This window comes from Undibacterium sp. Jales W-56 (assembly GCF_025548535.1).
In the GTDB taxonomy this organism is placed as follows: Bacteria; Pseudomonadota; Gammaproteobacteria; order Burkholderiales; family Burkholderiaceae_D; genus Undibacterium.
This window is the reverse complement of the sequence record NZ_JAJLQW010000005.1, coordinates 287,004-378,787: the sequence shown is the minus strand read 5'-3', so window position 1 is coordinate 378,787 and position 91,784 is coordinate 287,004. Positions and strand designations below refer to the sequence as shown.

98 protein-coding genes and 2 tRNA genes (1 of these 100 only partly in view) are annotated in these 91,784 nt (G+C 52.3%); 45 read left to right on the top strand and 55 right to left on the bottom strand.

Annotated elements, in window-relative coordinates; translation table 11 throughout:
- Positions 1 to 172: 172 nt before the first annotated feature.
- Both LPB67_RS15450 and LPB67_RS15445 read right to left on the bottom strand, forming a co-directional pair.
- On the bottom strand, positions 173 to 949 hold the full coding sequence (locus tag LPB67_RS15450) for an enoyl-CoA hydratase (RefSeq protein WP_262838168.1): 777 nt from the start codon (positions 947 to 949) through the stop codon (positions 173 to 175).
- 92 nt (positions 950 to 1,041) lie between these two features.
- A complete protein-coding gene (locus tag LPB67_RS15445; protein WP_262838167.1) occupies positions 1,042 to 2,235 on the bottom strand; it encodes a murein transglycosylase A in 1,194 nt (397 codons plus the stop codon).
- A 12-nt stretch (positions 2,236 to 2,247) separates the two neighbouring features.
- Here LPB67_RS15445 and LPB67_RS15440 point away from each other — a divergent pair, with 12 nt between their 5' ends.
- The gene (locus tag LPB67_RS15440; RefSeq protein WP_262838166.1) at positions 2,248 to 2,379 is read left to right on the top strand and encodes a hypothetical protein; all 132 of its coding nucleotides are present in this window, start codon (positions 2,248 to 2,250) and stop codon (positions 2,377 to 2,379) included.
- A 62-nt stretch (positions 2,380 to 2,441) separates the two neighbouring features.
- Here LPB67_RS15440 and apaG read toward each other — a convergent pair whose 3' ends face one another.
- Positions 2,442 to 2,816 carry a Co2+/Mg2+ efflux protein ApaG gene (apaG, locus tag LPB67_RS15435; RefSeq protein ID WP_262838185.1) on the bottom strand — a complete coding sequence of 125 codons (375 nt, stop codon included), beginning with the start codon at positions 2,814 to 2,816 and terminating at the stop codon, positions 2,442 to 2,444.
- Positions 2,817 to 2,947: 131 nt separating this feature from the next.
- On the opposite strand from apaG, the gene rpe reads away from it, so the two are divergent.
- From rpe to trpC, 7 genes are all read left to right on the top strand, one after another.
- The gene (gene rpe, locus LPB67_RS15430) at positions 2,948 to 3,616 is read left to right on the top strand and encodes a ribulose-phosphate 3-epimerase (RefSeq protein WP_262838165.1); all 669 of its coding nucleotides are present in this window, start codon (positions 2,948 to 2,950) and stop codon (positions 3,614 to 3,616) included.
- A gap of 174 nt (positions 3,617 to 3,790) precedes the next feature.
- Entirely contained in the window at positions 3,791 to 4,462 is a 672-nt protein-coding gene (locus tag LPB67_RS15425) for a phosphoglycolate phosphatase (RefSeq protein ID WP_262838164.1), read from the top strand.
- A gap of 236 nt (positions 4,463 to 4,698) precedes the next feature.
- The gene (gene trpE, locus LPB67_RS15420; RefSeq protein ID WP_262838163.1) at positions 4,699 to 6,195 is read left to right on the top strand and encodes an anthranilate synthase component I; all 1,497 of its coding nucleotides are present in this window, start codon (positions 4,699 to 4,701) and stop codon (positions 6,193 to 6,195) included.
- Entirely contained in the window at positions 6,182 to 6,619 is a 438-nt protein-coding gene (locus LPB67_RS15415; RefSeq protein ID WP_262838162.1) for a GxxExxY protein, read from the top strand. The genes trpE and LPB67_RS15415 overlap by 14 nt, the downstream gene beginning before the upstream one ends.
- Before the next feature lie 41 nt (positions 6,620 to 6,660).
- Complete coding sequence (locus LPB67_RS15410; protein ID WP_262838161.1) at positions 6,661 to 7,227, top strand: aminodeoxychorismate/anthranilate synthase component II; 567 nt, start codon at positions 6,661 to 6,663, stop codon at positions 7,225 to 7,227.
- Between the two features lies 1 nt (position 7,228).
- Positions 7,229 to 8,266 (top strand): anthranilate phosphoribosyltransferase, encoded by a 1,038-nt coding sequence (trpD, locus tag LPB67_RS15405; RefSeq protein WP_262838160.1) that lies wholly within the window; start codon positions 7,229 to 7,231, stop codon positions 8,264 to 8,266.
- Positions 8,267 to 8,268: 2 nt separating this feature from the next.
- Positions 8,269 to 9,069 carry an indole-3-glycerol phosphate synthase TrpC gene (gene trpC / locus LPB67_RS15400; protein WP_262838159.1) on the top strand — a complete coding sequence of 267 codons (801 nt, stop codon included), beginning with the start codon at positions 8,269 to 8,271 and terminating at the stop codon, positions 9,067 to 9,069.
- Between the two features lie 339 nt (positions 9,070 to 9,408).
- On the opposite strand, the gene LPB67_RS15395 is transcribed toward trpC, so the two are convergent.
- Positions 9,409 to 11,289, bottom strand: a complete 1,881-nt coding sequence (locus LPB67_RS15395; protein WP_262838184.1) for a M61 family metallopeptidase — start codon at positions 11,287 to 11,289, stop codon at positions 9,409 to 9,411.
- 63 nt (positions 11,290 to 11,352) lie between these two features.
- Positions 11,353 to 11,802 carry a DUF3429 domain-containing protein gene (locus tag LPB67_RS15390; protein WP_262838158.1) on the bottom strand — a complete coding sequence of 150 codons (450 nt, stop codon included), beginning with the start codon at positions 11,800 to 11,802 and terminating at the stop codon, positions 11,353 to 11,355.
- A gap of 364 nt (positions 11,803 to 12,166) precedes the next feature.
- Between LPB67_RS15390 and LPB67_RS15385 the strand changes: the two genes are divergently transcribed.
- Positions 12,167 to 14,788 (top strand): PAS domain S-box protein, encoded by a 2,622-nt coding sequence (locus LPB67_RS15385; protein ID WP_262838157.1) that lies wholly within the window; start codon positions 12,167 to 12,169, stop codon positions 14,786 to 14,788.
- A gap of 1 nt (position 14,789) precedes the next feature.
- Here LPB67_RS15385 and LPB67_RS15380 read toward each other — a convergent pair whose 3' ends face one another.
- The 3 genes from LPB67_RS15380 to LPB67_RS15370 are packed head-to-tail and all read right to left on the bottom strand — an operon-like array spanning position 14,790 to position 17,371.
- A complete protein-coding gene (locus LPB67_RS15380; protein ID WP_262838156.1) occupies positions 14,790 to 15,401 on the bottom strand; it encodes an NTP transferase domain-containing protein in 612 nt (203 codons plus the stop codon).
- Between the two features lie 20 nt (positions 15,402 to 15,421).
- Positions 15,422 to 16,138, bottom strand: coding sequence for a DsbC family protein (locus LPB67_RS15375; protein ID WP_262838155.1), 717 nt, complete (start codon positions 16,136 to 16,138; stop codon positions 15,422 to 15,424).
- Between the two features lie 39 nt (positions 16,139 to 16,177).
- Positions 16,178 to 17,371, bottom strand: coding sequence for a UbiH/UbiF family hydroxylase (locus LPB67_RS15370; protein ID WP_262838154.1), 1,194 nt, complete (start codon positions 17,369 to 17,371; stop codon positions 16,178 to 16,180).
- A 149-nt stretch (positions 17,372 to 17,520) separates the two neighbouring features.
- On the opposite strand from LPB67_RS15370, the gene LPB67_RS15365 reads away from it, so the two are divergent.
- The 3 genes from LPB67_RS15365 (at position 17,521) to LPB67_RS15355 (ending at position 19,242) form a co-directional block, all read left to right on the top strand.
- Positions 17,521 to 17,596: transfer RNA gene (locus LPB67_RS15365), tRNA-Phe, on the top strand.
- Positions 17,597 to 17,945: 349 nt separating this feature from the next.
- Positions 17,946 to 18,191 (top strand): GlsB/YeaQ/YmgE family stress response membrane protein, encoded by a 246-nt coding sequence (locus LPB67_RS15360; protein WP_262838153.1) that lies wholly within the window; start codon positions 17,946 to 17,948, stop codon positions 18,189 to 18,191.
- Positions 18,192 to 18,495: 304 nt separating this feature from the next.
- Positions 18,496 to 19,242, top strand: a complete 747-nt coding sequence (locus LPB67_RS15355) for a hypothetical protein (RefSeq protein WP_262838152.1) — start codon at positions 18,496 to 18,498, stop codon at positions 19,240 to 19,242.
- 51 nt (positions 19,243 to 19,293) lie between these two features.
- Here the strand turns inward: LPB67_RS15355 and LPB67_RS15350 are convergent, their stop codons facing one another.
- The gene (locus tag LPB67_RS15350) at positions 19,294 to 20,400 is read right to left on the bottom strand and encodes a YeiH family protein (RefSeq protein WP_262838151.1); all 1,107 of its coding nucleotides are present in this window, start codon (positions 20,398 to 20,400) and stop codon (positions 19,294 to 19,296) included.
- 152 nt (positions 20,401 to 20,552) lie between these two features.
- Between LPB67_RS15350 and LPB67_RS15345 the strand changes: the two genes are divergently transcribed.
- The 13 genes from LPB67_RS15345 to LPB67_RS15285 all read left to right on the top strand — a co-directional run bounded on the left by LPB67_RS15345 (position 20,553) and on the right by LPB67_RS15285 (position 30,414).
- A complete protein-coding gene (locus LPB67_RS15345; RefSeq protein WP_262838150.1) occupies positions 20,553 to 21,482 on the top strand; it encodes a LysR family transcriptional regulator in 930 nt (309 codons plus the stop codon).
- A gap of 24 nt (positions 21,483 to 21,506) precedes the next feature.
- Positions 21,507 to 22,349 (top strand): hypothetical protein, encoded by an 843-nt coding sequence (locus LPB67_RS15340; protein ID WP_262838149.1) that lies wholly within the window; start codon positions 21,507 to 21,509, stop codon positions 22,347 to 22,349.
- A 227-nt stretch (positions 22,350 to 22,576) separates the two neighbouring features.
- Positions 22,577 to 23,344, top strand: a complete 768-nt coding sequence (minC, locus tag LPB67_RS15335) for a septum site-determining protein MinC (RefSeq protein ID WP_262838148.1) — start codon at positions 22,577 to 22,579, stop codon at positions 23,342 to 23,344.
- 66 nt (positions 23,345 to 23,410) lie between these two features.
- Entirely contained in the window at positions 23,411 to 24,226 is an 816-nt protein-coding gene (gene minD, locus LPB67_RS15330) for a septum site-determining protein MinD (RefSeq protein ID WP_262838147.1), read from the top strand.
- Between the two features lies 1 nt (position 24,227).
- On the top strand, positions 24,228 to 24,491 hold the full coding sequence (gene minE, locus LPB67_RS15325) for a cell division topological specificity factor MinE (RefSeq protein ID WP_262838146.1): 264 nt from the start codon (positions 24,228 to 24,230) through the stop codon (positions 24,489 to 24,491).
- 341 nt (positions 24,492 to 24,832) lie between these two features.
- Positions 24,833 to 25,525: a response regulator transcription factor gene (locus LPB67_RS15320; RefSeq protein ID WP_262838145.1), complete on the top strand. Its 693-nt coding sequence runs from the start codon at positions 24,833 to 24,835 to the stop codon at positions 25,523 to 25,525.
- 61 nt (positions 25,526 to 25,586) lie between these two features.
- Positions 25,587 to 25,742 (top strand): hypothetical protein, encoded by a 156-nt coding sequence (locus LPB67_RS15315; RefSeq protein ID WP_262838144.1) that lies wholly within the window; start codon positions 25,587 to 25,589, stop codon positions 25,740 to 25,742.
- A gap of 81 nt (positions 25,743 to 25,823) precedes the next feature.
- The gene (gene hemA, locus LPB67_RS15310; RefSeq protein WP_262838143.1) at positions 25,824 to 27,119 is read left to right on the top strand and encodes a glutamyl-tRNA reductase; all 1,296 of its coding nucleotides are present in this window, start codon (positions 25,824 to 25,826) and stop codon (positions 27,117 to 27,119) included.
- A 109-nt stretch (positions 27,120 to 27,228) separates the two neighbouring features.
- Entirely contained in the window at positions 27,229 to 28,308 is a 1,080-nt protein-coding gene (prfA, locus tag LPB67_RS15305) for a peptide chain release factor 1 (RefSeq protein ID WP_262838142.1), read from the top strand.
- A gap of 22 nt (positions 28,309 to 28,330) precedes the next feature.
- Positions 28,331 to 28,558 carry a hypothetical protein gene (locus LPB67_RS15300; RefSeq protein WP_262838141.1) on the top strand — a complete coding sequence of 76 codons (228 nt, stop codon included), beginning with the start codon at positions 28,331 to 28,333 and terminating at the stop codon, positions 28,556 to 28,558.
- A 39-nt stretch (positions 28,559 to 28,597) separates the two neighbouring features.
- Entirely contained in the window at positions 28,598 to 29,104 is a 507-nt protein-coding gene (locus LPB67_RS15295; protein ID WP_262838140.1) for a disulfide bond formation protein B, read from the top strand.
- Positions 29,104 to 29,940, top strand: coding sequence for a peptide chain release factor N(5)-glutamine methyltransferase (gene prmC / locus LPB67_RS15290; RefSeq protein ID WP_262838139.1), 837 nt, complete (start codon positions 29,104 to 29,106; stop codon positions 29,938 to 29,940). Before LPB67_RS15295 ends, prmC begins: the two co-directional genes overlap by 1 nt.
- 51 nt (positions 29,941 to 29,991) lie before the next feature.
- Complete coding sequence (locus tag LPB67_RS15285) at positions 29,992 to 30,414, top strand: GNAT family N-acetyltransferase (RefSeq protein ID WP_262838138.1); 423 nt, start codon at positions 29,992 to 29,994, stop codon at positions 30,412 to 30,414.
- 2 nt (positions 30,415 to 30,416) lie between these two features.
- On the opposite strand, the gene LPB67_RS15280 is transcribed toward LPB67_RS15285, so the two are convergent.
- The 6 genes from LPB67_RS15280 to LPB67_RS15255 all read right to left on the bottom strand — a co-directional run bounded on the left by LPB67_RS15280 (position 30,417) and on the right by LPB67_RS15255 (position 35,875).
- Positions 30,417 to 30,875, bottom strand: a complete 459-nt coding sequence (locus tag LPB67_RS15280) for an acyl-CoA thioesterase (protein WP_262838137.1) — start codon at positions 30,873 to 30,875, stop codon at positions 30,417 to 30,419.
- 157 nt (positions 30,876 to 31,032) lie between these two features.
- Positions 31,033 to 31,857, bottom strand: coding sequence for a hypothetical protein (locus LPB67_RS15275; RefSeq protein WP_262838136.1), 825 nt, complete (start codon positions 31,855 to 31,857; stop codon positions 31,033 to 31,035).
- A 69-nt stretch (positions 31,858 to 31,926) separates the two neighbouring features.
- Positions 31,927 to 32,544, bottom strand: a complete 618-nt coding sequence (gene lpoB, locus LPB67_RS15270; protein ID WP_262838135.1) for a penicillin-binding protein activator LpoB — start codon at positions 32,542 to 32,544, stop codon at positions 31,927 to 31,929.
- A gap of 69 nt (positions 32,545 to 32,613) precedes the next feature.
- Positions 32,614 to 33,012: a YcfL family protein gene (locus tag LPB67_RS15265; protein WP_262838134.1), complete on the bottom strand. Its 399-nt coding sequence runs from the start codon at positions 33,010 to 33,012 to the stop codon at positions 32,614 to 32,616.
- A gap of 97 nt (positions 33,013 to 33,109) precedes the next feature.
- Positions 33,110 to 34,624, bottom strand: a complete 1,515-nt coding sequence (locus LPB67_RS15260; RefSeq protein ID WP_262838133.1) for a COG3014 family protein — start codon at positions 34,622 to 34,624, stop codon at positions 33,110 to 33,112.
- A gap of 234 nt (positions 34,625 to 34,858) precedes the next feature.
- Entirely contained in the window at positions 34,859 to 35,875 is a 1,017-nt protein-coding gene (locus LPB67_RS15255; protein ID WP_262838132.1) for a prolyl oligopeptidase family serine peptidase, read from the bottom strand.
- Between the two features lie 255 nt (positions 35,876 to 36,130).
- On the opposite strand from LPB67_RS15255, the gene LPB67_RS15250 reads away from it, so the two are divergent.
- The 3 genes from LPB67_RS15250 (at position 36,131) to LPB67_RS15240 (ending at position 40,085) form a co-directional block, all read left to right on the top strand.
- Positions 36,131 to 38,479, top strand: coding sequence for a Tex family protein (locus LPB67_RS15250; protein ID WP_262838131.1), 2,349 nt, complete (start codon positions 36,131 to 36,133; stop codon positions 38,477 to 38,479).
- Between the two features lie 684 nt (positions 38,480 to 39,163).
- On the top strand, positions 39,164 to 39,475 hold the full coding sequence (grxD, locus tag LPB67_RS15245) for a Grx4 family monothiol glutaredoxin (RefSeq protein WP_262838130.1): 312 nt from the start codon (positions 39,164 to 39,166) through the stop codon (positions 39,473 to 39,475).
- A gap of 22 nt (positions 39,476 to 39,497) precedes the next feature.
- Positions 39,498 to 40,085, top strand: coding sequence for a UbiX family flavin prenyltransferase (locus LPB67_RS15240; protein WP_262838129.1), 588 nt, complete (start codon positions 39,498 to 39,500; stop codon positions 40,083 to 40,085).
- A 121-nt stretch (positions 40,086 to 40,206) separates the two neighbouring features.
- Here the strand turns inward: LPB67_RS15240 and LPB67_RS15235 are convergent.
- The 6 genes from LPB67_RS15235 to petA form a co-directional block, all read right to left on the bottom strand.
- Positions 40,207 to 40,282: transfer RNA gene (locus tag LPB67_RS15235), tRNA-Thr, on the bottom strand.
- Positions 40,283 to 40,335: 53 nt separating this feature from the next.
- Positions 40,336 to 40,836 carry a ClpXP protease specificity-enhancing factor gene (locus tag LPB67_RS15230; RefSeq protein ID WP_262838128.1) on the bottom strand — a complete coding sequence of 167 codons (501 nt, stop codon included), beginning with the start codon at positions 40,834 to 40,836 and terminating at the stop codon, positions 40,336 to 40,338.
- A gap of 114 nt (positions 40,837 to 40,950) precedes the next feature.
- Complete coding sequence (locus LPB67_RS15225; RefSeq protein ID WP_262838127.1) at positions 40,951 to 41,562, bottom strand: glutathione S-transferase N-terminal domain-containing protein; 612 nt, start codon at positions 41,560 to 41,562, stop codon at positions 40,951 to 40,953.
- A gap of 106 nt (positions 41,563 to 41,668) precedes the next feature.
- Positions 41,669 to 42,433 carry a cytochrome c1 gene (locus LPB67_RS15220; protein ID WP_262838126.1) on the bottom strand — a complete coding sequence of 255 codons (765 nt, stop codon included), beginning with the start codon at positions 42,431 to 42,433 and terminating at the stop codon, positions 41,669 to 41,671.
- Positions 42,434 to 42,453: 20 nt separating this feature from the next.
- Positions 42,454 to 43,866, bottom strand: a complete 1,413-nt coding sequence (locus LPB67_RS15215) for a cytochrome b (protein WP_262838183.1) — start codon at positions 43,864 to 43,866, stop codon at positions 42,454 to 42,456.
- Entirely contained in the window at positions 43,866 to 44,480 is a 615-nt protein-coding gene (gene petA, locus LPB67_RS15210) for a ubiquinol-cytochrome c reductase iron-sulfur subunit (protein WP_262838125.1), read from the bottom strand. Before petA ends, LPB67_RS15215 begins: the two co-directional genes overlap by 1 nt.
- Positions 44,481 to 44,777: 297 nt before the next feature.
- On the opposite strand from petA, the gene mscL reads away from it, so the two are divergent.
- Positions 44,778 to 45,197, top strand: coding sequence for a large conductance mechanosensitive channel protein MscL (mscL, locus tag LPB67_RS15205; RefSeq protein WP_316685240.1), 420 nt, complete (start codon positions 44,778 to 44,780; stop codon positions 45,195 to 45,197).
- A gap of 47 nt (positions 45,198 to 45,244) precedes the next feature.
- Here mscL and LPB67_RS15200 read toward each other — a convergent pair whose 3' ends face one another.
- Entirely contained in the window at positions 45,245 to 46,027 is a 783-nt protein-coding gene (locus LPB67_RS15200) for a Nif3-like dinuclear metal center hexameric protein (protein WP_410482749.1), read from the bottom strand.
- Between the two features lie 17 nt (positions 46,028 to 46,044).
- Between LPB67_RS15200 and LPB67_RS15195 the strand changes: the two genes are divergently transcribed.
- Together LPB67_RS15195 and LPB67_RS15190 are read left to right on the top strand one after the other, a co-directional pair.
- Positions 46,045 to 47,211: a Do family serine endopeptidase gene (locus LPB67_RS15195; RefSeq protein WP_262838124.1), complete on the top strand. Its 1,167-nt coding sequence runs from the start codon at positions 46,045 to 46,047 to the stop codon at positions 47,209 to 47,211.
- 17 nt (positions 47,212 to 47,228) lie between these two features.
- Positions 47,229 to 47,900 carry a DUF2461 domain-containing protein gene (locus LPB67_RS15190; protein WP_262838123.1) on the top strand — a complete coding sequence of 224 codons (672 nt, stop codon included), beginning with the start codon at positions 47,229 to 47,231 and terminating at the stop codon, positions 47,898 to 47,900.
- A gap of 6 nt (positions 47,901 to 47,906) precedes the next feature.
- On the opposite strand, the gene tatC is transcribed toward LPB67_RS15190, so the two are convergent.
- From tatC to LPB67_RS15055, 27 genes are all read right to left on the bottom strand, one after another.
- A complete protein-coding gene (gene tatC / locus LPB67_RS15185) occupies positions 47,907 to 48,671 on the bottom strand; it encodes a twin-arginine translocase subunit TatC (RefSeq protein WP_262838122.1) in 765 nt (254 codons plus the stop codon).
- A gap of 35 nt (positions 48,672 to 48,706) precedes the next feature.
- On the bottom strand, positions 48,707 to 49,192 hold the full coding sequence (tatB, locus tag LPB67_RS15180) for a Sec-independent protein translocase protein TatB (protein ID WP_262838121.1): 486 nt from the start codon (positions 49,190 to 49,192) through the stop codon (positions 48,707 to 48,709).
- A 47-nt stretch (positions 49,193 to 49,239) separates the two neighbouring features.
- A complete protein-coding gene (gene tatA, locus LPB67_RS15175) occupies positions 49,240 to 49,467 on the bottom strand; it encodes a Sec-independent protein translocase subunit TatA (protein WP_262838120.1) in 228 nt (75 codons plus the stop codon).
- Positions 49,468 to 49,551: 84 nt separating this feature from the next.
- Entirely contained in the window at positions 49,552 to 49,923 is a 372-nt protein-coding gene (locus LPB67_RS15170) for a histidine triad nucleotide-binding protein (protein WP_262838119.1), read from the bottom strand.
- A 48-nt stretch (positions 49,924 to 49,971) separates the two neighbouring features.
- On the bottom strand, positions 49,972 to 50,310 hold the full coding sequence (locus LPB67_RS15165; protein ID WP_262838118.1) for a phosphoribosyl-ATP diphosphatase: 339 nt from the start codon (positions 50,308 to 50,310) through the stop codon (positions 49,972 to 49,974).
- Positions 50,311 to 50,325: 15 nt separating this feature from the next.
- Complete coding sequence (gene hisI / locus LPB67_RS15160) at positions 50,326 to 50,727, bottom strand: phosphoribosyl-AMP cyclohydrolase (protein ID WP_262838117.1); 402 nt, start codon at positions 50,725 to 50,727, stop codon at positions 50,326 to 50,328.
- Entirely contained in the window at positions 50,724 to 51,488 is a 765-nt protein-coding gene (gene hisF / locus LPB67_RS15155; RefSeq protein WP_262838116.1) for an imidazole glycerol phosphate synthase subunit HisF, read from the bottom strand. The genes hisI and hisF overlap by 4 nt, the downstream gene beginning before the upstream one ends.
- A 2-nt stretch (positions 51,489 to 51,490) precedes the next feature.
- A complete protein-coding gene (hisA, locus tag LPB67_RS15150; protein ID WP_262838115.1) occupies positions 51,491 to 52,288 on the bottom strand; it encodes a 1-(5-phosphoribosyl)-5-[(5-phosphoribosylamino)methylideneamino]imidazole-4-carboxamide isomerase in 798 nt (265 codons plus the stop codon).
- Between the two features lie 81 nt (positions 52,289 to 52,369).
- A complete protein-coding gene (gene hisH, locus LPB67_RS15145; RefSeq protein ID WP_262838114.1) occupies positions 52,370 to 53,008 on the bottom strand; it encodes an imidazole glycerol phosphate synthase subunit HisH in 639 nt (212 codons plus the stop codon).
- A gap of 82 nt (positions 53,009 to 53,090) precedes the next feature.
- Positions 53,091 to 53,687, bottom strand: a complete 597-nt coding sequence (gene hisB, locus LPB67_RS15140; RefSeq protein WP_262838113.1) for an imidazoleglycerol-phosphate dehydratase HisB — start codon at positions 53,685 to 53,687, stop codon at positions 53,091 to 53,093.
- A gap of 35 nt (positions 53,688 to 53,722) precedes the next feature.
- Positions 53,723 to 54,793 carry a histidinol-phosphate transaminase gene (gene hisC / locus LPB67_RS15135; protein WP_262838112.1) on the bottom strand — a complete coding sequence of 357 codons (1,071 nt, stop codon included), beginning with the start codon at positions 54,791 to 54,793 and terminating at the stop codon, positions 53,723 to 53,725.
- Between the two features lie 148 nt (positions 54,794 to 54,941).
- Positions 54,942 to 55,706 (bottom strand): DNA-methyltransferase, encoded by a 765-nt coding sequence (locus LPB67_RS15130; protein WP_262838111.1) that lies wholly within the window; start codon positions 55,704 to 55,706, stop codon positions 54,942 to 54,944.
- Between the two features lie 4 nt (positions 55,707 to 55,710).
- The gene (gene hisD / locus LPB67_RS15125) at positions 55,711 to 57,060 is read right to left on the bottom strand and encodes a histidinol dehydrogenase (RefSeq protein WP_262838110.1); all 1,350 of its coding nucleotides are present in this window, start codon (positions 57,058 to 57,060) and stop codon (positions 55,711 to 55,713) included.
- A gap of 11 nt (positions 57,061 to 57,071) precedes the next feature.
- On the bottom strand, positions 57,072 to 57,719 hold the full coding sequence (gene hisG / locus LPB67_RS15120) for an ATP phosphoribosyltransferase (RefSeq protein WP_262838109.1): 648 nt from the start codon (positions 57,717 to 57,719) through the stop codon (positions 57,072 to 57,074).
- Positions 57,719 to 58,969, bottom strand: a complete 1,251-nt coding sequence (gene murA / locus LPB67_RS15115; RefSeq protein ID WP_262838108.1) for a UDP-N-acetylglucosamine 1-carboxyvinyltransferase — start codon at positions 58,967 to 58,969, stop codon at positions 57,719 to 57,721. Before murA ends, hisG begins: the two co-directional genes overlap by 1 nt.
- Positions 58,969 to 59,205: a BolA family protein gene (locus LPB67_RS15110; RefSeq protein ID WP_262838107.1), complete on the bottom strand. Its 237-nt coding sequence runs from the start codon at positions 59,203 to 59,205 to the stop codon at positions 58,969 to 58,971. Before LPB67_RS15110 ends, murA begins: the two co-directional genes overlap by 1 nt.
- 56 nt (positions 59,206 to 59,261) lie before the next feature.
- Positions 59,262 to 60,017: an ABC transporter permease gene (locus tag LPB67_RS15105; protein WP_262838106.1), complete on the bottom strand. Its 756-nt coding sequence runs from the start codon at positions 60,015 to 60,017 to the stop codon at positions 59,262 to 59,264.
- Positions 60,014 to 60,922 carry an ABC transporter ATP-binding protein gene (locus tag LPB67_RS15100; RefSeq protein WP_262838105.1) on the bottom strand — a complete coding sequence of 303 codons (909 nt, stop codon included), beginning with the start codon at positions 60,920 to 60,922 and terminating at the stop codon, positions 60,014 to 60,016. Before LPB67_RS15100 ends, LPB67_RS15105 begins: the two co-directional genes overlap by 4 nt.
- 159 nt (positions 60,923 to 61,081) lie before the next feature.
- A complete protein-coding gene (locus LPB67_RS15095; protein ID WP_262838104.1) occupies positions 61,082 to 61,363 on the bottom strand; it encodes a lipid asymmetry maintenance protein MlaB in 282 nt (93 codons plus the stop codon).
- A gap of 35 nt (positions 61,364 to 61,398) precedes the next feature.
- Positions 61,399 to 62,031, bottom strand: coding sequence for a phospholipid-binding protein MlaC (locus LPB67_RS15090; RefSeq protein WP_262838103.1), 633 nt, complete (start codon positions 62,029 to 62,031; stop codon positions 61,399 to 61,401).
- 174 nt (positions 62,032 to 62,205) lie between these two features.
- The gene (locus LPB67_RS15085; RefSeq protein ID WP_262838102.1) at positions 62,206 to 62,958 is read right to left on the bottom strand and encodes a VacJ family lipoprotein; all 753 of its coding nucleotides are present in this window, start codon (positions 62,956 to 62,958) and stop codon (positions 62,206 to 62,208) included.
- Positions 62,955 to 63,428 (bottom strand): outer membrane lipid asymmetry maintenance protein MlaD, encoded by a 474-nt coding sequence (gene mlaD, locus LPB67_RS15080; protein ID WP_262838101.1) that lies wholly within the window; start codon positions 63,426 to 63,428, stop codon positions 62,955 to 62,957. The genes LPB67_RS15085 and mlaD overlap by 4 nt, the downstream gene beginning before the upstream one ends.
- A gap of 62 nt (positions 63,429 to 63,490) precedes the next feature.
- Positions 63,491 to 64,258 (bottom strand): lipid asymmetry maintenance ABC transporter permease subunit MlaE, encoded by a 768-nt coding sequence (gene mlaE / locus LPB67_RS15075; protein ID WP_262838100.1) that lies wholly within the window; start codon positions 64,256 to 64,258, stop codon positions 63,491 to 63,493.
- Positions 64,255 to 65,091: an ABC transporter ATP-binding protein gene (locus tag LPB67_RS15070; RefSeq protein WP_262838099.1), complete on the bottom strand. Its 837-nt coding sequence runs from the start codon at positions 65,089 to 65,091 to the stop codon at positions 64,255 to 64,257. Before LPB67_RS15070 ends, mlaE begins: the two co-directional genes overlap by 4 nt.
- A gap of 343 nt (positions 65,092 to 65,434) precedes the next feature.
- The gene (locus LPB67_RS15065) at positions 65,435 to 66,898 is read right to left on the bottom strand and encodes a glutamate synthase subunit beta (RefSeq protein ID WP_262838098.1); all 1,464 of its coding nucleotides are present in this window, start codon (positions 66,896 to 66,898) and stop codon (positions 65,435 to 65,437) included.
- A 121-nt stretch (positions 66,899 to 67,019) separates the two neighbouring features.
- The gene (locus LPB67_RS15060; protein WP_262838180.1) at positions 67,020 to 71,708 is read right to left on the bottom strand and encodes a glutamate synthase-related protein; all 4,689 of its coding nucleotides are present in this window, start codon (positions 71,706 to 71,708) and stop codon (positions 67,020 to 67,022) included.
- Between the two features lie 167 nt (positions 71,709 to 71,875).
- Complete coding sequence (locus tag LPB67_RS15055) at positions 71,876 to 72,577, bottom strand: transposase (protein ID WP_262838097.1); 702 nt, start codon at positions 72,575 to 72,577, stop codon at positions 71,876 to 71,878.
- Positions 72,578 to 72,868: 291 nt separating this feature from the next.
- On the opposite strand from LPB67_RS15055, the gene LPB67_RS15050 reads away from it, so the two are divergent.
- Both LPB67_RS15050 and LPB67_RS15045 read left to right on the top strand, forming a co-directional pair.
- Entirely contained in the window at positions 72,869 to 75,025 is a 2,157-nt protein-coding gene (locus LPB67_RS15050) for a carboxy terminal-processing peptidase (RefSeq protein WP_262838096.1), read from the top strand.
- Positions 75,026 to 75,281: 256 nt separating this feature from the next.
- Positions 75,282 to 76,058, top strand: coding sequence for a fumarylacetoacetate hydrolase family protein (locus LPB67_RS15045; protein ID WP_262838095.1), 777 nt, complete (start codon positions 75,282 to 75,284; stop codon positions 76,056 to 76,058).
- Between the two features lie 54 nt (positions 76,059 to 76,112).
- Here the strand turns inward: LPB67_RS15045 and LPB67_RS15040 are convergent, their stop codons facing one another.
- The 3 genes from LPB67_RS15040 to LPB67_RS15030 all read right to left on the bottom strand — a co-directional run bounded on the left by LPB67_RS15040 (position 76,113) and on the right by LPB67_RS15030 (position 79,002).
- Positions 76,113 to 77,549, bottom strand: coding sequence for a GAF domain-containing sensor histidine kinase (locus LPB67_RS15040; protein ID WP_262838094.1), 1,437 nt, complete (start codon positions 77,547 to 77,549; stop codon positions 76,113 to 76,115).
- Between the two features lie 146 nt (positions 77,550 to 77,695).
- Complete coding sequence (locus LPB67_RS15035; RefSeq protein WP_262838093.1) at positions 77,696 to 78,490, bottom strand: hypothetical protein; 795 nt, start codon at positions 78,488 to 78,490, stop codon at positions 77,696 to 77,698.
- 11 nt (positions 78,491 to 78,501) lie between these two features.
- Positions 78,502 to 79,002, bottom strand: coding sequence for an RNA polymerase sigma factor (locus LPB67_RS15030; protein ID WP_262838092.1), 501 nt, complete (start codon positions 79,000 to 79,002; stop codon positions 78,502 to 78,504).
- Positions 79,003 to 79,388: 386 nt separating this feature from the next.
- Between LPB67_RS15030 and LPB67_RS15025 the strand changes: the two genes are divergently transcribed.
- The 5 genes from LPB67_RS15025 to LPB67_RS15005 all read left to right on the top strand — a co-directional run bounded on the left by LPB67_RS15025 (position 79,389) and on the right by LPB67_RS15005 (position 83,579).
- Positions 79,389 to 80,576, top strand: coding sequence for a S8 family serine peptidase (locus tag LPB67_RS15025; protein WP_262838091.1), 1,188 nt, complete (start codon positions 79,389 to 79,391; stop codon positions 80,574 to 80,576).
- Positions 80,577 to 80,740: 164 nt separating this feature from the next.
- On the top strand, positions 80,741 to 81,397 hold the full coding sequence (locus LPB67_RS15020) for a hypothetical protein (RefSeq protein WP_262838090.1): 657 nt from the start codon (positions 80,741 to 80,743) through the stop codon (positions 81,395 to 81,397).
- 357 nt (positions 81,398 to 81,754) lie between these two features.
- Complete coding sequence (locus LPB67_RS15015) at positions 81,755 to 82,165, top strand: hypothetical protein (RefSeq protein ID WP_262838089.1); 411 nt, start codon at positions 81,755 to 81,757, stop codon at positions 82,163 to 82,165.
- A gap of 37 nt (positions 82,166 to 82,202) precedes the next feature.
- Entirely contained in the window at positions 82,203 to 83,372 is a 1,170-nt protein-coding gene (locus LPB67_RS15010; protein ID WP_262838088.1) for a hypothetical protein, read from the top strand.
- A 33-nt stretch (positions 83,373 to 83,405) separates the two neighbouring features.
- Positions 83,406 to 83,579 (top strand): hypothetical protein, encoded by a 174-nt coding sequence (locus LPB67_RS15005; RefSeq protein ID WP_262838087.1) that lies wholly within the window; start codon positions 83,406 to 83,408, stop codon positions 83,577 to 83,579.
- 213 nt (positions 83,580 to 83,792) lie between these two features.
- On the opposite strand, the gene LPB67_RS15000 is transcribed toward LPB67_RS15005, so the two are convergent.
- Positions 83,793 to 85,430 carry a sensor histidine kinase gene (locus LPB67_RS15000; RefSeq protein WP_262838086.1) on the bottom strand — a complete coding sequence of 546 codons (1,638 nt, stop codon included), beginning with the start codon at positions 85,428 to 85,430 and terminating at the stop codon, positions 83,793 to 83,795.
- Between the two features lie 227 nt (positions 85,431 to 85,657).
- Between LPB67_RS15000 and LPB67_RS14995 the strand changes: the two genes are divergently transcribed.
- The 7 genes from LPB67_RS14995 to LPB67_RS14965 all read left to right on the top strand — a co-directional run bounded on the left by LPB67_RS14995 (position 85,658) and on the right by LPB67_RS14965 (position 90,965).
- Positions 85,658 to 86,038: a hypothetical protein gene (locus LPB67_RS14995; RefSeq protein WP_262838085.1), complete on the top strand. Its 381-nt coding sequence runs from the start codon at positions 85,658 to 85,660 to the stop codon at positions 86,036 to 86,038.
- A 209-nt stretch (positions 86,039 to 86,247) separates the two neighbouring features.
- The gene (locus LPB67_RS14990; RefSeq protein WP_262838084.1) at positions 86,248 to 86,610 is read left to right on the top strand and encodes a hypothetical protein; all 363 of its coding nucleotides are present in this window, start codon (positions 86,248 to 86,250) and stop codon (positions 86,608 to 86,610) included.
- Complete coding sequence (locus LPB67_RS14985; RefSeq protein ID WP_262838083.1) at positions 86,607 to 88,055, top strand: TolC family protein; 1,449 nt, start codon at positions 86,607 to 86,609, stop codon at positions 88,053 to 88,055. Before LPB67_RS14990 ends, LPB67_RS14985 begins: the two co-directional genes overlap by 4 nt.
- Before the next feature lie 31 nt (positions 88,056 to 88,086).
- Entirely contained in the window at positions 88,087 to 89,499 is a 1,413-nt protein-coding gene (locus LPB67_RS14980; protein ID WP_262838082.1) for a multicopper oxidase family protein, read from the top strand.
- A gap of 30 nt (positions 89,500 to 89,529) precedes the next feature.
- A complete protein-coding gene (locus LPB67_RS14975; protein ID WP_262838081.1) occupies positions 89,530 to 90,045 on the top strand; it encodes a cupredoxin family protein in 516 nt (171 codons plus the stop codon).
- Between the two features lie 68 nt (positions 90,046 to 90,113).
- Positions 90,114 to 90,446, top strand: a complete 333-nt coding sequence (locus LPB67_RS14970; protein ID WP_262838080.1) for a copper-binding protein — start codon at positions 90,114 to 90,116, stop codon at positions 90,444 to 90,446.
- A gap of 90 nt (positions 90,447 to 90,536) precedes the next feature.
- Entirely contained in the window at positions 90,537 to 90,965 is a 429-nt protein-coding gene (locus LPB67_RS14965) for a YybH family protein (protein WP_262838079.1), read from the top strand.
- Between the two features lie 135 nt (positions 90,966 to 91,100).
- Here LPB67_RS14965 and ssb read toward each other — a convergent pair whose 3' ends face one another.
- Both ssb and LPB67_RS14955 read right to left on the bottom strand, forming a co-directional pair.
- Positions 91,101 to 91,583, bottom strand: a complete 483-nt coding sequence (gene ssb, locus LPB67_RS14960; RefSeq protein WP_262838078.1) for a single-stranded DNA-binding protein — start codon at positions 91,581 to 91,583, stop codon at positions 91,101 to 91,103.
- A 50-nt stretch (positions 91,584 to 91,633) separates the two neighbouring features.
- Positions 91,634 to 91,784, bottom strand: partial view of an MFS transporter gene (locus LPB67_RS14955; RefSeq protein WP_262838179.1) — the end only. Its footprint extends 1,034 nt past the window's final position; 151 of the gene's 1,185 nt are visible here — the last part of the coding sequence; the start codon falls outside the window, past its right edge; it ends in the stop codon at positions 91,634 to 91,636.

Here is a 91,784-nt window from a genome sequence, read left to right as displayed (position 1 = left end):
TCTTGCTGCCAAAGCCGGTACCTACGCCTGCACTTCCCCGCCCGTTCCCACCGCTTCTCTCGGCCCTCTCGGACCGCTTCCGCTGCGGGAGCCGAACTATAGCAAAGTCCCCCTCTTCATGACAAGTCTTTTCAGAACATATTTTATAAATCGTTTGAATTAATCAAAGGAATTATTGGTTCTTAAAATTCGCCGGACGTTTTTCCATGAAGGCTTTCATGCCTTCTTTCTGGTCTTCTGTGCCGAAGCTGCTATGGAATAGGCGACGCTCATACTGGACACCTTCTGCCAGGGTAGTTTCATACGCACGGTTCACTGAATCCTTGACCATCATGATGATAGGTAAGGACATCGAGGCAATCACGGTTGCAGCACCGATCGCCTCTTCCAGTAATTTATCCAGCGGCACAATCCGCGATACCAGCCCCGCCCGCTCTGCTTCGGCGGCGTCCATCATGCGCGCGGTCAGGCACATGTCCATCGCCTTAGATTTTGAAATCGCGCGCGGCAATCTTTGCGTTCCGCCAGCGCCAGGCAAAGTACCTAGTTTGATTTCCGGCTGACCAAATTTGGCATTTTCTGCCGCGATAATAAAGTCGCACATCATCGCCAGTTCACATCCGCCGCCCAAGGCATAACCGGCAACCGCGGCAATCACCGGTTTGCGAATTTGACGGATTTGTTCCCAGTTGCGCGTGATGTAATCGTTCTTGTATGCATCCATATAAGAGTAATTCGCCATCGCACCGATATCGGCACCCGCAGCGAATGCTTTTTCACTGCCTGTGATAATGATGCAACCGATCGCCTCGTCTTGATCAAAGGCTTTCAGCGCAGCGCCTAATTCATCCATGAGCTGGTCGTTCAAGGCATTCAAGGCTTTCGGGCGATTCAGTGTAATCACGCCGACCTTGTCTTTCGTTTCGACAATAAGGTTTTGGTATTCCATACAAGTCTCCTGGTTGATATCAATTATCTGGTTGGCTAGTCTTTGCAGCTAAAAAATTTTTGACGTTCAGTTTATCACTGCGGCAATGGTATTTAATTGATCGATTTCGGCAGCAATAACCACAGCGCGCCGCGCTGCTTCATGCGTCCGGCCTGCTCCCCGGCTTCGCTACCGAAGCCCCAGAAATAATCTGCGCGTACCGCGCCACGAATGGCGCCGCCGGTATCTTGCGCCAATACCAGCTTTTGCAAAATACGCGCACTGTTCGGCTGCGTAGTCGACAGGAACACTGGCACGCCTAAAGGTAAAAACTGCGGATCAATCGCGATCGAACGCTGTCCCGTCAACGGTACGCCCAGAGCGCCCTTAGGTCCAATGCCGGGATCAAGGATTTTTTCTTCTTTAAAAAACACCACGCTAGGATTGACGTTCAACAATTCCTCTTGCCGATTCGGATTTTTGACCAGCCATTCTTTGATACCTTGGGCTGATGCCTGTTCCAGCTTGAGTTCGCCTTTATCCACCAGATAGCGGCCGATCGATTTATAAGGATGACCATTTTGGTCGGCATAGGCGAGGCGGATAGTTTCGTTGCTGTCTGCCAATGCGACGCGGCCAGAACCTTGTATCTGCAAGAAGAAGGCCTCGATCGCATCATCGACCCAGACCAGTTCTTTACCGGCAACGGCGGGCAAGATCTCGGCACGCGATGCATAAGGTACGACTTTATTGCCGACCACACGGCCACGTAAGCGTAGATTTTTTAGCTCTGGATACACACTGGACAAATCGATCGTCAGCAAATCAGCCGGAGTACGATACAGCGGCGTCTGAAATACGCCGCCACGCTTGCGGGAACCGTGCAATAAAGGCTCATAATAGCCAGTGACCAGACCTTCGCCGCTGCCATCAGGATTATTCACCTGATGCGGAACAAAGAAGGATTCAAAAAACAATCGCAAGGCGGCATTGTCTTTTGCATCAAGCTCTTTGGCGATCGAACACGGTTCTTTCCAATCCGGTTTGGCACGCAACGCTGAGCATGAGGCCATAAACGCAGGCCAGGCCTCGGTCAGATCGTCCTGCTGCCAACCAGGTAAAGCGCTGAAACTCACAGGCTTGAACAAATCGGCATTTTTAATCGTGACGGGCACGCCCGGCGCAGGCACCGGAGTCCTCGTCACCGGCGGAACAGTCGCCGGCGCTTTATCCATCGGCGTTGAGGTACATGCTGCCAGCAATACGGCAGCGGCAGTCAGGGGTAGAATTGCGGAAAATTTCAACATGAGGAAATCAAAATGTGGTTATTGGCATTAGAAGCAGGTGTGGCGATGTTTTTGCTGGTGTTTATTGTGTGGTGGACGATGTTTCACGGACGCAATTCCGATACGCCGCCGGCAAAAAAAGGCCAGGAAACCGACGTCGAATAAACCTTATTGCATTGCTGCGGGCTGCGGCATCAGCGCCGGCAAAAGCACAGGAATCATCCGTCTCAGTGCAAAGTACGCGGCAAGGATAAAACGAACTCGGGAATCGGCGCATCAAAACGGTGGCCGTCTTCCGCCACGCAAAAATAGCTGCCCTTCATACTGCCTTGCGGCGTCTTGAGCTGGGTGCCGCTACTATATTCAAAACTCTGCCCGGGTTGCAAAAACGGCTGGTGTCCGACCACTCCCAAGCCTTGCACTTCCTCCACATGGTCTTTCGCATCGGTAATGATCCAGTGACGCGCAATCACCTGGGCCGGCACTGTCCCGGTATTTTTGATGGTTACGGTATATGCAAATACAAAACTGGCATGATCCGGATTGGATTGTTCTTCCAGGTATTTGGTAATGACTGAAACCTGCATTTCATAAGCTGCCATATCTTCTTTCAACGGTTCTTGCAATTGCATTCATTGTGCTCATGGTATTCCGGCGGCGCATCCGCACACATCGCCATCTTACTGCGCCCAGCAGAGTAAAATAGCGCATCTTGACTCAGCTTGCATTGACTATGACTACTTACCGCATCGCCCCCAGCATTTTGTCCGCCGATTTCGCCCGTCTGGGCGAAGAAGTTCGCAATGTGGTCGCCGCAGGCGCCGACATGATTCACTTCGACGTGATGGACAATCATTATGTTCCCAACCTGACCATAGGTCCGCTGGTCTGCGAAGCGATACGCCCGCATGTGCAAGTGCCGATTGATGTGCATCTGATGGTCAAACCGGTAGATCGCATTATTCCCGATTTTGCCAAAGCCGGTGCAAACCTGATCAGCTTTCATCCCGAAGGCTCCGAGCATATTGACCGCAGTTTACAACTGATCCGCGATCATGGCTGCAAAGCCGGCCTGGTTTTTAATCCGGCAACGCCCTTGCATGTGCTGGAACATGTCATGGATAAACTCGATCTGATCCTGCTGATGTCGGTCAATCCCGGCTTCGGCGGTCAATCGTTCATCCCCCACACCTTGAAAAAAATCGCTGCCGTCAGAAAACTGATAGACGAATCGGGTCGCGCTATCCTGCTGCAGGTCGATGGCGGCGTCAAAGTCGATAACATCGCCGAGATCGCCCGCGCCGGTGCCGATACTTTTGTAGCTGGCTCCGCCATTTTTGGCAAACCCGACTACACCGCCGTCATCACCGCCATGCGCACTGAACTGGCAACGGTGGCATAAAGCCGAACCAGATCCGCAGTATCGATGCGCCTTGCAGAGCATTATTGGCTGACAAGGCGCATGAATGCTGCGGAATCACTTCCAGAAAACTTAAAAACTTTACCCGGGTGCAGCGCCTTGCTACCCGCCCCCGCAATCCCGACCGCATCGTTTTTTTACGCCATGACCTGACCCATGTTGAAGAATATCCAAGCCGTCATCATCGACCTCGATGGCACCATGCTCGATACCGCACCCGACTTTCTGGTCGCCATCAACCGTATGCGCGCCGAGCTCGGATTGACGCCGCTGGATATCACAACGATCACGAATTTTGTCGGCAAAGGATCGGAAAATCTGATTCACCGCGTGCTGGCAGTGGATTTCGATGAGGCCACTATCGCGACACATTTTGAGGCAGCGCTGGCCGCTTACCAGCACCACTACCTGGCTATCAATGGCGACTACAGCAGGCTTTATCCCAAGGTGATCGAGGGGTTGGATGCGATGCGCGCCCGCGGTTTGCGGCTCGCCTGCGTGACCAATAAACCGATGAATTTCACGCTGCCCTTGCTGGCCAAAAAAGGCTTGAGCGATTATTTCGCGATTGTGTATGGCGGCGACTCTTTTCCGCGCAAAAAGCCCGATCCTATGGCCTTGTTACAGGTATGCCGCGATTTCAAACTGCTACCGGCGCAAGTCCTGGCCATCGGCGACTCCTCGAACGATGCGCAAGCCGCCCGTGCAGCCGGTTGTCCGGTGTTGCATGTACCCTACGGCTACAATCACGGCGAAGCTATACAAAATGTTGATACTGATGGTATAGTCGGCAACCTGTGGGAAGCGGCACAACTGCTTTCCGCATAAAATTCACACTGAATTCACCTAACGTTCTCACTCTAACGAATGTTTCCCGATATAAAACGTCTCGCAATCACACCAGGCACTTTTGAGGCCTGGCTATGGCGACGCTGGCAATCTACCTGATGCCGCGCAGGCGTTTGCTCGCCCTTACCCCCTGAGCAAGTGTCTGACCACGTTTTTTTCATCTAGTCTTATCCGCCTTCATCCTCGAATTGCATAGGGGCGGCTGAAAGCACATCATGACCGAACTCGAATTTAAATCGTTGGCCGCGCAAGGCTACAACCGTATCCCCATGATCGCGGAAGCCTTCGCCGATCTGGAAACGCCCCTGACGCTCTACCTGAAACTGGCGCAAACCCAGAATGCAGGCAAAAACACCTTCCTGCTGGAATCGGTCATGGGCGGCGAACGCTTCGGCCGCTACTCCTTCATCGGCCTGCCAGCTAACACCCTGATGCGCAGCTACGGCAATCGTAGCGAAGTCGTCAAGGATGGCAAAATCATCGAAACCGTAGCAGGCAATCCGCTCGAATTCATTGCTGAATTCCAGTCCCGCTTCAAGGTCGCGCTGCGCCCTGGATTGCCGCGCTTCTGCGGCGGCCTGGCCGGCTATTTTGGTTATGACGCGGTGCGCTATGTCGAAAAACGCCTGGAGCGCAGCGCGCCCAAAGATGATCTCGGCCTGCCCGATATCCAGTTGCTGGTCACCGAAGAACTGGCCGTGATCGACAACCTGTCCGGCAAATTGTATCTGATCGTGTATGCCGATCCGACCCAGCCGGAAGCCTGGTCCAAAGCCCGTCAGCGCCTGAAAGATTTGCGCGCCATGCTGCGTCGCAGTGTCGATGCACCGGTCACCTCGGCATCGGTGCGCACCGAATCGATCCGCGATTTCGCCAAAGCCGACTATCTGAAAGCCGTCGAAAAAGCCAAGGAATACATCATGGCAGGCGACCTGATGCAGGTGCAAGTCGGCCAGCGTATACGCAAGCCGTATGTCGATTCGCCGCTGTCCCTGTATCGTGCCTTACGCTCGCTGAATCCCTCGCCGTATATGTATTTCTACAATTTCGGCGACATGCAAATCATCGGCGCTTCGCCAGAGATTTTAGTCCGCAACGAATCGCTGAATGACGGCAGCAAAAAGGTCACGATACGTCCTCTGGCAGGGACCCGGCCACGCGGCAGCACGCCGGAACTCGACGCCCAACTGGCCAAGGAATTACTGTCCGATCCCAAAGAAATCGCCGAACACGTGATGCTGATCGATCTGGCGCGCAACGATATTGGCCGCATCGCTCAAACCGGCAGCGTCAAAGTCACCGACCAGATGGTCATTGAAAAATATTCGCATGTACAGCACATCGTCTCAAATGTCGAAGGCGTCTTGCAAGATGGTTTATCGAACCTCGATGTCTTAAAAGCGACCTTCCCGGCCGGCACTTTATCCGGCGCACCCAAGGTCAGGGCGATGGAACTCATCGATCAGCTAGAGCCGACCAAACGCGGCATTTACGGCGGTGCTTGCGGCTATCTGTCTTTCGGCGGCGAAATGGACCTGGCGATCGCGATACGCACCGGCGTACTCAAGGACGGCATGCTGAATGTACAGGCGGCAGCAGGCATCGTCGCCGACTCCATCCCGGAAATGGAATGGCAAGAAACCGAGAACAAAGCGCGTGCCGTATTGCGTGCGGCAGAACAAGTGCAGGATGGCCTGGATGGAGAGATTTAAAAAAATGCCAGACCAAACATCTCACCACAGAGACACCGAGACACAGAGAAAAGCGAAGCATGACCTGTTGAGTGAACAGGTCATAGGCGCAGCGATAGAAGTACACAAGCATCTGGGTCCCGGTCTATTGGAGAGTGCGTATGAAAACTGCCTATGTCATGAATTGTATTTGCGCAAACTCAGTTTCAAACGCCAGGTTTGCCTGGACATAGCATACAAAGATATAAAAGTTGAGTCTGCTTATCGACTCGACCTGATAGTAGAAAATAGTCTGGTTCTGGAACTGAAAGCGATAGAGTCACTGCTCCCTGTTCATACAGCACAACTACTTACCTACTTGCGCCTGACTGGTTATAAAACTGGATTACTTATTAATTTCATGGTGCCCGTATTAAAAACCGGGATCAAAAGGGTTTCTCTGTGAAACTCTGTGTCTCCGTGACTCTGTGTTGAGAGGTCTTACTTATGTTACTCATGATCGACAACTACGATTCCTTCACCTACAACCTGGTGCAATATTTTGCCGAGCTGGGTGAAGAGGTTCGAACCTACCGCAATGATGAAATTACGCTCGATGACATCGCGGCGATGAAGCCGGATCGCATCTGCATTTCTCCTGGCCCCTGTACGCCGCATGAGGCAGGCATCTCGGTGCCTTTGATCGAGCGCTTTGCCGGACAAATTCCGATTCTCGGCGTGTGCCTCGGGCACCAGAGTATCGGTGCCGCTTTCGGTGGCAAGATCATCCGCGCCAAGCAAGTCATGCATGGCAAGACCTCGGTCATTGCCCACACCGGCGTCGGTGTGTTCAGCGGCCTGCCCAGCCCCTACACCATCATCCGCTATCACTCGCTGGCGATTGAACGTGCGAGTTTGCCGACCTGCCTGGAAGTCACGGCATGGACGGAAGACGGCGAAATCATGGGGGTGCGCCATAAGACATTTGATTTGCAAGGTGTGCAATTCCATCCCGAATCGATCCTGTCTGAACATGGCCACGCGCTGTTAAAAAATTTTTTGATCGGAAAATAAGATGACCATCTCCCAACAAGAAGCGCTGACGCGACTGATCGAACATCGTGAAATTTTTCACGATGAAATGCTGTATCTGTTCCGCAAACTCATGGGTGGCGAGATGTCCCCCGTCATGATCACCGCATTGACCATGGGTCTGCGCGTGAAGAAAGAAAGCATCGGCGAAATCACCGCAGCGGCCCAGGTCATGCGTGAATTTTCGACCAAGGTGCCGCTGGCAAATACCGCCAATATGATCGACATCGTCGGCACCGGCGGCGATGGTGCGCATACCTTCAATATCTCCACCGCGTCGATGTTCGTGACTGCGGCCGCGGGAGCGCGTGTCGCCAAGCACGGCGGGCGCAGCGTATCGTCCTCGTCCGGCAGTGCCGACGTCCTGGAGTCGCTGGGGGTAAATATCAACTTGCAGCCGGAACAAATCGCCCAGTCGATCGCGCAAACCGGCATCGGCTTTATGTTTGCGCCGAATCATCACGCCGCGATGAAGCATGCGGCGCCGGTGCGTAAAGAACTCGGTGTGCGGACGATTTTTAATATCCTCGGACCGTTGACCAATCCGGCTGGCGCGCCGAATATCCTGATGGGGGTATTCCATCCCGATCTGGTCGGTATTCAAGTGCGTGTCTTGCAACGACTCGGCGCGCAACATGCGCTGGTGGTATGGGGCCGCGATAACATGGATGAAGTCTCGCTCGGCGCGCCAACGATGGTCGGCGAACTGGTGAATGGCGAAATCCGTGAATACGATATTCACCCGGAAGATTTTGGCCTGAACATGGTCTCGAATCGCCAGCTCAAAGTAGCCGGCGCAGAAGAATCCAAAGCCAAACTCATGGAAGTCATGCACAACGTGCCGGGCGCAGCGACCGACATCGTCAGCCTGAATGCCGGTGCCGCGCTTTACGGGGCGGGTATCGCCGACTCGATTGCCGATGGCGTCAAAAAAGCACAGGCGGCAATCGCTTCCGGCGCTGCTCTTGCCAAGCTGGAACAACTGGTGCAGGTCACGCAGCAATTGGGCAAAGGGGTGTAAGCATGTCCGATATTCTGAATAAAATACTGGCCGTCAAAGTCGATGAAGTCGCTGCCGCCAAAAAATATCGATCGTATGCCAGCCTGCGTAGCGAAGTCGAAGCCGATACCGAAGCACGCGCAGCGATACGTGGATTTGAAACCAGCTTGCGCAATAAAATCAACGCCGGCCAGGCCGGCGTGATTGCCGAAATCAAAAAAGCCTCGCCATCCAAAGGCATATTGCGCGCCGATTTCAAGCCGGCCGAGATCGCGATCAGTTATGCAACCCACGGTGCTGCCTGTTTATCGGTTCTCACCGATGAACAATTTTTCCAGGGTGCGCCGGCATATTTGCAACAGGCGCGCGCAGCTTGCAGCATTCCGGCTCTGCGCAAAGATTTTCTGATCGATCCTTACCAGGTCTATCAAGCCCGCAGTTGGGGCGCCGACTGCATCCTGCTGATCGTCTCGGCACTCGATCACGGCCTGATGGCAGAACTCGAAGCCTGCGCGCATGAGCTGGGTATGGATGTGCTGGTGGAAGTGCATGACGGCGAAGAGCTCGACGCCGCCTTGAAACTGAACACCAATCTATTAGGCATCAACAACCGCAACCTGCGCACCTTCGACGTCACGCTCGATACCACGCTTGGTTTACTGCCACGCATCGCTGCCGACAAATTAGTGATTACCGAATCCGGCATCATGGGCAAGGCCGACGTCCAGCGCATGCGCGATGCAAACGTCCACGGTTTCCTGGTCGGCGAAGCGTTCATGCGGGCAGAGCATCCTGGCCTGGAATTGCAAAAACTGTTCTTTTAATTCGGAATTTGATCACGCAATGCTGATGCGGCTGGTGGCGTGTTTTAGGGCTGCGAAGCGCATGGATAATGCGAGATTGGTTTGATTCAAATTGAAACCGCAGGCTGGATGCGGCTTTCAGCGGCATTTCGTGCCAGCGGGCGCACCCGGCTTGCCGGTCCATTTAATATCGAAACGCCATGAAGCAAACTCCTCTTTTGCCGTTTCTCTGCGTCTCCGTGTTTCTGTGGTGAGAGATTTTTGTTTTTGCGTAAGCTCTACCTACAAAATGAAATAAAGGGCGTATCAATAATACAAAAGCCAATCCGCCTGCTGATCATGCGGATCGGCCTTAACTATTCACAGTATTATTTTTTTTACCGACTTTTGATAACTGGGTCGCAGTGTCAGCAAAGCTGCTTTGCTGTTTTCTAGCAAATCCAGCGATAACGCCGGCATGTCGTCGGCTTGCAATTTCGCCTGCACCACCAATAACTCGTCGCGCCGGAAGGCATGCAATTGCACCGTCTCGCCCACCGCATAACGACTCAAAGCGTTCGACAAGCCATCGGCGGCATCCGCAGCGGTCACACGTAAACCGTTGACGGCAATCAGTATATCGCCAGCAGACAAACCGGCACGATGGGCGGCGCGGCCTTCGTGTACATTCGCGAGCTTGCAATCGTTACCGTCTTTCGCCGTACGTACGCCGAGTGAGGCTTTGAGCGCCTTGCCGGACCTGGCCGCATCGTTGAATACTACGCCGAAATCCTCATATAATTTTGCCAAAGGCAGGTCCTCATTGCCGCGCACATAGCGATCGAGGAAGCGTTTGGCTTGTATGCCAGTGGCTTGTTCGATGATCGCTTCGATCGCGTTTTCAGCCAGTCCTTGCTGTGTGCCGGACAGGTTTTTTTCGTAGAAATCGCGGCCGAATTTTTGCCACAGGGTGCGCATCACATCGTCCAAAGACTTCTTGCCTGCGGTCGCGGCGCGGATGCTTAAATCCAATCCAAGACCGACCAATGATCCCTTGGTGTAATAGCTGACGATCGCATTCGGCGAGTTCTCGTCCTGGCGATAATATTTGGTCCAGGCATCGAAGCTGGATTCGGCAACGCTCTGCTTTTTACGTCCCGATCCGCGCGTCACCATGTTGACGGTTTTGGAGATCAGCTTGAAGTAGCTGGCTTCATCGATCAAGCCGGAACGCACCAGCATCAGGTCGTCGTAATAACTGGTGAAGCCTTCAAACAGCCACAGCAGACTGGTGTAATTCTCTTGCCGCAAATCGTAGTGCGCAAATGCCGCCGGCTTGATGCGCTTGACGTTCCAGGTATGGAAATATTCATGACTGCATAAGCCGAGGAAGCTGCGATAGCCGTCGCTCATCTCGACTTGATTCTTAGACGGCAAATCAGCGCGGTTGCAAATCAGGGCGGTCGAAGCGCGATGTTCTAGGCCGCCATAACCGTCACCGACCGCCATGGTCATGAAGACATACCGCTCCATCGGTGCGCGCCGGGTCTTTGGTTCGAAGAAGGCGATTTGTGTTTCGCAGATTTTTTTCACATCGGCAACGATGCGCGGCAAATCCAGATTCGGCACGTTGCCGGTGACGACAAAATCATGCGGCACGCCATGCGCTTCAAAACTCGCCATCGCAAAATTACCCATCTCGACCGGATGATCGATCAGCTCGTCGTAATTGGCGGCGATATAGGTGCCGAAGCCGTAGCGCTTCGCTTTTAATTCGGGCAATGAGGTAGCGACGCGCCAGGTCTTGCAGGCGAGATCGTCAGCACGCTGGATGTCCACGATATGCGGCGCCATCTCTTGTCCGGCGACTTGCAAAAATACGCTGGTGCCGTTGAAGAAACCATGCTGCTGATCGAGATGCGCGGCTCGTACCGACAAGTCCCAGGCATAGACTTCATATTCCAGCGTCAATGCGCCATCGCACGGTGCCGCTTGCCAGCTATGTTTATCGAGTTTTTTGACGGCGACTTTTTTTCCTGCACTGTGTGCATGGAGTTGCACGATATGGCGGGCGAATTCGCGGATCATGTAGCTGCCGGGGATCCAGGCAGGCAATGTCAGCACTTGTCCGGCAGGAGCGGGGCGGGCAATGTGCAGCCGCACCTGGTACAAGTGTCCGGCCAGATCTTTGGGGACAATATGATATTCGACGGCGCAGTCAGTGGCGGCCTGGTGGGCCTTGGCTTGGCTTTTCGCAGTCATTTTGACAAAGGTCTTCTGGGCAGCGGCATTGGTCATGCTCATTATTCTTTCTTGAAACGGTAATCAACGCACATTTGCGGCAACAAAGGTCAACGCCAGAGCCGTCACAACCACAACGGTCAGGCGCCGCCGCAAGATAATAAACCAGTCTGGCAATTCATAGCTCAGATACAGGCGTTTATCGACTTGATAAGCGACCGCGAAGCCAATCATTTGCACCAGGAATCCGATCGCCATATTCACCATCGAGCACCAGGCGATCATGGTTGGAATTACTCCCCACAACAATGCTTTGCGCGTGTCGGCAGTATCGCGATCATGCGACATCAGCGCGACGCCCCAATGCAGTCCGCCTAAAAAGGACAGAATAATAATCCCGTATGATAGTTGCGCTTTAATGAAATAACCGAGCCAGTCGGGATGCACGATCCAACAGGCAAGGCTGAGTAAGACAAAAGGTATGAGTCCGGAAAAACCGAGTTTGTTGACCAACTGCTTATTTGGAATATCCATTGTAATGATGGGTAGTGTTGACCGTTTTTATGATGAGATGGATAAGAGTGAAGAATGTGCTCTGCTTCTTATGCGCGGCGATAAAATCCGGTATTTTATGTGGATTTGGCGCGATTAGATATATTTCGGCTATCAGCCTGCATCGTAAATGATGTCAGGACATACTCGAAACAACGCTTTATTCGTTAAAAATAGTGTATCGATCGCTTTTTGCCCGACTTGGCAGTTAAGATGAGACGACATGACCTATAGCACATCTATTTTTTCATTATTGATGATCTGCTAGCCTTTCTTCCAACCTGCGCAAATGACAGCTTCCGGCCCCACCATCTCAAAGCATCGGCCGATCGGATTTTCGGCCGCTGTGCGACGCATCCTGGGCGCGGGCGCGCTATCTGTCATCTCGTCAGCGCTGTCTGCGCAAGACTTATCTCGTGCACCAGACACATCTGCATCTGCCGGTCATTTTGTCCTGTCCGGCATGAATGATCAGTTGATCGCGGTGACGTTGATCAGCCTGATGATGCTGTTGGGGATGCTGTTACTGCTGCACCACATGCGGAAGAACAGCCGGCAAGCAGGGAAACACAGCGAAATTAATTATCGTGAATTATTCAATTGCAGCAGCGAAGCGATTGTCATCCGCGATCTGGACAACGGCAAGCTGATCGATATCAATTTGCGGTTTACTGAATTGTATGGCTGCACCAGAGAGGAGGCCGAGAATCTGAAGATAGCCAACTTCAGCGCAAATTATCCGCCCTATACCGAAGCCGAAGCGCAAATTTGGCTGGATAAAGCCATCAACGAAGGGCCGCAATTGTTTGAGTGGCATGCCAGACATGCGGATGGCCGCCTGTTCTGGGTGGAGGTTTCTTTGCACATCGAGGAACAAAATGGCAAGCGGCGCTCGATTGCATCCGCCAGAGATATTACGGATCGTAAATTCGCGATTGCCCGCGCCAGTGCAATTGAGCATCAGATGCAACAGACTTATCAAAGTTTGCCACTAGCTCTGTTCACGATTAACGCGGGTCACGTCGTCACGCAGTGGAATGCTTTGCTGGAACAGCTGACGCATACCACGGCCAGCGACATGATCGGATCGAATCAAGCCTGGCGCGGTTTTTATCATGATGCCAGGCCTTGTTTAGCCGATTTGATCCTGAATGGTTTAAGCCTGGAGGCGATACAAACGCATTATCAAAATACGGTATATCCGAGCAAAAACGTAGCCGGTGCGGTAGAAACTGAAGGCTATTTCAATCGTATCGGCGAGCATGGCAAGTGGCTGCATTTCACCGCGGTACCCTTGGTGGATGAGGCCGGCAATACCGTCGGGGCTTTAGAAACGCTGATGGATATCACCGAACGTAAACTTGCTGAGATCGCCTTGCAAAACAGCGAAGCGACTTATCGCACATTGATCGACCATGCTCCCGAGGCGATACTGGTATTTGACGTCGATCAGAATAAATTTGTGGAAGCAAACCGGCATGCAGCCAAATTATTTGGCTACTCACAATTGGCATTACTTAACCTCAATGCGCGACAACTCAGTGCCGTGCTACAAGAAGATGGACCAGATGCCGCAGCAGTCATCAGAGGGCATGTGAAATCCGCCTTGGCCGGGCTGGATGTGCGTTTTGAATGGCTGTGCCGGAATGCTGACGGCAACTCAATTCCTTGCGAGATCCATCTGATCAAGCTGCCCGGCAAACAAGGCGCCGGGCTAATACGTTGCAGCATCAATGACATTACAGAGCGCAACGCTGCGCAAGCTGCGATTTTGCGGGAGAGGAATTTCCTAGAGACTCTGCTGGATGCAATGCCTATCCCGATTTTTTATAAAGATCGGGATGGTCATTATCTGGGTTTTAATGACGCTTTCCTAAGTATGATGCATTTGCGCAGAGAAGATATTCTCCATAAAAAATTAGAAAATTGGATCAGCCCGGAGCGGGTCGCCTTCTACCGTGAAAAAGATGCACTCCTGTACCAGAACCAGGAAAAACAAATATTCCAGCGCCGTATCAATGAAAATTCAGACGATCCGCGCCATGTCATTTTTCACCGCGCTATATTCAAAAATCAACTCGGCGAAGTCGATGGCATGATTGGTGCGATTCTGGATATTACAGAATTAGAAAATACCAAAATTGCGCTGGAAAATTTGAACCAGGTATTAGAGCACCGGGTGCTGGAACGTACTCAGGAATTACATCAGGCCATGGAGCATCTGGTGCAATCGGAGAAGCTGGCGGCGCTGGGCAATCTGGTCGCCGGCATTGCCCACGAACTGAATACACCGATAGGCAATATCGTGACTGTTGCCTCCACGCTGAAGGATGAAAGCAGCGCTTTCTTATGCCAACTGAACAGCGGCCAGCTACGCCGTAGCGAGGCAATCCGTTCCGCAGAACTCATGCAACAGGCGGGCATCATGATCGAACATAATGCGATCCGCAGTGCGAAACTGATTTCTGATTTCAAACAGGTCGCGGTGGATCAGTCGAGTGCGCGGCGCCGCCTGTTTGATCTGGAGGCCACCATCAACGAAGTCATGACGACCCTGATGCCGATGCTGAAGCGCACCGATCATCGGGTCGACATCAAGGTGCTGGAAAAAATTCATCTGGATAGTTATCCTGGTCCGATAGAACAAATCATCACGAACTTGATTTCGAATTCTTTATTGCATGGATTCGAAGAAGTAGCGCAAGGCCGGATTACGATCTCTGCACATACTTTCGACAATGAGATTATTTTGGATTATCGGGATAACGGCCTGGGTATGGGAGCCGAGACCCTGGCGCACTTGTTCGACCCCTTCTTTACGACCAAGCTCGGTCAGGGCGGCAGCGGCTTGGGCTTGTACATTGTGTACAACCTGGTCACAGGCGTACTGGGTGGCCGCATCAATGTGAATAGCAGCCCTGGTGCAGGCGCGCATTTCGTTATCACATTGCCGCAAAGCGCTCCTTAATTCAGCGCATCAAATCCTGCGGATGATCAATGTCCCGCAAGATGCCTGGATCATCGACCTCGATTTCTGTGACCGGATAGCGTTGCAATAAATTTCGCGCCCCCTGATCCCCTGTCAGCATCAGCAGCTCGGCTAGATGGGTGCGCGAGAAGGCCACGGGATTGCCGCGCTTACCCTGATAACATAGCGTTGCGATATCGGCACCGGACTCTAAAGCGCCCAGCAATTGCCTTATCGATGATGCCTGTACATAGGGCATGTCTGCCAATGCAATGATCCAGCCTTGATAGTGAAGACTCTGCTGCAGGCCATGCACCAGGGACGCTGCCATGCCCTGCCCAGCATGAGCACAAATACTGATATGGCAGCCGGCATCGCGCAAAGATTGTGCGAGCAGTCCGGCAGAAGGGTTTTGGAAAATTTCCGGCAAGACTGCCAAACTATCGGGCAACACCGCTAATAAATTATGGGCGCTGCCGACCGCGACGGTCATATTGTCATTCACAGGCTGCAGTAACTTATTGCGCTGCCCGCTCTGGTCGAATCTGCGCCCGCTACCCGCGGCGAGCAAGATGCCCCGCCATTTGCTTGCGGGACGATGATGCTCGCTCATACGGATGCCGTGTTCTGCAATTATTTCAGGCTAGAGAATTTATCTTCCAGGCCTTTGACATCGACTGCGCCAGGCAAGCGCGAACCATCTGCAAAGAAGACCGTTGGCGTTCCGCTGACCCGTAACTTTTTACCTAATTCAAAAATTTTCTCGTTCGGCGTATCGCAACTCGGCGCCGCCGTAGCTGCCGCTTTACCATTCAGCATCCAGTCATCCCATGCTTTGTTACGGTCAGCGGTACACCAGATGTTTCTAGATTTGATGCTGGAATCTTCTGCCAGAATGTTATACATAAAGGTATACACGGTGATGTTATCAACATCCTGCAAAGTCTTGCGGAAGCGTTTGCAATAGCCGCAATTCGGGTCTTCAAAAATCGCGATGACGCGCTTGCCATTGCCTCTTACCGTTTTCAGCGCAGATTCCAAAGGCAGGTCAGCGAACTTGACCCGGCTTAATTCATCGACACGGATCTTGGTGTAATTCTTCGAATTGCGTGCGTCAATGACATTGCCGATAAACAGGTACTGGGCTTTTTCATCGGTATAAATGACGTCACTGCCGACGCGCACTTCGAACAAGCCTGCATAAGGCGTCTTGGTTACAGAATCGACTTTGGTGCCCTCATTCAAGCGCGGTTCAACCAGTTTTTTTACTGCAGCTTCTTGTGGGGTCTCGGCTAAAGCAAAGGCTGCCGGCAAGATCAATAAAGCAGCGATGAGTGATTTGATATTCATTAGTGTCAGTGTCCGTCAATTAAATAAAAAAATAAAATCCTATTTGCCCATTGCATGAGAAATCAATTTCCTCTTTATGACCGGCAAACGGTCCAGCAAGTTCAATCCCAGATTGCGCGCCAAACGCAATGGCACCAGATCGGTTCCGAATAATCTGGCCAGGCCGTCGGTCGTCAACTGCATCAATGTGATCTCTTCCTTGCGCGCGCGCTGATAGCGGCGCAATACGCGGGCATCCCCGCAATCACGATGCTCTTCGCGCTGGGCAAGCACATCCAGCAAAGCCAGCACATCACCGAAACCGAGGTTCATGCCATGCCCGGCCATCGGATGCACAACATGGCCGGCATCGCCAATCAAGACTACCCGTGCTGCAATCATCGAATGTGGTCGCATCAGGCGCAACGGAAACGCCTTAATAGTTTCGGGAACCAAGGGCGTCAAATGTCCCAGCACTTCACTGCAATATCCATACAAGCGCTCCGCCACTGCCGTCAATGGCTCACGCAGCAATTGCTCAGCCAGATGATCCGGTGCAGACCACACCAGGGAAACCCGCTGCCCCGGCAAAGGCAACAGCGCAATGATACCCAGGTCATCATCGAACCATTGATGCGCAACGCTGCGATGCGGCTTCTCACAAGCGAAATTCGTCACGACACCTTGTTGCCCATACGAGCGATAATCCAGGCCAATATCCGATTGTCCACGCACCCAGGACTGCGCACCATCGGCACCGATCAGCAACGCCGCAGTCAGTTGATCACCATCCTCCAACTGGACGCTTGCCCGGGTATCAGTCACCTCCATCCGCAAAGCGCGTCCCGTTACATAAGTAATGTTTTGCGCAAACTTCAATGCCTCATCCAAAGCCTGGTTCAGATTTTTATCCTCCACAATCCAGGCCAGTTCTTGCACATGCGCACCATAAGCGTCAAAGCCCAACTTGCCATCGGATGCAGCAGTTCCGCCATACACCTGCATCGCCTCGACGGGCGCAACTCTCGCATGATCCAGCGCCCCCCACACCTTTAAAGAATCCAACAAGTCATGCGCAACATGGTTTAATGCAAACACCCGCACATCCCAATCCTCAGAGACAGATGGGGACACGATTGCAGGTCCAAGCAAGGTCACACGCAAACCCTGCTGCGATAAACCCAGCGCCGCCACTTTACCGACTGCACCATCTCCAACAATACAGATATCGCTATCTACAGATTGAGTCGCCATCGCGCTATAAACCTTACAAACCGAGAAATAATCGTCTCATTATACGGCAGTAAAAAAAGCAGCGAATCGACACATCGCAGATGAGAGAAGCAAGTTTGTTCATAAAAAGCTTGCATATTAGCGGTCGGATCACTATAATTCTTGGTCTTGGCCTGGTAGCTCAGTCGGTAGAGCAGAGGATTGAAAATCCTTGTGTCGGTGGTTCGATTCCGCCCCGGGCCACCAAGATTTTAAGTTGTTGATCTGATTGAGGTTTTTGACCTTCAATTTATCGGGTGTTCCAAACAGGTGTTCCACCGTGATACCGATGAAATTAGCTTCCCACCTACGCTGCTCTCGACACGGCGTTTTTTATTTCCGCATCGTTTTCCACAAATTATTTCCGTCCTTCCCGGTCAGCCAGAAAAATATTTCCCTCAATGACGAAATGACCTAACGCCGACACACGTCACTCCAGGCAACTGCCGGATCGAATCATAATTACCGCATTGAAAATTGATGATTGTTTTTATAATCATTTTAAACTACGATAACTTCGCAATTTAAAGATCCTCAATTCTTCATAGGAGATGTTATGGGTTTCATTACTTGGCTCATCGTGGGTGCCATCGCTGGATGGCTTGCAGGGGTGGTGGTAAAAGGCGGTGGTTTCGGCGTATTGATTGATATCGTGGTCGGCATCGTCGGAGCTTTTATCGGTGGCTGGCTAGCCGGCGTTCTGGGTATTCATATTGGCGACGGTTTCATCGCTTCGATTGTGACGGCAACTATTGGTGCCGTCATCTTGTTATTTATTTTGCGCCTAATCAAACGCGCCTAATAGATCATCTCGCTGAAAAAATCCCTACTCTATGCAAAATGAGATAGGGATTTTTTTGTCTTACAACTCTCGAAAAATTCTCCGTTAGTGAATATTACTGGCTCGAAGCAAGGACTTGGATTCCCGATGCAAGCTACCTGTATTGTGCAAGGTTCAGTTTTTCAATTTCTTTTGGAATTGAAGTCGCTTGCGGAATTTTGCAGGTTATAGGTAAACAGTTTGCTTTTCATTTTCTGAAGGTAGGGGCATACTAAATATCTACCTGACATTGTTGTCCCCACATCCAAATCATTTAGAAAATCCAATGACAAAACCTTGCGTTTTGCTCTTCCTGTTTTTGGCTACCTGTCTATCAGCGCAGGCGGATCCTGGCTATTATGTGGTGACGGTGTATGACAACAAGGATGAGAAATCGCTTGATTACAGGTATTGGACAGTCAAGTCGGCCAAAGGCCCGGAGATTATCTGGCCTGAACTGGGTTTTGGATATGGCGTTAATTCGCGCTGGTATACCGAACTGTATGCCAGCGCTATCGGCACATCCAAATCTGACCTTAAACTCAGTACCTGGAACTGGCAAAACGACTATCAATTGACGCAAGGCCAGTATCCGTTTGACCTGGCCTTGCACACCAACTTTATTCGCCCGCACGATACCGCTAATGGTTACGCATTTGAATTTGGTCCGGCTCTGCAAACCGATATCGGCAAACTGCAGTTAAATGGCAATGTGTTTTTTGAACATAGCTTCGCTACTGAAGAATCCTATGGCGACGGACACAGTAATGCGGCGCAGATGAAATATCAATGGCAGGTTAAATATCGCTGGATGCCTGCTTTGCAAATTGGCTTACAGGGATTTGGCGAACTCGGTGATTGGGATCACTGGGTAGCCCGCGATCGCCAATCACATCGCGTCGGGCCTGCTGTGTTCGGATCGTTGGCACTGACACCCTCGACAACGTTTAAATATCAGGCCGCTTATTTGACTGGCTCGGTGTATAGCAAACACGCTGACATGTTCACCATGCGTTTGCAGCTTCTGTTCTGATATCGACTCGTTTGGCACGGACTCTGCATGCCCAGCTTGGCAGGGTATTGTTCAAGCCATCATCTGATTGATCATTAGCCCTCCTGCCATCAACCAGACAAATATCACGCCACCCAACAACAAAGGCTTGGCGCCTGCGCTGCGTATCGCACTGAGGTCCGTGCTCAGACCCAGGGCGACCATTGCCATCGCTAACAAGCATGCATCGATTTGCCGAATAAGATTGAGTGCATTTTTTGATAATGGCAACATCGAATTAATCGCCACCATCAACACAAAAATCAACGCAAACCATGGGACACTGATCGCTTGCTGTTGAGTGCGAGAGTTGCCTGCCGCTTCGAATTGTTCTTCCTGAGCCCGTTTTTTAGATATCGCTAACGATAAAAAAATCAGAAACGGAGCCAGCATCATGACTCGCCCCATCTTTGCCACAATCGCAGTGCGCTCGACCTGCTCACCTATGGCATGGGCAACAGCGACGACCTGCGCAACATCGTGAATCGTCGAACCGATGAAGACGCCGAAGAAATCAGCGCCGGCCGGCACCAGATGGCAAGACAAATTCCAATGGTAAAGCAAGGGATATAAAAAAGTAGCGGTAGTACCAAACAAGACGACGGTTGATATCGCCACGCTGACCTCCTCAGATTTGGCATTCACAACATTCTCTGTTGCCATAATCGCAGCCGCACCGCAAATAGAACTCCCTGCGCCAATCAAGATCGCCGTGCTCCTATCTAATTTGAATAATTTCACTCCAATAAAAACGCTCAGGCTAAAGGTAGAAATCAGAACCAGAGCATCAGTCAAAAAACCACTGATGCCGACCTGCGCGAGATCCTGAAAATTCAGACGAAAACCATATAACACGATACCCAAGCGTAACAGGTGCTGCTTTGAAAACCGTATTCCTGGCGTAATCTGAGCTGCGCCAGACACGACTGCCGTATTGCCCGCAACGATTCCCAAGAATATCGCCAGACTTAACGCTCCGAGACCATGACCAGCCAGCCACGAGAAGCGTCCAAGCCATATGGCAATGCTCGCAATGATTATCACCAGCAACATTCCCGGCAAATAGGTCAATACAGATTTCCATTCATTGACGACATGCTGCGTTACGGATGTTGCAGAAGCTGGGGCTAAGCCTGGCATAACTACTTTCTGATCAGGATAATGTGGATTTAATACAAGCAATTAATTCGATATGCCGCGCAGTCTATGTCAATCAAATTAAAATGAAAAACAATTCATTTATCTATAATCAAACTGTAAAATAGGTAAATAAATTAAAATAATCCAAATTAATGCGTCTGACATTAAGACAACTACAGATTTTTCTGGCCGTCGCACATAGCGGCAGCACGTCTGCCGCGGCTGACAGCGTTAACCTGTCGCAGTCAGCCACCAGCGCTGCTTTAAATGAATTGGAACATGGGCTGGAAAGCAGTCTGTTTGACCGGGTCGGCAAGCGCCTGCAGCTGAATGACAATGGCCGTTTGTTGTTACCGCAAGCCAGCCAGCTGCTCGATGCTGCACATGTCATCGAGCAGCAATTCAGTCCCGGCTTTGCCAGCTCGGGAGCCGGTTTGCGCATAGGAGCAAGTACAACCATTGGCATTTATTTGTTGCCGGCCATTCTCGCTAAAACCAATCCGCATTCCCGAACCTATCCCAATGTGACGATCGCCAATACCGCCGACATTGCACAAGCTGTCGCCAATTTTGAATTGGACCTGGGTTTGATTGAGGGCCCCTGCCATCAGGAAGAGCTTCATGTAGAGCGCTGGATCAGCGACGAACTCATCATCGTCTGCTCACCGCAACATCCCATCCTCAGCGGACAATCTGGAGAAAAAACCTCTCTCAAAATTTTACGTAATGCGCGGTGGCTATTAAGGGAACCCGGTTCAGGGACGCGCGAAACGGTGGAGCAAGCCTTGCTGCCGCATCTGCATCATCTGAACTGCATAGGCGAATTTGGCAATTCAGAGGCAATCAAATATGCCGCGGCTGAAGGGCTGGGGCTTGCCTGCTTATCGCGCCGCGTGGTTGCGGACCTGCTGAGCATGCGCAAGCTGGTCGAAGTCAACACGACACTGCCCAAGCTGGAAAGAAATTTTTACCTGATTCACCATAAACATAAAATGCTATCTGCACGCTTACTCGGTTTTTTAGACTTATGTCGTGGCATATCAGTACCAGGCAAAACCATCAGTAAAAATAAAGCGCAGTAAAAAACATCTAACGAGCATCACATAATGACGATACAAATCAACACAGAAATTAAAGCTTATATTGATCCGCTGACAGCCAATGAATATGAGGCGCTGGAGCGCAGTATCTTGCGCGAGGGTTGTCGCGATGCCCTGATTTTATGGGGCGATACGCTGATCGACGGACACAATCGCTATGCGATTTGCCAGCAGCATGGCTTGCCTTTTAAGACGATACAAAACACGACAATCGACAGCATGGAAGACGTGATTCTCTGGCTGATCGATAACCATATCGGGCGTCGGAGTGTGACGGATTTTCAGCGTGGCATGCTGGCATTGCGCAAAAAAGAAATCGTCGCCGCACGCAGCAAACCTGCCGCTGAAGATGCGATACCGGCATCTGGCGAAACACCGGAGCCCAAAGCAAAAAACACCCGCGAGGATATTGCCAAAGCGGCCGGCATCAGCAGCAATGCCGTCACACAAATAGAGAAGATACAGAAAGCAGCAAGCCCGGAATTAGTCAATGCGGTCAGAGCCGGCACCATCTCTATCAGTGCGGCGGCGGCAATTGCTTCGCTGCCAGAGGAACAACAAGCCAGTGCTGTTGCCGGCGGCCGCAAAGAATTGCAACAAGCCGCCAAACTGGTGCGCGAGATGAAGGCTGCCACCAGACCGGCAAAGGCGGGCAAGAGCGATGCGGTCGCGCAAGACGATGTCCCGGTCAAAACAGTTGGCGCTGCAAACAGCACTGAAATCAACTCAACAGAAGTCGCACTCTTGCATAAAAAAATAGCGGAACTGAGCGCCGAAAATCTGCTGCTTAAAGCACGGATTACCGAGCTTACTACCGCTTTAAGCGCTGCTCAGCCAATCAATGTCTGATTTTAAAATGACTCAATAAACCGATAAATCGACGCAATTGCGAGGAAATTTCACGAATACAGAGATAGATGAGAATATTTCTTAATCGATCTGCCAGTGAATTTCGCCTGATTTTTTTGCAGCTTTAAAGAGACTTAGCTCACAACGACCCGGATAAGTCTTTTACAATAGCTGTTATCTCTTAAGCCGTTTAACGCATCACGTTGCAATCTTACTCATCATTACCTATGCAAAACAGCCTGACGCACAAGCCCGTCGAAATAAAAATTTCTACCGTTGTAGCCGTTGCGATTATTTTGCATGCAGCGCCAATCGCCACCCTGGAAGCCGCTTTAAAAAAAATGACGGCAGGTACGCCCGATTTCTTTGATGATGAATTTGCAGTGATTGACGTTGAAAATATCGCTTCCGAAAAGCTTGACTGGCCTGCGCTGATCAGTTTGTTTAAATCGTTTGGACTCAATCCTGTGGCAGTACGCAATGCCCAGGAAGAAGATTACAGCACGATCCGCAGCCACGGCCTGAGTATCGATATCGTCAGTAAACCGCGCCAGGAATTCACCAGCGCAACGCCGGCGACACCGGTTGCCGCAGTCGAAGTGGTGACAGAAAAACCTGTGCCAGCACCCCAGCCACAGATTATCCATAGCAACACACCTGCGATGGTGATCGATACGCCGGTGCGCGCCGGGCAGCGGATTTATGCACGTGGCGCCGACCTGATCATCACGGCATCGGTGAATAATGGCGCAGAAGTCATTGCCGACGGCAGCATCCATATCTACGCACCGTTGCGCGGCCGTGCGCTGGCAGGCGCAACCGGCAATACCGACGCGCGTATTTTTGCGCTGTCAATGGAGGCCGAACTGGTCTCGATCGCTGGTATCTATCGTACTTTTGATGATGGCTTTCCGGCGTTGCTGCCGAATCATCCGGTACAAATCAAATTGATCGGCGACCGTATTGAAGTATCATCCGTAAAATCCGTCGGTTAATTATTTGGCATTAGCTCATCACCGTTTTAAGTATATTGATCGTTAGAAAAATTAAAGGAGCTTTTTGTGGCAAGAATCATCGTTGTGACATCCGGTAAGGGCGGCGTAGGAAAAACTACTTCCAGTGCCAGCTTTGCGTCAGGTCTGGCTATGCGGGGACATAAGACCGCCGTACTCGATTTCGACGTAGGTCTGCGCAATCTGGATTTGATTATGGGTTGCGAACGCCGTGTCGTCTACGATTTGGTCAATGTCATCAGCGGCGAAGCAAGCCTGAATCAGGCGCTGATCAAGGACAAGCATTGCGACAATCTGTTTATCTTGCCTGCCTCGCAAACCCGCGACAAAGATGCGCTGACGGAAGAGGGCGTTGAGCGGGTTTTGAACGATCTCGCCAAAATGGATTTCGAGTACATCATCTGCGACTCCCCTGCCGGAATTGAACGCGGCGCTGTGATGGCCCTGACGTTTGCCGATGAAGCCATCGTCGTCACGAATCCTGAAGTCTCTTCGGTACGCGATTCCGATCGCATCCTGGGCATCATCCAGGCCAAGTCCAAGCGTGCACAACAAGGCGGCGAGCCGGTCAAGGAACACCTGCTGATCACGCGCTATTCACCTAAGCGCGTTGAAGCCGGCGAAATGCTGTCCTATACCGACGTCCAGGAAATCTTGCGCATCCCCCTGATCGGCGTGATCCCCGAATCGGAAGCGGTGCTGCATGCATCCAATCAGGGCAATCCGGCGATCCACATGAAAGGCAGTGACGTATCGGATGCATATGAAGATGTGATCTCGCGTTTTCTCGGTCAAGAAGTGCCCCTGCGTTTTATCAATTATGAAAAACCAGGTTTGCTGCAACGGATTTTTGGAGGTAAGTAATATGGCCTTGCTATCTTTTTTATTCAATAACAAACCCAAGAGCGCCAATACCGCCAAAGAACGCCTGCAAATCATCATCGCACGCGAACGCACCAACCGCGAAGGCTATGATTTTCTGCCTGCCTTGCGGGAAGAGCTGATCGCCGTGATTTCTAAATACACGAAAGTCAATGCCGACGATATCAAGGTCTCGCTGGATCGTCAGGGCAACCTGGAAGTGCTCGATGTGAACGTCGTCCTGCCTGAGGTTGAGTTACGCAGTTAATCTCGCTGGTACCGGGGTGGCACCAGCCTTTGTGGCCACCTGATCTGCTTATGTAAAATTGAATCCGCACTGTTTTTTAACAAAAAATCACGGGCGGCGATACGCAGTCATTTTGCTCAAGCGCACTGAAAAATCACCGCCGACCAAGACAGCCGCATCAAAGTCAATCATTCCACCGGGGAAATGTTACGTTATTTTTTGTGCCAAAATGGCATCAAACTGAGGGGAATGCCTATTTTTTTTGCTCATTCTCCCCAGCTTGCCTAAAATCATTCTTGTGTTAGGTACAATGCTGTATCTTTACTACTCTACGATTGTTCAACCCCAATCTGTGTGCACTTATGAGAATTGCTGTACTGGACGACGACAATAATCTGCTTGAGCTGGTATGCACCATCTTGACTGCGGCCGGCCATACTTGCCACCCTTTCCTCAGTGGTAAGGAAATGCTGCATAATTTGCGCCGCGACAGTTACGATATGTTGATCCTGGATTGGCAAGTACCGGATTTGAGCGGCACCGAAATCCTGCATTGGGTCAGAGAAAAACTGAGCCCTAACCTCCCTGTTTTATTCATGACCAGCCGCTCTGGCGAAGACGATATTGTCGCCGGTCTGGCCGCCGGTGCCGATGATTACATGATCAAACCGGTGCGCCGCAGCGAACTGGTGGCGCGCGTGCAGGCTTTGTTGCGTCGCGCTTACCCCTCACAAACCGTGTCCGAACATCTGCAGTTTGGCATCTACAAGTTTGAGACGCGTGCAGGGCGCGTCAGCATCAACGATGTGCCAGTCGAGATGACGCAAAAAGAATTCGATCTCGCCCTGCTGCTGTTCCGCAATCTGGGACGTCCTCTGTCGCGTGCCTACATTCTTGAAGCGGTCTGGTCACGCGATATCGATATCCCGTCCCGCACTATGGATACGCATATTTCACGGGTCCGCAGCAAGCTCGAATTGCGGCCTGAAAATGGCTACCGGCTAGCGCCCGTATATAGTTATGGCTACCGCCTGGAACAGGTAACCGCCGAGTAATATTCCGGCGAATTTGCCGTCGATGCGCGAGCCCGGCAGCAGGCTCTTCCGGAGTTTTTTCATGCTGAAGCTGTCACTCCTGTCGCTTAGGCAAATCGTGCTCGGCCAAAACAATATCGAGGAAGTTCCATCCAAGCCAGACAAGCTCCCCAAGGGCGCGTCAACGCGCCGAACGCAGGTGCATTTTCATAGCAAATTGCCAGCATTTAGCGTTTGATCTTGCCCAATGCAGCCATCGGCAGCAGAAAATCTTCGCGCTGACGCGCTATAATGCAGGCTTACACCCAGACATCACGCCATGCAACTCTTAGCCGTCGGCCTCAACCATACGACTGCGCCGCTTTCACTACGTGAAAAAGTCGCGTTCTCTCCTGACCAGATCGGCCAGGCGGTGGTCGCTGCGCGCTCCTGGTTCGGTCGTGAAGCCAGCCAGCATGCCGCCGCGGGCTTCAACACCGATGTCGAGGCGGCGATTCTATCGACCTGCAACCGCACCGAAATGTATGCGGCCAGCCATGTGGCTAATCCTATCGATGCGACCGCGCATTTTCTAGCGGACTTCCACAAGCTGCCGTATTCCGAGTTACGCCATCATCTGTACACCCTGCCGCAGGACAATGCGGTACGTCATGCATTTCGCGTAGCTTCCGGGCTGGATTCGATGGTCTTGGGCGAGCCGCAGATTTTAGGCCAGATGAAAGATGCCGTACGGCAGGCCGATGCGGCGGGCGGACTCGGCACCTATTTGCATCAATTATTTCAGCGTACCTTTGCAGTCGCCAAAGAAGTCCGCAGCACCACCGAGATCGGTGCGCACAGCGTGTCGATGGCGGCCGCCGCGGTACGTTTATCGCAACGCATCTTCGATAAAATTTCTGAACAACACGTGCTGTTTATCGGCGCCGGCGAGATGATCGAATTGTGCGCGACCCACTTCGCTGCGCAAAATCCGAAAAGCATCACGATTGCGAATCGCACGCTGGAACGCGGCGAAGCTCTGGCCCACCGCTTCAACGGCAAAGCGATTCGTCTGGCGGAATTGCCGCATTGCTTAGCGCAATTTGACATCATCATTTCCTGCACCGCGTCGTCCTTGCCTATTATCGGCCTGGGCATGGTAGAACGCGCCGTCAAGGCGCGCCGCCACCGTCCTATCTTCATGGTCGATCTGGCCGTGCCGCGCGATATCGAAACGGAAGTCAGTGCGCTCGACGACGTGTTCCTTTATACGGTCGACGATCTCGGCAATGTGGTCCAGACCGGCATGGAAAATCGACAGGCCGCAGTGGCCCAGGCAGAAGCGATTATCGAAACCCGCGTGCAGTCATTCATGCATTGGGTCGATGGTCGTATCGTGGTACCGGTGATCCAGGATTTGCATGAGAACAGCGAAGCCATGCGTCTGCTGGAACTCGAACGTGCCCGCAAAATGCTGGCGCGCGGCGACGATGTGGAAGCCGTTCTCGAAGCGCTTTCCAAAGGACTCACGGCCAAATTCCTGCACGGCCCGCAACAGGCGTTGCATCAGGCCAGCGGCGACGAACGCGCACGTCTGGCGGCCCTGTTGCCGCAATTATTCCGCACCAAGCGTTAGCGACGCCTGACGCCCGCCCCGGCCGTCGCGCCAGGCATTCCATCCCGCTGTGAGGCCCCGGCCGCGCATTACTCCAGTATGTCCCGTATTGCTCAACATAGGTAAGACAATGAAACCATCGATGCTTTCAAAACTCGATCAATTGGCAGAACGCCTGGTCGAAGTCGGCCAACTCCTGAACCAGGAAGGCGTCACCAATGACATGGATAATTATCGCAAGTTGACGCGCGAACATGCCGAATTAGAGCCGCTGGTCGAGCTGTATCAAAACTATCAGCAGGCGCAAGCCGACATCGACTCGGCCCAGGAGATGATGGCCGATCCGGAGATGAAAGATTTCGCGCAAGAAGAAATCAATGCCGCCAGACAGCGCATGGAAGCCTTGCAAGTCGATCTGCAAAAAATGCTGTTGCCGAAAGACCCGAACGACGAACGCAATATCTTGCTCGAAGTCCGCGCCGGTACCGGTGGCGACGAGGCGGCGCTGTTCGCCGGCGACTTGCTGCGCATGTACACCCGCTTCGCTGAACGCAATCGCTGGCAAATCGAAATGATGTCCGAATCGCAGTCCGAACTGGGCGGCTACAAAGAGGTAATCGTGCGGATCGCCGGTTTTGGTGCGTATTCGAAATTGAAATTCGAATCCGGCGGTCATCGCGTGCAACGCGTACCCGCGACGGAAACCCAGGGTCGCATCCACACTTCGGCCTGCACGGTGGCGGTAATGCCGGAGGCCGATGAACTGGCCGACGTCATCATCAACAACGCCGATCTGCGCATCGACACTTTCCGCGCATCGGGTGCCGGTGGCCAGCATATTAATAAAACCGATTCGGCGGTACGCCTGACGCATTTACCGACCGGTATCGTGGTCGAATGCCAGGACGGTCGCAGTCAGCATCAGAACAAGGCACAGGCAATGCGCGTGTTGGCGACCCGCATCATGGACGGCCAGATGCGCGAGAAACAGGCGAAAGAAGCGGCGACCCGCAAGAGTCTGATCGGCTCCGGCGACCGCAGCGAACGTATCCGCACCTACAATTACCCGCAAGGTCGCATGACCGATCACCGCATCAACCTGACCTTGTACAAGCTCGATTTCATCATGGATGGCGATTTGACCGAATTAACGAATGCGCTGGTGGCCGAGCATCAGGCCGAGTTGCTGGCAGCCTTAGGCGACGATTAAAAAATAAAAATAGGGGGAGTATATGAATAACAATCCCAATTCCGCAGAGACAATAAGCGGACTGAAGGATAGAAATCACATACACCATCCAGTATATAGTGACAAGAAAAAACCGCACTCCGCCTTCGCCAGCGCTCGCTTCCGCTCTGCCGGCACGCTGATCCTGGGCTATCTGCTGGCCGATAAATGGCGCTTTTTTGATATTCGCCAACAAATACCTCGTTTAGTCATAGAACCAATTGCCGCTTAGGGTATCCTACGGCAAGTTTAATTATTTCATCCGTTCGCCATGACCCGCACAAAAATCATTCTGATCACCGTCGCCACGCTTTGCAGCGCTTTGCTCGGCTTCGCGCTGTATCTGCAACTCGTAGAAAAAATGCTGCCCTGCCCGCTGTGCGTGATGCAGCGCTATGCGTTTGCCCTCACCGCCATCGTCTGCCTGATTGCGCTGGCCTTGCCAGGCCAGGCGCGCCGCATCGCCGGCGGACTGGCGCTGCTCTCCTCGCTCACTGGCCTGGCGGTCGCCGGCAAGCATTTGTGGGTACTGGCAAACCCGGAACTGACTTGCGGCATCGATCCTTATGAAACCGTATTAAACAAAATCTTCACGGCGCGCCTGCTGCCGACTTTGTTTAAAGCCGATGGTCTGTGCGAGACGCCTTATCCGCCGATTCTCGGTCTGTCGATACCTGCCTGGGCGGCAGTCTGGTTTGGCGTGTGCATCGTGGCGCTGCTGTTCGCCCTGCTGCAAAAAGAACCTGCGCAGCGCGGTTTATTTGGTCGTCACCGCTAATGGCGCACTGGATCCATGCAGGCATCACCATCGGCGCCTGCCAGACAGCCAGCCCGCTCGATGTGATCGATACGCGCATCCTGATGATGCATGCGCTGGGCTTGACCCGCATTCAACTGATTACACAATCGGAAACATCTCTCGATGCCGCACAGGCGAGCAGGCTCGATCAACTCTTGGCGCGCCGTTACGACGGCGAACCCATCGCCTACCTGATTGGCGAACGTGAATTTTTCGGTCTACCGTTTTATGTCACCAGCGACGTCCTGATCCCGCGTCATGAGACCGAATTATTAGTCGAATTGGCTGCCGAACGCGCCCCTCGGCATGGTCGTCTGCTCGATATGGGTACGGGTTCCGGTGCGATTGCGATTGCGATTGCGCATCAACGTCCCGACCTGACGGTGACTGCGACCGACATCAGCGCCGCAGCGGTCGCCGTGGCGCAGCAGAATGCCGACCGGAATGTCGCTGCCAGCAAAATGCGCCTGCTGCAAAGCGACTGGTTCTCGGCATTGGGCGATGAGCAATTCGATACCATCGTCAGCAATCCGCCGTATATCGTCAAAGATGATCGTCATCTGCAACAAGGCGATTTACGTTTTGAACCCATCATCGCTCTGACCGATCAGGCGGATGGCTTAACCGGCTATCGCATCATCATCAAGGGCGCAGTGCAACGCCTGAGCGCGTCAGGCTGGCTGCTGATGGAACATGGTTTCGACCAGGCGGCGGCAGTGCGCGAGCTGCTGACGCGGCATGGCTTTGTTGAGGTGCAAAGCTGGATCGACCTGGCGGGGATTGAGCGCGTGACCGGCGGCCGGGTGAATAATTAAGACACAATTAAGGCACAATTCAGCACGGATCGCTTTCGCTATCATCATCGTATGCATATCTCCACCGACCAATCCCGCTTAAACATCCCTTTGATCCACGATTTTTTGTCGCAGCATACGGCATGGGCAAAGGATATTCCGCTGGCGACGGTAGAGCGCTCCATCGCCCACTCGCTATGTTTCGGCGGTTATCTCGGCGACCAGCAAATCGCCTTCGCCCGCGTGGTCAGCGACTATGCAACTTATGCCTATCTGATGGATGTATTCGTACTGCCGGAGCAGCGCGGTCAGGGTTTCAGCAAACAACTCGTGAGCGCCGTCGTGGCGCACCCGGAGCTACAAGGCCTGCGTCGCTTCATGCTCGCCAGCAGCGATGCCCGCGGCCTGTATGAAAAATTCGGATTCAAAGCGCCGGCCAAACCGCAGACGCTGATGGAAATTAACCGGCCAGGGATTTACCAAAAAACCGGTTAATGTCATTTGATACTGCTGCTGGCTGCCTCGGCATGCAGCACCACCGGCATATACGCAGCGCAAAATTCGGTCGGCATACGCCGCGCCTTACCGCTGCTGACTTCGATACACACCAAGTCCCAGCGACCGCGCAAGATCACCGCCTGATCACGATCCCGCACCAGTTGAAACCGCCGCTCCATCGTCAGCTTGCCGTCGGTCGCCACCAGCCAGGTCGCCAGCGTTAATTCTTCGTCCAGCAACGTCGGCAAAATATAGTCATACTCCGCCCGCCGTATCGCCATCGCCCGATTCAGCCGCTGATAGTCCGCCAGGCTCAGGCCGAGCTGCTCAGAATGCGCCCAGCCGATCGCCTCGCACCACTGCACATATACCGCGTTATTCGTATGATTGAGACCGTCGATGTCGTTGACGGTCGGTATGCGCTTCAGCGTGAATGCTTGCGGATAATCCCACGGCATGTTGATGTTTTCCGGTTGAAATGGAGAAATGCGCAGTGTATCTCAGATTGTTTTTGGCAGGCGAATTGGGGATGGCTTTGCTCAATTCCGGTTCTGCGATTGGACAAAACAAAGCCAGTGCAAGCACTGGCTTTGTTTTACCCGACACCAGGCAAATTTATTTATACACGGTGACTGGTTCAGGTGCTTGCACCGGCACCGCCGGTTGTCCCATCGCATTGCTGTTCATGGGACGGTTGGCGCCGCGTGGCATGCCGAATTGCACCATCAGTTCGCCGTAGGCTGCATCGGCCAGGCTGCGCGAAGTCTCTTGCATGACTTTGCCGCGATTGAAGGCGACGCGGTCACCCGCGCGGCTCAGGATCTTGGTATCGACACCGGAACCGCTGGCACTGAAAGCGGCTTTGACTTCGTAGGTTTTGGTATTGATCAGGCTGAAGTCGGCGACCAGGTCGAGCGACAGACTGGCCGTAATCGAGTTGCCGTACTGGAGCTGATTGCTCTCCTGACGGAACTGGATATTGCTGACGGTGCCGAACAGGACGTAGTCAGCGCCCGGATACATGCCTTGTTTAATCCGGCCGATGATGTCGAAGATCTTTTCCATCGGCTTGCCGACATACGGACGCGCCTGGATCAGATGGACTGCGCCGCCTTTGATCAGTGCGCCTTTGAGGTCGGCGGTGTAGGTCTTCAGTTCGCCACGGTCGATGTAGGTGTAGAAGCCTTCTGCTTCGTAGTAATTGCTTTCGCTCTTGGCTTTGTAACTATCGCGTGCTGAATAACTGTGGTCGGTTTCGCGCTCGCTGGAGCGGGCGTTGACGCTGCTCTTGCTGCTGGCCGAGACCACGCGGAAATATTCGCTGACTTTTTCTTCATAGGTCAGGTCGGTGACTGCGATTTTTGGCATGTCGGCGGCGTAGGCTGACAGGCCGGAGGCAGCACAGAACAAGGCCGCCAGGATTTTTTTTGCATTCAACATGGAATTCCTTTTTCAACGTAGCTACATCGCAATGTGACTACATAGCGATGTTTGAGAATACGCTTGAGATTATTGACGTTTGGAGGTTTTACGAATTTCTTTTTCGTCTTGCCATTCGATCGAACCATCTTCGATGTCGTACAGTTTCAAGGTCATTTTGTAGAACACGTCTTTGGTATTGGCGTTCTGTTTGACGATGGAAACGATCTCGCCTTCGAGTGAATATTTGGCCGCTTGCATATTGCCGACTTTGGCTTTGCCCTGGGCTTTATAGAGGCCGCTCTGGTTCTGGCGTTGCAGTTCATCGACGCCTTGTTGCATCTCATCGGCGCTGCGGGTGAATTTCACTTTTTTACTTTTGACCAGGGCGGTCTGGATCGTGTTCATGATCGATTTGGTGTCGATGTATTCGCTGGTCTTGTTGCGCACACCGGCGAGTGTCATGGTCGGACGATTCGCCAATGCCGGATCTTCGAGCAGGGAGCCGACCATTTTTTCTGCGATCATTTGCAGGTCAGTCGAGCCGAATTCATTGGTGACGGTTTCAACCGCTTTGTTGTCACCGTAGCTGACTTGACGGGCGAAGCTGACCGTTGGCTGCGAGAGTTTGGTTTGGCATGCGGTCATTGGCAATACAACGATCGCCATGGCGCAGCAGACGCGTGCTAGAGAGGACATGGATGTCATGATAATTCCTGAAAAATAAAACGATTACGATATAAATGAATGCGATGAATTTAAAAAATCGAACGCCAATTAACGCGGCTCGGAACTCATTTCAATTTTGAAATCGGTCGCTTGCGGACCGTAGGCAGTACCTTTAATGAATTGCGATTGCTTGCCCAGGAAGGTCAGTGGTTTCCAGACTTCGCCATCGCCCACTTGCATGCCCGCCGCGTCGGTCCAGCGGAAACGGTAATACAGACGCAGATCCTTGACATCGGTATTGGTGACTTCCGCCTGCACCACCATCACGTCGTTCTTGCGCTGCGAACGCAGGTCAACGACTTGCAAGCCTTGCAGTTCGCCACGCACCATCAGTTTGGCAGCGATACCGGCCGAAATCGCTGGGGGTACCGGGTCGCCTGCAAAGGCGCTCTGCACTGCCAGGGTCAGGCCGGCAAGGATAAAGATTTTTTTGATTGAGGATGTCATCTGCATGTCCTAGGTAATTTACTGCTCAAGTTTCTCGTGAATGTTTTACGTACTGTCGTGCCAAATATCGTACTGAATAGCGGCGAATGGCGATGAATTACTGTTTTGCCGGAGCAGCCGTGGTGGCGCTGGTGGTCGCTGCGGCATCTGCTTTTTTCTTCGCTGCTGCTTTTTTGACTACGGGCTTGGAAGCTGGCGTTGCCGCCGGTGCTGGCTCTGCCTGGGCCAGCGCGACGGTACCGAATTTTGCTGCGCTGCCCAGATAGGTTTTATTCGAATACATGCGCACCGGAATCACCATATAGCGGCCATCGACGCTGATGCGCTTGATTTCGCTCGAGTAGTTACCGAAGTTCACATCGTAATCACCGGGCGGGATAAATGCGCGGGCGACGAAAACGCGTTCCGGCAAGCTGCGCCACATGCGGTCATCGGCCGGACTCTCGGTTGCGGCAACAGCCAGGTTCGCTGCCAGTCCCGCCAGCGGACCGAGATTTTTATTTACCTGATCTTGTACCAGCGCTTTGGCAATTGCACGAGTTGCCGCGCGCAATTGGATGCCTGGCAATTCGTCTTTAAGCGCTTTACGGGCCATGACGTTGAAGTCGGTCACCAGCGCTGTTTGCAATACCTGATCGCCGACTTTAATCGTGTTGATGACGGGCGCATCTTTATCCGGATAAATCGCCGGGAAGGCAAATGACACTGTGACCAGGCCGCGCGTCGTCGGCACCGGGAATGCAATTTTTTGCGATAAACGGGCGGGGGAGTTACCCGCCTCAATCACGAACAGGACGTCAGTTACGCCTTTTTTACGGCGGTAACTGGTTCGCTGATCGAGTCCTTTTAAGCCATCTTCGAGTACCGGCAAATCTGGGCGCAGTTCATTCGCCTTGCGATACCCTGGTGCCGCCAGGCCTGGCTCGTTCAGCGCTTCATACACGAAGCCTGCGAGGTAGTGGCTCAGGGCGTTCTGGTAGCCGTTTTTGAGCTTTAACACTTCCGGGTCGTTCAGTGTTTCTACCGGATAGCCGTTGAGTTCTTTGCTGGTGCTGGTGACGCCTTTTTCTTTGGCTTCTTTTTCTGCATCGGCAGTTTCCTTGGCGCGGAACTCGGCGATCACCGCTTCGCGTTCATGGGTGCGTTTGATGTCGACCCGGGCAGTATCGAGATCGCCCAGATTCAGACGATTCATCGCCATGCGCGTGGTCAGCATGACCTTCTCATAATCCTGGCCTTCGTAATCGCGGCTGTTGTCGCCCATGATCAGGGCACCGACCTGGCCCATCAATTTAGCCGGATTGCTCTTGGCGGTTTCTTCCCATTCCTTGACCTTGATATCGGCCACGGCAAACGCGGCCAGACTGTCTTGGTAGCGATTGCCGACGCGCATCAATTCGCCTTTTTCCAGATTCAACAATAAATCATTCTTGTTGTTGCCAGTGGTCTGCGCTTCGACTTGCGCGATCGCGTCTTCGATACGGCCTTCTTTAGCGGTGGTTAACGAAGAAGCTACCTTACTGTCATGGGTTGGGGAAGTGACGCAGCCCGCCAGAACGAGGGCCGCAATGATAGGAGTCAATGCAGGAATAAATGCAGTGGATAGGCGCATAGTAATCAATCAGTAGTGCTGCCGCCGATGTTGAAAATCGCACCGGGAGTCGCAAGGTCATTATTGTTATCAGGAAGTAAAGCGACTGAGAGTATATAAAAATTTAAACAAATTTGCTTGTATTTTTTACTACTATTTTTACCGGTATTGCCAAACACTACTCAAAGTAGTAATTCGCAGCAATATATTGTGTAAATGCTACGTGTTTTACTTTAAAGCAGTATGGATATTGCCTTAAAACTTTTCCAGCCACAAATCAATTTGATGCAGGCAGTCCGGCAAGTGTTGTTGATTTGAACTACGCAACCCATGATCGGCAGCGGGATAGACGTGTAGTTGTAAATTGGTTTTTTTTGCCCGGGAGAATTCTCGCTCCAGCCAATAGACCGATTCCACTGGCAGCGCCTGATCGGCCTCGCCCATGCATATCAGGACCGGCTTGTTCCAACTGAAGAGATGTTCGCTGTGACGCAATTGATTCAGTTCCTGCCAATATTGACGGCTCCGTCCATTAACCAGTATCTGATTATCAGCGACCGAGGCACTTTCTGACGCGTTATCTAATGCCTCGTCTATGCGCTGCAACTCGATACGTAAACCGGCGTCATTACGCTTGTTTGCCAGCAAGCGAAACGCGTCGAGCGGTTGCATGCCGCCATTCGAGATCAGCGCCAGATGCGTGAAGACCGGCATCCTTGCTGCCAGCAAAGCCGCCAGTTCAGCGCCTTCGGAGATGCCCATGATCAGCACGCGTTTGGGGCGCTGGCCTTGACTCTGCAGCAAGCGTAGTTGCGACTCGATAAATTCGCCCTGATCCGCTTGCCAGCGACTCAGGTGATCGTCGCGGATAAAGGCGGCACTGCAAGGTATATCGTTTTGCTGGCTATGGCGTTTTTGCAAAATCATGATGCGCAGTGCGCCGGACTCCCCTTCCAGTCCGCGAAAGTAATCGGGTAAATATTTCCCCATGCTGATGCAGCCTGAGCCTGGCACGACAAAGACCAGCGTCTGCGGCAGCACCGATGTTGCAGCAGACGCCCCTGCCATCGTTAGCCCATCATTTGCCGACAAATTTTTATCAATACTGAAAAATATCGCCTGCCCGCCGTCGGCAAAGTCGAAGCGCTGAGATGTGATACCCGCAATACCAACAGAAGACGGCGGCGTGCTGCTGCAAGCGGCCAGCAAAGCCATGCTGACCAGCAGCGCCAGCAGCGCGATTAATCGCAGAAATCTGTTTTTTTTATCCATGTAGCAGCGTCAAATCATTAATTAAAGAACATCATTAAATTATATACTCTGGGTAAGTATCGTTATCAAAACTATTGATCGGCACTAAATCATTGCGGACTTTGAGCATAAAATTCGATACTCCCCCATTTCGAATATAAACGTCGTTAGCTACTGCGAGTCCTGCCGACTGTCAAGACTGGTGCAATCACGCAGAGCGCGTATCATCTGCGACTTGATTTTAATTATCCGAGTTTATTTCTCACACCATTATTTATGCTACCTTCGATCGAACAACGTCTCGCCCTGGAACTCGCCGCCAAACCGGCACAAGTCGCTGCCGCCATTACTTTACTCGATGAAGGTGCGACCGTCCCGTTTATCGCACGCTACCGTAAAGAGGCCACCGGCGGTCTGGACGACACCCAATTGCGTCTGCTGGAGGAGCGTCTGCGCTATCTGCGCGAACTCGAAGACCGCCGTGCCGCGATCATTTCCTCGATTGAAGAACAAGGCAAAATGACGCCGGCGCTGCTCGATGCAATCACCCATGCCGAAGACAAAACCCGCCTCGAAGATTTATACCTGCCGTATAAGCTCAAACGCCGCACCAAGGCGCAGATTGCGATTGAAGCCGGCTTGCAAGAGTTAGCCGATACCTTGCTGGCCGACCCTGCGAAAAATCCCGAAGACGAAGCCAATACTTATCTGAAGCCAGCCTTCAGCACCGGCAACGGCGACAATCCCGGCGTACCGGACACCAAAGCGGCACTCGATGGCGCCCGCCAGATTCTGATGGAACGTTTCGCCGAAGACGCCTCGCTGCTGCAGGCGATTCGCGAATACCTGCTCGATCACGGCATCGTCGAATCCAAAGTCGTTGCCGGCAAAGAAGAAGAGGGCGCCAAGTTTGCCGACTATTTTGATTATTCCGAAACCCTGGGTACGATTCCATCGCATCGCGCATTGGCCTTGTTCCGCGGACGGCGCGAAGAAATGCTGACGGTCGCTTTGCGTCTCGACAGCGAAGAAGAAAAACCGAAATGGGATGCGCCGCTGAATCCTTGCGAAAGCCGCATCGCCGCCAAATTCGGCGTCAGCAATATCGGCCGTCCTGCCGACAAATGGCTGGCCGACACGGTGCGCTGGAGCTGGCGCGTCAAAGTCTTCATGCATCTGGAAACCGAGTTGATGGGCAGCCTGCGCGAGAAGGCCGAAGTCGAAGCGATCAACGTGTTCGCCCGCAACCTGAAAGCCTTGTTGCTGGCCGCACCTGCCGGGCCGCGCGCCACCATGGGACTCGATCCCGGCCTGCGCACCGGCGTCAAAGTCGCGATCGTCGATGCCACCGGCAAGGTGATGGAGCACGCCACCATTTATCCGCATCAACCGCGCAATGACTGGGATGGTTCGCTGCATGTATTGGCGCAACTCGCCGCTAAGCATCATGTCTCGCTGATCTCGATTGGCAACGGCACCGCATCACGCGAAACCGATAAACTCGCACAGGATTTGATCAAGCTGAAGCCGGAACTCAAACTGACCAAGATCGTGGTGTCGGAAGCCGGCGCCTCGGTGTATTCCGCATCTGAATTCGCCTCCAAAGAATTGCCGGATCTGGACGTCTCGATCCGCGGCGCCGTCTCGATTGCACGCCGCCTGCAAGACCCGCTGGCAGAGCTGGTGAAGATCGATCCGAAGTCGATCGGCGTCGGCCAATACCAGCACGATGTCGGCCAATCGCAACTGGCGCGTTCGCTCGACGCGGTAGTCGAAGATTGCGTGAATGCCGTCGGGGTCGATGTGAATACCGCCTCTGCGCCATTGCTGGCGCGCGTCTCCGGTTTGTCGTCGTCAGTCGCACAAAGTATCGTGCATTATCGCGATGCCAAAGGCATGTTTACCTCGCGCGCCGAACTGCGCTCGGTGCCACGTCTGGGCGATAAGACATTTGAACAGGCGGCTGGATTCTTACGCATCATGGGCGGCAATAATCCACTCGATGCGTCGGCAGTCCATCCAGAATCGTATCCGCTGGTGGAAAAAATTCTGGCCGATCTCAAGCAGGATGTGGCGGGTGTGATCGGCGATGAACGCTTGTTGAAGTCACTGAGTCCGGCCAAATACGCGGATGACAAATTCGGCATCCCGACCATCACCGACATCCTGAAAGAACTGGAAAAACCAGGCCGCGATCCGCGCCCTGAATTCACTACGGCAACCTTCAAAGACGGCGTCGAAGAAATCCGCGACCTGCGACCCGACATGATACTGGAAGGCGTAGTCACCAACGTCGCCGCCTTCGGCGCCTTCGTCGATATCGGCGTACACCAGGATGGATTGGTGCACATCTCAGCGCTGTCAAACACCTTCGTCAAAGATCCGCACACGGTAGTCAAAGCCGGTCAGATCGTGAAAGTCAAAGTGCTGGAAGTCGATGAAAAGCGCAAACGCATCGCGCTGACCATGCGCCTGACGGATGCCGCGCCGCAACCCGGCAGCAGCCCGGAACAAAAAGCCGACCGCAATGACGCCAAGCGCCTGCAACAGCATCGCGGTCAGGCAGCGTCTGCGCCACCGGCGAATAATGCGATGGCGGCGGCTTTTGCTAAATTGCGGCCTTAGGAAAGTATAAGTAATCGCTGGCGCTTTTTTCTACCAGGTGAAAATGAGAGCGCTTGATAAATCACCATGATATTAATAGGACTTACGCAAAAACTAAGACCTCTCACCACCGAAACACAGAGAAAAGGCAAGAGGAACCGGCTCCATGGAATGTCTATATCAAAAACGAACTCACAAGCGGGATGCGCCAGTGAGCACGAAATGTTCCTGAAAGCCGCATCCAGCCTGCGGGTTCAATGTACATTGTTGCAAGCAGCTTGCCGTTTTGCGTAAGTCCCAATTCATTTGAAAATGCTCGGGATTCCGGTAAACGCTGGAACTACGACTCTTTGAAGCGCCCTCACCCTAACTCTCTCCCGCTGGCGGGGAGAGAGTTTTCCTGCATGTTTTTACCAAAGAAACGATCCCAGATAGCAGCACATCTTCGCGGGAGCGCCAAGGTCTGCGATCTTTATCCTCAGCTCAGAGAAACTCCACATACTCCACATACTCCCCATATAATTTTTAAAAATTAGCCGATTCCGCACATCTATATTGCGGTTTGAAAAAATACTGGATAGGGTATCCAATTCTTACGACAGAACCCGGATCGCATAAGTGTGCCAGCGCCACGCAGGAGCCACGTCGCAGCTTCCTTCGCAGTTTCCTTTATAATGACGCCATATTATTAACCAAGGAATAGCCATGAGCGACGTTCAAGCCTGGATCAAAGAGACCGTAACCCAAAACCCTGTCGTGCTGTTCATGAAAGGCACGGCGCAATTCCCGCAATGCGGCTTTTCCGGTCGTGCAATTCAATTGCTGAAAGCCTCAGGCGTAGAAAATCTGGTCACCATCAATGTGCTGGAAGACCCGGCGGTTCGCCAGGGCATCAAGGATTTTTCCAACTGGCCAACCGTGCCGCAGTTGTATATCAAAGGTGAATTCGTCGGCGGTTCGGACATCATGAATGAGATGTTTGAGAGCGGCGAACTGCAAGCCCTGATCAAAGCCTGAGCCAGATATTCACACCGCGGCCATGACCAACCCACAGCGCCTGATTATCGCCATCACCGGCGCAACAGGTGCAGTGTACGGCGTGCGCTTGCTGCAAGCGATCCGCGATTTACCTGGGGTCGAAAGTCATTTATTGATTTCCGAAGCCGGCACCCTGACTTTGCATCAGGAGCTTGAGCTGCGCCGCAGAGACGTCGAAGAGTTAGCCGACGTGGTCCATAATGTACGCGATGTCGGCGCCTGCATCGCCAGCGGTTCGTTTCAAGCCAGCGGCATGATCATCGCGCCCTGCTCGATGAAAACCCTGGCAGCCGTCGCCCACGGCCTGTCCGACAACCTGATCACGCGCGCCGCCGATGTGATCCTCAAAGAACGGCGCCGCCTGGTGCTGATGGTGCGCGAAACCCCGTTCAATCTAGCCCATCTGCGCAACATGACCGCCGTGACGGAAATGGGCGGCATTATTTTCCCGCCACTGCCTGCGTTTTATCACAAGCCCGCGACCATCGACGAGATGGTGCAGCATACAACGGCCCGCGTACTGGATCTGTTCGATATCCCGACTGAACTCGCTCCCCGCTGGAACGGCTTGAACAAACAGCCAGAGTAGGCAAGTACTCAAAAAAATTTAAGTGCCGTGTAACGGCGATTGTTTCTGCACACAGCGCTCCGACCGCATCAAATAGCACCAAAGAAAAAACCCACCGTTATTACTAACGATGGGTTTTTAATGGTGCCGGCTGCCGGAATCGAACTGGCTACCTGATGATTACAAGTCAACTGCTCTACCAAGTGAGCTAAGCCGGCGAAACTTTTAAGAAAATGATTTTTCAATCAATCTCGAAGAACAAAATTATAGACTACTTTATTATTTTTAGCGAGGGCTTTTCTGATTTTTTTTGCGGCTCTGCTGGCTTTTCTATGGTCTGATTTGCTTTACGATGGGCATCTTCGATTTTTGAGTTCACCGCAGCCAATCCCAGCACTGGTTTTCCAGTAACCAGGGGCTGCGGCAGATCCGGCGCTACCGATTCCTGTAAAATTTCGGAGAGATCAACCTCGAATGCCATGCCTTGCCCGTTTTCGCTGGCGTAAATAGCCTGAACGTTTTCAACCGGCACATAAATTTCACGCGAAATGCCGCCAAAACGGGCTTTGAAAGCGACCGCTTCGTTATCCATTTTTAATGCGCTGGTTGCGCCAAAACTGATGTTCAGCACGATCTCGCCATTCCGTACGAATTCCATAGGTACGCGGGAAGCAGCGTTGACTTTGACTGCCATATACGGCGTAAAACCATTGTCTGTACACCATTCGTAAATGGCGCGCATGAAATAAGGTTTGGTAGATGTTTCTGACATACCTGAAGGGTTTCCTGAAGAAATAATAGCTAAAGAATAGTCGCTGATTCTATAAACGACAAGGCTGACTTGAAGTGATCGCGTCAGCCTTTGGGTTCTTATGTTTCGTTAAAATTAACGACGCATGACTTTCTCTGATGGCGTCAGCGCTTCAATGTAGGCTGGACGGGAGAAAATACGCTCTGCATATTTCATCAGAGGCGCAGCGGTCTTGGACAACTCGATACCGTAGTGATCCAAGCGCCACAGCAAAGGAGCAACGGCCACATCCAGCATAGAGAATTCGTCGCCCAGCATGTATTTGTTCTTGATGAACAAGGGTGCGAGCTGGGTCAGGCGATCGCGAATTTCGGCACGCGCCTTGTCTTGCACTTTGGCCGATGAGGTTGACTTATCGTTTTCCAAAGTGTGTACGTGGATAAACAATTCTTTTTCAAAATTAAACAACATCAGGCGGGCACGGGCGCGTTGCAGCGGATCGGCTGGCATCAATTGCGGATGCGGAAAACGTTCATCGATGTATTCGTTGATGATATTCGATTCATACAAAATCAATTCGCGCTCAACCAGAATTGGCACCTGGCCGTAAGGATTCATGGTGGAGATATCTTCCGGCTTGTTGAACAGATCAACATCGCGAATTTCAAAGTCCATGCCTTTTTCAAACAGAACTAGGCGGCAGCGTTGCGAGAATGGGCAGGTTGTGCCCGAGTAGAGAACCATCATTTTTATAGTTCCTTAAAAACGATTAGGGCGAGGCGCCAATTTGCGCACCTCACCCTGGGATGACACATCCGCTCAACCAGGTTCAGCGGACGACTGAATTACTTAATTACTTCACTTCTTTCCAGAACGATGCATTCAAACGCCATGCCAGCAGGCTCAACGTCGCAATGAACATCAACACCCAAACGCCCAGGCGCTTACGCGTATTCTGTGCCGGCTCACCCATCCATTGAAGATAGGCAACCAGGTCGCCGACGGCATTATCGTATTCGATCGGCGTCAAAGTACCGGCAGTGACTTTTTCAAAACCGGCGAATTTATGCTCGGTCTTGGATTCATCATGCGCGTCTTTTTCTTCCACAAACTTGGCAGTACGCGCCCCCTGCAATTCCCACAGGACATGCGGCATACCGACATTCGGGAATACCATATTGTTCCAGCCAGTCGGGCGGCTGTCGTCTTTGTAGTAAGTACGCAGATAAGTATAAATCCAATCTGCGCCTGTACCCTGACCGGACGCCTTAGCGCGGGCGATCACGGACAAATCCGGAGGTACCGCGCCAAACCAGGCTTTAGCATCTTTTGCGGACAGGCTGGTCTTCATCAGGTCACCGACTTTTTCGCCGGTGAACAGCAGGTTCTGCTTGATCTGCTCATCCGTCAAGCCGATATCTTTCAAGCGGTTGTAGCGCATGGCAGAAGCAGAGTGACAATTCAGGCAATAGTTGACGAACAACTTGGCGCCATTTTGCAAGGCCGCCATATCGGTTGAGCGGTCAGGTGCCTGGTCCAGAGGAAAGCCGCCCGAGTTAGCCAAAGCAAGCGCTGGAAACAAGGCCAGCGTTGCGATCATTTTTTTAAATAATTTCATGCTTATTATTCCTTTGGCGCTTAGTGAGCAGAGAAAGTCACGCGTTTTGGTACAGGTTTAAATGTACCCATAGCGCTCCACCATGGCATCAACAAGAAGAAGCCGAAGTAAATCACAGCACAGACTTGCGAAATGCGCTCACGCACTGGTGACGGCGGTTCTACACCCAGGTAACCCAGCGTCACAAAAGCGATGCCGAACACGATGTAGACATACTTGTGCCAGTCAGGACGATAACGGATCGATTTGACTGGCGACACGTCCAGCCAAGGCAAGGCCGCCAGAATCATCACTGAAGATCCGAACAACACCACGCCCCAGAATTTGGCATCCAGGCCGAAAGGCATCATGCCCACAATCGCCACCAGGCCGATTGCGGCAATCGCAATCTTGATCAACTGCGGCAATTTAGTCGTCAGGAAAATCAAGCCTACATAGCCAACGATACCGGCCTGCACCACATACAGGAATTCCGATGTGGTCGCGCGCAGCACCGAGTAGAACGGCGTGAAGTACCAAGTCGGCGCAATATGCGGAGGCGTTTTCAAGGAATCGGCAGGAATGAAGTTGTTGTATTCAAGGAAGTAACCGCCCATTTCCGGGGCGAAGAAAACCACGGCGCTGAAAATCGTCAGGAACACAGTCACGCCAAAGATGTCGTGGAAAGTGTAGTACGGATGAGAAGGAATGCCATCGACCGGATGACCGTCTGCATCCAGGTTTTCTTTGATTTCGATACCGTCTGGATTATTGGAACCGACTTCATGCAAGGCGATCAAGTGCGCAACCACCAGACCCAGCAATACCAGCGGAATTGCGATGACGTGGAATGAGAAGAAGCGATTCAATGTCGCATCAGACACCACATAATCGCCGCGAATCCACAAGGACAGATCTGGTCCGATGAATGGGATAGCGCCGAACAAGTTCACGATAACCTGCGCACCCCAGTACGACATCTGGCCCCATGGCAGCAGGTAGCCAAAAAATGCCTCTGCCATCAGGCACAGGAAAATCGCGAAACCAAACAACCAGATCAATTCACGCGGCTTACGGTAAGAACCGTACATCAGCGCACGAGTCATGTGTAAATACACCACGATGAAGAAAGCCGAAGCGCCTGTCGAATGCATGTAACGCACCAGCCAGCCCCAGGGCACATCGCGCATGATGTATTCAACCGAAGCGAACGCCAGGTTGGCGTCTGGTTTGTAATGCATCACCAGAAAAATACCGGTCACGATCTGGATCACCAGCACCAGCATCGCCAGCGAGCCGAAAATGTACCAGAAGTTGAAGTTCTTCGGCGCGTAGTATTGGCCCCACTGATCATTCCACAGCTTGGTCAGCGGAAAACGGGAGTCAACCCAGTTCAGTGCTTTGTCAACGACAGGAGCGTCTGCCGGCAGCTTTTTCTCAACAAATGCCATGATTAAGCCTCGCCTTTCTCATCTTTACCGATGACAATTTTGGTGTCCGACAAATACATATGACGCGGGACATCCAGGTTTTGCGGAGCTGGCTTGTTTTTGTAGACGCGACCAGCCAAGTCGAATGTAGAACCGTGACATGGGCACAGGAAACCGCCGGCCCAGTCGTCCGGCAAAGAAGGCTGCGCGCCGGCCTGGAATTTGGAGCTTGGCGAGCAACCCAGATGGGAGCAAATACCGACTGCGATCAGCACGTCTGCATGCTCTTTACGGGAGCGGCTCTGCTTGTCGCAATACTCAGGCATGTCCATGGTGTAAGGCTTTTGCGATTTTGGATCGGCAACTTTATCCTCAGTGCTGGCAAGACTTGCCAGCATCTCTGGCGTACGCTTCAGTATCCAAACTGGCTTACCGCGCCATTCTACTGTGGTCATTTCACCCGGCTTCAACGCCGAAATATCCACTTCTACTGGCGCACCTGCCGCTTTTGCGCGTTCAGATGGCTGGAAAGTGCTGACCAGCGCACCCGCCGTTGCCAAACCTGCCACACCACCCGCCGCACACGTGGCGACGAGCAAGCCGCGACGGCCGGAATCGACCTGCTTTTCGATACTCATACCAACCCCAATCTATCAAAAATCAAAACTTAATGAAGCCTATACATAACTTCTAGCAACCTTAAATTATAAAGGAGGCGACTGTGGTTTTAAAGCAAAACATCACTATAGAGACAAACTGCACTGCTTTTTTTCAGTTTTGTCGGTTATTTTGCGGTTTGCAATCCATCAATCCCACCAATTACAGAAATTTATAACTCGAGAGCCGAAACAAAGTTTGACCAAGAAACCAACATTAACATTTGATTTGCAGCGTAGAATATTATTGCTTTGTCATAACTTAACCAAGGAGTCAATATGAGCATGTTGAAAGAATTCAAAGATTTCGCCAGCAAGGGAAACGTAGTTGATTTGGCTGTTGGCGTGATTATCGGTGCCGCATTCGGGAAAATTGTCGATTCTCTGGTTGCCGACATCGTGATGCCTATCATAGGCAGACTTTTTGGCGGGCTCGACTTCTCCAGCTATTACCTGCCTTTAAACGGCCAAGCCAGCAATCTCGCTTTAGCTGAGGCCAAAAAAACAGGCGCAGTTCTGGCTTACGGCAACTTCATCACGATTTCTCTGAACTTTCTGATTCTTGCCTTTATCATTTTCCAGATGGTGCGACTGTTCAATAAAATGAAAAAAGACGAGCCGGTAGCCGCAGTCGCTGCGCCAGCAACGCCGGAAGACGTCTTGTTGTTGCGGGAAATCAGGGATGCGCTGAAAAAATAACCGCATTCTCTTCCTGTGAAGAAGCCACCTGATCGCCGGTGGCTTTTTTATACAGGATTCGGAACATCAATGAAATAATGTTCGATCCCAAATCGTTGCGCCAGATATTCACCCAAGGCCTTGACGCCGTAACGCTCGGTCGCATGATGACCGCAAGCCAGATAGGCAACGCCGGACTCGCGTGCTAAATGCACGGTAGGCTCGGAAATTTCTCCGCTAAGATACACGTCGGCACCCGCGTTAATCGCCTGCTCCAGCATATTTTGCGCGGCCCCAGTACACCAGGCTATCTTACCCACAGCCTGCCCGGCATCACCGATCACCAGAGGCGCCCGCCCCAGACATTTTTCAATATGCACGGCAAACTGTCCGAGCGTCTGGATTGAGGGAGCAGCGATGGTACCGAACCAGCCTAAGTCGTCCTCACCAAAACGGCCCTCCGCTCGCAAACCCAGGCAATGGGCCAATTGTGCGTTATTTCCCAATTGCGCATGCATATCGAGTGGCAAGTGATACGCGAACAGGGACATTTCATGCGTCAGCAATAGCTTCAGACGTTTTTGCTTTTGTCCGATCACCCGCATATCTTCACCGCGCCAGAAATAGCCATGGTGCACCAATATGGCATCCGCTTGCAGCCGGACAGCCTCTTCCAGCAATGCCAGGCTCGCCGTGACGCCGCTGACAATACGTTTTATTTCAGGCCGCCCTTCCACCTGCACGCCATTTGGGCAATAATCACGGAAGCGGTTAATCTGTAGCTCTTCTGCTAAAAACTGCGCAAGCTGCGCTCTGCCGACGGTTTGCGGATGCATTTCCATTTGACTCATTTTTCACTGATCCTTCTATGCGACGTCTCTGGCTCTTATTTGCACAAACCATCACCGTAGTATTGGCCCTCTGGTTTATTGTAACCACCTTAAAGCCCGAATGGGCGAGCAAAGCGTTGCGTGGCAACCAAAGCTTGCAAATGACATCGACGGTCACCATGCAAGAAGCTCCCGCCAATGCGGTGTCTGCGCAAAGCTCTTATCGCGCTGCAGCCAAGCGCGCCATGCCTTCCGTGGTAAATATCTATACTTCGAAAGAAGCAAAGCAATCGAACAATCCTTTGCTGAATGATCCTTTCATTAGACGCTTTTTCGGTGACCCGCAAAATCAACCGAATGAACGCCAGTCGAGTTTAGGTTCGGGCGTGATCCTCAGTCCTGAAGGTTATATCCTGACGAATAACCACGTGGTCGAATCCGCCGAAGAAATAGACGTTGCCCTGCCAGATGGTCGCAAAACCGTCGCCAAGGTAGTAGGCACAGATCCCGAAACCGATCTGGCCGTCATCAAAATTGATTTGCCGTCGCTGCCGGCAATTACCCTGGGACATTCAGAGCAAGCCAGCGTCGGCGACGTGGTACTGGCCATCGGCAATCCCTTTGGCGTTGGCCAGACTGTGACTATGGGCATCATTTCGGCACTCGGACGCAACCACCTTGGCATCAATACATTCGAGAATTTTATCCAGACCGATGCCGCGATCAATCCAGGCAACTCGGGCGGCGCGCTGATCGATATCAATGGCAATCTGCTCGGCATCAACACCGCGATTTACTCGCGTAGCGGCGGTTCGCTCGGTATCGGCTTTGCCATCCCGGTGACAACGATTAAAACCGTGATGGAATCGATCATCAAAAACGGTCAGGTCGTGCGCGGCTGGATCGGTGTAGAGCCGCAGGACATCACGCCGGAATTGGCGGAAAGTTTTGGCATCAAACAAAAATCGGGCGCCATCATCGCCGGGGTGATTCGCGGTGGTCCCGCCGATAAGGCAGGCATCAGGCCCGGCGATATTTTATTGGCGATTGAAGGCAAGTCCGTCAGCGACACCACAGAAATGCTGAACCTGATTGCGCAATTACCGCCGAATCAAAAAGCAAAAATTGCCGTTTTACGCAATTCATCCGAATCGACATTTGATGTATTCATAGGCAAACGCCCTGCTATCAAACGCGAAGAATAATTTTAGGGAAAAAGTCCATGCATATTCGTGATCTTCAGCGGTTTTTATTTGAGTTATCGGAAAACAATAACCGCGCCTGGTTCGTCATGAACAAACCGCGCTACGATATCTTGCGGGCAGAATTTTTAGAATTAGTGAGCAAACTGATCATCCAGATTGGCAAATCCGATCCGGCGATTATCGGTTGCGAGCCCAAGAAAGCCTTGTTCCGCATCAACCGTGATATGCGCTTCTCTGCCGATAAATCGCCTTATAAAACCACGTTCTCGGCGTCGATATTGCCCAGCGGCCGCAAGAAACCGAGCGAAGGCGGCGGGCCAGCCTACTACTTTCAGATCGATGCAAATGGCAGGCTATTTTTTGCGGTCGGCGAATACATGCCGCCATCAGACCGACTACGCGCGATCCGCAATCAGATCGTCGCCGATCCTGATGGTTTTGGGAAAGTCTTGAAAAACAAGACGCTGAAACAAATTTTTGGCGGCTTGCAAGACGAGGGGAAATTATCTCGTCCACCAAAAGGCTTCGATGCCGACTTACCGCACATTGAAGAAATCAAGAATAAGAATTTTATGGTCTGGACTGAGTGCCCTTTAAACAAAATCGATCCGGAAGAAATGGAAACAATTCTGGTTCAGGGCTTCAAAGCAGCCTACCCGCTGGTAAGCTGGTTGCGCACCGCGGCTTAGCCGATTTTAATCGGGCACCTGATCGGGAGCCTGGGTTGCCTTGACAAAAATCGGCGCAACCAGCAAGCCCAGCTCATACAAGAACCACATCGGCAAAGCCAGTGAAAACTGGCTGACGATATCGGGCGGCGTGACAATCGCGGCCACCACAAAAGCACCGACGATCACGTAGGGGCGAATCGCCTTGAGTTTTTCGACCGTCACAAATCCCATGCGCACCAGCACAACGACAACGATAGGCACTTCAAATGTCATGCCAAAGGCCAGGCACATCGACATGATGAAGTCCAGATAGTTTTCTATATCAGGCGCTACCGTAATGGAAGTCGGTGCGAATTCATTGATGAATTTAAACACCCGACCGAAAACGAAGAAATAACAAAAAGCGACGCCGGACAAGAATAGTAGCGACGAAGAGATCACCAGAGGCGCGACCAGTTTTTTTTCATGCGAATACAGGCCCGGAGCGATAAACGCCCAGGCCTGGTACAGCACCCAGGGCAATGCCAGCATAAATGCCACTAACAGGGTGACTTTCATCGGCACCAGAAACGGCGAAATCACTCCGGTTGCAATCATCTTTGCACCAACCGGCAAAGAGGCGATCATGGGTTTCGCGAGAAAATCATAAATAGCGGAAGGCCCAGGCCAGGCGAACAAGGCCGCACAAGCAATCGCAATGCCGATAGACGCTTTCACGAGACGGTCGCGCAGCTCCACTAAATGCGAAATAAACGTGTCTTCAGCGCCAGACTCTAATGGGTCACTCATGTGGAATCAATACCAAGGTAAAAGAAAGGCGGCCATCAAAAAAAACTGGGGGCGGCGGCGCGTTTAGGCCGGTGTCTGGCGACGCGGGCGGAACCGGACATGACATGGCTGCGGCCACCGTGACGATTCTTGTACCAGCTGGGAATAGCCGAAGTTCTGGCCAATTTTTTGCGGCGAAAATCTTTGGCCTTCACCGCCAATTGATTTGCATCGGGCGGATTCAGCAAGGACGACTCATTACCTTGCCAGGCTGATTCGATCTCGTTTCTGGTCTGCGATAAACCTTGGGCGATCGAGTGCTCGACGTCTTGCGCGGCCTCCTGCACATCCTTTTGCATTTTGCGCAATTCTTCCAATTCAATCTCGCGACTGACTTCGGATTTTACTTCGTTGATATAGCGTTGCGCACGACCAAACAAGGAGCCTGCCATGCGGGCTACCTTTGGCAACTTCTCAGGACCGATGACAATCAAGGCAACCACGCCGATCAAAGCCAGCTTGCTGATACCGAGATCGATCATGCGTCAGCACTTCCGCGCAGTAAAATTACACCAGAATCGCGCATAGATTATTGCTTAGATTTTTCTTTGGCTTCGACATCAATGGTCGCGCCGGCACTTTTATCAGCAACTTGCTGTGTTGCGGCTGGCTTTTCTTCTTCGCCTTTGACGCCGTCTTTGAAGCCTTTAACAGCCTTACCCAGATCCGAGCCGATATTGCCGAGTTTCTTTGTACCAAAAACCAGCATCACAACAACCAACACGATCAACCAGTGCCAAATACTCATAGAACCCATGATTTCTCCTAATGCGAGCGTTCACGCCCTGACAAATATTGATGAGTAGCGATATCCGTAAATACTCACTGAATATTCGCTGAATTAACGCTGCCCGCGCCACGGTTGCGGACCGCCGATGACATGTATGTGCAGATGATACACCTCTTGCCCGCCGTCCGGACCGGTGTTGATCAAGGTTTTGTAACCACCGGAAACATTGCCTTCAGCATCTTTGCCGAGACCGCAACCCTGCTCCTGCGCCAGGCGGGGCACCAATGCCAGCATCTTGCCCAAGACCGGCACATGCTCGGCTGCGGTGTCGGACAAGGTCTCGACATGCTGTTTAGGGATGATCAGGAAATGTACCGGCGCGGCGGGATGGATGTCCTTGAACGCCAGGAACTCCTCATCCTCGTACACCACACTCGATGGAATTTGTTTTGCTACAATTTTGCAGAAAATACAGTTGCTCACGGTGTCCTCTTATTTTTGTTCAATCACAAATCAGTTCTGGCGAAAGCTTTATTCCTGACGCGCGGCTTTTTCATCAAGTCCGGACAATCCTTCGCGCCTGGCCAGCTCGTTCAAGACATCTTGCGGCGTCAGTTCAAATTGCGCCAGCAGGATCATGGAGTGAAACCAGAGATCGGCGCATTCATACAGGACTTTGGATTTATCGCCAGAGCTGCGCGCATCTTTGGCCGCCATCACGGTCTCGGTGGCTTCTTCGCCAATTTTTTTCAGAATCGCATCATCGCCTTTTGAAAACAACCGTGCGACATACGAGGTCGCCGGATCGCCGCCATTCGCCGGCTTGCGGCTCTCGATGACTGCGGCTAAGCGCTTCAGGGTTTCACTCATAGATGCTTTCCGAGCTTACTTGTAGATAGTTTCAGGGTCTTTTAATACCGGATCGACGGTCAGCCAGTCACCCTCGCTAACATTACCCTCAAATTTTTGGAAGAAGCAGGAGTGCCGTCCGGTATGGCAGGCGATACTATCGACTTGCTCAACCTTGAGCAGGACCACATCTTCATCGCAGTCCAGGCGGATTTCCAGGACCTTCTGGATATGGCCGGACTCTTCACCCTTGTGCCATAGCTTCTTGCGAGAACGACTCCAGTAAACCGCCTCGCCCAGCTCGACTGTTTTAGCCAGGGCATCGCGGTTCATCCAGGCGAACATCAGGACATCATTACTCGATGCCTCTTGCGCAATGACCGGGACCAGGCCGTGTTCGTCCCAGCGCACTTTATTCAACCATTTTGACGCACTCATGACAGCCTCATCGCAATCTGTTGTGCCGCCATAAACTTCTTGGCTTCCTGCACCGTATGTTGACCGTAATGGAAAATACTTGCCGCCAATACCGCATCGGCACCGCCGATTTTGATGCCGTCAGCCAGGTCTTGCAAACCGCCGACGCCACCGGAGGCAATCACCGGAACCGGTACCGCATCCGACACCGCGCGCGTCAAGCCGAGATCGAAGCCGGCCTTGGTACCATCTCTGTCCATACTGGTCAGCAAGATTTCGCCGGCGCCGAGACGCGCCATGTTTTGCGCCCATTCAACGGCATCCAGGCCAGTCGCGTTGCGACCGCCGTGCGTAAAGACTTCCCATTTACCGGGCGCTGTTTGTTTCGCATCAATCGCCACCACGATGCATTGGGAACCGTACTTCTGCGACGCTTCAAACACCAGTTGCGGGTTAGTCACAGCAGAGGTATTGATACCGACTTTATCGGCGCCGGCATTCAATAAGCGACGCACATCCGCAACGCTGCGCACACCGCCGCCGACGGTTAAGGGAATAAACACTTGCGAAGACACCGCTTCGATAATCGGCAAAATCAGGTCACGCCCGTCGCTGGAGGCGGTGATGTCGAGGAAGGTAATTTCATCCGCGCCCTGGCCGTCGTAGCGGCGGGCAATCTCAACCGGGTCACCGGCGTCGCGCAGCTCTTGAAAATTGATGCCCTTGACGACCCGACCGGCAGTCACATCGAGACAAGGGATAATACGTTTTGCTAAAGCCATGCTTAATCTTCTTCGCTGTCTTGGCTACTACCATCCAGCTCATCGAGTTCGTCGGCACGTTCCTGTGCGGTGGCGAGATCCAGTGTGCCTTCATAAATTGAACGGCCGCAGATCACGCCTTCAATACCCTCGCCCTGCACGGCGCACAATGCCTCGACGTCTTGCAAATTATGGACGCCGCCGGAGGCAATCACTGGGATGCTGACGGCTTGTGCGAGTTTGACCGTGGCATCGATATTCACACCACCCATCATGCCGTCGCGGCCGATGTCCGTGTAGATAATCGATTCCACGCCATAGCCTTCAAATTTTTGCGCCAGATCGATGACTTCATGACCGGAAAGCTTGCTCCAGCCATCGGTTGCAACCTTGCCGTCTTTGGCATCGATGCCGACGATGATCTGCCCGGGGAAAGCACTGCAGGCGTCCGCCAGGAAACCTGGGTTCTTGACCGCAGCGGTGCCGATAATGATGTAACTGATGCCGTTATTGAGATAACGTTCTATGGTATCCAGATCACGGATACCGCCACCGAGCTGCACCGGGATTTCGTCAATATCATTTTCTTCGGCAAAATCACGTACCGCCTGGATGATGGCTTTAACCGCCGCCTCATTCTTTGGCTTGCCTGCGAAAGCACCGTTCAGGTCGACCAGATGCAGGCGACGCGCACCTTGTTCCAGCCAATGGCGCGCCATATCAGCGGGTTTATCCGAGAATACGGTGGCTTGGTCCATATCGCCTTGTTTCAGGCGTACGCAGTGACCGTCTTTCAGGTCGATAGCAGGAATGAGCAGCATGGCTTTATGAGTGTAGGTAAGTTAAAGCGAACTAAGTAGATAGAAAATAGCTAAATGGTTTTGCCGGGACCAATCGAATGGTCAAGGGTTCCAGTGTACAAAGTTTTTATACAGTTGCAAGCCAGCATTCGCACTCTTTTCAGGGTGAAATTGCGTAGCAAAAATATTATCCCGGGCAACAGCACTAGCGAACGCGTTACCGTAATCGGTAATACCGACGGTATGCGCGGCATTGGCCGGCTGGGCGTAGTAGCTATGCACGAAGTAAAAATAGGTATCGTCAGCGATATCCTGCCAAAGCGCGTGCGAATGTGCTTGCCTGACGCGGTTCCAGCCCATTTGCGGGACCTTGAAACGGGAACCGTCATCCTGTAACTGGCCGTCGAGAGCAAAACGCACAACCTTGCCCGGCATTAAACCCAGGCCCGGCGTATTGCCCTCTTCGCTCAGGTCAAACAGCATTTGCTCGCCGACGCAGACGCCGAACAAGGGCTTGTTACGTGCCGCCATCATCACCGCTTCCTGCACGCCGGAGTCGCGCAGGCTGCTCATGCAATCCGGCATCGCGCCCTGGCCTGGCAAGACGATACGATCGGCAGACTGGATATCTGCGACTTCACCGGAAATCCTGACTTCGGCCTCTGGCGCGACTGCGCGCAGGGCTTGCGCTACCGAGCGCAGATTGCCCATGCCGTAATCGACTACAACAATTTTATTCATGCTTGTCTGGCTAGTATGGTGTGGCTAATTGGGTGCTAAATAAGTGAACTAAAGCAAAGCGCGCTGAAGCAATTGAGCAAGCTTACAGGCTACCCTTGGTCGAAGGAATCGTCCCGGCAGAGCGCGGGTCCAGCTCAGCCGCCATGCGCAGCGCACGGCCAAAGGCTTTGAACACGGTTTCGCATTGATGGTGGGCATTGTCGCCGCGCAGATTATCGATGTGCAGCGACACCAGCGCGTGATTCACAAAGCCCTGGAAAAATTCATGGGTCAGATCGACGTCAAAGGCACCGATCATGGCGCGTTTGAAAGGTACATGGAATTCCAGTCCGGGACGACCGGAAAAATCAATCACCACGCGCGACAAGGCTTCGTCCAGCGGTACATACGAATGGCCGTAACGACGAATGCCTTTTTTGTCACCGATGGCCTTGGCAAACGCCTGACCCAAGGTGATGCCGACGTCTTCCACCGTGTGGTGCGCATCGATATGCAAATCGCCCACGGCTTCAATCTCCAGATCGATCAAACCGTGACGGGCGATCTGATCCAGCATGTGATCCAGGAAAGGCACGCCGGTATTGAGCTTTTGCTTGCCTGTACCATCGATATTGATGGCGACACGGATCTGGGTTTCGTTGGTGTTGCGACTGACTTCGGCGGTGCGTTGGGCTTGCATGATTTTGAGAAAGTTAAGCTTAACTACTGAGACGCCTAGAGGGCGGCGATAAAGGCTGCTAAAAACAGCGCGTTTTCCTGCGGAGTACTGACGGTAATGCGCAGGCAGTTTTCCAGCAGACTATGCATTTTACCCACATTTTTGACTAAAATTTTTTGTTCGAGCAATTTGGCAAAGACTTGTTCCGCTTGAGCGACGCGTATCAAGACAAAATTTGCTGCCGACGGGAATACCTGCACGCCGGGCAAGGTCGCCAGCGCAGCGCTTAATTCGCCGCGCTGGGCACGCAATTCCGCCGCCTGCGCGTCCAGAATAGCGACATGTTCCAGCACAAATTCCGCCGCAGCCTGCGTCAGCACATTGATATTGTAAGGCGGGCGAACTTTTTCGAACTCCTGCATCAGTGCATGATTGCCCGACATATAGCCGAGACGTATGCCTGCCAGACCGAGTTTGGATACGGTGCGCATCACCACCAGGTTGCTGAATTCGGCCAGTCGCGGCATCAAGCTGGCCTGCGCAAAAGGCTGGTACGCCTCATCGACGATCACGACACCGGTATCGCCGGCGGCGCGCAAGATCTCTTCGATCTCGGTGACCTCAAACAAAGTGCCGGTAGGATTATTCGGATAAGCGAGATAAATAATCGCTGGCTGATGCTCGGCAATCGCGTTCAGCATTGCGGCTTTGTCCAGGGTAAAGTCGGGATGCAGGGGAACGCCGACGAATTCCAGTCCGGCAAAGCGCGCCGACATGGCGTACATCACGAAACCGGGAACCGGCGCCAGCACCTTGGCACCGGGCTTGGCGCAGGCGACCGAGACCATGCTGATCAACTCGTCGGAGCCATTACCCAAGACGACCTCAAAACCCGCAGGCACGCCGAGCCTGGCACTGATTGCGGCTTTCAAGGCGGAATACGAAGGAAGCGGATAGCGGTTCAAAGCGACTGCAGCAAGGCGCTGCGCCAGCTCCAGCCTGAGCGCTTCCGGCAAGGTATAAGGATTTTCCATCGCATCGAGCTTCACGAACCCCGCGGAGTCCGGCACATGATAGGCGGACAAGGCGCGCACCTCGGAACGGATGATGTTTTCAATCAGCGACAAAATATACTCCAACCAGTATATAGACGAGGTCTATTATTAATATGCGGAAAGTATAGGGTTTTTACCCATACTCCCCTAATATTCTTTTGCTATTAGCTAAAACAGGGCTAGATCATGGGCCAACAGAGAGCGCCTCTACCCGACTTGCTTAAGCCTGCATTGCCAGGTTGCCGAGCCGGGCCGCGATGCGCTCGCAATAATCTTCGTTCAGCTCAAATCCCACATAATCGCACCCGCAATTACGCGCCGCCACGGCGGTCGTGCCGCTACCCATAAACGGATCGAGCACCACGCCACCAACTGGGCACGAAGCCTTGATCATGCGCTCGACAATTTCCAAAGGCTTTTGGGTAGGATGATCTTCCCGCTCCGCATGCTCGCGATGCAGGCGCGACACGCTCCAGACGTCTTTCGGGTTAAATCCCAGCTCCAGCCATTTGGCGCCTTCGAAAATTTTCCGGCTGCGCGCTTTTTTGGTCTCGGCATCGTAAGGGATGCGGATCGCGTCGAGGTCGAAGTAATAGTCCTTCGCCTTCACAAAAAATCCTATCGTATCGTGCACCGATGAATACTTGCGCACGCTGCCGCCCATCGACGGCACCCGTCTGTCCCAGATGATTTCATTCATCATGTTCATACGCTGTTTCAGCATCACGAAGATTTCCGGCGAATAGCGCCAGGTCAGAAAAATATACAGGCTGCCATTCGCTTTCAGCTTGGGCAAGGCGGCGTCTATCCATTGTTCGGTCCAGGCCAGGTATTCCGCCGATGCCATTTTGTCGGAATCATTGCCGTAGTCCTTGCCCAGTCCATACGGCGGGTCGGCCAGTAGCAAGTCCACGCTGCCATCGGGAATCCGCGCTAAACCGCTTAGCGCATCTTCACAAAATATCTGGTTACGCCAGCTGCTCATGACATCATTTCAGTCGCAATTCAGCGCTGCGGGCGTGCGCCTGCAAACCTTCGCCATAGGCCAGTTCGGCAGCCACCCGGCCCAAAGTCTGCGCGCCCTGCTCGCTGACATAGATGATCGAGGAACGCTTTTGAAAATCGTAGACGCCGAGCGGCGATGAGAAGCGTGCCGTGCGCGAGGTCGGCAATACGTGATTCGGACCGGCACAGTAATCACCCAGCGATTCTGAAGAAAAACGTCCGAGGAACATGGCGCCAGCATGCCGGATTTTATCCGCCCATTGCTGCGGATTTTCGGTAGAAATTTCCAGATGTTCTGCCGCGATATCATTCGCGATGTCGCAGGCTTGTTGCATGTCTTTGACTTTGATCAGCGCACCGCGATTAGTCAGCGAGGTGCGGATCACGTCATGCCGCGGCATGCCCGGCAACAGCTTGTCGATACTCGCATGTACCGCCTCGATATACGCGGCGTCAGGGCACAGCAAGATCGATTGCGCCAACTCATCATGCTCGGCCTGGGAAAACAAATCCATCGCGATCCAGTCGGGATCGGTAGTGCCGTCGCAGATCACCAGGATCTCGGAAGGCCCCGCGATCATGTCGATACCGACCGTGCCAAACACGCGCCGCTTGGCCGCGGCCACATAGGCATTGCCCGGGCCAACGATTTTATCGACTTGCGGAATGGTCGCTGTGCCATACGCTAATGCGCCAACCGCCTGCGCACCGCCGATGGTGAATACCCGATCAACGCCGGCGATTGCCGCAGCTGCCAGCACCAGAGGATTTTTGACGCCGTCCGGTGTCGGCACCACCATGATGATCTCTTTAACGCCGGCGACTTTGGCTGGAATCGCGTTCATCAGGACCGACGAAGGATAAGCCGCTTTTCCGCCGGGAACATAGATGCCGACGCGGTCCAAAGGGGTAACTTTTTGCCCCAGCACGGTGCCGTCGGCTTCGGTGTAGCTGAAGCCGGCAGAACCGCACTCGATCTTTTGTTGTTCGTGATAAGCGCGCACCCGCGTAGCTGCGGCCTCTAACGCGGCACGACGCTGCGGCGCCAGCGACGCCAGCGCTGCCTGCATCTCTTGCCGGCTTAATTCCAGTGCTGCTACGCTGCTTGCACCCAGACGATCGAAGCGATTGCTTGCCTCCAATACGGCAAGGTCGCCACGTTTTTTGACGTCTGCCAAAATCTGCGCCGCAGCCTGATCGATCGCCGCATCTTCACCCGCCTCAAACGCCAGCAAGCTGCTGAGCTTGTGCGCGAATCCGGCTTCGCCGGCATCCAATTTGCGGATAGGTAGCGATGGGGAGGAAGCTGGGCTTGCAGATACAGATTCAGACATGATGTTCTCGTTTATTTTTTGGAAGCGCGCTCAAAGGCTTCGACGATAGGCTGCAAACGTTCGCGCTTCATTTTCAGGGCCGCCTGATTGACCACCAGACGCGAAGAAATATCCATGATGTGTTCGACTTCAATCAGATTATTGGCGCGCAAGGTGCTGCCGGTACTGACCAGATCGACGATGGCGTCGGACAAACCAACCAAAGGCGCCAGTTCCATGGAACCGTACAACTTAATCAAATCGACGTGCACCCCTTTACTGGCGAAATGCTGACGCGCAGTTTCGGTGTATTTGGTCGCCACTCGCAGACGTGCGCCTTGACGTACCGCGTTCGCATAGTCGAAACCGACAGAGACCGCCACCGACATGCGGCATTTGGCAATGTCCAGATCGACCGGCTGGTACAAGCCTTCGCCGCCATGCTCATGCAATACGTCTTTACCGGCCACGCCGAGATCTGCTGCGCCATACTGCACATAAGTCGGCACGTCCGAAGCGCGCACGATGATGACGCGGATCGCCGGATCGTTGGTGGCGAGAATCAGCTTGCGCGACTTCTCCGGATCTTCGGTGACGCGGATGCCGGCCGCTTCCAGCAAGGGTAAAGTTTCTTCAAAAATCCGGCCTTTGGATAAGGCAAGTGTGAGTTGGGTCAGCATTATTTCACGCGCTTAATCTGTGCGCCTACGGCGGACAATTTGACTTCCATTCTGTCGTAACCGCGATCGAGGTGATAAATACGATCGATCAGGGTTTCTCCCTCAGCTGCCAGGCCTGCGATCACCAGCGATGCCGATGCGCGCAAGTCGGTTGCCATGACGGGCGCGCCCACCAGTTTTTCTACGCCGGTAATCATGGCCGTGTGGCCGTCGATCTCGATATGGGCGCCGAGACGATTCATTTCCTGTACATGCATGAAGCGATTTTCAAATATCGTTTCAGTCACGCGACTATTGCCTTGCGCGATACAGTTCAGCGCCATGAACTGCGCCTGCATATCGGTAGGAAAGCCCGGATATTCCGTGGTGCGGAAGCTGACCGCTTTGGGACGCGCCCCCATTTGCGCACGTATCCAGTCGGTGCCGCTGGTGAGTATCACACCGGCTTCACGCAATTTATCGAGGGCGACATCGAGAATATCGCTACGTACGTTTTTCAGCGTAATGTCGCCGCCGGCTGCCGCCACGGCGCATAGAAAAGTCGCGGTTTCGATCCGGTCCGCAATCACGGTGTGGGTTGCCCCATGCAAACTGTCCACGCCTTGAATGACCAGGCGATCGGTGCCAATGCCTTCTATCCTGGCACCCATCGCTACCAGCAAATGCGCAAGATCGGTGACTTCCGGCTCGCGGGCGGCGTTTTCCAAAACGGTTTCCCCCTCGGCCAGGGTTGCCGCCATCAGCAGGTTTTCTGTACCGGTTACGGTAATCATGTCGGTAACGACACGGGTTCCCTTCAGACGCTTGGCTTTGGCATGGATATAACCGGCTTCGATCGTGATCTCGGCGCCCATCGCTTGCAAGCCTTTGATGTGCTGGTCCACCGGGCGCGAACCGATCGCGCAACCGCCTGGCAAGGAGACTTTTGCTTCGCCAAAACGCGCCAGCAAAGGCCCCAGCACCAGGATCGAAGCGCGCATGGTTTTCACCATGTCGTAAGGCGCTTCGAGCTTATCAATCGCGGCGCCGTTCAAAGTGACTACGCCATTCTCCTGAGTAATACGCAAACCCATTTGCCCTAAAAGCTTGAGCATGGTTGAGACGTCTTGCAGTGACGGGACGTTATGCAGTACCACGTCGCCTGCCGTCAACAAACCCGCGCACAGGATAGGCAAGGCCGCATTTTTAGCGCCAGAGATGGCGACGTCGCCATTCAGGCGCTGTCCGCCTGTGATCAATAATTTATCCATTACTTTTGAAATTCTTCCGGAGTTAAGGTTTTCATCGATAAGGCGTGAATCTCTTCCCGCATGCGGTCACCGAGCGCCGCATAGACTAATTGATGACGCTGAATCGGACGCTTACCGGCAAAGGCATCGGACACAATCAACGCCGTGAAATGCTGGCCGTCGCCTTCGACTTCGAGGTGGCTGCATGCCAGGCCATCGGCTATGTATTTTTTAATTTGTTCAGGAGTAGGAAACACGATTTTCTTTCAACTTAATTTAATTCAGTATGTGCGCGGCAATGACTTCTCATGGCTTAATGCCGGAGCTTGTAACCGCGCTTCAGCATCCAGATCGCAATGCCGGTCAGCGCCACTGAGAAGATCAGCACGACGGCCAGACTCGCCATGGGATCAACATCGGAATGCCCGAAAAAACCGTAACGGAAGCCGTCAATCATGTAAAAGAAGGGATTGAAGCGCGACAGCATTTGCCAGAACGGCGGCAAGGAATGGATGGAATAAAACACGCCGGACAAGAAGGTGGCCGGCATGATCAGGAAATTCTGGAAAGCCGCCAGCTGATCAAATTTTTCTGCCCAGATACCTGCGATCAAACCCATCGTGCCCAGCATCGCTGCGCCCAGCAAGGCGAAGATCACAATCCACCACGGTGCAACAAAACTCAAATCGGCAATCCAGATGGTCACCAAAAAGACGCCCGCTCCCACAGCCAGACCACGCACTATCGATGCGATGACGTAAGCGCCGAACATTTCCCAATGGGATAAGGGCGGCAACAAGATGAAGACCAGGTTACCGGTGATTTTTGATTGGATCAGCGACGAACTCGAATTCGCAAATGCGTTTTGCAAGACACTCATCATGACCAGGCCAGGAACCAGGAAAGCCGTGTACTTCACGCCTGGATAGACTTGCACATGCGCTTCGAGCGCATGACCGAAAATCAGCAGATACAGCAAGGCCGTCATGATAGGCGCAGTGATGGTCTGTGTCGCGACCTTCCAGAAGCGCAGTACTTCTTTATACAACAGGGTTTGAAAACCGATCATTTTCCGTCTCCCATAATTTGCAGGAAGACGTCTTCCAGATCGGCCTGCTGCAGTTGCAGGTCTTCAATCACCGCACCTGCGGTGCGCAAGGTGGCGAGAATAGGTTCCACTTGCAGATAATCCGTGACACGCAATGTGTAGTCATGACCGGATTGGTGCGTAATCAATTTTTTCAGGCTGTCCGGAAAATTATTTTCCGTCTGCGCATCGACAGTGACTTTCAACTGCGATCCCGAGATGCGTTTGATCAGGGCGGCCGTGCTATCGAGCGCGACTACTCTGCCGGATTTGAGCATCGCGATGCGATTGCAGAGAGCCTGCGCCTCTTCAAGATAATGCGTGGTCAGCACCACGGTGTGACCTTCTTTATTTAAACGGGAAATGAATTGCCATAAAGTCTGACGCAATTCGACGTCAACACCGGCGGTCGGCTCATCCAGCACGATCACCGGCGGTTTATGCACCAGGGCTTGCGCCACCAGGACACGACGTTTCATACCGCCTGACAGGGCGCGCATATTGGTGTCGGCCTTGTTGGTCAGATCGAGATTGTGCATGACCTCGTCTATCCACTTGTCGTTATTGCGCAAGCCAAAATAGCCGGATTGCATACGCAAGGTTTCACGCACGGTGAAAAAAGGATCGAACACTAATTCTTGCGGAACCACACCGAGATTTTTGCGTGCCGCACGATAGTCGCTCACAACATCATGCCCCTGGATTTTAACCTGGCCTGCGTCAGCCCGGTTCAGCCCAGAGACAATCGAAATCAGCGTGGTTTTACCCGCGCCATTCGGCCCGAGTAAGCCGAAGAATTCGCCTTCTTCAATCGATAGCGAGACGCCGCCCAGCGCCTGTAGCGACTGGTAGCGTTTTTCAACATTGGTAATTTGTATGGCGGCCATGAGGACGTTGTAATGCTAGCGAACTAGCTTGCTTATCAAAAATGCGCCAGTGAGACGGCGAAAACCTTTGATTATAGGGGATTTTTGCTTCGGGAACCGGATTGTCTCAAGCGGGCAAGAGCCGCTCCGGTATGGCGTGGCGCTGAGCAGGAGCCAGCGTCAATGTCGCCCGGCTGAGGACGCTGTGATGCCTAACAATTCGGCAACGCCATATAGGGAGATCAGGCTGATCAGATTGGCAGGGACAGAATGAAATTCCATGGTTTTACCGGCCACAGAAGCCGCGCGTTGCCAATCAAGCATAACGGCAACTGCGGAGGAATCGACCACGGTTAAGGCGGACAAATCAAATGCGGTCACGCCTTTGGCAATTTCAGACAAGCCGGCCTGTGCGACGCCGAGTGCGTTTTTCAGGTTAATTTCACGGCTTGTTTGATACATGGTCGAACTCCGCAGATAGATTAAGTAAGTAGAACTTATTTTTTAGCAATGCTGGCATTTGCCAGTTTTTTATTCTTTTCCGACAAGGTCTTAATCAGGCCATCAATACCGGACTTGCTGATTTCAGCGCTGAAGGTGCCTTTGTAGGTTTCTATCAACCATGCGCCCAGCACATTGATGTCGTAGATTTTCCAGCCTGTTGCCAATTTCTCTAAACGATAGTTGAGTTGCAAAGGCTCACCATTTTTTTGGATAACCTGGCTACGCACTTCGACCTCAGTATCTTCAGGCGCAGCGCGCAGAGGCTTGAATTCCAGACGCTGGTCTTTGATCTGCGAAATCGCGCCAGAGTAGGTAAATATCAGCAGGCTGCGGAACTCGCTGATCAATTGCTTCTGCTGATCGGGAGTTGCATCGCGCCAGCTTTTACCTGCAGCCAGAGAGGTCATGCGTTGAAAATCAATGAAAGGCAGAATTTTACCTTCAACCAGATCAAACACGCGCTTCTGATTCCCGGACTGGATATCCTTATCGCTCTTGGCGATATCCATGATCTCCTGACTCAAACGCATCACCAACTGATCTGGCGCTTCAACCGCTGCCATGCTGACATTGGCAAATGCCACGCTGGCAAACATGCATAAAAGGAATTGACGAATATATTTCATGACGATACTTTCTGCGCACTCATGCGCTTGATAGATGTGCTCATTTAACCATCGAGGTCCAGGCATGGTTGACCAAATTCATAGTTATTTACAAATCAGGCAGGCAAAACCATATAGGATAATTTGATCGAAGGCCGATTAGATTGCGCCAAACTACAATAATTCAAGTAAAACTTAATCTTCCTCAGGTTTGATCTGACTTGCACGTCTCTGCAAATACGCGTCACGAATAAACACGTATTTATCCAAAGCAGCTTCTTCTATCAGATTACCTGCATCCAATACGGAAGCGCGTTTATCGACCAGACGCACAACAGTTCCTGTATTCCTGACATACACCGGAGTCGTGTAGGACCACAAATCGCCCTTCAAATCGATGGGCGTCACCACCGCATCGCGCAAAGTCGATGGCCCAAACACCGGCAATACCAGATAAGGACCGGATTTCACGCCCCAAGTTCCCAAAGTTTGACCGAAGTCTTCGCGATGTTTAGGCATGCCGGCAGCAGAACCGATGTCAATCAAACCACCCAAACCGAAGGTTGTATTGACTGCAACACGCATGACGTCGGTCACGCCATCGGCTACATGACCTTGTAAAAGATTATTGACGGCAGTCCAGACATCGCCAATATTGCCAAAGAAATTACTGATCCCTGTCTGGACAAAGGACGGCATCACGGTTTGATACGCTTGGGCGGTCGGCTTCAGGATCGCTTGATCAATCGCATCATTAAAACTGAACATGGTGCGGTTGAAGCCTTCCAGCGGGTCGCGCGGATTATTCCCGATATTGGTTTTCGCACTGATCGTGCTCAAGGTCTGTGCCGTGGTGCTTTTGATTTCTTTGACCGTATTCGTACCGCATGCACTAAGCACTACAACCAAGGCCAATGAAGCGCCAATATTTTTTAAATGTGATTTCATTTACTTGCGTCCTTACCTTCGGCTGCTTTACTGAACAGGAATTGACTGATCAGATTTTCCAAAACAACAGCAGATTGGGTCATTTTAATTCTGTCACCGGCAGCCAGATTATTGGTATCTCCGCCTGGTTCCAGTCCTATATATTGCTCGCCTAACAAACCCGCCGTGAGAATCTTGGCGGAAGTATCTTTAGGAAATTTATAGCGATTTTCCAATTGCAAGGTCACGCTTGCCTGGTAGGTTTTATCGTCAAACTTAATTTCGCTAACACGCCCGACGACCACACCGGCACTCTTCACCGCAGCACGTGGCTTGAGTCCGCCGATGTTATCGAATCGCGTGACGACCTCGTAGGTCTTATCGAACGATAAGCTGCTCATATTACCGGCCTTGAGCGCTAAAAATAACACGGCTGCAGCACCCAACAAGACAAATAAGCCAACCCAGAAATCCAATGATTTTTTTTGCATAGACACCATCCAATTCATTCAAGCTGCCCATCCACTTGGGGGAGCATGCAACACATCTGCCGCTACTGAAACATCCAGGCCGTCAGCAAGAAATCCAGCCATAACACCAATAAGGAAGAGATAACGACAGTCCGCGTCGTCGCACGCGCCACGCCCTCTGGTGTCGGTTGCGCTTCATATCCCTGAAACAGAGCCACGAACGTTACCGCAAAACCAAACACAATACTTTTAACTACACCGTTACCGATATCCTGGAACACATCGACGCCCGCCTGCATTTGCGACCAGAACGCACCGTTATCCACGCCGATCAGTTTCACACCGACCAGATAACCGCCGATCACACCCATCGCATTGAAAATCGCGGTGAGAATAGGCATCGCAATCAGGCCTGCCAGGAAGCGCGGTGCAATCACCCGTTGGATCGGATTCACCGCCATCATTTCCATGGCAGCCAATTGCTCACCGGCTTTCATCAAGCCGATCTCAGCCGTCAGCGATGTTCCGGCACGACCGGCAAATAATAAGGCAGTCACGACAGGTCCAAGCTCGCGCGTCAGCGATAAGGCCACCAGCAAACCCAATGCCTCTTCCGAGCCGTAACGATTCAGCGTGTAATACCCCTGATAACCCAATACGAATCCGACAAACAATCCCGATATCGCAATAATCACCAGGGAATAATTGCCGATAAAGTGAATCTGATCGGTCACCAGGCGAGGCCTGCGCCACAGGCCGAACGTACTCCATAAAATTTGAAAGAAGCTGCGGGTTGCGTAACCCAGATCACTTGCGTTTTCTCTTACCAACTGTCCAAGACGAGCAATCATCGTGCATCCTCTTGATTTTTTGCTGCCGGCTTGCACTGGGTCCGGATACTCAAATCCTCGGCCATCGACTTGCCCGGATAATGGAAAGGCACAGGTCCATCGCTCTCGGCATTGACAAATTGTTTGACGTAAGGATCGCTGGACATACGCATTTCATCCGGACTACCTTGCGCCACAATTTTTCCCTGAGATAAGAAGTACACATAATCCGCAATCGCAAAAGACTCATGGACATCATGCGACACCAGAATCGAGGTAGACCCCAAAGCATCATTCAAGTTCCGGATCAAATTCGCCGTCACCCCCATAGAAATAGGATCCAGGCCGGCAAACGGCTCATCGTACATAATCAATTGCGGATCCAACGCCACTGCCCTGGCCAAAGCGACACGGCGCGCCATGCCGCCAGAAATTTCTGCCGGTTTCAACTGCGCAGCATTGCGCAAACCGACCGCCTGTAATTTCATCAGCACCAGATCGCGCAACATTTCCGGAGTCAGATTCGTATGTTCACGAAAAGGGAAAGCGACATTATCAAATACGCTTAAATCGGTGAACAGGGCGCCATGCTGGAACAACATGCCCATCTTACGGCGCAAAGCGTATAGTGCATCTGTGTCCAGTGTATGCACCTGCTGGCCATCGACCGCAACCGAGCCCTGCCCGGGTCGTAATTGCCCGCCGATCAAGCGCAATATAGTGGTTTTACCCGATCCAGAACCGCCCATCACAGCAATCACTTTACGACGTGGAAAATCCATATGGAGTCCCGCCAAAATCGAGCGATCGCCATAGCCGAAGTGTAAGTCACGAATTTCGACGAGATTAGTCACAAGTGAGTAGTGAGTTTGCAAAGCAGAGATTGTAATGCAGATCAGGAAATCAGGCTTGCGGGCAATTTATTGTTTGAAAATTACTAATTCATTCAATATTCCTTATTCATGTAAAAAGAAGGAATTAAATTTCAAAAAATTTAAATAATATGAAATTAATTTTCATTTCAATTCAAATTTTCCATATCAAATAAATGAACTTTAAGTCAGCAATGAGTATTTAATTACCATTTAAGCTACAAATTTACGTAGTCATAAAAATCTCGCCCCACAAAATAAAAAGACCACTAACAAAGTTTCGCGGTCTTTTCAAAACGGTAACTATGCGAATTAATTGCTCAGATCACCTTGGCAAGACGGAAGCCCCCATTAATGCGAGATCCACTTCACGGGCGCATTGACGTCCTTCCCTGATCGCCCATACCACCAATGACTGGCCGCGGCGCATATCGCCTGCTGCGTAGACTTTATCCACATTGGTTTTGTAGCAGTCAGCGCCATCCGTCGTTGCGCTGGCATTGCCGCGTGCATCTTTTTCTACACCGAAGGCATCGAGTACTTGCTGAACCGGAGAAACAAAGCCCATTGCCAGCAAGACCAGGTCGGCCTTCATGTCGAATTCGGAATCCGGTACTTCCTGCATCTTGCCGTCTTTCCATTCAACGCGGACTGCAACCAGTTTTTCAACTTTACCGTTCTTGCCTTCCAGGCGCTTGGTCGCTACCGCCCAGTCGCGCTCACATCCTTCTTCATGCGAAGACGAGGTGCGCATCTTGATCGGCCAATACGGCCAGACCATAGGCTTGTTCTCTTGCTCCGGTGGCTGCGGCATCAACTCAAACTGCGTGACTGATTTGGCGCCGTGCCGATTCGAGGTGCCGACACAGTCGGAGCCGGTGTCACCGCCGCCGATCACGACCACGTGCTTGGCACTTGCCATGATCTGGTCTTTGACCTTGTCGCCGGCATTCACCTTGTTTTGTAAAGGCAGGAAATCCATCGCAAAATGCACACCCTTCAATTCACGCCCCGGCACCGGCAAGTCACGCGGCATCTCTGCACCGCCGGCAATAATCACCGCATCAAAATCTTTTTGCAGTTGTTCCGGCGTGACGGTTTCTTTCGACCAGTTAGTGACTGTCGATGGAAAATCCTTACCGACCAAGGTACTGGTGCGGAACACCACACCTTCAGCTTGCATCTGTTCAACGCGACGATCGATATGGGATTTTTCCATTTTAAAATCAGGAATGCCATAACGCAGCAAGCCGCCGACACGATCATTTTTTTCAAATACGGTCACACTATGTCCTACCCGCGCCAACTGTTGCGCCGCGGCCAGGCCAGCAGGGCCAGAGCCAACGATAGCTACTTTTTTGCCGGTCTTGATCGAAGATGGTTGCGGTACGACCCAACCGTTTTCCCAGCCTTTATCGATGATGAAATGCTCTATCGATTTGATGCCGACTGGATCATCATTAATGCCGAGAGTACAGGCGGACTCGCACGGCGCCGGACAAATACGACCCGTAAACTCAGGGAAATTATTCGTCGAATGCAAGGTATCCAACGCTTGCTGGTAATTACCCGTGTACACCAAATCATTCCAGTCCGGGATGATATTGTTGACGGGGCAGCCGTTATTGCAGAACGGAATGCCGCAGTCCATGCAACGTGCGCCTTGAATTTTTGCCTGCTCATCATTCAGACGCAGCGAAAATTCTTTGTAATGCTTTTTACGTAATTGCGGCTCTTCGCTTGCTTCCTGCAAACGCTGGTATTCCATAAAACCGGTTGCTTTACCCATTTCTCTTCCTTCGATTCTGGTGCGGATCTTGCCCGAGTATTCATCAGATTTGTCAGTGCGGGCGATTGCCCGCGGCATTAGACAACATCGCTATTTGTTCGACGACTCAACAATGACATAATTAAGCCGCTATTTTCTGTTTAGCGTTCTGCGCTTGTTTGGCGGCGAACATTTCAGCCAGGGCACGCTTGTATTCAGTCGGGAATACTTTGACGAATTTAGAACGGCCGCGAGCCCAGTCATCTAACAAGTTACGCGCACGTGTACTGCCGGTATGCTTGAAGTGACGTTCGATCAGGCCGCGCAAGATGGCCTCATCGGTTTCACCGTCGCCACCACGCAAGCGGCTGTGCCAGATCGAAGGATCAAGCGTCGCTACCTGCACATCACCTGCCAATACCGGCTCCAATGTCACCATGGACATATTGCACTTCGCTTCGAATTCGCCGTCAGGATCATAGACATAGGCAATACCGCCGGACATACCGGCAGCAAAGTTACGCCCTGTCTCGCCCAACACAATGACAGTGCCGCCAGTCATGTATTCGCAACCATGATCGCCGGTACCTTCAACAACTGCCAGGGCGCCGGAGTTACGTACTGCAAAACGCTCACCGGCAACGCCATTGATATAGGCTTCGCCAGAGATCGCGCCGTACAACACGGTATTGCCGCAAATGATGTTATCGACTGCCCAACCACGGAATTCGGTATTCGGGCGGATGATGATACGACCACCGGACAAACCTTTACCGACATAATCGTTGCCTTCTCCCACCAGATCGAGCGTGATGCCATGCGCCAGGAACGCACCAGCCGACTGGCCGGCAGTGCCTTGCAGCTGGATATGGATCGTGTCGTCCGGCAAACCGGCGTGGCCATAGCGTCTGGCGACTTCGCCGGACAGCATGGTGCCGACCGTACGGTTCAGGTTTTTGATCGGCGAAATGAAGGACACTTTTTCCCCCGTTTCCAAGGCTGTTTTTGCCTGCGCGATCAGCTTGTTATCCAGTGCGTTTTCGAGGCCGTGATCCTGACCATCGACATGCTTGATCGGTGTATCGGCAGACACTTCCGGCTGGTAGAAAATCCGGCTGAAATCCAGCCCTTTGGCTTTCCAGTGCGAGATCGCTTTGGATTTGTCCAGCAGGTCAACCCGGCCAATCAATTCTTCATAAGTGCGGATACCCAATTGCGCCATGATTTGACGCACTTCTTCTGCCACAAAGAAGAAATAGTTCACCACATATTCCGGCTTGCCGGAGAATTTGGCACGGAGTACCGGGTCTTGGGTAGCAACACCGACCGGGCAAGTGTTCAGATGGCACTTACGCATCATGATGCAACCTTCGACCACTAAAGGTGCGGTAGCAAAACCGATTTCATCCGCGCCCAGCATCGCGGCAATCGCCACGTCGCGGCCGGTTTTCATCTGGCCGTCAGCCTGCACCCTGACACGACCGCGTAAGCCATTCAATACCAAGGTCTGCTGCGTCTCGGACAAACCTAATTCCCAAGGCGTGCCTGCATGCTTCACGGAAGATAATGGGGATGCGCCGGTGCCACCGTCATGACCGGCAATCACCAGGTGATCGGCCTTGGCTTTGGATACGCCGGCAGCGACGGTACCCACACCGACTTCAGACACCAGCTTGACTGAGATGGATGCTTTCGGATTGGCGTTTTTCAGGTCATGAATCAATTGCGCCAGATCTTCAATCGAGTAAATATCGTGATGCGGCGGCGGTGAAATCAGGCCAACACCCGGCACCGAGAAACGCAGCTTGGCGATGTACTCGGATACTTTATGTCCCGGCAACTGACCGCCTTCGCCCGGCTTCGCGCCTTGCGCCATCTTGATCTGAATTTGATCGGCAGAAACCAGATATTCCGTCGTGACGCCGAAACGACCGGACGCCACCTGCTTAATGCGGGAGCGTAAAGAATCGCCCGGCAACAAAGGCATATCTACTTCAATATTCGCTTTGCCGACAATCGACGCCAGCGTATCGCCCTGCTTGATCGGGATGCCTTTCAATTCCTGCTGATAACGCGCAGGATCTTCGCCGCCTTCGCCGGTATTCGATTTACCACCGATACGGTTCATCGCGATTGCCAAGGTCGCATGCGCCTCGGTACTGATGGAGCCCAGGGACATCGCGCCAGTAGCGAAACGCTTGACGATTTCTTTAGCCGGTTCGACCTGATCGAGCGGAATGGCTTTAGCCGGATCAATCTTGAATTCGAACAAGCCGCGCAAAGTCATATGACGCTTGGATTGGTCATTGATGATTTGTGCGTATTCTTTGTAGGAATTGAAGTTATTGGCACGCGTAGAATGCTGCAATTTGGCAATCGCATCTGGTGTCCACATATGATCTTCGCCACGAATACGGAACGCATATTCACCGCCCGCATCCAAGGCATTGGCCAGCACGGGATCGTGACCAAATGCCAGCGCATGCAAGCGCAAGGCCTCTTCTGCAACCTCAAATACACCAATGCCCTCTACATTCGATGCGGTGCCTTTAAAGTATTTATCGACCAAGGATTTGTTCAAGCCAATGGCTTCAAAAATCTGTGCGCCGCAGTAGGACATGTAGGTCGAAATACCCATTTTCGACATGACCTTCATCAGACCTTTACCGATGGCTTTGGTGTAGTTGTATATCGCTTTTTCTGCGGATAAGTCGCCAGGCAAATCTTTCGCCAGCGCGGCCAGCGTTTGCATTGCCAGGTAAGGATGCACAGCTTCCGCGCCGTAGCCTGCCAACAGGGCGAAGTGATGGGTTTCACGGGCAGAACCGGTTTCCACCACCAGGCCTGTAGTGGTGCGCAAACCTTTAGAGACCAAATGCTGATGGACCGTAGAAGTCGCCAGCAGGGCCGGGATCGCGACGTTGTCTGCATCCATCTTGCGATCCGTGATGATCATGATGTTGTGACCGGATTTGACCGCATCCACGACCTCCGCGCAGATCGATGCCAGACGCGCTTCTATGCCGTCTTTGCCCCACGCCACCGGATAGCAAATATCGAGTTCATAAGATTTGAACTTGCCGCCGGTATTCGCGCTGATATTGCGCAGCTTGGCAATATCGGAAAAATCCAGCACCGGCTGCGCTACTTCCAGACGCATCGGTGGATTGATGTTGTTGGTGTCCAGCAGATTCGGCTTTGGTCCGATGAAAGACACCAGCGACATCACCATCGCCTCACGGATAGGATCGATAGGCGGATTCGTTACTTGCGCGAACAACTGTTTGAAATAGTTGTACAACGGCTTCAATTTATTCGACATGACGGCCAGCGATGAGTCATTGCCCATCGAGCCGATCGCTTCTTCAGCGCCGCTCGCCATCGGCGCCATCAGGAATTTTAAATCTTCCTGGGTATATCCAAACGCCTGCTGCTGATCCAGCAAAGTCGCGGCCGACGGAGCGACTTCCTGCTCTGCTTTGAGCGCATTTAATTTGATGCGGACAGAATTAATCCATTGCTTGTAAGGCTTGGCATTGGCGTAAGTGTCCTTGATTTCCTTGTCATCGATAATACGACCGGCATCCAGATCGATCAGGAACATTTTGCCTGGCTGCAGACGCCATTTCTTGATGATTTTTGATTCGGGAATCGGCAACACACCGGACTCGGACGCCATCACGACCAGATCGTCATCGGTCACGATATAACGCGCAGGCCGCAAGCCGTTGCGATCCAGCGTACCGCCGATTTGACGGCCATCCGTAAACGCCATCGCCGCAGGACCGTCCCATGGCTCCATCATCGCGGCATGGTATTCGTAGAATGCGCGACGATTGTCATCCATCATGGTGTGATTTTCCCAGGCTTCCGGAATCATCATCATCATCGCCTGGGCGATTGGATAACCTGCCATTACCAACAATTCCAGCGCATTATCAAAACTGGCCGTATCGGACTGACCTTCAAAAATCAGCGGATACAATTTTTGCAGATCGTCGCCCAAGACGGCAGACTTCATCACGCCTTCGCGTGCCCGCATCCAGTTGAAGTTGCCTTTGACCGTGTTGATCTCACCATTATGCGCAATCATGCGGTAGGGATGAGCCAGCGGCCATTCAGGGAAAGTATTCGTGGAAAAACGCTGATGCACCAATGCCAGCGCGGAAACGCAGCGGGGATCTTGCAAATCTTTGTAATACACACCGACCTGGTCGGCCAGCAGCAAACCTTTGTACACGATCGTACGTGCCGACATCGACGGCACAAAATATTCTTTACCGTGGATCAGTTTTAATGCCTCAATCGCATGCACGGCGGACTTGCGGATCACATACAGCTTACGCTCCAGCGCATCGGTCACCATGATGTCGGCGCCACGGCCGATAAAAATCTGGCGTATCACCGGCTCTTTTTCACGTACCAGCGGCGACATGGGCATGTCGGTATCAACAGGAACATCGCGCCAGCCCAGCACCACCTGACCTTCGGCACGCACGGCACGCTCGATCTCTTGCTCGCAAGCCAGTCGAGATGCATGCTCTTTCGGCAGGAAGATCATGCCAACGCCGTACTCGCCTGGCGGCGGTAATGCGATGCCCTGCTTGCTCATTTCTTCGCGATAGTATTGATCGGGAATCTGAATCAGCACACCAGCGCCGTCACCCATCAGTTTGTCGGCCCCCACCGCGCCGCGATGGTCGAGATTTTTCAGGATCAATAAACCTTGCTCAACAATCGCATGAGATTTTTTGCCTTTGATATGTGCCACAAAGCCTACACCGCAGGCGTCGTGTTCGTTAGCTGGGTCGTACAGGCCTTGCGCTTGCATCATGATTCTCCACATTGAATATAGGGTTGAATCGTAGAATAGTGCAGCGCAATAGAAATCACAACAAGAAAATTTAGGGTCGGAGTCAAATTAAAATTGGTAAACTCTCAAATAAATTTAATTGGGGACATAGTAAATTGAAGCAAATTTTAAACACCAATTATGCTTCATCCTGGTTTTTCCACTGCTTTTCTCGGTCTGCCACGCTTCATTGGCGTCACCCGCCGCTCGGTCAACCTGACCATTTCCGCTTTGAACGCAGCAGAACCGATCAACCACCCTTTCAGCGCCGCATCCATCATGGATACGACATCGGCGTTGGGCAAAGGCTTTTGCATCATCTCTTTATAGGCAGCCTCACGTTGAAATGGGGTATTGCCCAGTTGCCAATATACGGCATGATCGGTGATCAGCGGATCAATTTTCAGACCGATATGGTGCTGAAAACTCGACCAGGGATATTCCTGAGCATCGCCGACTAATTTTGCCCTGACCGGATTACTCTCTATGGCCAGGCTGCATTTTAAAAAGTATTGTTCCGCCTCCAACACCGTCGCCCGGTATCGTCCCTGCCACAAGCTGCCTGACCGCTGGTACTTCCGATTAAAATAAGGGACATAGTGACGACCGACCCATTGCATCATCTTGGCGATCCCGCCCTCATCCATGGGCGTAGCCAGCAAATGCAGATGATCCGGCATCAGAACATAAGTATGTATCGCTACCTGAAACGCCTTCGCCGCATCGCGCAGCCATTGCAAAAAGGCGGCGTAGTCTTCAGCGTCCTGAAAAATTCCCTGATGATGATTGCCTCGCTGGATGATGTGATGCAGTTGCTGCGGAATCACGAGGCGACTAAGTCTTGCCATAATGGGAAAATCACTTTATTAACAATCGTGAAAGCATTGTAAAACAGTGAAAATAAATCTGGAAACAAAGTGATACAAATACGCAGAAGCACTATGCCATTTCCCCTTTATGCTCACGGACTCAACAAAACTCTGCTTAATCTGAAATAATGCAGGCGAACCTTTCTGTTTCCTGGTGGTCATACAGGATCAATGAAGCATCACAAAATGCGACGGAATGAGTCACGCGGGCAATCAGCCACATCGTCATCAGGCATGTGGCTTTAGCAATATGGAATTGGAGAACGGCAAATGAATAAAAACTTATTGGGACTGCTACTGGTTTTTGCAGTCTCTACCCATGCTGACACTTTAGAGTCGACGGCGCCACAATTGCTCCTGCCCCAGCAGCAGCAATCCCAAGCCGCAGCGCTGAGCGCACGATTCCTGACCCGCTTCCACTACAAGGCGACGCCGCTTGACGATGCGATGTCGGAAAAGATTTTTGACCGTTATCTGAAAGCACTCGACCCGGAGCGACTGTTCTTTACTCAGTCCGATATCAATCAATTTTCCAGCGCGCGCACCAAACTTGATGATGCCATCTACCAGGAAGATCTGAACATCCCTTTCGCGATCTTCAACCTGTATGAAAAACGCCTGATCGATCGCCTGACTTATGCACGCGATATTTTGAAAAAAGGCTTCGACTTTACCCAGCAAGAAAGTTACTCCTACGCTAGGGAAAAAGAGCCATGGCCACAGTCCGAAGATGAGGCGAAAGACCTTTGGCGCAAGCGCGTAAAAAATGACTGGCTGCGTTTGAAATTAGCGGGCAAAGACGAAGCTGCAATCAGGGAGACGCTGGATAAACGCTACACCACATCGATTAATCGCATTCGCAAATACAAGAGCGACGACGCCTTCCAGATGTTCATGAATGCCTACGCGACCTCCATTGAGCCGCATACGAATTATCTGGGGCCACGTGCGTCCGAAGATTTTGATATCGCGATGAAGCTCTCCCTGATCGGCATCGGTGCCGTTCTGCAAGAACGCGATGATTACACCACCATCCGCGAACTGGTCGCCGGCGGCCCGGCCTCACTATCAGGACAACTCAAAGTCGGCGACCGTATCGTCGGCGTCGGTCAGGGCAAGAACGGCGCGCTGACTGAAGTCATCGGCTGGCGCATCGATGACGTCGTCAACCTGATACGCGGCGCCAAAGACACCGTGGTCACACTGGATATTCTGCCTGCGGATGCCAGCCTCGACGGCAAGCATCAACTCGTGACTTTGCTGCGCGACAAAATCAAGCTGGAACAACAGGCGGCAAAAAAATCGATCATTCCCGTCAAGAGCGGTAATCTGACGCGCCAGATCGGCGTCATTTCGCTGCCGACCTTTTATCTCGATTTCGACGCCAAACGCAAAGGCGACAAAGACTTCCGCAGTGCGACACGCGATATCTCCCGCCTGCTCGAAGAACTCAAGAAAGAAAAAGTCGACAGCGTCCTGATTGATCTGCGGAATAACGGCGGCGGTTCGCTGGCAGAAGCGATTGAATTAACCGGCTTGTTTATCGACAAAGGACCAGTCGTTCAGCAACGCAACTCGCAAGGGAAAATCAGTGTCGAAAGCGATAATGACGCCGGTGTTGCCTGGAACGGCCCGCTGGGCGTGCTGATCAATCGAGGCTCGGCATCTGCCTCGGAAATTTTCGCGGCGGCGATACAGGATTATGGCCGCGGCGTCATCATTGGCGAACCTAGCTTTGGCAAAGGTACGGTGCAGACGCTGATCAGCCTGGATCAGATGGCGCAAAATACCAAGCCAAAATTTGGTGAATTGAAGATGACGATTGCGCAGTTTTTCCGCATCAACGGCGGTACCACCCAGTTACGCGGCGTGACGCCTGACATCAGCTTCCCCAGCCTGACCGATCCAGAGAACTTTGGTGAATCAAGCTACGACAATGCGCTGCCGTGGTCGCAAATCAAACCTGCTGATTACAAGCCCACCGGCGACCTGAGCGATCTGCTGCCTATGCTGCAAGTTCGCTACGAATCACGCACGGCAAAGGACAAGGATTTCCAATATCTGCAAGAAGATATCGCTGAGGTTCAGGCCTTACGCAAAAAGAAACTCATCTCCTTGAATGAAGCGGAACGCCGTAAGGAAAAAGAAGCGCAGGAAGCCAAAGTCAAGCAGCGCGAAGCGCATGAAAACGGTGGAAAAACGGCGACTAAAACTAAATCCAAAGCGGACGATGGCCTGCAAGCGAATGAACGTAATTTGGCGGCAGATATCGCTGCAGAAAAAGAGCAAAAAGACGCCAAGGACGTATTGCTCAATGAAGCGGTACACATTTTGAGTGATGAAGTCGATCTGCTCAAAACGAATGCAAAATTAGCCGCACGGGTTCTGCCTGCCAACACGCTGAATTATGTGCCAAAGCGCGACTGATCGAATTCAGTTCAGATCGCAACGCCGATACAAATTGCCTGCAGATGTGAAGTCTGCAGGTTTTTTTGTCTCTTACCAATGTGGGTCATCAGCGTCAACTCAATTGACTTTTCCCTTGCGGGATTGATGCAAAATTGTTCCGGCACGGCGCGTCGATGAACACCGTACGAAGATCCGTGAAGAGACGCCGCCGCTGTGACGGTTGCGCGTAAATTCTATTTAGGCCCCATTACTATTCCTGAGCACGCCATTCATCATGCCATCTCTACCTAATGCAGCCGCCATTGTCAAAGCAGCGACCATTCTCTCGGAACGCAGGCGCAGCGGCATGCAAGGCAATCGCTTGCCTGAGTCATGCCGGCCTGTAAGCACCGAGGTCGCCCTGGCAATTCAGGCGCTGGTCACAACGCAACTGGGCGAATCCGTCAACGCATGGAAGTGCGGCACGCCAAGCGACAGTAAACTGGTCATCGCCCCCATTTATACCAGTACGATATTTTATCGCAGCCCATGTGCGGTCTGGGGCAGAGCGCAGCAAGTGCGCATAGAACCTGAACTGGCCTTCGTCCTGGCACATGACCTGCCGCTGCGCAACGAACCTTACATGGCAGCAGAGCTTGATGCGGCTATCGGCTCTGTGCATCTTGCTCTGGAACTCATTGATAGTCGTTATTCTGATCCTGCAAAAGCCAGTTTTGCTGAAAATTTAGCCGATGGTTTATTAAACCAAGGACTTTATATCGGCCCCGAAGTCGATCCCGTACTGGCATGTGCGGCTAACCAAATGCACATCGATATCCACTCTGACGGACAGCTTATCCATCAATTCGACGGGCAACATCCCAACCTGAATCCGCGTGCCCCCTTGCATTGGTTAGCAGAATTTTTGCGCGGCAAAGGGCAAGCTCTGCGCGCGGGTCAGGTGATCATTACCGGCTCGTATGTTGCCAGCTTTGAGGTGCCGCTAGATACCGATATTCATATTCGTTTCGGTGAGCTAGGCGCTCTGCAGGCTCACTTCACTGCGCGTTGAATTGTCTTTATTTAACGCAGCGGGGAGTCGCATCGCGCTTTTGTCGATTGGCATTCAGATCGGCAGGCTGATGGTAAAGCAGGTGCCTGAGTTCAAGGAGCTCTGTACATCGATTTTTCCGTCCAACAAAGAAGTCACGATGTTGTGCGTGATATGCAACCCCAATCCTGAACTGCCGGCGCCGAGTTTGGTAGTGAAAAATGGATCGTAAATATGCTTCAGATCATTCTCAGGGATGCCCTTGCCATTGTCTCTGACACTTAACTTAATCCACTTCGGATGTATGCTGGCAGCGATTTCGATGACTCGATGATCAGTTTGCTCAAATGCGTGTATCAGGCAGTTATTAATCAGGTTGATCAACACTTGCGCCAAGGGTCCCTGGTAACTATTGATCGTTAGCCCCGATGGTAAGTTCTGCATCAGTTGCACCGCATTTTTTTCTAATGCCCCATTCAGTGAAGCGACAGTCTCAGCCACAAAATTCCCCAATACAAAGGTCGAACGTTTGTAATTTGCTTCGTCTATCGAGACTTGCTTAAAGCTATTCACCAAATCGGCAGCACGCTGTAAGTTGCGTTGCAAAATATCGCTGGCCTGCATCGCTTCTGCGACGTAATGTGCCAGGGACGAGCGTTTTATCCCGCTCTGATAAGAGTGGGCAAATTCCTGCGTCAACTCGGATAATGTACTGGCAACCATTAAGCCATTGCCGATCGGGGTGTTCAATTCATGCGCTACGCCTGCGACCAGAGCCGCTAAAGCCGCCAGCTTATCGCGCCGGACTAATTCTTCTTGAGTAATACTTAAATTATTCAGGGCATTGGCAAGCTCCTGATTGGCTTTGCTCAATGCCATATTGCTGATTTCCGCCCGCTCTTTCGCCATGGAGAGCTCGGCAGTACGTTCAGCCACCAGTTCAGTTAAGTGAGTGCGATGCAAATCTAATTCTTCTTCGCGACGAGTGCGTTCGATCGCGATACCCGCCAGGTGGGTCGCCACCTCAATCAACTTCAAGTCTTCTTTACCGGGCTCACGGATTTCGCGATAGTACATCGCAAATGTCCCCAGGATTTTATCGCTATTGAGATAGATGGGCGTTGACCAGCAGGCGCGGAAACCGAAAGGTTCAACTAAAGCCTTATAAGGTGCCCACAAGGGATCGGTGGTGATATCTTTGACGATCACCATCTTTTTAAGATACATCGCCGTTCCGCAGGAACCTGCAGTGGGTCCGATAGAAAAACCGTCCAGGGCATTCATATAGGATTCTGGCAAACTGGGGCCAGCACCTTTGCGGATATGAATCCCATCCTGATCCAATAACAGGACGGAACACAGCACACCATGTGATTGCGCCTCTATGAGCTGCATCAGCCTCGCCAAGGTCTCTTGCAATGGCGCGCCTCTCGCGATCATTTCCAGCAATTTATTTTGCCCGTGACGCAAATCTTCCGCCAACTGCGCTTCACCCATGGTTTCTGTAGTCATTGAACGTTCGCCTATGTCAGTGATTTTTTTTAGTGTAGGCGAATCACTAAGACTTGTACATTACCTCAAAGAAACAAGAAGCTTATTTTTTAATAACTATTTTTCAGCATCCTGCCCGTAAATGCGCACACCAAAGCCAAGATGGATTACGGTTTGATTTGCCATCCTTGTTGCTGCGCGGCGCGTTCTGCGGCCGCATCTAAAGTTTGACCGGCCATATATTGATCGATTGCCTGCAATACGACGGGCGACATCTCGGCCGACGCTTGTCGGTATGCTGCGCCGGGAGTGGCTGGCAATTGGGTTTGCGCCAACACGGCTATTTGCCACTCAGTACCGGTTTTCTGTTTGCATGCCAGGCCGGACAAGCCGGGATTCTGCGATGCATTTTCTGTCGCAAAACTTCGGCAGAATTGACCCTCCTTAGATAAAAAACTGACACCGATTTTGACTGTATGTTCAGACGCAGGAGCGCTGGCAAGCTGCTGCGTAAGAGCCTGTGCCAGCTTCCCGCTTGCAGCGACATGGCCATTCACCGCAGCCAGCATGCCGCCGCTTGAAGGAATCGTGGCATCTCCCTGCAAGCCAAATTTTCCGACTGCAACACCCACGATTAAGGTCGCGGCCAGCCCGCCAAGCTCAACCCAGGACCAGGACTTGCCAGGAGTCTTAACAGAATGTTTGATCTTCACATCACTTAATTGGACAACTTTATTGCCGGCAGCCGGAATGCTTGCCTGAGGTAACTGCAAACTAGCGGGTATCGGCTCATTCAGTACCGGTGCAAATGCGGCAAATACGTCCGCGCGCAGCGCCTGGTGCTGAGCGACCCGCTTTGCCAACTCGGCATCCTGCAGAAGCGCCGCCTGAATTGCAGTCCGGGTCGGGAGATCGAGCTCACCGTCGGCATATGCCATTAAAATTTCATCTGTAAAGCTCATCATGACTTCCTCTATTTATTCGCAGGATCCGATAAAAGCAACTGCAAGGTTTCGCGCGCGCGTGCCAAGCGGCTAGTCAGGGTCCCAATCGGAATATCCATGACTTCAGCCGCCTCTTTGTAGGGCAATCCTTCCACCAGCACCAGGCTGACCACCATGCGCTGGTCGTCGTTCAGCATCGATACCGCTTTTTGCACCGCAAGCTGATGCACATAGGCGTCACTGGGATCCGCGCCGACCTGCTCTCCCGCTTCTTCCGGCGCCAGGATGTCGCTGCGCCTTGCCCGTCCCCTGACTTCATCTATCCATGCATTCTTCATTATGCGGAATAACCAGCTATCCAGCCGGCTGCCCGGCTCCCATTGCTCAGTCCGGTTAAGCGCCTTCTCCACGGCGATTTGCACTAAATCGTCAGCATCTTCGCGATGTCGTGTAACGGCACGCCCGAAACGTCTCAGGCGCGGCAGCAAAGCGGCAATCTCGTTCTGGATATTAGTAGCTGTCTGATCCATAGATACTCAGTAAACGACAGCGCGAGGGAATTTATTCCCTGGCTCAATCGTTATATTAAAAACGGTGATGAAAATTCACGGCTGCTTCGTTTGATCGTCGCCGAACCATGATAGAACCAAGGCTTTTTTATGCAAGCCCGTCTGGCTAAAATCACTTTAAAGCCCTCTATGCTTATTTATATTACCATCTGATTATGCCTATCTCCTCCTATCCTCTTCGACGATGCCGCCGCAACATCTGCTTGGCCTGCAGGCTCCTGTTCTGTGTATTGCTCTGTACCGCCTTTCCTGCAGAGGCGCAACTTCGTCTCCCTCCGCTGAGTTTGCCGGACAGGCAGTTAGTCCCGTTGAATACGCAAATACTGCGCAACCGGTTTGATCAACTTGTGCGCAACGACGTACTGGAGGACGTGGCGACCTTACAAAATCTGCGTCTCAATACGATCGATCGTTTAAGAAGAGAGCATCCGGGAGTATTCGAGCTCGATACCCGAGGCGAGTTAATCGTAAAACATGAAATTATCGCCTGGTCGCCCTCTGTAGAAGCACTGATCAGCTTGCATGCAGCGGGGTTTAGCGTTGTCAGAGAAATCCGGCTTGAAGCGCTGGCAGAGACCATTCTGGTTTTACAAGTACCGCAACCGTTGTCCACTGCCGCTGCACTTGATTTATTGCATAGCCTGGACAAGGCAGGCATCTACGACTACAACCATCTTTATTTGGGTAGCGGTCCCACCTTCGCATCTGCCTCACTCACTGAGGGCGAGATCAAACCAGGCAATCATACTAAAGCAGCTACGCCTGACGATGCCGTGAGACCCAAAATTGGCCTGGTAGATGCAGGAATTGATGTCAGCCACATGGTGTTTCGCGATGCGCAAATAAAACGCCGTGATTGCGGCAACAAAAATCTTGCCAGTCCGCATGGCACGGCGGTAGCGTCCCTGATGATCGGTCATGCCGCGCCCTTCAGCGGCGTGCTGCCTGATGCAGTTTTGTATAGCGCCGACATCTATTGCGGTAGCGAAGCGGGCGGCAGCTTAGACAAATTGATAGAAGCGCTGGCCTGGTTAGCCCAGAATAAAGTCGCCGTGATCAACTTAAGCATTGTGGGTCCGGCAAACCAGAATCTCGAGCGGATCATCAAATCCATGCTTGCCAAAGGCTATCTGCTGGTAGCCGCAGTCGGCAACGATGGGCCGGCCGCCCCGCCCCTATACCCTGCCAGCTATCCGGGAGTCATCGGCGTCACCGCAGTGGATGCCAAATTACGCGTCCTGCCTGAAGCTGCACGCGGCGCACAAGTCATGTTTGCGGCGCCGGGTAGCCAAATGCTGGCCGCCGCGATCGGTTCACCGCCGTATCAGGTAGTGCGTGGCACCTCATTTGCCTCCCCCATTGTCGCAGCTCTGCTAGCGCAAAAATTGTCTGCGCCCGACAATGCCGCAGCAAAAAAAGCGATTGACTATCTGATCAGCCAGGCAAAAACAAGCGTTACGGGCAAACCCAGTCCAGACCTTGGTTACGGCATAGTAGGCAACTCGTTACGAATTAAACCTGAAGATTTTCGCTGATCTGCTCATTTGAATTGGTCGCATCGATATGCGGCGGCAAGACCATCTCTGGGCAAGCCTCTCACTATTTCAAAAAAAATTTAAATCGATGGATTAAATCAACCGGCTGCGGCGTTTTCCTTTCAATACTGCAGGCAGTCTGCGGTTACTTAAGGAGAAATATCATGACTACAGGTAAATTCATACGCTGCGCAGCCATACTGACAGGCTTGACAATCAGCCTATCTTCCCAGGCCGGAATCTTAGGCGGCGCCATCGGCGGAGGCATGGGCGGAACTTTGCGAGGCATGTCGTCTTTTCCAGAAGCGACAATCAGCCATACCCGCCAGGATAGTCTCACTGGCAGCGCCAGAAATATCTCCGGCAATCTGAGCAACAACGCCGATGCCATGGCAGAAAGCAATGGAAGGAAGTCCACCGGCAACGCTAATTCAGCCAGTTCCGGCGGCATCATGTCAGGCATCATGCCTGACACCAGCAGCCAGTCAGCATCCGGTTCCAGCAATAGCAGCGGCGCAGGCAGCGCCACTCTTGGCTCAATAGTGCGACATGAACAAACCATGTCGAACACTGGCAAGGCTGCATCGGAGACAAGTAAGCCAGCGACAAGCAACGCCAGAACTCAGGCCGCCAACACCGCTAATTTTGCGAATGGCACTGTAGCGAATAGTCACGATACGTCCACTGCCGTTGCAAGCAATAGCCAGCGTAACGGTCAGGATGCCGTCGCGAAATCCAGTCCCCCATCCGCATCCGTATCGGGCAACGCCAATGCTTCCTTCTCAGGCAATGCGGAAGTCAATCATAGCAACCAGGATTAACCTATAGAATTTGCCAGGAGGGGCATCGCCGGATAGCCCTTCCTGGCAAAAACGCACTTACCGCAACGATTGCGTCACAACTGAATTGAAACTCATCACACCATCTAAAATAATCCACAACTGTTCCTGCAAAGCTCTGACTTGAACCAGGACGCAATGTACCTTTTAAACGACAAACATCGTTAAAAAAATGCTGGAAAATAATCCTGGGAGTATGCTGATACCAGCGATAAAAATTTTAATTTCACCGTCACCCCATCAGTACAGTCTTCCGATTTTTGTATGTCAATGCAGCGTTGCATAGGTAGTTGAGCGATCGCTCCTTTTTGCGGTTCAACATAGATAACAGGAACTCAGATGAAACGGAAATTTTCCCTGATCGCCCACCTATTGCTGTTATTGGTGATCACCACACCCGCCTTCGCAGAACTGGTCATTGTGGTGAATCCACAAAATCCCGCAACGAAAATGTTTGCCGCCCAGGCAGCACAATTCTTTCTAGGGGGATCGGTCTTGTTCACCCCTGTTGAACAAGCTGAAAGCTCACCGATCCGCGCTGAGTTTTATAAAAAAGTATTGGAAAAAGAGCCGGCTCAAGTCCAGGCGATCTGGTCAAGGATAGTTTTTACCGGAAAAGGAAAACCGCCCAAAGAATATAAGACGAGCGCTGAAGTCAAAAAAGCAATTAGTGAAAACGTCAATGCAATCGGTTATATCGAAAAATCGGCGGTTGATGACTCAGTAAAAGTCATCACCACAGTACCTTAAGCCCGGCTATTTCCTCTCCCCCTTTGGAGGCTATTCAATGAAGAAATTACTCATGGCATCAGTGTTCCCTGTGCTGTTTGCTGGTAGTGCCGCTGCAATTGATCTCACCGAGGACGGCTCCCTGAAACTGACTGGTTTCTACAGTCTGACCGGCGCCAAAGTCTTGAACGGGTCCGCATTGGGCAGCAGTGCGCCATGGATGTATCAAAAATGGAATTGCCCTTGCACTATACAAGGCTGGGAATATGCCGCCGTCTACGAAAAAGAAAAGGGTTTTCAGTTCGATCAGGAATCACTGATCGGCGTGCAGATAAAAAAGGATTTTTTACCGAATTTGTCGGCAACGGCGCAACTCGTCAGCCGTGCGCTCAATCCCAATGAAGGATCACGTCCAACGGTCGACTGGGCATATGTCACCTGGCAGCCATCGGTTGATTCGAACTGGACTTTCCAGGCGGGTAAATTCCGCATTCCCTTGTATTACTACAGCGATTTTCTCTACATAGGCTATGCCTACCCATGGGTCAGACCTGCGCCAGATGTCTACGGCTGGCCTATTTATGCCTACAAAGGTGCCAATGTCAGTTATCGGACGCAATTGGGTCAATCGGATTGGGCCGCCACTTTCCACGCATGGACTGGCGGCTATACCCAAAAAAATGACGCTTACGATACCCAGATTTACTACACAACGCCGACCAACGAGTCCTGGAAAAATATCATCGGTACTTCGGTTGCAGCCAATAACGGGGTATTCGATGTACGCGGCATGATGATGTGGTACAAGGACACCCTCTGGCAAGACAATAGCAACGGCAGTCGCACCACCCTGATCGACAATCAGGGCACCCGGATTATGGGTATTTCTGCCAACATGGATTACAAGAATTGGCTGATCAAGGCAGAAGTCGATCGCTATGAGCAAATCGATGCCGCCAAGGGGTTGAATAACGTGTATAAATACGCGCTGCTTGGGATTGGTTACCAGTATGGTGCATGGACCCCGATGTACACGATGTCGCGCTACCGCACAGTCGCGGAACCTATCGAGGGCAGGGACTCGCAATATCTGTCATTGCGCTGGGACTTCCGCAGAAATATGGCGCTCAAAGTTCAATACGACATCTCGAAAGACAAGTCGACTTATCCTTACCCTTTCTTTGGCGATTCCAAACTCTTGTCTGTATCGCTGCAAGGCACTTTTTAGCGGCATGGTATGGCCCGGCAATCGGGTCATACCATGAACTCTCAATCCTGTATTCAGGAAATTTTTGCTGAAGACGGCACAATCATTGCCGCGGCTTATGCAAAACGGCGAGCTGCTTCCTGTCATATACATGAAGCCGCAGGCTGGATGCGGCTTCCAGAGGCATTTCGCGCCAACAGGCGCGCCCGGCTTGCGGGTTCGTTTTAGGGAACTTCTAAAAACCCTTTAATCGAGATGCAACGCTAGGCACAAAACGCAGCAATACGTCGGTATTGCGAGGCTTTGTAACGACGCGATGCGCTCGAGCATGGGGTTTTTAGAAGTTACCTTTAATATCAACACATCATGCGGCCAGTTCCTCCAGCCTTTTCTCCGTACCTCTGTGGTGAGATGCTTGGGTTTTTGCGTCAGTCCTAATTGCTAAAGACTCGTCGCTAATGAAGTCTCAGCGACTTCTTCTTTGTGCGGTGCGATCAGAGGAATGCGTATGTGGAACTGGGTACCGGAACCGATTGCGGAGCTGACTGAGATAGTACCGCCCAATACGCCTTCGACAATGTTGTAGCAGATACTCAGACCCAGACCCGATCCGCCCTGCCCTAGTTTAGTGGTAAAAAAGGGATCAAAAATTTTAGGCAGATTGTCGCTTTGTATGCCGACGCCATTGTCTGTAAACTCTAAGCGCACAAAAGACAATGATTCGCCCGGTTCCAGTTCAGCACGCAAGGACATCATGCCCGCTTGCCTGCCGTCGAATCCGTGGGTAAGGGCATTATTCACCAGATTCGTCATGACCTGAATCAGCGGCCCGGGATAACTGTCCAGGTAAATATCATCCGGCAAATCCAGCGTAAAGGTGATTCTGGTTTTGCGTATCATCGGTTGCAGGGTTACCGCCAACTCCTCCATGGTCTGCAAGAGATTAAAGCGGCGACGCTGTTCGCTGGTCTGATCAACCGCCACCGTTTTAAAACTGATAATCAGTTCGGAAGCACGCTTCAGGTTTCTACCTAATAAATCCCCTGCCAGTTCCGTCGAATTCAAAAAATTATCGAGCGTGGATTTTTTTATTTGTCCGCTCTGATAAATCTGCTTTATTTCATCTGTCTTATACGACAGTGTTGACGACACGGTCAGCGCATTGCCGATCGGCGTATTCAGTTCGTGCGAGACGCCCGCCACCAGCGCGCCCAGGCTTGCTAATTTTTCTGATTTGATCAATTGCGTTTGTGTTTCTTTTAATTGATCAAAATTCTTGCCTAATAATTGATTTGCCTGTTCCAGTTCTTTGGTGCGCTGGAATACTCTCGATTCCAGCGATTGATTCAGCTCCGTGATTTCCTGGATTTTTAACTGCACGGCATCCGCCATACGATTGAAGTTCTTGGCGACCGCGGCCAGTTCATCACCGCCCGATACCTGAACCCGCCTTTCATAGCGTCCTGAGACAATCTCCTTACTCGCGCTGATCATTTCATGCAGGCGTTTGGAGATACGGCGCGCCAGTATGAAGATCAAGACTAAGGTCAGCGTCATCACCGTCCCGGTTCTCAGCAAGGAATAATATTTTTCTCTGCTAATCGCGTTCACTAAACTTTGGGTAGACAGTCCGTACTGTAAAAAACCGATTTGCCGGCCAGGCAGCAATAGGGGATTGCGCACATGGATCACGCCGCGAGCGGCGGCGGCGGTCAGCTTATTTTCAGGGTCAGGAGCGGGAATCAGATTTTCTGACTGCAGGGTCGTCAATAACACCTGTTCTTGTGCATTTCCGACAATCACATATACCAGACCGTTTTGCGATTGCTGGTCAAGCAGCTCATGGAAAAAAACTCTTACCGTTTCCAGCTCATTGGCGCTGGCATAAACCGAAACGGTCAGGTTGAGTATCTGCGAAGTCTGATTGATGCTCGATTTGACGTTTTCAATGACAGCCGCATTTAAGGTGCGGTTACCGTCGTAAATAACGCCGGCAATTAAAAAACTGAATGACAGCGTCATCGCCAAAGTAACCTGGCCGATGATCGATGTCATGAATCTGACCAATGCTGCTTTCATTACATGCCTTGTGAGTATGTGGGGGGCAAACACCTGCAGCAATCTTCCCAGAAATCAATAGTATTTGATAGCTTATTTCATTAAGAAAAGTCAAAGTTCGTTAAAAAAACACGCATTTCACCGGACTCTTTCGCGACACTATCTTGCATTAATGAGCGCTATCAGCATAAGAGTGATTTTTTTACTGTCGGACTGAAAAAAATAAAATTTCGACTATAATCCATCACATGAAAAAGCTGGCCCGACTCTTTTTGCTATGCATGATGATATTGGCGATTCCCGTCCAGGGCGTTGCTGCGGCGACCATGCTGTACTGCGGTACTGAGCACCACCACGCATCAGTCAGCGATCAGGATCAGCACGAGCAACATGAACATCACCATGATGCTGCAGAAAAATTGTCGCATCATTCCCCGCATTCCGATGCAGCCGCCAAGCTTTCCAAAGACAAATGCAGCTCCTGCGCTGCCTGCTGCATTGGTGCCGCGATGGTAACTGAATCGCTGATCCAAAATAGTCCGAGTCCTTCCTCTGAAAAAATCGACCTGGTTTTTTCTTCGCATTTCGGCCATATCAGCGATGGCCTCGAACGACCTCCCCGAGCTTAATTCCCGCCTGTAACGCCAGGTAGTCTTTATCGACTGCTGCGGTGGCTATCGCTTTGTATTGAGCATTTTATCGATCAGCCTGGTCCCGGCGTTATTCTTGCCATTGCATTCTGCTGCGCGTTTTTGCCTTAGCTCGCTGTAGTTTCCACTCTGGCCCCCACTGTGGTCTCCGCAGTGACCCCATTACGCAATCAATTAGCGAGGATTTCATGAATCCCTTATTTTCTCCGTTCAGGCTTCGGCTGGTATGGGCGCTGGTCGCCTTATCCGGCGTGTGCCTGAATTCCGCTGCCCAAGAACCTAACGCCAGCCAGCGCCCCAATCCTCTGGATGCGCAAGCTGAGGTTCCGCCAGTGATTTATCTGTCGCCATTTCAAGCCTATCGCCCTTACCTTGAGCAGGAAGTAAGTTCCTGGAAAGAGGCGAATGACAATACTGCCCGCGTCGGTGGCTGGCGCGTCTATGCCAAACAGGCTCGCGAAGCCGATGCTTCTGAAGCTAAGCCTCCAGCAAAGGACGCCTCCATACCGGACAAATCTAAACAAATGGACAAGATGGAGCACAAAAAATGAAAGTCGCTCACTTAACCAATTACCTGCAATCGGTGCCAACTAAAGGCAGGCTCAGATTGACTGGGATGGCATTGATTTCGCTGGTTTTAAGCGGCTGCGCGTCGTTTAGCGCTGATGGTGGATTTTCTTCCGTTGAGCAAGTCGCGCAAGATCGTCTTGGCAAGGATGTCACATGGCAGCGCTCAGACAGTGAGCAAAATACCGCTGCCCGGCGCGTCAAAGAATTGCTCGGTGCGCCTTTGACTGTCGATGATGCCGTGCAAATCGCCTTACTCAACAATCGCGGCTTACAAGCATCGTTTTATGAGTTAGGCATAGCGGAATCTGATTTTGTCCAGGCGGGGCGACTCCCCAATCCCGGCTTCTCGTTCAGCCGCACGCGACAAGGCGCTGAGGTCGAAGTCGACCGTAGCCTGTCTTTCAATATCGCCAGATTATTCATGATGCCTTACACCCGGCAGATGGAACAACGCCGCTTCGAGCAGACCAAACGCGAAGTGACGATGCAAATGCTGTCTTTGGCTGCGGAAACCCGCAAGACCTATTACCTGGCGGTTGCGGCCGACCAGACCCTGCTGTACATGAGACAGGTCAAGAAAGCAGCGGATGCCGGCGCTGAACTGGCGCGACGCTTGGCGCAGGCCGGCAATTACAACAAGCTGCAGCAAGCCAGGGAACAAGGCTTCTATGCCGATGCTTCACTCAACCTGGCGCGCGCGCAACAGGCGCAGATTCGTAGTCGGGAAAAACTGACGCGCCTGATGGGATTATGGGGAATGCAGACGACATTTAGCTTGCCGCTCAGGTTGCCGGATTTGCCAAAAACGCCGGATGATATTGCAAACATTGAGCAACTGGCGATGACGCAGCGTCTCGATGTCCAAGCAGCGCGTTTGGGAACGGAGCAGTTAGCCAGGAACCTGGGGCTGAATAAGGCGACGCGCTTGATCAATGTGCTGGAATTAGGCGCTATCCGCAACACCTTCATTAGCCAGCCCGTCCAACATGGCTACTCAGTCACACTGGAATTGCCCTTATTCGATTGGGGCGGAACTAAAGTGGCGAAGGCAGAAGCCCTATATATGCAGGCGGTCAACCGTACCGCCGAAATTGCGGTCAACGCCCGCTCGGAAGTGCGGCAGGCCTATCTCGCCTATCGCTCCAACTACGACATCGCCAGGCAATACCAGGACGAGATTGTGCCTCTGAAGAAGCGCATCTCGGAAGAAAACCAGCTCCGCTATAACGGCATGCTGATCGGGGTATTTGATCTGCTGGCGGACGCCCGTTCGCAAATCGCCAGCGTCAACAGCGCGATCGAAGCCAGTCGCGACTTCTGGATCGCCCAGGCCGATCTGGAAATGAGTCTGCTGGGTCGCCCCACTATGAGTGCCGCGCCGTCAACCGATATGCCCGGCGGCGAAACCGTATCCGCAGGCCACTAAGCAGTCTGCTCAGCTAAATAAAGGAAACATGATGAGTACCAGAAGACATTTTTTAAGTGGACTGAGTGCGATGACGGCAGCGGCAACCGCCGCATCGGTGAGCAAAGTGGCGATGGCCGCCTTGCCGGAACCGGTCATTCAAAGCAGCGCCGACACCATGCCGCCGCTGGCGCCGAATACCGGTCGCCCGTATAACCCGGTCGTCACGCTGAATGGCTGGACGCTGCCCTGGCGCATGCATAACGGCGTCAAGGAATTCCATCTGGTAGCGGAACCCGTGGTGAGAGAAATGGCGCCCGGCATGAAGGCCCATTTGTGGGGCTATAACGGCCAGTCTCCCGGGCCGACGATAGAAGTCGTCGAGGGCGACCGGGTGCGGATTTTCGTGACCAATAAGCTGCCGGAACATACCAGCGTGCATTGGCATGGCCAGCGCTTGCCGAACGGCATGGACGGCGTCTCCGGCTTAACCCAAAAATCGATACAGCCGGGGAAAACCTTCATGTACGAATTCATCGCACGGCGTCCCGGCACCTTTATGTACCATCCGCATGCCGATGAAATGACGCAAATGGCGATGGGCATGATGGGCTTTTGGGTCACGCACCCCAAGACCAAGCATCCGCACATCGCCGAAGTGGATCGCGACTTCGTATTCCTGCTCAATGCTTACGACATTGATCCCGGTGCTTACACGCCCAAGACCTCGACCATGCTGGATTTCAATTTATGGAGCTGGAACAGCCGCGTCTTCCCCGGCATCGATCCCCTGGTGGTGCGCAAGAACGATAAGGTGCGCATCCGGATCGGCAACCTGACCATGACGAATCATCCTATCCATATTCACGGTCATGAATTCCAGGTCACAGGCACCGACGGCGGTCCGGTACCGCATGCGGCGCGCTGGCCTGAAGTCACGACCGATATCGCGGTAGGTCAAATGCGCCAGATTGAATTTGTGGCGGATGAAGAAGGCGACTGGGCCTTCCACTGTCACAAATCGCATCACACCATGAATGCGATGGGACATGACACGCCGAATTTAATCGGAGTCGATCATAGCGGCGTTGCCAGGCAAATTACCAGCCTGATTCCCGACTACATGGCGATGGGCGAACGCGGCATGGCCGACATGGGGGAGATGGAAATGCCGCTGCCGGATAACACCTTGCCGATGATGGCCGGCGACGGTCCATTTGGCGGCGTCGAGATGGGCGGCATGTTCAGCATTCTCAAAGTACGCAAAGAGCAGAAGCCTGGCGATTACAAAGATCACGGCTGGTACCAACATCCACCCGGCAGCGTTGCGCAGGAATGGACGGGCAATGTCACACCGCCCGTGCGAACGACTGCAATGGGCGGTAAATCCATGCCCTTAGCACAAAAAAACCGGCAAGAAATCGAAGTACAAGTCCGCAAGCCTGTCGGCAAGATGGAACATTAATTTTTTATTTTTAACTGAAAGGAACATCTGATGAAAACCCGTATTCTCCCGCTCGTCGTCGCCCTCAGCCTCGCGCTGGCCTCGCAAGTCTCATTGGCGCATGACGAACACGCCCACGAGCATGATAGCGATGCCATCGGCAAACCCGGCGTCGCGACTGCCGCTACCCGTACCGTCAATGTCAACATGACCGACAACATGCGCTTTACGCCGTCGAATATCGTGGCCAAGCAAGGCGAGACCATCCGTTTTGTGATTAAAAATTCTGGCGGCCTCAAACATGAATTCGTCCTGGGTACCGAGAAAGAATTGAAAGCGCATTACGAAGTCATGAAGAAAAATCCGGAAATGGAGCACAGCGATCCCAACATGATCACGCTGGCCGGCGGTGCAAGCGGCGAAGTCGTGTGGCAATTCACCAGGGCTGGCAAGGTGGATTTCGCCTGCCTGCAACCCGGCCACTACGATGCCGGCATGAAGGGCAAAGTCTCGGTCGCCAAAGGCAAATCAGTCACTCACGCCGATGCCCACGAACACCAGCATTAATGATTGATGCCGTGCAGCCAAGCGGCTGCACGATCATTTTACTTATTGAATGAAGAATAGGAATCATCATGAAAATTTTTAAATCTCTTGCCCTGAGCATACTCGCTGCCAGTGCATTCCACACGGCTATGGCAGCCGATCCAGCCATGTCTACAGCGTCAGCGTCCGTTGCCAGTGCCGACATGACCGATGGCGAAGTGAAAAAAATCGACAAGAGCGCCGGCAAAATCACCATCAAACACGGCGAAATCAAGAACCTGGATATGCCAGGCATGACGATGGTGTTCCGGATCAAAGATGCTGCGGCACTCGATACCTTAAAGGCCGGAGACAAGGTGAAGTTCAAAGTAGAAAAAGCCGACGGCGCGATGGTGGTGACGGCAATTCAAGTCGTGAAATAAACAGCGTATTCACTGATGCCGGCCAGCCTATGTTGAGCATAGGTGCAAGCCGGTGCTATTCATCTGTTGCAATTACCGGAGATATGTCCCATGTTTAAAATCATCACACTGGCTTTGTTAAGCGCCTTGACCGGCTTGAGTTATGCCAGCGAACCTAAAGAGACGCTCGCTGCTTTTTATGCCGCACTGGCAACAGGAGACCAGGCCAAAGCCAGCGAATTATTGGCCCCCGATGTCACGGTCTATGAATCCGGATACGTCGAACGCTCGCGGGCGGATTATGCCGGGCATCATCTGCCGGAAGATATCGCCTTCGCTAAAACCTCGACACGCAAAGTATTGCAACACAGCGAGCGCATCGATGGCAGCCTGGCGGTGATCTGGGAAGAGACCGAGACCAGGGCGACCATCAAAGACAAGGAAGTCCGGATACTCGGCACCGAAACGGCGCTCTTGCAAAAATCGGGAGATGCATGGCTCATCACGCATGTGCATTGGTCGTCGCGTAAGCCGAAATAAATCTGAGATGCGGTACTGCGCCATCGAAATTGATAGGTCCGTCTTTAAATCTATATATAAAAAGTAAAGCAAGAAAAAGCCCTGTCAGACATTACGTCTGGCAGGGCTTTTTTACCTATTTGGTTCAGGTATATTTCAAAACGGAATATCATCATCCATATCGGAAAAATTCGGCGCCGGACGGGAAGCCGGTGCCTGACGTGGCGCCGGTGCCGGTGCGCTTTGGCGCGGGGCTGCCGGTGCGCCGCCGTATTCGTCCATCGGTGCGCCGCCGCCCATGCCTGGACGACCGCCCAGCATTTGCATGGTGTCTGCCTTGATGTCGGTTGCGTATTTTTCTACGCCGTCTTTGTCGGTGTATTTACGGGTGCGCAGGCTGCCTTCTACATAGACTTGCGAACCCTTTTTCAGGTATTGACCGGCGATCTCGGCGAGCTTGCCGAAAAAAGTGATGCGGTGCCATTCGGTTTGTTCTTTTTTCTCGCCGGTGGCTTTGTCTTTCCAGTTCTCTGTGGTTGCTACAGTGATGCTGGTCATGGCGTCGCCGCTAGGCATGTAGCGCGTTTCTGGGTCGCGTCCGAGATTGCCGATGATCTGGACTTTATTGAGGGATGCCATGTGTTTCTCCTGTAATTCAGTAAATTTCTGTCATTCAAGTGTTTAATTCTTTAGGCTGGAAGCTGCTGCGAGGCTTTGGCGCGACGCGGCAATTCTGGCATATTGTTTGCGATTATAAGCCAGAGCAGGGTCAGAAAGGCGCTTACAGCAAATACGGAAGATGCTCCGGCATGCTGTTTTACCCAGCCGCCGAGCAGGCCG

Bases quoted from the DNA above. Each gene is read 5' to 3' on its own strand.
- LPB67_RS15410 (WP_262838161.1), top strand. From the start codon at position 6,661: ATGTTACTCATGATCGACAACTACGATTCCTTCACCTACAACCTGGTG.
- minC (WP_262838148.1), top strand. From the start codon at position 22,577: ATGCAAAACAGCCTGACGCACAAGCCCGTCGAAATAAAAATTTCTACC.
- LPB67_RS15165 (WP_262838118.1), bottom strand. From the start codon at position 50,310: ATGAGTGAAACCCTGAAGCGCTTAGCCGCAGTCATCGAGAGCCGCAAG.
- LPB67_RS15370 (WP_262838154.1), bottom strand. From the start codon at position 17,371: ATGGCGACTCAATCTGTAGATAGCGATATCTGTATTGTTGGAGATGGT.
- hisA (WP_262838115.1), bottom strand. From the start codon at position 52,288: ATGCTGCTCATTCCTGCTATCGACCTGAAAGACGGTCACTGCGTACGC.
- petA (WP_262838125.1), bottom strand. From the start codon at position 44,480: ATGAGTATCGAAAAGCAGGTCGATTCCGGCCGTCGCGGCTTGCTCGTC.
- LPB67_RS15030 (WP_262838092.1), bottom strand. From the start codon at position 79,002: ATGGATCAGACAGCTACTAATATCCAGAACGAGATTGCCGCTTTGCTG.
- LPB67_RS15285 (WP_262838138.1), top strand. From the start codon at position 29,992: ATGCATATCTCCACCGACCAATCCCGCTTAAACATCCCTTTGATCCAC.
- LPB67_RS15345 (WP_262838150.1), top strand. From the start codon at position 20,553: ATGCGTCTGACATTAAGACAACTACAGATTTTTCTGGCCGTCGCACAT.
- hisF (WP_262838116.1), bottom strand. From the start codon at position 51,488: ATGGCTTTAGCAAAACGTATTATCCCTTGTCTCGATGTGACTGCCGGT.
- LPB67_RS15255 (WP_262838132.1), bottom strand. From the start codon at position 35,875: ATGGATAAAAAAAACAGATTTCTGCGATTAATCGCGCTGCTGGCGCTG.
- LPB67_RS15050 (WP_262838096.1), top strand. From the start codon at position 72,869: ATGAATAAAAACTTATTGGGACTGCTACTGGTTTTTGCAGTCTCTACC.
- LPB67_RS15250 (WP_262838131.1), top strand. From the start codon at position 36,131: ATGCTACCTTCGATCGAACAACGTCTCGCCCTGGAACTCGCCGCCAAA.
- LPB67_RS15020 (WP_262838090.1), top strand. From the start codon at position 80,741: ATGACTACAGGTAAATTCATACGCTGCGCAGCCATACTGACAGGCTTG.
- LPB67_RS15015 (WP_262838089.1), top strand. From the start codon at position 81,755: ATGAAACGGAAATTTTCCCTGATCGCCCACCTATTGCTGTTATTGGTG.
- LPB67_RS14970 (WP_262838080.1), top strand. From the start codon at position 90,114: ATGAAAATTTTTAAATCTCTTGCCCTGAGCATACTCGCTGCCAGTGCA.
- LPB67_RS15095 (WP_262838104.1), bottom strand. From the start codon at position 61,363: ATGTATCAAACAAGCCGTGAAATTAACCTGAAAAACGCACTCGGCGTC.
- LPB67_RS15195 (WP_262838124.1), top strand. From the start codon at position 46,045: ATGCGACGTCTCTGGCTCTTATTTGCACAAACCATCACCGTAGTATTG.
- LPB67_RS15200 (WP_410482749.1), bottom strand. From the start codon at position 46,027: ATGAGTCAAATGGAAATGCATCCGCAAACCGTCGGCAGAGCGCAGCTT.
- LPB67_RS15260 (WP_262838133.1), bottom strand. From the start codon at position 34,624: ATGCGCCTATCCACTGCATTTATTCCTGCATTGACTCCTATCATTGCG.
- hisB (WP_262838113.1), bottom strand. From the start codon at position 53,687: ATGCAAGCCCAACGCACCGCCGAAGTCAGTCGCAACACCAACGAAACC.
- LPB67_RS15390 (WP_262838158.1), bottom strand. From the start codon at position 11,802: ATGGATATTCCAAATAAGCAGTTGGTCAACAAACTCGGTTTTTCCGGA.
- apaG (WP_262838185.1), bottom strand. From the start codon at position 2,816: ATGGCAGCTTATGAAATGCAGGTTTCAGTCATTACCAAATACCTGGAA.
- tatB (WP_262838121.1), bottom strand. From the start codon at position 49,192: ATGATCGATCTCGGTATCAGCAAGCTGGCTTTGATCGGCGTGGTTGCC.
- LPB67_RS15035 (WP_262838093.1), bottom strand. From the start codon at position 78,490: ATGAGCTTTACAGATGAAATTTTAATGGCATATGCCGACGGTGAGCTC.
- murA (WP_262838108.1), bottom strand. From the start codon at position 58,969: ATGGATAAATTATTGATCACAGGCGGACAGCGCCTGAATGGCGACGTC.
- minE (WP_262838146.1), top strand. From the start codon at position 24,228: ATGGCCTTGCTATCTTTTTTATTCAATAACAAACCCAAGAGCGCCAAT.
- LPB67_RS15230 (WP_262838128.1), bottom strand. From the start codon at position 40,836: ATGTCAGAAACATCTACCAAACCTTATTTCATGCGCGCCATTTACGAA.
- LPB67_RS15090 (WP_262838103.1), bottom strand. From the start codon at position 62,031: ATGAAATATATTCGTCAATTCCTTTTATGCATGTTTGCCAGCGTGGCA.
- LPB67_RS15240 (WP_262838129.1), top strand. From the start codon at position 39,498: ATGACCAACCCACAGCGCCTGATTATCGCCATCACCGGCGCAACAGGT.
- LPB67_RS15450 (WP_262838168.1), bottom strand. From the start codon at position 949: ATGGAATACCAAAACCTTATTGTCGAAACGAAAGACAAGGTCGGCGTG.
- trpC (WP_262838159.1), top strand. From the start codon at position 8,269: ATGTCCGATATTCTGAATAAAATACTGGCCGTCAAAGTCGATGAAGTC.
- grxD (WP_262838130.1), top strand. From the start codon at position 39,164: ATGAGCGACGTTCAAGCCTGGATCAAAGAGACCGTAACCCAAAACCCT.
- mlaE (WP_262838100.1), bottom strand. From the start codon at position 64,258: ATGATTGCTCGTCTTGGACAGTTGGTAAGAGAAAACGCAAGTGATCTG.
- rpe (WP_262838165.1), top strand. From the start codon at position 2,948: ATGACTACTTACCGCATCGCCCCCAGCATTTTGTCCGCCGATTTCGCC.
- tatA (WP_262838120.1), bottom strand. From the start codon at position 49,467: ATGGGTTCTATGAGTATTTGGCACTGGTTGATCGTGTTGGTTGTTGTG.
- LPB67_RS15375 (WP_262838155.1), bottom strand. From the start codon at position 16,138: ATGAATATCAAATCACTCATCGCTGCTTTATTGATCTTGCCGGCAGCC.
- LPB67_RS15010 (WP_262838088.1), top strand. From the start codon at position 82,203: ATGAAGAAATTACTCATGGCATCAGTGTTCCCTGTGCTGTTTGCTGGT.
- lpoB (WP_262838135.1), bottom strand. From the start codon at position 32,544: ATGACATCCATGTCCTCTCTAGCACGCGTCTGCTGCGCCATGGCGATC.
- LPB67_RS15005 (WP_262838087.1), top strand. From the start codon at position 83,406: ATGAACTCTCAATCCTGTATTCAGGAAATTTTTGCTGAAGACGGCACA.
- LPB67_RS15065 (WP_262838098.1), bottom strand. From the start codon at position 66,898: ATGGGTAAAGCAACCGGTTTTATGGAATACCAGCGTTTGCAGGAAGCA.
- LPB67_RS15040 (WP_262838094.1), bottom strand. From the start codon at position 77,549: ATGACTACAGAAACCATGGGTGAAGCGCAGTTGGCGGAAGATTTGCGT.
- LPB67_RS14965 (WP_262838079.1), top strand. From the start codon at position 90,537: ATGTTTAAAATCATCACACTGGCTTTGTTAAGCGCCTTGACCGGCTTG.
- LPB67_RS15190 (WP_262838123.1), top strand. From the start codon at position 47,229: ATGCATATTCGTGATCTTCAGCGGTTTTTATTTGAGTTATCGGAAAAC.
- LPB67_RS15280 (WP_262838137.1), bottom strand. From the start codon at position 30,875: ATGCCGTGGGATTATCCGCAAGCATTCACGCTGAAGCGCATACCGACC.
- LPB67_RS15300 (WP_262838141.1), top strand. From the start codon at position 28,331: ATGAATAACAATCCCAATTCCGCAGAGACAATAAGCGGACTGAAGGAT.
- LPB67_RS14980 (WP_262838082.1), top strand. From the start codon at position 88,087: ATGAGTACCAGAAGACATTTTTTAAGTGGACTGAGTGCGATGACGGCA.
- ssb (WP_262838078.1), bottom strand. From the start codon at position 91,583: ATGGCATCCCTCAATAAAGTCCAGATCATCGGCAATCTCGGACGCGAC.
- tatC (WP_262838122.1), bottom strand. From the start codon at position 48,671: ATGAGTGACCCATTAGAGTCTGGCGCTGAAGACACGTTTATTTCGCAT.
- LPB67_RS15440 (WP_262838166.1), top strand. From the start codon at position 2,248: ATGTGGTTATTGGCATTAGAAGCAGGTGTGGCGATGTTTTTGCTGGTG.
- hisD (WP_262838110.1), bottom strand. From the start codon at position 57,060: ATGTCTGAATCTGTATCTGCAAGCCCAGCTTCCTCCCCATCGCTACCT.
- LPB67_RS15340 (WP_262838149.1), top strand. From the start codon at position 21,507: ATGACGATACAAATCAACACAGAAATTAAAGCTTATATTGATCCGCTG.
- LPB67_RS15225 (WP_262838127.1), bottom strand. From the start codon at position 41,562: ATGATGGTTCTCTACTCGGGCACAACCTGCCCATTCTCGCAACGCTGC.
- LPB67_RS14995 (WP_262838085.1), top strand. From the start codon at position 85,658: ATGAAAAAGCTGGCCCGACTCTTTTTGCTATGCATGATGATATTGGCG.
- LPB67_RS14990 (WP_262838084.1), top strand. From the start codon at position 86,248: ATGAATCCCTTATTTTCTCCGTTCAGGCTTCGGCTGGTATGGGCGCTG.
- LPB67_RS15445 (WP_262838167.1), bottom strand. From the start codon at position 2,235: ATGTTGAAATTTTCCGCAATTCTACCCCTGACTGCCGCTGCCGTATTG.
- LPB67_RS15395 (WP_262838184.1), bottom strand. From the start codon at position 11,289: ATGACTGCGAAAAGCCAAGCCAAGGCCCACCAGGCCGCCACTGACTGC.
- mscL (WP_316685240.1), top strand. From the start codon at position 44,778: ATGAGCATGTTGAAAGAATTCAAAGATTTCGCCAGCAAGGGAAACGTA.
- LPB67_RS15060 (WP_262838180.1), bottom strand. From the start codon at position 71,708: ATGCAAGCGCAAGGCCTGTACGACCCAGCTAACGAACACGACGCCTGC.
- LPB67_RS15415 (WP_262838162.1), top strand. From the start codon at position 6,182: ATGGAGAGATTTAAAAAAATGCCAGACCAAACATCTCACCACAGAGAC.
- LPB67_RS15295 (WP_262838140.1), top strand. From the start codon at position 28,598: ATGACCCGCACAAAAATCATTCTGATCACCGTCGCCACGCTTTGCAGC.
- hisH (WP_262838114.1), bottom strand. From the start codon at position 53,008: ATGAATAAAATTGTTGTAGTCGATTACGGCATGGGCAATCTGCGCTCG.
- mlaD (WP_262838101.1), bottom strand. From the start codon at position 63,428: ATGCAAAAAAAATCATTGGATTTCTGGGTTGGCTTATTTGTCTTGTTG.
- prmC (WP_262838139.1), top strand. From the start codon at position 29,104: ATGGCGCACTGGATCCATGCAGGCATCACCATCGGCGCCTGCCAGACA.
- LPB67_RS15380 (WP_262838156.1), bottom strand. From the start codon at position 15,401: ATGAGCGAGCATCATCGTCCCGCAAGCAAATGGCGGGGCATCTTGCTC.
- LPB67_RS15045 (WP_262838095.1), top strand. From the start codon at position 75,282: ATGCCATCTCTACCTAATGCAGCCGCCATTGTCAAAGCAGCGACCATT.
- LPB67_RS15315 (WP_262838144.1), top strand. From the start codon at position 25,587: ATGCTGAAGCTGTCACTCCTGTCGCTTAGGCAAATCGTGCTCGGCCAA.
- trpD (WP_262838160.1), top strand. From the start codon at position 7,229: ATGACCATCTCCCAACAAGAAGCGCTGACGCGACTGATCGAACATCGT.
- LPB67_RS14985 (WP_262838083.1), top strand. From the start codon at position 86,607: ATGAAAGTCGCTCACTTAACCAATTACCTGCAATCGGTGCCAACTAAA.
- trpE (WP_262838163.1), top strand. From the start codon at position 4,699: ATGACCGAACTCGAATTTAAATCGTTGGCCGCGCAAGGCTACAACCGT.
- LPB67_RS15000 (WP_262838086.1), bottom strand. From the start codon at position 85,430: ATGAAAGCAGCATTGGTCAGATTCATGACATCGATCATCGGCCAGGTT.
- LPB67_RS15350 (WP_262838151.1), bottom strand. From the start codon at position 20,400: ATGCCAGGCTTAGCCCCAGCTTCTGCAACATCCGTAACGCAGCATGTC.
- LPB67_RS15265 (WP_262838134.1), bottom strand. From the start codon at position 33,012: ATGACATCCTCAATCAAAAAAATCTTTATCCTTGCCGGCCTGACCCTG.
- hisG (WP_262838109.1), bottom strand. From the start codon at position 57,719: ATGCTGACCCAACTCACACTTGCCTTATCCAAAGGCCGGATTTTTGAA.
- LPB67_RS15425 (WP_262838164.1), top strand. From the start codon at position 3,791: ATGTTGAAGAATATCCAAGCCGTCATCATCGACCTCGATGGCACCATG.
- LPB67_RS15275 (WP_262838136.1), bottom strand. From the start codon at position 31,857: ATGTTGAATGCAAAAAAAATCCTGGCGGCCTTGTTCTGTGCTGCCTCC.
- LPB67_RS15105 (WP_262838106.1), bottom strand. From the start codon at position 60,017: ATGATCGGTTTTCAAACCCTGTTGTATAAAGAAGTACTGCGCTTCTGG.
- hemA (WP_262838143.1), top strand. From the start codon at position 25,824: ATGCAACTCTTAGCCGTCGGCCTCAACCATACGACTGCGCCGCTTTCA.
- prfA (WP_262838142.1), top strand. From the start codon at position 27,229: ATGAAACCATCGATGCTTTCAAAACTCGATCAATTGGCAGAACGCCTG.
- LPB67_RS15220 (WP_262838126.1), bottom strand. From the start codon at position 42,433: ATGAAATTATTTAAAAAAATGATCGCAACGCTGGCCTTGTTTCCAGCG.
- LPB67_RS15130 (WP_262838111.1), bottom strand. From the start codon at position 55,706: ATGAGCAGCTGGCGTAACCAGATATTTTGTGAAGATGCGCTAAGCGGT.
- LPB67_RS15055 (WP_262838097.1), bottom strand. From the start codon at position 72,577: ATGGCAAGACTTAGTCGCCTCGTGATTCCGCAGCAACTGCATCACATC.
- LPB67_RS15360 (WP_262838153.1), top strand. From the start codon at position 17,946: ATGGGTTTCATTACTTGGCTCATCGTGGGTGCCATCGCTGGATGGCTT.
- LPB67_RS15100 (WP_262838105.1), bottom strand. From the start codon at position 60,922: ATGGCCGCCATACAAATTACCAATGTTGAAAAACGCTACCAGTCGCTA.
- LPB67_RS15355 (WP_262838152.1), top strand. From the start codon at position 18,496: ATGACAAAACCTTGCGTTTTGCTCTTCCTGTTTTTGGCTACCTGTCTA.
- hisI (WP_262838117.1), bottom strand. From the start codon at position 50,727: ATGAGTGCGTCAAAATGGTTGAATAAAGTGCGCTGGGACGAACACGGC.
- LPB67_RS15320 (WP_262838145.1), top strand. From the start codon at position 24,833: ATGAGAATTGCTGTACTGGACGACGACAATAATCTGCTTGAGCTGGTA.
- LPB67_RS14975 (WP_262838081.1), top strand. From the start codon at position 89,530: ATGAAAACCCGTATTCTCCCGCTCGTCGTCGCCCTCAGCCTCGCGCTG.
- LPB67_RS15085 (WP_262838102.1), bottom strand. From the start codon at position 62,958: ATGAAATCACATTTAAAAAATATTGGCGCTTCATTGGCCTTGGTTGTA.